Source organism: Agrobacterium leguminum (assembly GCF_005144435.2).
GTDB classification, from domain to species: domain Bacteria; phylum Pseudomonadota; class Alphaproteobacteria; order Rhizobiales; family Rhizobiaceae; genus Agrobacterium; species Agrobacterium leguminum.
This window is the reverse complement of the sequence record NZ_CP120216.1, coordinates 1-113021: the sequence shown is the minus strand read 5'-3', so window position 1 is coordinate 113021 and position 113021 is coordinate 1. Positions and strand designations below refer to the sequence as shown.

Below are 113021 nucleotides of genomic sequence, written 5' to 3'. Positions count from 1 at the left end.
CGCGGATGCGCGGAGACCGTATGCGGGCTCCGGGAGCGCCCCTTCGGGCGTGAGTAGAGCCGCGCCCCGCAAGGGGTCTCGCCCAATCCTTCTTGACTGAAAGCATCGGATCGAACCCACCAATCATCACCGCAATGAATCGGTCGGGGCGGATCGATTCAAAGAAGTCGTTGGACGGGTCTTCCAAAGGAAGCGAGACTCCGGTCATGGAAAATGAGGATACAGGAACAATTCATCTTCGCCGCATCGATCCGTCGCAGAACATGCGGCGTTTCTATGTGCTCGCGATCCAGCCGACGCTCTTTGGCGGTGCTTCGGTTATCCGCAACTGGGGCCGGATCGGCACTGGCGGCCAGTCGAAGATCGAAACCTTCGACGGCCAGGATGAGGCTTGGCAGGCATTTGGGCGCCTTGCCCGGACGAAACGCCGCCGCGGTTATCGCAGCACCGACGCTATCGAAAACGACTGATCTCCGTAAAGGCCTTGCGCCGCGCGATGAACTCGCGCAGCAGCGGCAGGAAGAAGGCCTTGCTGAAACGTCCGATCGGCGGTTCCGGCTCCAGATAGAAGGACTTCCCGATCCGGTCACTGTTGAATTCATCGAGAATGATCCAGAGACGCCGGTCAGCGTCGAGACCGGCACGGCGCTTCTCGATATCGGGAATTTCGGCCGCGAACCGCGATTGTTCCGGCTCTTTGGTCGTGATCGGAAAGAAAAGCGCAAGATCGCCCTCCGGGCGAGCGATACGCACTCCGACGGCGACGGGCCGGTCCTTGCGCCCTTCGGTTTCACCCGCCCGCGCCTGCCGTGCCCATAGGTAAGGGTAGCGGATAACGGTTGCGGTCTGGATGTCATCGTAACTCATGGCCGCCCCTTCTCATCCTCCAGCGCATAGGACTCGACGGCCTCCTGAAACTCATCGAACAAGCTTTCGGGCATTGTCTCGATCGTGACAACGTCACGAACATCCGACTGGCGCATCAGCCGCTCGTAGTCGTCGATGTTGAGCAACACGAGACGCGGCTTATTGCGTTGGGTGATGGTAACGGGGTGACGCAGTGCTTCAGCGATGATGTCGCCGGACTTGCGCGACAGGTCACTGGTCGAATAGGAACCACTGGAACGGGGCATGGTGATCTCCTGTCATTGTTGTCATTGCTGTAATTTACAGCATTCACAGCGTTTGCGCAAATGTCAGCGCTTGAAAGCGCCGCCGCACCGCCTGCATCGTCCGCAAAAGTGAACGCAGAATGCCGCCCCTAAAAGGGCGGCTCGTTCTGAAGGAAGGCGGCCTGCGCGGCCCAGAGCGCTTCGCGCTCTGCCAGTGCCTTCGCCAGTTCCTTCTCGATCCAGCGGCGCTCGTTGCGATAGACGGCATTCCGCAGCTCGGCGCGCAGTTCCTCGATGTGCTGATCGATCGACATTGGTTATCTCCTTGATATTTGTGAAAGACGCCGCCCGCGGTCATGACGGGCCGGATGGGTCAAGGAGCGCGGAACGCGACCGCCGGAGGCGGCGAGTGGGGGAGCCGATTTTCTGACGTGGCGCCGCAGGGGCTGCGGCTGAAAATTGGGGGAACCGCTCGTCCTTGAGGCATTCGGGTCGCCATGGCACCCTCGGACGGACTGAGCAGACAAAGTTTGGTTTCGTTTGGCACCGGAGAGGAGCGGAAGCGGGCTCGATGCCCGCTTTCGCTCCCATGACCACGCGGATCGGCCGGCACAAAAATGCCGAAGCCGGCCCCGATCGCTCGGGGCCGGCTGCCTGCCGCTCAGTTCGGGTTGTTCCAGAGGATCACCTTCTTCGCCGGATCGCCACCGGGGGCCTGTGCGAGATTGCCGAAGATCACGCCGATTTCGGGCGCCTCCAGCTTCACCGAGAGGTATTCCTCACCGGTCTGGCGGGCGATGCGGTTCCAGCCTGCGCCGATCTCGAAGCCGGTCCGGCGATGGATGACGCGGAAGTCGGGCGCTTCCTCGCTTGCCTTCTGGGCATTCGGGACGATGGCGATCGGTGCGTTGACCCGGATAGTGGCGAAAACGCCTTCGAGGCTGCCGTCGGTCTTCTGCGTCAGGGTTGCGATCGTGGTGGCCATGGTATTGTCTCCTTCGGTTGCTCGGGACCATTCCCGATGGCGCACGAAGAGACGGCCGCCTGCTGCGGTCAGCTCGCCTGAAAATTTTGCAAAATTGTATTTTCCGCCAGGACAAGAAACCGAAATAGAATTTTGCAAAAATTTCGGGCGAGTCTTACCCCTTCAGGGGTTGGCCGCAAAAGCAGGCGGTCGTCTATACGAGCGACATACAACGGGAATGGTTCGGGGCAATCGAAGGGCAAGAAACCATCATGGCTGCCCGGTCCGGCGCTGTGCGATACCGCCGCACCCCTCGCGTGCGCGCCTTCGCCACTATCCGCTTCAACGCCACCTCCTGGCGACTGCTCCCGGTTCAAAAGACATGCGATGAGGCTCCCACCTCGCCATGCCTTCGGGGGAGGAACGATCGGCACCGCGACCGTCTTGCCCGTTGCCGACCGTGCGGCAACATCTGGTGGCGCTGCGCGCGCCCGATATCCGATGTACGATCTTTGCCAGCTTGCCCGGTTATCGCTCGTTCATCCGGACAGTGAACCCTCTGGCACGCTGCCTACCGGCAGACCAGCAGTGCAGGGCGAACTGGGACGGCTTCATCGACGGAGCCAGCCCCGTCGGAAGTCACAACGCGACAGGATCCGAGCAAGTCACAAACGGAATGCCGTAGAGCAGGAACATTCTGATCCTGCGAAACGAAATGCGCCTCCTCTGCCACGGCCTGGGCCATGAGGAGATGATCGAAGGGATCGCGGTGATGAAACGGGAGAGCAGTAAGAGCGATAAGATGTGCGTCTGTGATATCCAACCGATAGAAACCCTGAATCGGCAGGCCGCAAGAATCTCTTCTATATCGGCATCGAGCTTGCCGATCCGCAGCTCACGGTGATTTCCCAAAGGGAGACAGAGCTGACGAGGACGTCGTTCTCAGGATCGCCGATAAGGCTACGCGCATGGCTCCCCAGCTTCTCATCGTCGTTCAGCCACCACAACAAGGCATGCGTATCGAGAAGTAGCCTCACGCCTCGTCTTCCATCGAGGCCAGAACGTCCGCCGGCAGGGTGTCGAAGTCTTCGGCAACTTTAATCTTTCCGCGCAACGCGCCGGGCTTGCGAACGACAATATCCTTTGATGGCGGCCCTATTTCCGCGACGACCTTATGATGGGAGGTGAGAACAAACCGCTGACCATCCTCGACCTGTTTCAGGAAGGACGTCAGGTTGCCGCGAAATTCGCGTACACCGACACGGCGGGGGGAAGATGTCTGTTGCCGGGATTGAGGCATAGCGAAGCTCCGTTTGAATGGAAAATGTGTACACAAATCGCCAGAAATGCAAGGCTTGAGTTTTATTATTGTGCAGGCACCCTGTCGGCATCCGGTGTGGATTCTCTTTGGCGATGCAATCCGCGATTTGTTCAAAATCGCATTTCGTTTCGCCAGAAAATTCAACGATCATGTGGACTGTTCATCCTGTGCAGCCATCGCACGATATTTGGCCTCCAGGCGGTCAAACACCTCATTGGCTGGCTTTGTGCGGCCAGCGTCAGCATCGGCTAGCCCGCGCATAATCGACGCATCGAGTGCGGCCAGTTTCGTTTCTCTGTCCTGCACAAGCCGCACGCCCTCGCGTAACACTTCGCTCTTGGAGCCATAGCGACCCGTATCGACAAGCAGTTGGATATAGCGTTCGAGCTGTTTGCCCAAATCGGAACTGGTCATATCGTAATCTCCATTGATTATGCTCGCAAAAGATAAGCGGCTTATCAAACTGTTATCAATGCTCGCCACTTTTTACATTACACACAGGCAACTTGATATTGGAATGCGACATGCTCTGTGTGTCACAAAACCGCATGTTGATCTTGATGGTGTATTGCTTGAAATCGGAGCCGAAACGGCGTATATACGTTCTGGTATATACAAGGAGGAGCAAACCATGCCCCATGTAGCCCGCGTATTTCAATCGGGTAATTCTCAGGCGGTTCGCCTGCCGAAAGAATTTCGTTTCGATGTCGATCGTGTGGACATCACGCAGGAGGGTGATGCGCTCGTTCTGCGCCCGCACGTTGAACGTGGTGACGCGTGGTCGTCCCTGAAAGCGGCCATGGCGCGGGGCGTCAGCGACGATTTCATGAAGGGCGGGCGCGAACAGCCAAAACCGCAGGACCGGCCGGAGCTTGATACGGTGTTTCCGTGATCTCGCATCTTCTCGACACGAATGCGGTCATTGCGTTGATTGGCCGTCGATCGGACATGCTGGTCAATCGGGTGCTTCAGAGCGCTGAAGGAACGATCGGCCTGCCATCGATCGTCGCACATGAATTGTATTTTGGAGCCCAAAAGAGCGCAAAGGTCCAGCACAACCTGGAAACATTGCGCCTGGTATTTGCTGATTTTCCGGTCCTCGACTTCGATCAGCGCGATGCTTTTGTCGCGGGGGAAATCCGGGCGGCTCTCGCCGCAAAGGGAATGCCTATCGGCCCCTACGACGTCTTGATAGCAGGTCAGGCCAAGGCCCGTGGCCTGATGCTCGTTACCAATAATCTCGGTGAGTTCAATCGCGTAGACGGATTGCGCGTTGAAGACTGGTCGACTGAATGAAGTCAACGGAGCGAGGTTAACCAGCTCCCTATTCTGTGTGCTCTGTTCGCGAAATCCGCCTTAATGCCCTCGGCAAAGAGCAAAAACATTGCGTCGATCACAATAAGCAAGACGGCAATAGCGCTCAGAACAACAATCCCCCACCCGAAAGCGATAGTGATCACAAAAGCAGGCTGTTCGACCGCCGGTCCCCAGACATCGGCATTGCCGACGACCAAGCCGAAGACGAGAAGGATCAGCACGAAAGGCGTTGCCCCCACCACGAGAAGCAGGACCTCTATGCATCGGAGCGACGGCGAAACGGCGCTATGCTTCATCTGCCATGGAAAACGGAAGCAAATTGATGAGGCCGGATTCTCGAACCGAGTCTCAAGATACCTGCGCTTAAGTTCGGGCAGAGCCGATATGAACTTGCCGATCAACGCCGCAGCTATGCTCGCACCACGGTTATAGCGGCCGTCCGGCGAGGTCATCAGTGCGATCACTGAGCGAAGAATACTTGCCAGTACAAGAACCCACATGCCGACTGCTGCTGCGGTCGCCAGCCACGATGGGCTCTCCTGCTGCCTGAACACAAGCGCGAAATTCACACACCCGAGAGCGCCGAGCACAACGGCTGTGCGGGATGGAAACATGACGAATATCTCCGCTCGACGAAGAGACAAGCGTCGCTGTTCAAACGGTGAAACAGAGTTCGGCATGGCACCCCTCGTCAGTCATACGATATCCTGATCGAACTATAGCATCCGCAGGTGCTACATCAACCATACCTGGTGCCTTCCGGCGCAACGTCGACCCTCCTTGCGCGCGATAAGTCGACAGCACCGGGCCACACGATGGCCCGGGAATATTTCAGAGGCCGGCTGCGGATGGACCGCACGGCCTCTGAAGGATCGTTTACGCACTGTCTCCACCGAAGCGCCAGACCGGGATGCCGAACAGACGGGCCTTGTCGGCAAGATTGTCGGTAATCCCGGAACCAGGAAAGACGATCACACCCGCCGGCATGACCGAGAGCATGGCATCGTTGCGGCGGAAGGGGGCCGCCTTGGCGTGTTTCGTCCAGTCAGGCTTGAAGGCGATTTGCGTCACCTTGCGGGCCTCGGCCCAGCACGCGGCGATGCGCTCAGTTCCCTTCGGCGAACCGCCGTGCATCAAGACCAGATCGGGATACTTGGCATGAGCCTTGTCGAGTGCGGCCCAGATCCGCTCATGGTCGTTGTAGTCCATGCCGCCGCCAACAGCGATCTTGGTGCCGGTCGGGATCAGCACATCAGTCTCGGCGCGCCGGCGGGCGGAAAGAAAATCCCTGGAGTCGATCATCGCCGCGGTCATGTTGGCGTGGCTGACCTTGGAGCCGGTGCGCGGGCGCCATGTCGATCCGGTCTGCGCCTCGAACAGGTCGGCCGCAAAGTCGCGCATGAACTCGAAGGCGTTGCGACGCTCCAGAAGGGTGATGCCTTCGGCGATATGGCGTTCGAGTTCGACGCTCTTGACTTCCGATCCATCCTGTTCGCGCTGACCGGTGCGCTGCGCATCCTCGTTGCGTTGGAGCTCACGCTGGATACGCTCGCCGGCGCGATGGAAGAGGTTGACCGTCGACCAGAGCAGGTCTTCGAGATCGGGTTCCAGCCGCGTGTCGCCGAGCATCTCGTAGAGAGCGTCGAAGATCGCGGTTAGTGCCGACTGTACGACCGGCTCCTCGGGCAGCGGGCGCGGGTCCGGCTCATCCTGAAAGGGGCGATGGCCGTAGAGCTGCATCTCGTAGATGAAGCGGTCGGTTGGAGAGGATGCGCGATGCGGCTCGAAGGCGTCGTCGTTGGGAAGCATGAGGGTCATGATGGTCTCCGTCGGTTTAGGCCGCGCCTTTCGCGGCCTGACGGCGATCCCTGTCCATGCGGAGGCGGGCCAGAACCGCAGCGCCTCGCGCTGCGGCCACGCAAAGCAGTGGGCCCCGCCGGGGAGGTTTTTTGTCCCGCGAGGAGCACCGGCCCCGCATCGGCCCGAACACCGGGAACCGGGTTTCGGAGCGGCCGATGCGCGAGAAGAGCCGGTGCGGGGAAAAAACCTTTCCGGCGGTGGCTGGCGGCCCGCCCGCCGCATGGTAAGGGTCGCCTCCCGGCAGGCCCGCAGGCGCGCGCCCATCCGGGCGGGGACCGGCAGGGCACCGGCCTTCCCCACCCGCGCCGCAGCAATCCCGCCGCACCTCCCCATCACGGCCTGATCACGCGGACAGGAAAGCCTGAGCATCCTCAGGGGCGAGTTGCGCCCGCAGATTGGCGATCAGGCGGTCCGGTCCGAGCTGGCGCAGATCCTCGTTGAAGTCGCCGAGTTGCGGGGTGAGCACAAGCGGCAGGATGCCGAGCGACTGCCCCCGGCGGCTCAATCCCTCGATGCCGTGCCGGCCGGCGGCATCCGCATCCGCGGCAATGTAGAGGCGCTCACACCCGTCCGGTGGCCGGAAGGCGGCAAGGTGATTGGCGGTCAATGCCGAGACCATCGGCATGTCGGGCATCACAGCGATGAGCGAAAGAATGCTTTCGAGGCCTTCACCGGCGATCATGACCGGCACGGGGACATGAAACGAAAAGCGGAAGCGCACGGCATTGCCGAGCAGGCCGCCGAGCGCACGCCGAGGAGTGTCCACCTGCGCCTTGCCAATGCTTCCCAGGTCGAGCCCGGAGCGATCAAGATATGTGCGATGCACGCCGGTGATCATGCCGAAGCGATCGGTCACGGCTGCGATCAGAGCCGGATAACTACTGGTCCTGCCCGTCACGAGATCGCGATAGTAGCAAGAGGGGTGAAACCGAAGCGCGGGATGCAAAGCCGCCCGCAGGATGCCGCGCTGGCGCAGATAGCCATCGGCCAGCGTGCCGGCAAGCGGCTGCGTCATTCGGAACAGGCGCTGCGCGCGTTCGTCGGCCGGTCTGTCGACCGGCGGATCGGCACGGGCGTCGCCCCTACGGGGCGCCGTCGAGGCGGGTTGGGGAAGACTGAGGAAACGCCGCGCCTCGTCGGCCACGTCGCGGAAATCGACCAGTCCGCAGCTTTCCCGCACGAGATCGAGCAGATCGCCATATTGAGCCGTCGCCGCATCGGCCCACCGACCCCTCCGAGAGCCAGAGAGATGGACATAAAGTGACCTGCCCTTGTTGTTGGTGACGTCGCCGACGATCCAGTAGTTGCCGGCCCTGCGGCCAGCCGAGAGATAATGACGGCAGACCGCCTCCGCATCCTGCGCGAGACGGTCCGCCAGTTCGGATGCGGACAACATGGCGATCATCCCCGGCCGGCGACGTCGACGATGCGATGCCGTTCGATGAGGCGGGAGAGGACCGCCGGTCCCTCCTCCGAGGTGGGGATAAAAACCCGGACCTTCCAGGCGATCATCTCGGAGAACAGGCCGATGGATCGCAGCTTGTCGCGCATGCCATCGGTGAAGCCGGTAAGCTCGATGCGATAGTCGTTCATCACGCGAACACGCCTGAGCGTCATGTTTCCGGCAAGCGCGACCACAGAGGAGCCGCCGAGCAGCGATTGCCAGACCTCGGCGGCGGTGACGACCTCCGTCTGGTCGAGCCCGAAGTTGCGACAAAGCCGCGTCAGGCCCGCCGGGGCGACCAGACGTCCCACGATGCGCTCACCGTCGTCGGTCTGGAGGCGATAGACCCGGCAATAATCCTGCGGCAGCAGTTTCCAGATCGGCAGCAACAGGCCGGACACCACGTGCATGGTCGATACCGAGAATTCGGCGAGACTGGCGACTTCCCTCTCCCATGCAGTGGAGAAGCTCTGTTCGTCCGTCGCTTCCCAGTTCGTTTCTTCGAGCTGGCGCACCTCGAAGCGGATCTCGTCCATCGGCCGGATCAGCGCGACGCGCGGCTGGATCGATCCGTCGTCGAGCATGACCGAGCGGGTCGGAACCTGCACCGCCGGGCGGCCGGACTTGCCGTTGATCATCAGAATGGCATGCGGATCGCGTGCGGCAAGGCTCAAGGCATCGGCAAGCAGCATCGGCCTGTTACGATCCATACGCTCGATGGTCAGCAGGTGCGACTGAGCGCCGGTGACCGGATGAGTGTAGACCAGCCGCCGGTCCTTCACCGTCATGCGGTCGGCCGTCAGCGTCTCCAGCCCCTTGTCGTAGACACCGGCGGCAATCGCGCCCTCGATGCGCGCAGCCAGCAATTGTTCGAAGGCATCGAACAGCAGGTTCTGCATGGCAATGGTGAGCGCCAGCATACGGTTCAGGAACGTGTGGATCGGCGGCAGTTCGTCCTTGAGACCACCCTCTTCCGCCGTCAGTGACAGGCCGGTGATCGCCTCGAATTTCTCCAGCGAGCAACCTTCGATGCCACCGGCATGAACGAGCTTGTAGAACTGCCGCAGCGCATCGCGGGCATATTGCGATTCGAGATTGTCCTCGCTGCGGAACATCCCCTGCCCGCCGGTCTGGCGCTGCCCGCGAGTGATCGCCCCGAGCGTGTCGAGACGCCGGGCGATCGTCGAGAGGAAGCGGCGCTCCGCCTTGACGTTGGTGGCAATCATGCGAAATTTCGGAGGCTGCGCCTGGTTGGTGCGATGGCTGCGGCCAAGCCCCTGAATAGCGACGTCTGCGCGCCATCCGGCTTCGTGGAGATTGTGAAGGCGCAGACGCTGGTTCTTCGCACCGAGGTCGGCATGGTAGGACCGGCCCGTGCCGCCGGCTTCGGAGAAGATCAGGATTGGCTTCTCGTCGTCCATGAAGGCGCGGGTCTCGTCAAGATTGGCGCTGCCCGGCCGGCTTTCGACGGCAAAGCGGTCGATCGTGCCGCCATCATCGCGTCGGACGATACGGCGCGTGCGGCCTGTGATCTCGGCCACGCGATCCGTACCGAATTGCTGGACGATCTGGTCGAGCGCGGTTGGGATTGCCGGCAGGCTACCGAGTTGTTCAAGCAGCGTATCACGGCGGGCAACAGCTTCGCGGCACAGGACCGGATTGCCGTCGGCGTCATAGACCGGGCGCGACAGGAGATTGCCTTCGGTATCGGAATATTCCTCGAACAACTGGGTCGGGAAGGAATGATTGAGGTATTCGGCGACGATCTCACGCGGCGTGACGTCCACCTGGATATCGTTCCATTCCTTGGTCGGGATTTCTGCGAGGCGGCGCTCGATCAGGGACTGGCCGGTGGAAATGATTTGGACAATTGCAGCATGGCCTTCTGCCACATCCACCTTGATCGCGCTCATCAGCGCCGGCGTCTTCATTGACGTCAGGAGATGGTTGAAGAAGCGCTGCTTGGTGCTTTCGAAGGCGGAGCGCGCAGCAGCTTTCGCATTTTTGTTGAGGGTGCCGCCGCTGGAGGTAATGCCGGAAGCCTCCAGCGCCTGATCGAGATGATTGTGAATGACCTGGTATGCTTCGGCATAGGAATCGTAGATGCGGACCTGCTCCTCGGTCAGTTCGTGTTCGAGGATGTCGTATTCGACACCTTCGAAGGACAGGGACCTGGAGGCGTATAGCCCCATGGCCTTCAGGTCACGCGCGAGCACTTCCATCGTTGCCACGCCGCCGTCCTCGATTGCGGCGATGAACTCGGACCGGGTCGAAAAGGGGAAGTCTGCGCCGCCCCAGAGACCGAGGCGTTCGGCATAGGCGAGCGACTCCACTTCGGAAGCGCCGGTCGCGGAGACGTAGACGACGCGGGCATCCGGGAGGGCACGCTGGAGGCGAAGACCGGCGCGGCCCTGTTGCGAGGCAGACTTCTCGCCGCGATCGGACTTGCCCCCTGCAGCATTGGCCATAGCATGCCCTTCATCGAAGACGATGACGCCATCGAAGCCTTTTGCGTTCCCTGTCGGGGCTTCGCCGCTCCCCGCCTCTTGACCCAGCCAGTCGACGATCTGCTGAACGCGCGAGCGCTTGCCCTCACGCTCGTCAGTGCGCAATGTGGCGAAGGTGACGAACAGGATGCCCTCGTCGAGCTTGATCGGCTCGCCCTGGCGGAAGCGCGACAACGGCGTGACCAGCAGCTTTTCCTGACCGAGTGCGGCCCAATCGCGCTGCGCATCCTCGATCAGGGTTTCGGATTTTGATATCCACAGATGGCGGCGGCGACCCTTGAGCCAATTGTCCAGAATGATACCCGCGGCCTGTCGCCCTTTGCCGGCTCCCGTGCCGTCGCCGAGAAACCAGCCGCGGCGAAAGCGGACAGCGCCTTCGCTTTCCGGGGTGACGGCTTTCAGATTGTCGAAACTGGCATCGACGGACCAGTGACCGGCGAGATAGCCGGAATGGGCCTCGCCGGCATAGATCACGCTTTCAAGCTGGGCGTCGGAAAGATCCCCGCCAATGACAATGCTCTTCGGCAGATGTGGACGGTAGCTCGGTTTGGGCGGCGCGACCGAGGCCATGGCGACGGATTCGACCAGCTTGTCCGGGTGCGATTTTGCGTCCGGAATACGGATCGCCTGTACCCGGTAAGGTTCGTAGATGCCATCGGCGACATCGGCGCGGGCGTTTATCGTTCCGTCGCGCAATTCGTAGAAGAGCTCGACGACTTCATCGTCAATCCGGAATGCAGCTGAGGGTAGAGGCCGCGGCGCATGAACGGCTGAAGGGCGGCTTGCCGGGGCCATCACCGCCGCGGGACGCATGGTGCCGGCGGCTTTGCGGGCGGCCATCTTCGCCGCGCAGGCGTTCAGGATTCCGTTGGACAGCGCGCCGATGGAATTCGGCGCGGTCGAGGGTGAGCGCGGCGGAAGGCCGGAAATCCAGGCAAGCAATGTTTCCAGATCGGGGGCCACGCCATGCGGAACAACGAGCTTTGCCGGATCGGCCGCCGCTATCTTGTCGATCACCGTCAGGCGGGTTTCCATCGTCGTCCCGTGGCGAGCATAGACGGAACCGTCGATCGCAGCGCTGAACAGAACCGTGCCGCGACCCTGAAGTCGGACGAAGGCGTCACGCCATTTGGGATTGTCAGGAGAAAGACTGGAACCGGTGATCGCCACCAGCCGGCCGCCCGGGGCAAGACGCGCGAAGGCGGAGGCGAGATGACGCCATGCGGCGCCGGTCATGCGGCCTTCGACATGAACGCCGACGGAAAACGGCGGGTTCATCAGCACGACGGTCGGGCGAACCGCGCGATCGAGATAGTCATCGATATGCGCAGCATCGTGCTGCGTGACCTGCGAACCCAGAAAGAGGCGTTCCAGAAGACTGTTGCGGAGCGGCGCATATTCGTTGAGCGCGAGGCGCGAGCGGGCGAGTTCGGCGAAGATCGCCATCAGTCCGGTTCCTGCCGACGGTTCGAGAACCATGTCACCGGGCATGATGCCTGCGGCGCGGGCAGCGACATAGGCGAGCGGCATCGGCGTGGAAAACTGCTGGAGCTGCTGGCTTTCCTCGGAGCGCCGTGTGTGGGTGGGGATCAGGCCTGCAACCTTGGTCAACATGGCGAGCGCCGCCTGCGGCGCGTTCGCGCGGGCGGCAATCGCCGAACCGAACTTGCGTAGAAAGAGAACCTGCGCGGCTTCCGTCGCTTCATAGGCGTCCTTCCAGGACCAGAAGCCCTCGGCATCCGAACCGCCGAAGGCGTTCATCAGGATGGTGCGAAGATCGGCTGCGCCGATGGCATGGCCGCGTTCGAGAAACGGCAGAAGCTCATGGCTGGCGTTGAGAATACTGTCCGCACGGCTGGCGGAAACGCGCGAAGTGGCGACCGCGTTTGCGGCCGGAGTCGAGATCACGTTCATGGAAGATCCTGTCGAGAGCGGGAAAGGACAAGCCCACCCGGACGCTCTCCAAGCCCCGGCAGGCTCCCCTTTCCGGCCCCTCTCTCCCTCTCTCGTGGCAGCGAACAATTTGCCCAAAACCCAACAATCTGTAGAATGTAAGCAACCTTCAATCCACTATCGACCTCCAATCAACAAAAAGTTGACTTCCAATTATCATGCTTGATAGTTCCAATTTTCAAAGAATCGGAAATGGGCATGTACAATCGGTTTATAAGACGCAGAGTCGAGGAAGCCCTTTCGGATACGCCCGTGGTCCTGGTCGTTGGGCCGCGTCGAGCGGGCAAGACCACGCTGGTGCGGAAGATGGATGAGGCGAACCGCAGCTATATCACGCTCGACGACCAGACGGTGCTTGCCGCCGCCCAGTCAGATCCCGCCGGCTTCATCCGCGGTCTTGACCGGACTATCATCGACGAAATCCAGCGGGCACCCGATCTGTTGCTTGCAATCAAGAAGACGGTCGATGAGGATTATCGTCCCGGCCGCTTCCTGCTGACCGGCTCTGCCAACGTGCTTACGCTGCCTCGTGTGGCCGACAGCCTGGCCGGCCGCATGGAAACCATTCGGATGTTGCCGCTCGCCCGCGCAGAAGTCAAAGGTGTGACTTCGACGTTTCTGCATCGCCTGTTCGAAGGAAAGTTGCAAGGCGATCAGAACGCGATCGTCGGAGATGATCTTGTGAAGCTCGTTCTGCTCGGCGGATTTCCGGAGGCGATTGCCAGAGAAAGTGAACGACGGCGCCAGGATTGGGCACGATCCTATCTGACTTCGGTTCTGACGCGCGACTTAAGGGACATTGCGGATGTCGAGAAGCTGACCGAACTTCCGAAGTTTGTGCGGCTGCTCGCCGAACATTCAGGACAACTGGTCAACTACTCGCAGTTCGGGTCGAGCATCAACGTCAGCCACAAGACCGGGCAGCGGTATGTCGGTCTCCTCGAGCAGGTGTTCCTGATTGCCACTGTGCAACCCTGGTATACCAATGCACTGAAACGGATCGCCAAGACCCCGAAACTGCATTTTATCGATTCTGGCGTGCTGGCCGCGACCCGGGGACTGACTTTTGATAGGGTTAAGGCCGATCGCAGCGTATTTGGTGCCCTACTGGAGAGCTTCGTATTCTCCGAAATCCTGAAACTCATGACGGGCTCGGATTTGTGGCTCACTCCCTACCATTTTCGGGACCAGCAAATGCGCGAGGTCGATGTCGTACTCGAACGCGACGATGGTATGATCGTCGGAATCGAAGTGAAGGCAAGCGCCACCGTCAGGGCCAGTGACTTTGGAGGACTGAAAACGCTGGCGGAAGCATGCGGAAAGAAATTCGCTTTTGGCATCGTTCTTTACGACAATACCGATGTCGTTCCCTTCGGCGACCGGTTCGCCGCAGCTCCGCTCTCCTGTCTCTGGCGATAGCCGGGTATAAGGAATAGGCTTCTCACTACGCGTGTCGCAATCGCACCCCTATTTTACTGACTGTTTTAAAATAGTAAAATGGTCAGTGGTCGGATAGTTTTGCCGACAGACATAGGAGAGCAGGGATGCGGAAATTCGCAATCGGAGATCATGTCATCGAGGAGACCGAGCCTGAATTGCAGGGTTTTCTCGCGCAAGCCTACGAGCAGCGTTTGCGACCAATGTGCATGTGCAAGGATACATCCGTGCCGATGTACATCGCCCGCGTCGAGGACCAATACCTTATCAAACGGATGCCGCTATCGGGGCGAGACCATGATCCTGTATGCCCCTCCTATGAGCCGCCCTACGAGCTTTCCGGCCTCGGCCCGCTGATTGGCAATGCCATTCAGATCGATGCCAGCGGCAAGACCGACCTGAAACTGGATTTTTCGCTGACGAAACGGGGACCGCGTGCCGGGCCAGGCGCACCGGCTGAATCATCAGAAGCCGGCATCCGGAGCGAGCCGCGAAAGCTGTCGCTCAAGGCAATGCTTCATTATCTCTGGGAGGCCGGCGAATTGACGGAATGGCGCTCAACCTGGAAAGGCAGGCGCGGCTGGGGCCGGGTTCGCTCCAGTCTCGTCAATGCCGCTTCACAGATGTCAGCGAGAGGTGGCCCTCTTGTCGACATGCTCTACGTCCCGGAAGTATTCCATCCAGAGGACAAGGACGGCATCGCCACCCGGCGCGCAGCGGCACTCAAGGGCGTGCAGGCAACAAAGTCGGGGCCGCGGAAGTTGATGATGATCGTGGCCGAGGTGAAGGAGTTTTCCCCGGCGCGCGAAGGCCAGAAAATCAACGTGCGACACACGCCTTTCCCGCTGATGATCGAGGACGGCGCATGGCGGCGGCTGACGGCGCGCTATGTGACCGAGCTCGAACTGTGGAGATCAAGCGAGGCGTTCCATCTGATCGTCATCGCCACGTTCGGCATTTCCGCCGCCGGCATCGCATCCGTGGAAGAGGTCGCACTGATGGTGGTCAACGATCACTGGCTGCCGTTCGAGGACATTCACGAACTCAAGCTGCTGGAGAAGCTTGGTCACCTGAAGCGAAAGACCGTCAAAGGGCTGCGTTTCAACCTGCCCCGCGATGCGCCGATCGTGTCTGTGACCATGCCCGAGCAGAAGCCGGCACCCGTCGCAATGTTTATCGTCCCTCCAGGCGCCGGTGACGACTATGAACGTGCGCTGGCCGACATGATCGAAACGCGACCGGAGATCACCCCGTGGGTCTGGCGTGTGGCGGACGGCGAAATACCCCCACTCCCTTGATCCGGGTTCCGCGCTACCGACCGTTGACAGGACACGGCGAATAAGAGCACCTATTACGGAGAAATTCATCCGCTACAGTCAGCCGGAGCACCATGAAGCCAGAGAAAAAGCGGTTTATCGTCGAGTTCAAGAACCGGCGTCGCCAATCCACGCAACCAAACTCGATCTGGGGCGCTATCGACTTGAAAGCGGCAAGCAATCAGGTTGCCGCCAATGAAATGGCTGGCGTGATTAACGCAAGCACGGCCGAGCAGCCGTCGGACGCTGACGCGCCCCTGAACCTCCCCGATCTCAGCGCCTGACGACGTCATAAACCGGTTTCGGCGAGCAGTTCGCGTAAAGTCTCGCGATGCAGTCACAGGCTTCGGCCCCATGATCAACGTCGACAAGAATCTCGATGGTTGCCTTGAACAGGGCCATATTCGCCCCCTTCCTCACAAGCCGGCCCGGCCCGGGTCCGGATTGAAGCTGGATGCGTTTTGCGCGGCAACGTCCTGCCGATGGCGCCTGACCGCGACCATCACGCCTTCGAGAAACTCTTGCCGCTCGCCTTCGCGGCAGGCTCCTTCATCGGACCAGAGCAGGGCCGCGACGAAGGCGGGCACGAAATCGAAATCGAAGGTGAAGCCTCCTTCCTCAAGGTCCTCGAACAGGCCGTCATAGACGTCGAGTGCGAAGGGCACGAGCGCGCGAACATGGGACCGCATGGCCTGCCATCCAACGGCATCCCAGATTTGCGACATGCGGACGATCGTGTCCGGGACCGGCCGCCCGCCCTGATGAAGCCCGCGGAAATAAAGCATAGCCTCCCAGATGCAGAGCGCTGTCTCAAACTCCTTCACCGTGAACGGATCGCTTGCACCAATACCGGCCAAGGCGCTGTTGCTCTCCGAAGGGGCTGGCGAGGCCGCGGACGGCAACGCCTGATCCTGGAGCCTGAAGCGGGCGAGAAGATCTTCGCTGCTCGCATGGTGGATGGCTCTGGCGGTGATCAGCGAAACGCCGGCGCCGTATGAGTCTGGACGTTGAGAGGGGTGGTTCATCCATTGGATCACGGTGACCTCGCGCAAATCCGCCGATCGCGCCACGATACCCTGGACGACGAACTGCCATGGGAACTGGCTGAGATCAATGTCGAGCATCGCATCCTCCTCGACCGCGTTACCGCCGGCCGGTAGAAGGGCGAGGACACGACTGGCGATGAAGACATTGACCGGCTCCTCGGCATAGTGTGCCGAGGCGCGATACGCATCGGCCAGTTCGCTACGCGCCACGCGGATCGTATTGGTCGGCCCGAAATCAGTGAAAAGCACAAGGCCCGTGTCTGTCTCGCTACATTCGAGCACATTGGTGAGGATCAGCATTTCGAGCGGGCTGATGTCGGCGAGCGGGATAGGCGGGTAGGTGTAAATTCTAGTTTCGAGGGTGGTCATGACGGTTCCTTCCATGAACGTCAAAACCCGGCGCAATGGCCGGGTCCTTTTGAGAAAATGCTGAGTGCTGGTGCGACGGTCGCTGCTAACCGGCGAGATCAGGCTGAGATTCGGCGGCGGCATCTTCAGCGCACGGCATTCCTTCGACGGAAACCTTGCGGTCATCGATCCGGATCACGATCGATCCCTTCTTCGGGACACGCCACGCCACCTCACGCTCGACGGCGCGGATAATGGCATTGATGTCAGCCTCGGCCGCTGACATCAGCAGGTTGACGCTCAGGTCTTCCGCTTCGTCAGAAAACCATTCCAGTTGCTGATCATAGGATGCGTCGTCTGTATCGTCGGATGGGCAAAACAATGCATCGATCAGGAACATGCGCAACGCCAACGGCGTGATCGTCGATTTTCGCGTCACCAGGATATCCGCCTCGTGGAGCGAACCGTATTCGGGACCTGCGACGATCAGATCGGTTTCGAGATGCCGGATATCCACCGCCTTCGCATCTCCCGTCTCAAGGACGATCTCCAGCCGGTCAGGCCGTCCCTCGGTCTCGACCGAGCCGACTGGATCGATCTCCTCACCGGCATCGCCAATGACCATCTTGTAGCTCTTGAGGACGATCCTGCTTAGCCGGTCGTACCAGAAATAGCCAGCAAAGGCGCGGTTCGGTTCGAAAATCGGCGGAGCATCGCCCCAGTCGGCAAACGCACGCGCAACGTTCTGCTCTTCAAGGGGGCCGCCGCCCTCATAGATGTGAGCGTTCTGGCTGATCTGTTTGGCGGGCAAGAGTTCATTGCGGTCGGATTCCGCGAAGACCGGGGAAAATGGTCTCAAGGCCGGTGCAGCCTCATTCAGATCGATGCCGAGAGAGCGTCCCCGCTGATAGTCCTTGAACGACAGGCTATGCGGACCGGAAGCAGCAGTCAGGCGGAAATAGATGCGGTCGACCTCCTCCAGCAAGGCATCGAACATTTCGTTGCGCACGACTTCCTTGCGCGCTGGCAGCACAAGCTTGAGATGGGCGCAATCGACGACATCCACCCGTGCGAAGAAGGAACGATGCCATGACTGGCGAAGCTCGGGCAGCGGCATCCCGAGCGTCACACCGTGAAAATTGGCGTTGTCGAAATTGTATCGACCGGGGTTGCTACTGAATACGCCGATCCGTATCCCGCGCCATTCCTCGATGTGCTCGGCATCGCCAAGGAAATCCGACGACGGCATGGTCGCACCGTTGAATTCCACCGGGATGGGATAAAAGCGGGCCGCATGCTGAACGGCTCCGGCGACGTTCTCGTTTCCTGTTTCGGGAAAGATGATGGTCACGCCCTGATGATCTTGCGGCCCAGCCCCGACATTGACTGGTTGCTTGCCATGGAAAGCGTCTGCGGTCGCCTGGACAAGCCACGAGCCCGAGGAGCCCTTCCGCCGGGCGATGATCGTGGCACCTCGATTGGCAAGAACAAAGAACCCCATGCCGGCGGCGTCTTCTGATCGGGACAGGGTTTCGGACCAGCCGCTGTGTCCCAGGGAAAAGAGCGACCGAGGGTCTTCGAGACCGGTGCCATTGTCCACGATACGCACGGCTTTGCCGAAACGCGGATCGTCAATCTGGTCGATCATCACCTTTGTCGCGCCGGCGCGGCGGGCGTTTTGCAGCAACTCGCCCAGAATATCGTCGATCGTGGCATTGAACAGGCGGCCAACCTTTTCGATGGCTTCTGCCGCGACCTCTGCATGGAATGAGAAATCTGTCATTTCGGTTCTCCGGAACAGAAAGCCCGGCGCGACGGCCGGGCGATGGAGGGGATGGATGAGGATCGACATTGGGCTGCCGTGGTCAGGCGGCGCTTTCGAGCAGTTTTTTCGCCTTGCCTTCAAGCTCGAGCCGGATGTCCTGATGCGACTTTCCCCGCGCCAGCGCGGTGATGCCCTGCACAAAGTCGAAAATGCTCTCAGGGGGTCTCCCCTCCTCGGATAAAACCGTCTCGATGATCTTGCCCGTTTCGGCCTTGGAGAAACCCCGGCGGCGCAGGAACGTCTGCCGATCCTCATCATTGCGGGCAACGACGCGTTCACGGGCGGCCCGAATGCCGGCGATGAAGGGTGCCGGCGAGGAGCTTGCGAAGTTTGTCAGCGCTGGAGCGGCCTCGTGGGCGAAGCGCTGTGCGGCGAATTTCGAGTGGCGGATGGTGATTTCCTCGAAATTTTCGGTGCCCCAAAGATTGCGATTGGCGCACACTGCCCGCAGGTAAAAGCTTGCAATTCCAAGGGTTTTTCTGCCCACCTCGGAGTTCCAGGCATAGAAGCCGCGGAAATAGAGATCGGGGTCGCCGTTCGGCAGACGACCTGCTTCGATCGGGTGGGTGTCATCGCACAGGAAGACGAACACGTCGCGATCGCTGGCATAAAGCGTGGTTGTATCCTTGGTGATATCGACGAAGGGATTGTGGGTCATAGTCGACCAGTCGAGCAGACCGGGCACTTTCCAGATCGTGTCGCCTGTGCCGTCACCTGCAATATTCATGATAGCGGCGATCAGATCCTTGTCCCAGATCCGGCCGTATTCGGGACCGGTGACCGCCCGCAGTTCGAGGCGGCCGTCGTCCATCTCCAAGGTTTTCACTATTTCGGCATTGTGGTTGAGGAGCCCATGCTGAAGATTGATCGCAGCGAGCGGCGCGGGCAATTGGCGCATGTAGCTTGCGGGCGCACCGACCAGGCTGCAAAGCTGCCCATAGCTCCAGTGTGTCGGCGCAAGCGGTTCACGCCCGCCGGGGACGATCAGGGATAAGCGCTCGGCATTGTCGCGGGTCGCCTCGACACGAATTTCGGCGGTCTCGACGGTGCGAACACGCGCTTGCTCGGTTCTGGTGCTGACCGCGCGATGAAGATCTGAAAGCGACAGATAGCGCTCGTCGTCCGGACGCGAGAACCATTCTGACGACACCCGCCCAATGCGCTCGCCGCGGGAAATGTCGACCTTGAAACCGGACGATGCCGGTCGTTGGGTCCGAGGGGGGCTGGAAATCATGGTGTTCATGCTTAAATCTCCTGGAACGAAAGAGCCCGGCTGGAACGCTCTCGCGACCCACCGGGCTGGCGAAGGAAGAATGGATGACGTCGCCGTCAGGCTGGCACCGCGATGCAGGCGATCACGAAAACCCTTTCTCCGGCCCTCCGGCAGCCGCCGCCCCGCAAGCGGCCCGCCTCCCCCTCTTGCGACTTGGCAATCATCGCTTCCCGGCGGGCCATTGACGGCCTATATATTGTGGTCAAAGGGAGATCGGATCGATGAAACTGTCGGAACAGGTGAAGCCCGTCAGCTACCTCAAGGCGCATGCTCCAGAAGTTATTCGCCAGCTCGCCGCCGACCGGCAGCCAGTGGTGATCACAGTGCACGGCGAGGCGAAAGCGGTGCTTCAGCACATCACGCAATATGAAGAAACGCTGGCGCTTTTGAAGGTGCTGGCGTTGACGAACAAGCAGGTCGAGGACGGGAAGGTCCGCCCCGCGAAAGAAACCTTCGCGCGCCTTCGTGCGCCCTTAGCGAAGCCCGATGCCTGATGCCGTATCAGGTTCTGTTTACGGAGGACGCGGAACGGAGCCTCGAAGATCTCCACCACCTCCCCGCTGGCCACGGTGGCATCCAGGCCGCTGAACGGTTTCTCCTCGCAACCGAGTAAACCTGTCTGGGACTGGAAGATTTGCCCACCCGGGGGGAATGTTCCGAAGGAACTGACCGGTCTCGGCATAACCGACTATCGGGAACTGCATCATAAGCCCTGGCGGATGATCTATCGCATCATCGGAGAGGATGTGATCGTCTATTGCATCGCCGATGGTCGCCGCGACACGCAGTCCTTTCTAGAATGCGGCTGTCGCGCTGAATAGCCCAGGCGCCGATGCACCCGTGTCACCAATCGTGCCAAGGCAGGTCATCGACCTGCTCAGCATCGCGATCGAGCAGGACATGGCTGAATCCTTTTTGGCGCGCCCATGTCATGACGGCAAAGAGATCATCGGGAATGTGCTGGTCCCCTTCGCCGGCGTTCTCGTCATGGGCGTAGAAGAACCAGCCATAGTCGGCGTAACTCCCTCCAACGCAGGGCCATTGCGCGCAGGGTGTGTTGTCGAGAAACTTTGCGGTTGCGGCGCTCATATGACCTGTCGAGATGGTCACGAATGTGCGGCTTTCCAATGTCGTCATCAGGTTCGACCTTTTCGGATTGCGGGATGGCTCGTCCGGACGGCACACCGTCCGGACGAGCCATTCAAATTGCTGGATAGCTGCGCCAACCGAGGCGGGCAGACATCGTGCTTCAGTCGATCGCCTGAAAAATCTCGGAGGCTTCGGGATGTTCGGCCGAATAGGCGTAGAGACGGCCATAGCCTTCCGAGAGATGGTCGGACTGGTGCCGGAAGGAGAGGTGCGAGAAAGCAAAGAGCGTGGCGATAATCCCCGCAGCTTCCGCCGATACCTCCCCCTGAAACCCGGTGATCTCTCCGGTAATCCGGAAACGTGATCTGGACTTCGGGGCCAGAAACATCGGCTTGCCCTCATGCTCATAGAAGTCCCAGAAACCGCCGTGGTAATCGAGGGGGCTCAGTCTTTCCATGAGACCGTAAACTGCGTTCTCGCCGATGATCAGCAGCGAGCGCCCGAACAGGGCGGGCAGGAATTGCGGGCGGCGCGCGTCAGGGACGATGGTGGCGGGTTGGGGTCCTGTTTCGACTATCGACATCGATCTTTCTCCAGAGAGGCGGGTGGGCTCAGACCAGGCAGCCCTCTCTCAACCGCCCGGTTCGCCCTCTCCCGGCCCACTCTTCCCTTCCCCGCTGACCGAAACCGCAACCCGTGCCAACAGCGGTTCATCTGCGTCAATCTGGATGGAGACGACGGGCCGCAGATCGGATAGCCACCATTGCCGCATGAAATTCGGCGTTACTCACCGCATCGGAGAGATCCACCATTGAGATGGTGGTCTCGCAAGCCGACTGGATCTCTTCGTCTGTCACCGAATCCGTCGAAAGTGATCCGAAGCTGTCATCGACATCAAGTACGGCGGCTATCGCGATACGGACCCGCTCTTCGCACAAACGCGCGAGGATATGGCTTGCCCTCGGGGCGTCGATCGGCTCCTCGGGATCGGCTGCATGCGCGAGAATTGCCTCACCTCGCGCGATTGCCCACGCCGTCTTGGCCAGCCAGTACGACGGCGAAGCTCGCGTCGCATGGGCATCGTGGACCATCATCTTCAGCAGTCCGAGCAATATCTCGAAGTGGTCGGCGCGGCGCTGGACCGCTTCGTCAAACTGTGACGGCACGGGGATCGATGATCCGGTGTAATGAGCCTTTTCCCCCTTCCAAATGCCGGTGACGTGAACCTCACCGGAAGCATCATAATTCTTCTGCAAAGACTCCCAATTGTCGTCCACGAGCGCGGCCTTGCAGGCCTCCTCCGGCGTGTCGGCGATGTAAGTGCGTTGCCGAAATATCGGCAGGGTATAGGTCGTTTCGATCGTGTAAGCAGGCATGGCTGTGCTCCTGAAAAACAGAGAAGCCCGGCTCTCGTCCGGGCTTCCGTTGGGACGGGCTTTTGACGTGGTTACTCGGCGGCTTCGAGATGCTCACCGTCGTCGTCGACCGGATCGGTGGCTACCTGCTCCGCATCCTGGTCCTCGGTCAGGAAGGCCGGCAGATCGACGTCAGCACTTTCGACGGCATTGTCTTCAATACCGTCGTCGGTCACCATCGCATCGACGTCGCTGCCCGTCGTCGTTTCAGCGATCGGAAGTCGGAGCACTTCGGGGAGCCAACCGCTGTCTTCGAGCAAGCGGGCCGCCTCGCGCGCCATGTCGGGCTTCTTCAGATGATCGATAAGCTGCGCCGACTGTTCACCCTTCCCCTCGCGGACCGCCTGCAGGATATGCGCCTTGGTCACGCGCCCCAGATAGTTGTCGACCGTCGGCGTCCAGCCCGCCTCCACCATACCAAAGCCGAGTGAACGGGCGAGCTGTCGGGCATGGATGTTTTCCTTGGTCCGCCGGTTCCACGCCTGAACCGTGGTGTTTACCGACAGTGAGACGCAATGGGCGAACAGCGCCATGCGACTGGTTTCATCGAGCGTGATCAGATAGTCCCAGACCCCCTCAGCGTTCGCGGGGAGATCATGACCCCACGATTCCTGCCGTTGTTCGATCTCTTTCGCCCAGGCTGTATCGCCGAGCCCCTGGGTCTGGCTGAACCCGGTATGCTGCAGCGTGATCTCCAGGCAAGAGTCAGCCCCGTATCTATAGAAGATTGTCAGAACCGCCACATGGAGCGCCGCGACGAAGGCTATTACCGGATCGTTCGCCAGTGCGTTGCGAAGGGCGACGGTGCGGGCGGCCGTCAGATCTTCGATGACGCGATCGGAAAGGGGGCGGAGCTTACCGTCATCGTCTTCCGGCTCCTCGACACCCGCAGGCTTGCCGTTGATCGAAACGCCACCATTCGCCGAGACCGCAACGGTGTCATTTCCGCGCTGACCATCGCCGTAGTCGGTCTCACCGTCATCCGCCTCGACAACGGGCTCATCTTCGGGTCGGACGAAACCGCGTTCGATTTTCAATTCGCCATTGACGGCAAGCGAGATGAAGGCGCCGCCACGCGCGACGTCGTCCGGATCGAAGACATAGGGCCGGTCGTTCAACGCATCTAGTTCATTGCCGAGTTCCTCAAGTCGAGCCTCGGTTTTCTCGGAATAGTCTTCCGTCTCGGCATAGTCGGCATCGAGCTTGTCGTATTCCGCCTTCAGGGCGTCGTGACGTGCCAGCTCTTCTTCCGTGTACTCGGCCTGTTTGCCATAGAAACGGCGAAGGCCGGAGGCGTGGCCGTAAGAGAAGTCGATCGCAGCGTCGACCCATTTCCAGCCTTCCTCGGCCTTCAGAGCCTCGGCATCGATCGCCAGCTTCTCGAATACGAGCTGTTCCAACAACGCAGGATCCTGCAGCCATCCGCCGTGATCCTCCTCGACCAGGTCGCGCATCACGATACCGCCGGCAGCTTCGTAGGCCTCAATGCCAACATATACCGCCCGGCGATCATTGGCGCGCATCGCAGTTTCGGTGAGGAGCCGGCGAATGTAACGCGCCTCCCTATTATAGGAGCGCGACAGCGCGTCCCATACCTGTTCTTGACGGGTATGGTCTTCGGAGATCGCGAATGCCTCAAGCTGGTCGAGCTTGATCTCATCCTGTTCGTAAAGGTCAAGCAGCTTTGGCGAGAGCTTTGCGAGCTTCAGACGCTGTGCGACGTGAGTGGGCGACACGAAAAACCGGGCCGCGATCTCAATGTTCGTCAGCCCCTGGTCGCTGAGGGCCTTAAAAGCCCTGAACTGGTCGAGTGGATGGAGCTGCAAGCGGTGAACGTTTTCGGCAAGCGAGTCCTCGACTTCAGGAGTTTCGCCCTTACTGACGATGCATGGAACAGGAACGGTCTTCGACAGCTTCTTCTGGCTGACCAGCAGTTCCAGCGCGCGATACCGGCGGCCGCCGGCCGGGATGCGGTAAATTCCGGTCTCGTTGCCGTCGACATCGATCTCGGCTCGGACGTTGAGACTGGTCAGCAGTCCCCGATGGGCGATGTCTTCGGCAAGCTCCTCGATCGAGACACCTGCCTTGATCTTGCGGACGTTCTGCTGGCTCAAAACGAGCTTGTTGAACGGGATGTCGCGCCCGGCATTGAGCGTGATTTTCTGGATGGCCTGTGCCATGTCATTTCTCCGCGGCGGATTGGCCGGAGCCATTCTCCGACAACCACAATCCGCCACGAACTCCCCTTCCCCCCTCTCCCTCCAACCGCATCCCTCGCCCTCACCGCTTCCCGCGGGCATCCGCTGCATCACCGGCCCCGCAAAGGACCAGGCGGGCGGCCAGAGAGGGCCATCGCGCAATGCTCGATCGCAAGCGGCTCTCCAACCCATCCATCAATCCGCTCTGCTTTCGGCGCAGGGTCGCGAGATCGACGCCGAAGATTTCTGTAAGGCAGTCGCAGGCAGGATGCGCGGCCACAAGTTCGCGCTCACAAACGCACAAGTGCGCTTCGTACAGGCCGCCATACCGCAATCTGATACGTTCGTTTCTGATCTGCGCAAGAAGCTCGATCGAGCGCGTCATTCTACCGGTATGCCGGACCGAAGGATGAACTCAGGGATCATGGCAAGCGCGTCCCTGGTTTGGAAGAGCATTTCACCGGAAAGCCTATGGGGCGCCCCTAAACACCGTAACCACCAGTTCGGCGCCATTCTTATCAGTGCCAGATTGGGTTCAAGCTGGAGGCCGCCAGACCTTGGCGGCGGTCATTTCTATGCCGCTGTGCGCTGCGTTATCGCTGGTGTGTTTGAGAGAACCGTTTCATCTCATCACTTTTTGTCGTTCTTGACATTTCGTTGTTTCAATTCCGGGATATCTTCGGGGCCAAACGTCCTATTTGAGAGTGGCGGCCTCTGAACAGACTTGCCGTGCTCCATCTTCTGCCAATAACCCGCCGGAGGCCGGGCTACGTCATAGGCGTCACAGGCTTTGGCCAAATGGATCGGGTCAAGGCCATATTCCTGAGCGATTGTTCTCAGCGGTTTGGTCCAGACAAGATTGTAGAGCCTGGCGCGCGTTAATTCCGGCATGATAAAATATCACCTCTCTTTACTACATATCATCATACGTCGATGCTTAACGACCGGTATTGATGTCGCTGAAGTACCTTTCCATCCTTCCTCGATTCACCGGACCGAAAACTTGTTTATCAAGAACCCCACAAGCAATTGAATGGCAAGACCGGCGACGCCGACGCTGACAAGATGTCCGGCAAGAACCAAAAATCGATAGACAGAATGGTCTTGTGAGGATCCGCGCTGTTGCAATGAAGCGGCGCGCCGAGGGCTGTTGGGCTGTTCTCGTGTCCAGGACCTGGCGAGTTTGCCCGCCATTTCTCTCCAGCTCTCTCGCCCCGGCCACAATTTCCCCCGCTTCCGGCCCTTCGCGCCAATCGCACGAGTGGGGATCAAGCCGGCATAGGAGTTTCAGAACCAATATCATAAGTCTTGGGCTGGGAAGGTACGCCGCGACAACAGCGATCATCTTGCTCCCATCGCCTCCGAAAGCAGACGAGCACAAAGCGCAGTTTTCCCATTCGCTGTCGAATGAATTCGAGATCTTGGTCTATGGTGCTAAACCGACCCCATATCGAGCACCGGTCTCCCAGAACCAATCCTGGTCGAGATCCAGTTCGCGGGAAGTTTCCACGATAGCTGGTCCCACGCGATCGAAGATCGCATAGCAGATCTCTGTATCATCGTGGCGCGCATGATAGGCAATTCCATCTGCCCCGACAGGGTGCTCAAACAGCGCCTTTGACCAGGCTTGAGCCGCATCATAGGGAAGCCCCGAATGCGGGATTTCCGCCGTCGCTCCAACAATCGCAAGTCCCGGACCGGTCAGATCGATCAGCTTCAGCGACGACACAGTTTTAAGCCGGACATATCCCTTGCGTTTTAAAAAGCCACCGTCAATCAGCGTGTTTCCTGGCGAGCGCAAGAACGTCTCGGCAAACGCACCGTTGACGAGCTTCGCGACATAGAGCACGCCGTAAGAGCCATCGGGAGCGTTAAAGCGGCCGGTCCTGGATCGGTCAAAGAAGATGGGTTCGTATATAGCCGTGTAGAATCGATGGGTTTCACTCCCTGCGGGGAGTGAAACGGTATTCGGACGACGGCCATGCAGGTCTAACGGTGGAAATGGGACGGTCACGCGCCCTGCTCACCATAGCGGTTCGCCGCTTCGAGAACCAACGGAAGGCTTCCCTCTCGCAGAAGGTCGATCGGCTTGCGCCCATCCAGACGATCATCCGGCCGCGCGAGGAAGTTCAGCACAGCCCAGGGGCTTTCAACGGGAAGCGCATCCTGTACCTCCTTGAGACCTGCCACCACACTACCGTCCCGGTTGAACTGAAGCGTCGGGTAGCAGCGCCTGTTGCTCGGGCCGGGGACGGCGAGCAAACTTCCTTCTTGCACACGCTTGTCGACAGCCTGACGGGAGACCCCATGCAGGAGCGTTCTGACCTGCTCCAGATCGTAAGCACCGCCTGCTGCCTTTAGATCGTTCTGCGCAATCCGAACGCCCTGAAGTACCGCCTGGCTGCGTGCGTCCGGCTCGAAAGCGGCCTTGTTGACCGTGCTCGTCGTCTCGGCGCTTTCCTTGGCCTTGGCAAGCGGGCGCGTGCTTCGAACGACCATGCTATTGCCGCGAAAGCGTTTTCCGACTGTCCGGGCGATAGAACTCGCCGTTTCCGGTTTCGAGGTCACGACGGCAAGCCGCGCTCCCGCGGGCAACTGGAATCCGGCAACCTCTTCGAAAGGGTTCGCATCAAGAACAAACATTGTCATGATGCCGTTCGGGGTCTTAGTGCTGGTTTTCAATGTCTTGGACTGGGTCTTCTGGGCCATGGCGGTTCTCCTGAAGAGAAGATGGCCACTTGAAGCAACTTTGTCAACTATGACAACTTAAAACCGCTCAAATTTGGCTTGGCAGCTTCAACTGGCTTTCGTCGGACACCTATGAGGAAAACTGCCTTGGGAGAGATAAAGCGCGACAATTCAGCATCGATGACACCATTCCCGGAGTGCTGCAGCGCCAAACGTTATGTGCATGAGCACCATGTCGACGCCCTCTGATCAACCCTCGACGCCGGACGCAAGCGCGTCACGAAAATAGATTTCGGTCACCCTAAACCGCCCGTCGATCCGCTTGCATTGGACGATGATATCGATCGCGATCGTCAGCATTTCGCGTATGTCATGCCGTTCGAGGTCGCCACCACCGTCCGACTCCTTCACCAACAAGGTTAGTTGCTCGAAGGCAAGGCGCGGAGAGTCGGCATGTACCGTCGTGATTGAACCGGGATGTCCGGAATTCACATTGCGAATGTAGTAAAAGGCCGTGCCATCTCTGAGCTCCTGCAACAATATTCGGTCCGGCCGCATGCGCAGGCAGGATTCGAGAAGGTCCCTGGCGCCGATCTTCGCAGTCCCCTGGCCACCCTTCGAATAGAAGAGACGGACGTGGTTGGGCTGCGGGATGACGAGTTCCGGGGTATCTTCGATGGAAATGATGCGTTCAGTATCCGGGATGTACTGGATCAACGCCTTGGATAGCGTCGTCTTGCCCGATCCCGTCGCTCCGGAAATGATGATGTTTTTCCGCGCCAGCACCGCTTCCCGAAGGAACTGCCTGTGAGCGCCGGCGCGATGGAGTTCCAACAACCGTTGGTCCGTTTGCCCGCTATTCTCTTGTGTGCGGACCACCCCGGCGAACAGTCCACCCTGGTCAAGATCGTCAAGGCCGAGCGACACCGAGGACGGTTTGCGGATGGTGACGCTGACGGTTCCCCTCGTCGTCGCAGGCGGGATCACGATCTGGATTCGCTCGTCGTCGGGCAGGGTCGCCGACAGGATCGGCCGGGTTTCGTCGATCGATTGATTGGAGTAGCTCGCCACCGCCCGAGCAAGGCGCATCAGCCGGTCATAGGCAAGTTCCGGCATATCGTGGACCTGCCATCCATTCGCTCCTTCAGTTACGACCTTGCCGGGCCTGTTGACAATGACCTCATAGAGCGCCTTGTCGCGAAGGAACGGCGACAGCGGCAGGAGAAGCTCTCGCACGACACCGGAATCTGCAGCTTCAGTCATCGCAACACCTACTTCGTTACAAGCTTCGAGTCCGGGGCAAAATCGCCGAGAACGGCGCGGTCATAGACGCGGTTGCGCGGTTCGGTCACGCGCAGCCGGTAGACGCTAGAAAAATCGAGATCGCGCGCCACGAAGATCGAGATCAGCCCTCCCTGATGTTTCATAAGCGTCGGTGGAATGTTGATCGATTGTTCGACGGCAATCGCCGCGGCCTGCTGTCCTGCGCTCGTGGTGTTCTGGGCATCAACGTCGCTGTCGCGCAATTGGCTGTTGGCATAGGATGTCACGTCGCCCACGATCGACAGCAGGATGGCGCTGCCGAACCGTTCCCACCAGTGCGTGTCGACGTAGCCGTCCATACCGGCGCGACCCAGAGCATCGGTGGCCGGCGACGCCAGCGTGATGATCACGCCTTTCGGCGTCTTCGCGCGGTTCCAGAGGACAAACAGGCGTTTCTGGCCGCGGCGCAGTCCGCCACGATATTCGCCAACAACCTGCGTGCCTTTCTCCATCAGCACGACACGGCCGTTGTCCGACAGGACATCGCGGTTGATGACGCAGCTGGTGAAGCCCGGCTGATCGGAAGAAAGCGCCGTCTCGAGCACGCAAGGGATGGAGGTTCCCATGGCGATGATGAAATCACGGTTGCCGAGTGTGCCGGCGCGCGAACCCTCCAACTGCGTCGGGCTCAGCATGCGGTTGAAGCGCTGATCCTCGTTTTCCCCCTGCCCCGTAAAGCTGCCCGGCGTGTTTGCGAGCGGAACATAGTTCGAGTTGAGATCGGTACTGGCGTCATCCTGCTGGCGCCTGGCGGTCGGCGTCTTTTCCGCACCATAGGCCATCACCGGCGCGCGCCGCGCAGCATCGAGCAGCTTGTCGTCGTCGGAGGGCGCTTTCTCGGCGATGACGGGTGTCGGAAGCTGGACTTCGGCCGGCGTCGTCACCGGCTGAACCGGCTCCTTTGCCGGCTCGAAATCCGATGTCTGGCGGATGACGACCCGCTCAGGCTGCGCGCCATCCGACGGCTTGTTCTGCCCGCGCATCGACCAGAGGGCGAAGGCAACAAAGGCAACGATCGCGACGGCGACGGCGCCGCGCTTGAGGATCGGGTTGTTATCGATCCGCCGGCCGGTCGATGTTTCGGCGCGCTCGCCGGGGATCTGGGTGATTTCCTCGTCGGCCATGACACCTCCTATTGCACCGTGCCGGGGGCGGCCTTGACGACGCGCTCGACCGATGGTGACGTTGTATTCGTCTCGGGATTGATACCGACGCGGTCGTAGGCCTCGTTGAAGACGCACAGGACATCGCCGCCCCTGCGCAGCATGAACTTGCGGCTGATGGCGTGGACCAGCACCAAATTGCCATCGACGGATTTTGGAACCAGGCTTTCCGTGCCGTCCGAATTTTCCATATAGATCGCCGGCATTTCCTGATTGCCGGTAAAGGCGAAGGTCGTGACCTTGCCATTGTCGTAGACGGCCTGCGGTTCGAGCGCTTGCGAACCTTGAGCGGAATATCGCCAGTTGCGGGGTCCATAGGCCTCGTGAAGGGACAGAACGCGATCGGCTTCGCCGGCCTGCGCCGCCAGGGCGCGAGCGGCTGCGTCCTGTTTCCGGCGCTCCGCTTCATCGGCAGGATAGCGGTATTTTACATAAAAATAGGTGTTCTGCCCGGCTTCGACGCTGCCGTCGCGGACCGTCAGCTCCATCTGATAGCTGCGCGTCGAACCGTCCCGCCTGGTCGTCACGACCGAGATGTTGGTCACGGGCTGGTTTTCTCGCGGCTTGAGAAACAGGATATTGCCGGCAGGCGCCACCTCCCACGCGACGCTATTGCCGAGCGCGACATGGGCGATCTCCTCGTCGGCGGCGAACTCCACCTGCACCGACGAACGCAGCGTGCCGACGACCCGAGTGATGTTGTAGGGCTGGTAGTCGATGAAGCGGACTCGGCTGTCCTGGGACGCACCGCGCGGGATCTCCAGAGCTAATGCGCGTGAGGAAAAGCCGGCGATCAGGAAAAGAACGAGCAAAAATCTCTGTTTCAATTGATGGCCTCCGGATCGGCGCGATATTCGCTGACGACGAAGCCCAAAGGATTGACCAGCCGATCGGTGGAAGACATCGGGGCGTTGACATAAGAGAAGGTGAGCGTCGCCACCCAATGCGTGGTGCGAACGTCGTCGCCGCGCGTGACGGTGCGCATGTATCGGACCGATGCCACATTCGCGTTGATCAGCGAGATCGAAACGATGTTGATCCGCGACGTCGCGCTGCGGCCGTAGGTATTCTGCGGCGAATCCGGATTGCTGCCGCGATAGGCCGCGGCAAAGCGGGACTGCTCGGGCTGTGTCGACAGGAGCGCCACCGTCCGGAAATTCTCCTCCCCCTCGCTCCAGACATAGCCTTCGCGGGCGCGAACATATCTGGCAGCGAAAAATTTCGTGACGGCTTCGTCATAGGTGCCAGCAGTCGAGGTCAGCGCGGAGACGACATCGACGATCCCCGTCGAATTGTCGACCCGCACGACGAACGGCTCGACCGTCTTGAGAGGTGTGAGGCCGGCGATTGCAAAGACGGAGACGACGGCGACCACGCTGGCCGAGATCGCGACGAACCAGGCGATGCGGGCCGAGCGCTCGACCTGGATGAGCCGATCCTGATCGAAGCGGCGCGCCTTGTCGAAATAGCTCTTGAGGCTGTCGGTGTTCACCATCTCAGTTGCCCTCACACGGACGGTATGAGCCTGCGACATCGAACTGTGCAAACGCGGCCGGCGTCGTTGAGGCCGGTTCTTCCGCGTAAGGGGCCGCGCGGCTCGCCGGGTTCCGATCGTTCTCACTGACAGACTTCTGTAGCTTCCCCTTATCTTCCCACTGCCACATGGAGCGGTTCAGCGGACGCCGGGAATAGCCATCGCATTTGGGCAGCGGGTAGGAAATCGAGGCGCAACCGGAAAGGCTGGCGCTCAGCAAAAGCGACGAAAGTATACGAAGCATCTAAAATAACCTGTCCCATTTCATTGATATCGAGGCTGTCATTCCGTCCGGTTTGGTGTCAGCCGGCGGCCGACGGCGCGTGTTCCGCGACCAACTGCCCTGACCGTGTGCGAGGTAGCCCAAGCGAGTGTGCTTTCATGCGCGTCCCGCGCCGCGCCATAGCCGTAGGTCAGCGATGCCCCGCCGGCGGCGAGCACCGAGGCAATGCCGGGCAATTGATAGAAGACATAGAGAGCCGCGATGCAGATGGCGCAGAGCGCGATCGGCCGCATCAGGACATCGCTATAACCCTCGATCGCGGTGAAAGTTGTATCGATGCAGGTGATCAGCAGAGAGCCGATGGCCACGACCAGCACCTGCAGGATGACAAAGTTCGCAAGCTGGCCGATCCAAGATTCGGTGAACCGCCGCGTCGACTGGAACATGGCAAGCGCGATGAAGATCGGCCCGATCGCCAGGATGATCGCCAGCGCCAGACGGGCATAGAGCGATACGATGTAGCCGATCGCGGCAACAAGGAAGCTCGCGCCGATCACCAGCATGCCGCCGACGCCGGTGACGATATCGACCGGCCAGGAGGCACGCGACCATATTTCGTAAGCGCATTTCTGGCCCTTATCCAGCAGGCTGTCGAAGGTAGAGGCACTCGGCGCGGTCCCTGAGTTCAGCGCCTGCGATATTTCCTTTGGCAGGGTGTCGAAAAATATGTTGGTCACGTAGGTCTGGTAGTCGCTGGCGTTACGCACCAGCATGACGATGATGGCGAGTTTTATCGCCCGGAAGGCAAATTCCAGGATCGGTTCCTGCACCGAGCCGCGCAGCACGAGATAGCCGTAGAGCACGACATAGAGCGTCAGCGCTGCCGTGAGCGGGCCGCTCACCCAATTGGCGATGTTGGAGGTGCCGGTGGAGATGAAGTTTTCGAGCGGCGCTTTGAACTGCCCGTCGACGAAACTGAACACCTGATACATCGGTCAGCCTCCGAGCGACTTGCGCATGCGCTCAAGACGGAGCCTGCCGTCGGCGGCCTCGGCATTACGGCAATTGGCGGTGTCGCGGCGTTCACCGGGATTGTTTCGGCATTCCCCGATGATTTTCGTCAGCAAGGTCTCGTCGGCGACCAGTTCATCGACGGTGTAGACCCTCTCCGCAGAGGAGCAGGCCGACAGGAGAAGCATCACCACACCGGAAACGAACCATCTCATTTTAGCGCTGCTCCCATGGTGTCCATGCGTTGGCGCCAATCCTCGGCCTTGTGCTGGTCATCGACCTGCACCTGCGCCTGCTGGACCATCTGCAGTCCCTGCATGCGTAGGACATCGGTTTGCAGAAAGGCGGTTTCGGCCTGCAAGCGCGCCTGCAGATCGGCGATGTCCTTGGCGTCGGCGGCACTGGAGATTTTCTGCCGAAGCTCATCGATGCCGTCGATCCGTTTGGTGGCAGCATCATAAATCTGCTGGCCGAGACTCATCTGTCCGGCGTTCCTGTTCTGGACGCGTGAGAGTTCCTGCGCGTAGAAATCGTTCGCGTTGGTGCGATAGGTGGAATTGCCTTCGAGGAATTTCGAAGCGGAGTCGCCGAACATGCCGCTGCCGGCTCCTTTGAACAGGCTTTCGATGGCATTGAAGTCCTGCGGAAGCGCCTTGCGGATCAAGGAATCGTTCAGCAGGCTGGCGACATCGGCCATGTTGGTGATCTTGTTCAGCGAGCCGTAAAGCTGCTGCGCCTGCGTAATCTGCTGGTTCAGCGCATCGAGCTGGGACTTGAGCTGGGCGATGCTCTCGATCTGTTTGGCGATCGCCGCCTGGTCGGTAACGGGAATGCCCTGAGCATTCGCGAGACCGACCGATGCCAGCAGCGTGACGGTTGCCAGGAAAAGCCCTATCCTGCCGTTTTGGATCATGATGTCCTCCTTCTTTGCTGGAACACGGTCAACCAGACCTCGCGGTCTTCGCCGAGTTCGGCGCGGATGGTGTCCGCCAGTTCCACATTCACCGTGCGGCCCGACAGGATCGCGAGTTCGTCGTCGAAACCGTTGAGATTGAGTTCGGCCACCACGCTGTTGTGGCCCTGCTTGACGATGAAGCGACGGCTTTCGAGCGAAAGCTCGCGGGAAATCAGCTCGAATTCGCGCTCGGTGAGCTTGAAGCCGTCGACATAATCAGCATGGTCGCCGCGCGGATTGGGCAGGAAGATCTGCGTCGGGCATTGCTCGATGATTGTGTGGGCGATCGGTGAGACGATGGCGTCGCGCGGGCTCTGGGTCGCAAACAGCATAAGACCGTTCTGCTTGCGGATCGTCTTGAGTTTGTTCTGGGCGAGATCGCGGAAACCCTCGTCCTGCAGCGCCTTCCAGAACTCATCGATAACGATGATGATGCGGCGCCCGTCGATCAGCTGCTCGATGCGATAAAACAGATAGGCCATCAGCGGCGTGCGGATTTCCTCGTTGTCGAGGAAATCGGTCATGTCATAGCCGATGAACTTTGCGCCGATCCCGATGTCATCCAGATCGTTGTCGAAGACCCAGCCGAGCGGCCCTCCCTTCTCCCATCGCCGCAGCCGCGACGCAATGCCTTCGGGATCGGTGTTGTTGAGGAACGTGCGCAGGGCGCCGATGGAGCGGCGCTCGACGGGAAGGTCCGCCAGACCGTCGACGGCGGCTGCGATGTCGCGCAGCTCGCTGACATTCAGTTCCCGTGTCGCCGCTCCCGCCAGCTTGCCGATCCAGCGAGCGAGAAATATCCTGTTTTCTGGCGTCAGATCAAGCGCCTTCAGCGGCGCGCAGCCAGTCGGCACGCCGTTCCTGAGCGGCAGATAGGTGCCGCCGGCGGCGCGAACGAACAGGTCGGCGCCCCGGTCCTTGTCGAAGAACACCATATGCGGATCATGCTTTTCGAGCTGTGAGAGCATGAAATTGAGGAGCACCGTCTTGCCGGCGCCCGATGGGCCACAGACAAAGGTGTTGCCGAGATCGCTGTGATGGAAATTGAAATAAAATGGCGAGCCGGAAGCGGTCTTCAACATGGCGACCGCCGGTCCCCATTCATTGCCGTCCTTCTGGCCGGTCGGATAGGAATGATAGGGCGAGAGTGCCGCGAAGTTGCGCGAGGTGATCGCGCCGGAGCGCGCCCGATAGCGCAGGTTGCCGGGCAGTTGCGCCCACCATGCGGCCTCGAGCCCAAGATCCTCGCGGGCGACAACCGCGCCGCCACTGGTCAGATGCGCGCGTGCCTTCGCCATATGATCGGTCAACTCCTTGACCGATGGTGCAAAGACCGTGAGACCGAGATGATGCTCTCCTATGACGAAGCGGTTGGATTCGAGATCGTCCATCGCCTCGCTGAGCTCCTCGATCTGCGAGGCGGCCTTGTCGGCGGCGCTGACCATTTGGTTCTGCTTGCGTCCCATGATCGTGCGGGAGTCCGCCTTCGAGGTAAAGGCGAAGGATTGCGTCAGGACAAGCTCGAAGGGTGCGGTTAGGATACCGTCGAGCATGCCACTGCGCGTGGTCGCCGGATATTCCTTGAAGCCGAACATGCCAGCATAGCGGGTTTCCGCCTCATGTCGAATTTCCACCGTCTCGCGGCCGAAGATCACCCGGTCCGAATAGATCGCCGATGAAATCCGCCCCTCCGTGAGGGGCAAAGGTTCACGCCGCCCACCGACAAGTTGATGAAGAAACTCGCTCGGCTCGGAGAACAGGATCCCGTCGAGCTCATGGAGAGACAGGATACGGGGTGCGAAGCGCTTCAGCCCGGCAGCGACGTCGATCACCTTGTCCTGCAGGTGCTTGAGTGCCGCTTCGTCCAGCTCCATGCCGGATCGGCGCGCTTTGCGCAGACGGGAAAGGAGATTGGCTGCCTTTTCGGTGGGATCGCGGCTCGGAGACCAGACAAGGGTGAGATAGAGATCGTTGCGGAAAAGGTCCTCGCGCACCATCCGTTCGCGGTATCTGGCATTGAGGCCATCGGAAAAATGATTGGCGAAGTGCCCGTCGGGGTAGTCGTTATCGCGACGGCGAATGACATGCGTCCAGAGCGCCAACCGCTCGTCGGCAATATTGCGATAGAGCGTATTGAGGCTGCGGTGCAGCCCGTTGAGATCCAGAATATCGGCGGTTTCGAAGGAGACGCCCTCAAGGACGAGCACTGTCATCAGCGCGCGGGAATCGAGCGCGATGGCGGTCTCGTCGACATGGCGCACATAGGGGATGAAGGTCTCCGGCCCGAGCTCTCGGGACCGCAGCGTCACAAGGCTAGGCAAGGCTCAGATCCCTTTCGTCGTAGCGCCGGACAAGCTTCAACGGCGAGAGCGTTGCGCCACCCCAATAGGCAGCGTTGCGCGAGCGGCCGCGGGTCTCGATCCAGGCAAGCAGGATGCGGAACATATTGTGGTCGTGCTTGACGAGCGCGCGAAAGACGAGGTGGAAGACGACGCCGACCAAGGCGTAAATGATCGATCCCACGGTGATATAGAGGATGGTGGTCAGCATGATGTTGATGCCCATCGCTTCCATGGTCACGCCGGCGATCATGGCCGGCCGGGTGCAGGCCAGGAACAGCGTGTCTTCCTCAAGGACCGGAGTGTTCGCCATGAATGTCAGCCGCCGACGATGGTGTTGACCAGCTCGGTAGCCCCGAAAATGCCGCCGATACCGATGATCCAGAAACCGGCCTTTCTCAGATCCATATAGCCGAACATCCAGGCAATGCAGATGATGATCACGGCGATGATCGCCAGCAGGCGGGCGATATTGCCGGTGAGCATCGTGACGATGTTTTGCAGCACGGTTTCGATGCCGGCTGACTGGGCAAAGGCCGGTTCAACGAAGCAAGCGACAATAGCGACTGCCATCAACGTGGCGGCGGCATAGGGACGAAGGCTGGTTCTGGAGATCATTCACTCTGCTCCGATCGATCATTCTGGAAAACGAGAACTGAAGAGTGCCGTCTGGAACTGAATACGTCCCATGATGCGGTTTCTTCGGTTTGGGCCACTTGTTTGGGGACTGGCAGGGCCAATTGATCTTGAGCCTGTTCCTCCGGGGTATCCGCGCGATCAAGCGGCCCGCCAATCGCGAGCGATGCGAGCTTCGGAGAAAGCCGTTTTACCTCCTTCCGCACCTGCTCGTCATACCGGACCATCTCGCCAACAGAAGGGTCGTCCCGCCCGTACCAGGACTGGAGCATCACCGTTTTGGCCCGGGCGGGATCAGCACCGAAACGCAAGGCGAGACGGTAATAGCCATCGAGAAGCGTTGCGGTCGCCTTGAGGTTCCGGCATGGGTCAAAGGCGTCGGAAACGGAGAGGTTCAACTTCCGAAGTTCCTCAACACCGATCCCGCCAAGTCCGATCTGGATATCCTGGTGCTCAGCGATCAGGGACGTCGCCAGCTCGATCGCCTCCGCCTTGCTGGTGGGCTGCGCGGGAAGCGGCATGCCGCTATTGATGCGGATATTGAAAGGAAAGAACCGGCTCTCCAGGCTGACAACGGCGGCTAGTGTTTCCACTTGGACCGCGGGCGCGCAGCTCTGCGCGATATCGACGAAAACGACACTCATCGCTCAATACCAGACGCGCTGCATGCCAACGCCATCGATGGTCACGTCGATATAATGCGGTTGCGATCGCACGCTCGGACGCGTGATCGGGTAGCCCATGCATTGGAGCCGGCCGTCCTGGCGCTGCCACTGTGCCGACAGGACAGAACCGGAATCGCCGCCTGAATTGTCACGGCTGAAAGAGCAAAGCGAACGGTCTACCCGCTGGAGGGAGGCTGAAACGCAGGTCGCCTGTTCACCGCGAGGACCGTAGCTGCCTGAAAGTCGATAACCCTCATCGCAATAATATGGCTCGTAGCCAGGCCGAGAACTCTGAAACCCGACGCCGCTGCAGATTGGAAACGAATGCCCCTTGGCGAGTTCACGCCAGAGTTTCTGGATCGGGGGCCGGCATTCCGCATACTGGGTTGGCCCGCCGGGATTGGAGAGGCACAGAATAACCTGACATCCCCAGTCATCGGCACGCGCATTGCTGTCGGAAATCAGATAGTATGGCAGCATGAAGGAAACAGACAGCAGGCTATTCAGCAGAAGGTTTTTCATGGACTTGCCCCTTCGAAACAACGACAGCGCGCTACGGCAACAATGTCCGTCAGGGGCGCAACGTGATTTTACTAACGTATATAACACAGTTAAATAACATGACAAGAGCGCTCAAGACACAATTGCACAACCTTGCTTTCTCCGGGCTGATCCTCCACGAGATTCTCGATCATCCATTAGAAGACGAAACGCCACAGGCGCGGCTGAAAGAGATCGGCATGATGACGATCCTCTACACGATGAGCCAGGCCCATCAGAAGCTAACTCTTTCCAATATCGTTGAAATTACTGCACTCACGCGGAGCGGTGCGAAGGAGACCGTTGATCTCCTCGTCAAACGAGGCATGCTGAATGAAACCATGGGGACGAATTCCATGGGGCGAGGAACCGCACGTCAGTTCGAGATATCCGAAGACCTCCTGAAAAAGCTGAGCACCTTCGAAAGCTGATTACGACTTCGCGGATAAACTAACTTTTTTGCGACACAATCCGATATTGACGCGAATCAAATCTCTCCGAAGTACCGGCACACAGGACAGCTATTCTCGGGGGAAGAGGGAGCCTCTCGTACAAATCAGGCCTCGCGAAGTCGATGAGGGCAGACTTCGCGATCTACGCTAAAGGATGATAGCCTTCTTTCAGAAGAAATCGGTGAAAAAGCCTGAGTTTCCTGCCGCGGGCACGACGCAATCGGCGGAAGGCTTTCTCAAGAGGCGCAAGTGCGCGTTTTGTTCATCGCATAGCTGCAATGCACAATAAATGATTGCGCATTGCACACATAACAGGCATTTAGAATGTAGCTGATGCACTTGATGGCCTCTCCCAATGCCATCGTATCAGCTGTTCCCCTCTGGAGGTTATTGACCTTCACATCTTACAGGGCCCTGGTTAACCAGTGGCCCTATTTTTTTGCTGTGGCGTTCGCCCTCTGCCGACTCAAATGGGGGCGCACTTGAAAACAAGCCTTCGGTGATATAGGTTATAATACGACAGGTAACCGAAATATCCCGGAGCATCGAGATGGCTGCCACCAATGGTCTTCGCGTCTATGATGGCGCTGAATTCGCCCACGCGCTACAGGTCGAGATGGATTCTGCTTCCGGCGGGAAAACATCGGACGCCGGTGGCCCCCTGCTGAAGCGTAAGCTGACAGGAAAACAGCGTGTGTCTTCCATCGGCGCGAAACTGCGCAGGGCGATGGCGAGTGCGATGCACTCGACGCCGGAAACAGATGTCGATGACATGATGGTCGTGCTGGTCGACACCCCAAATCAGGCGGTTCGGGAAACCATCCGTGATATCGTCGAGCATGTCCCGGCCATCGTCGAAGCCCGGCAAAGCAAGCTGACCGATGACGCGATCGACGCGTTGGTTTCGGTCTATATGCGCACGCCTCCCAATGCCGACGTCGAGAGGCTGTTGTATGATAGCAATGCGAAGGCGAGAGCGCGTTTTTTTGGGGAGTGGCCAAGCTTTACCAGCAAGGATCTGGCGGAAGTGGCCGGACATGGTTCCAAGAACAAGAGCATGACCGCCTCGCGATGGAAGATGAAGGGCAAGGTCTTCTCGATCAGGCATGGCGGCGTCGAGTATTTTCCGGCCTTCCAGTTCGAGGAAGGGCGGCCGATTGAAACCGTTGCCAGAGTGCTCGCCCTGCTTGGTGAGAAAAAGTCCGGCTGGCAATTGGCATTCTGGTTTACCTCCCCGAACGGGTGGCTTGCCGGCAAGCGCCCGGTCGACGCCCTGAAAGACGGCGATGTGGTGGTGTCGGCGGCAGCCCGTGAGGCGGAAAATATCGCCGGATGATTTCCTCGCCTCCCTCCCCCTCCCCCTTCCCCGCCTCGAACTCACACGAGATCAAGGCGGGGACGAGGTTCCACAGGGTTCATGATCAGCGTTTCGGAAGCTGCTCTTTCAATCCTGGAGAGGGTCGCCCCAGCCGCTTTGCGCCGCTATTCCTGGGCAGCGATCCTATCCCAACGCAATATCTCGCGACCGATTACGAATGCGCGGTTCACGAGACGATCTTTCATGATGTGCCGATCGACGAGCCGAACAAAACTGTTGGCGTCGACAATATCAAGCCGCTTGCCCATTCGGTCATCGATCTGAAGCGTGATCTTGTTCTGATACCCCTGTTCGCACCTGATCTCGCCAAATGGGGCATCCGCAGGGCAGACCTCATCGATACGACGGCCGCTGACTATCACATCACTGCTCAGTGGGCATTGGCTATTCATCAAAGCAGGCCGGACGCGCATGGCCTGATCTGGACGTCTAAACGATGTGATCCACAACAAGCAGTGCTCCTGTTCGGAGATCGCGTCGCAGAGACCGATATGCTCGAGATCAGCAATGTTCCGATCTATTCGGATGTTAGAGAGATGAGGCAGATCGTTGCCTTTGCCGCGCCTGTCGATATTGCACTCGCGCTGTAACGGCCAGCAGTTATTCGTGGACTCCCTGCTCTGCCGGCCTCAGGAGGAAACGTCGTTTCATTCGCTTGGAAACGGTTTTTGTCCTTTCCCGTCATGTTCCTGTGAACTGAAATACATCTTCGCCGCGCGAAATTCATCGTCGGCGACCTCTCCCCGCAGAAGCTGACTCTCTTTTTACCGGAGTTGGAGCGGAACAGGATTTGCAAGAAAACGTGAGTCAAAATCGAACGGAACATGAACGCCATGCGACACGCAGGTTTCGTGCGGGAGCCGCAACGCCCTGTAGCCCTCGGCTCTCTGCCCCTGCAAGGAACTGACGGTCCCGATGCCAGCGCAGCGATCTCGAATCAACTGACAAAGTTATCACCCGACGGCATTGAGGAGCGTCTCAGCAGCACGGCCAATTCCGCCTTGGGCAGGGCACCAGAAAAATAAAACCCCTGAATCAGATCACATTCGTGTTTTGTCAGGAAGTCCAGTTGCTCTCGGGTTTCCACACCCTCCACTACCACCTTGAACGACATACCCTTCGCAAGCGATATGATGGCGGACGTCAGACTGCATTGCCTAGTGTCGGTTGGAATATCAGTGATAAAGCTGCGATCGATCTTGATACAGCTACATGGGAATTCCGCCAGATAGGACAGGCATGAATATCCTGTTCCAAAGTCATCGATCGCGATCCCTACACCCATTTCCCTCAACTCGTTCAGAAGAGGCGAGACTTCGTTTTCACGCTGGATGTAAGTCGACTCCGTTATTTCGATCTCAAGCTGACGCGCAGGAAATCCAGTTTCTGACAGAACCCCCTTCAGGAAGGGTATGAAGCGACCAAATCGCAACTGGCTGGCCGATATATTCACAGACAGCGTGACCGGGAGATAGCCAGCCTGAAGCCATTCCTGCCCGTCGCGGCAGGCCCTTTCAAGAACATATTCGCCCAAGGTCTCAATGAGACCAGTTTCCTCCACAACCGGGATGAAATCCGCAGGGGAAACAACACCGAGCTCCGGATCCGACCACCTTACGAGTGCTTCGACGCCATGCAGTTCATGACCAACAGCCGTGAATTGCGGCTGATAATAGACATCGAGTTCGCTGTTGGCGATCGCATTTTTCAGCTTCAGCCCCAGCTTCACACGCTTCTGGCTCTGTGCGGTCAGCCGGTCTTCATAAACACCGACGGATCCACGTCTGGAACGTTTCGCCTCGTATAGAGCTGCATCGGCCCCAAGAAGGGTATCATGATCTCCGGGACGAAGGTGATAGCTCACGCCAATTGTTGCCGAGGAAAGCACTTCCAGATCATCGCGAATGTGAACAGTCTGGCCAAGGCAAGATTGGATTTTTTCGATGATGCCTTCGATAAAGCCGTGATCACCAGACTGAATGAGAAAGGCGAACTCATCACCCCCGAGACGACACAGGACATCGCCTGAAGCCAGATAGTTTTCGCGGAGATTATCGAGCCGCTCCGCAATCAATTGGAGCACGCGATCACCGACACCATGACCATAGCTGTCATTCACGTCCCCAAAATAATCGAGATCGATTATGATTAATGCATGCGGAACATTCTGAAAACGAGCGCGGCTTTTATCTAGAGTGCGACGGTTCGGTAAGCCGGTCAGATGGTCATGCGATGCGAGGTATTCGAGTTTTGCCTGCGCCGTCTTTTGGTCGGTAATGTCCGTCAATGAATAAACAAAGGTGTCGCCGCCGCTCGCGTCCTCGCCGGCGGGGGTAATGGAAAGTATGCCGGGCCGATGCCTGTCCGCTCCAAACATGACCTCCTGTCGCCATTGCCCAGCCGCGCCGTGTGGTCTCGAAACGGGCCTCCCGTCGATCCAGAATGATTTGTCGATATCTGTATCGTGCTGACCGGTGTGATCGTAATTTATACCCAGCATCGCCCGAAAAGCCGCATTTGCTTTCAGCTCCTGACCGAGATGATTGACGATGGCAAGACCTTCGGTCGAGTTCTTGAATACGATATCCCCACGCCGCACATCCTGATCCTTTATGGTCATCTCTTTGATCAGGTCGGCGCTGCTGGAAGCCAGCAGACGCCATCGAACGGTATCTGTTTCCAGATAATGGATAAATGCCTGCCGCTTCCACAGCACAAACAAGGCCAGCGGCATGCCATAGGCAAATGCGATAAGGATCTTTCCCGCCAGTCCACCGATGACGATTGCAACGATCTGCGCGTTGATACCGAATGCGATGAAAGGAAAGGCAATGCCATCAAGCACGAGAACGAGCACGAATGAAAGAATGTAGATGGCCGCCGTGACGAAAAGTGAGGATTGCTTTTTTTTAACGGCCTCGAAAATGAAAAGCAGAAGCAGGAGCTCCGAGATAATCAGAACACCCCCAAGCGCGATCATCGGTGTGGAAATTTCGAACAGCCCTGATGGAACTGCATGTGGATTGATCACACCGTCCGTTTCCAGAATAGAATGCGTCAGGAGGGAAAAAACGATATTGAAGATATCGACCAAAACCACAAGCCGGACGAGATGCCTGAGAATGAAAGCGTCTCTTTCAACCCATACGAACATCACGGACGCCATCATGAAGGCACCGTAACACAGGTTGCCGCCCGAGACGACGACACCATCGGCGATGGGCAGGGAATAGACATTCCCCATGAAACCGCCGATCAGCAGAATGAGCGCGATGTAGGTGTAAAAATGGGTACGCCGGCTTGGTGCCGGGAGCGTTGTGAAATAAAGTGGGAATAAAGAAAATGCGATGAACTGCGCGATCAGCAAAAGAGCCATGGTTGATCAATCCGCTGAATTTCCATCAAAATGCCCCTGCAATATCTGAGATTGCAGCATCGGTTGCTCGACAAGATTGCGTCTCTCGGAGCGGACGGAAGCCCATTCGGATTCTCCGGTTCGAATATTCAGTGCCTTTTCAAATATCAACTTCGATCGATAGGCGTTGAATGGCGCAGGTTGGCCCTTATGGGCTGCTCGCCTGATTTTCGCACGAAGATAGTCAATTGCAGCTTTAAGTTCTTCATCCCGAACATTCGGGTTGCGCGCCAGCGCATTTTCGGCAGGCATCATGCCCTCCACAATTCCAGTACAACCGAATGATATTGTAAAGACAAGCGGTTAAAAGGCACTGAAGCGGTGTAGCGAGTCGTTGCAATGGTCCTACTCAATGTGTACCAAATTCGATCACCCGGCTTGGATTGTGGATGCTAGATTCCGCACCATGAAACATCTTGTGCCAAGCGAATTCGCAAAAAGTCTTCAGGCACTTGCCACGCCAGAAAAGAAGCCGCATCTGCCGGTAAGCAAATAGACTTCCGGTCAGCTCTTACAACAATGTCGGAGAGGATTTCGATTACCGCTCCGCGGAACAGATGCAATGCGCATCCGGACATCCCGACCGCGTAAAGGCCTCGAGTATGAGGCCTCTTCTTTCATAGCCGCATGAGCCGGTTCTGGTTGATGAATTAACGAACGATGGGCTCACCATGATACCGCCGCTTTGACGGTTTCGAGACGCCGAAGCCCACCTCCATCATCAGGCGCGGGGTTGTCTTTGCCGGAGTTCCCATATGAAATCCGAAAGGATCTTCAACGAAGCCGGTTCCGGCTTCACCTGTCAATTCAACAACATTCTCTGAGCCGTAGTACTCCAGAATCTCTTCTGCAGGATGACCCACAAGAAGCGTGAGCTGATGTTTCAAACGACGGCGATTATGGCTGCCGCGAATATAGACGTGAGGGCCGCTGTCCCTGTCCACGTCCGACAGATAAAAAAAGAACTTCAGCATACGCCAGTCATCAAGATCGAAATGATATTTGAAGGACGCACGGCTCAGGTCTGCCTCGGATGCTGATTTCGTTGGAAAGCTCCACCAGGTCCGTGTGGTAATCAGTTTCGCTTCCCCGCCAAGATAGTGTCTGGCGATCGCGATGAGCAATGGATCCTCCTGGACAGCCAATGCGGCATTGCACCCCATCACTCTTTCGAAATGATGCCCGCTCAGAATCGTACGTCCGAAACGCCGTTCAGCCTCAGTATGTTCTGCGGGAAGGAACTCAAGTTTTCGTTCAAAATTTCCGAAGCAAGGCGTTTCACGACCAAAACTGGACAGTTCCCGTTGAATATCGGGTGGCAGGCACAAGCCGTTAAAAATTCCCGTTAGGCGCAATTCGTCGGCGATGATTTCCGGTCTTAGTTTCCCGAACATCGAGGAAGTCGTTTCCGTTGAACCAGGTACATTACGGGCTGTGAGCCAGTGGGCCTTGCGAAACGGCATCGTGCGGGCCAGCATGAACATGGGTAACCAGGCCGGATTCTCTCGGAAATCGGTTAGATATGTCGGTATACGCGCTGCCATACGCTGAAATTTGCCACCACGGCGGGCAACGGCTTCCAGATCGGGAGTGGTCGGCATCGAAAATCCTCGTAACTATTGACGCAAATTACACCCCCTAAGCGACATCAAATTAGTCACGCGCCCGTGATGCTGCAAAGCAGCAGAAATAACGGATGACAACATATAGCCTTTCTTGATGGAGCATAAATCCGCCCCTTTCCGTTTCACGGTTCAGACGGGTGATGAGGACCTGCAATCCACGGCAAGCCGTCATCGGCGCCCCAAAGTTCTGTTGTCGGCTGATCATGAGCCCTTCGAAGATGGCGCCGCTCAAGCTAGGAAATGCCTGCATAGCCTCGAAGGTTCGATGCGGTATCGGGAGAGGCTAAAAGCAGCGCGCGAGCCGCATCGGGCGAAAGAGGTCGTGAAAGCAGGAAGCCCTGGAGATAGTGACAGCCCATACTCATCAAAATGTCGCGCTGCTCGTTTGTTTCCACACCCTCGGCGGTGATCTTCAAGCCTTTGGCTCGCGCGATATTGATCATCGCGAGGACGAGGGCCCTGCTATCGCTTCTGTGCATCTCCTCGATGAAAGATTTGTCAATCTTGATGCGGTCCACCTCGATTTTCTGAACCCGCGAGAATGACGAGTATCCCGTTCCAAAATCATCGATGGCAAATCTGACGCCAGCTGCGCGCAGAGCTCCAATATTCCGCTCCGATCGACCGTCCTCACCCGTGGCAACGCTTTCCGTTATCTCGATTTCCAGGCGGTGAGCCGGTATTTGCCATTTTTCGAGCGCCGCTATTACGGTCAGCGGATAGGCAGGCGAACATAGCTCCAGTACGGAAGCGTTGAGCGCGATGTCGACATTGGGAAATTCAGCCATCATCGCACAGGCATCTTCCAATATAACGCCACCGATTTCGTGGATCAGGCCGCACTCCTCCGCCAGCGGAATGAATTGCTCAGGACTTATGTACCCGAACTCTGGATGGTTCCAACGTGCCAGTGCTTCGAAAGAACAGAGCACACCCTCCCCTGCGGAAAAAACAGGCTGATAGAATGTTTCTATCTGCGCGCCGTCATTGACCGCTTTTCGCAGGTCAGCCTCCAAAGCCCTCCTCTTGCGAAGCAGCTCATCCATATGGTCGCCGAATATCGCGTATGTATTTCTGCCGGCAGCTTTGGCATGATACAGCGCAATGTCAGCCTGCCGGATAGCTTCGTTTGCGTCGAAGACGCCTTGCTTGAGGGCGAGACCTACGCTTGCGCCGATGGCGATATGTGTGCCATCGATTTCGAAAGGCGTTCGAAGTTCTTCCACGATGGTCTTTGCGACCTGCTCTGCCTCGGGGAACTCGTTCAGCTTGACAAAGACGGTGAATTCATCGCCGCCGATCCGCGCAACGAGCGCGTCGGGCAAAAGGCCCGTCAGTCTCGCAGCAACAAGGGAGATCAATTTATCCCCTGCGGGATGGCCGAGTGAATCGTTCACCTCCTTGAACCTGTCGAGATCGGTGAACAGCACGGCATGCACCTCGCCTTGCCTCGCATTTTGCGCGGCCACCGCAACTCGCGCGTGGAATTCGGAACGATTGGCAAGACCCGTGAGACCGTCATGTGTCGCCTGGTATTGCAACTGCTCACGGCTTGCCTGAAGACGGTTCGATCGTCTCCAGAATGCATTTCCCCCGAAGCTTGCTGCACTGAATATAGCAAGAAATGCCACCGCAATTGCGGGAATGGTGGCCGCGAAAACTTTGTGTCCAGGTTTGAATGGTTGCCACTCGAAATAGCCTACGACATGTCCGGATCTCGACTGCAACGTCAGATATGAAAAACGAGGGTCCGTCGGATGATGAAGCGTGAAGCGCAGATTGCGGAACTGGTACTCCTGGCCCACGGTTGCCGCGAGATCTCCATCCAGAAAGCGAACGGCGACATGCAGATTTTGTTGTCCCGGCTGCTGCTCGATATCTCCCGTGTCGGAAACGATCGGTTTAACGCTGACGATTGCCGGACGTGAGCCAACGTAAACGATGTCCGCTTCGCCAATGGACAGGACCTTGCTGCTCGTTCCCTCCTCATCGCCTGCAACAAGCCGCTCCTTCAACCTCTTTGCCAATGGCAGATAGGCGGCCGATAGACCACCGCTGATCCGGGCATCATTGGGATCGACAACAAATTGATAGATTGGATTGAGATCCGCTGTCAGTACGATTGCTGCATCGTGCCCGAAATAGGTATTCATCCATACGCCGAGATTGGTGTCCATCCAGTCGCGGTTTCGGACCATGGAATTCCTGACCGCATCATCCCAAACAGTGGCACTTTCCTGATCATGAGCGATTGATGACTTTAGTTTCGAAACCGTGAGGGCAACGACATCGCGTTGTCTTGCCACCGCGATTGCATCGCTTGCGACCGACGCCCAGTAGAGTGACAAGAGGAGAAGGCCACATATGGCCATCGACACCACGATGGGCAGGTTAAATCTCCAAAACCATTTTGACTGCAGATGGGTTAGCATTCGTTCGTATCCGCCTGTGTTTTGCCCACACTACGTGAACGAAACTTAAAACTGCTGGAACCAATATAGTTAAGTATGGCTAAGAAGGCCTTGGACATGTCGCAGCCATGGCATCCTGCGACACCGCCTCGACAGGCGACTGGTCCGGTAGGTGATCTTTGACATTTCATCCTTCGAAGGTTGGGCGGACACGCTGAGCGCCAAAGGAGCACCTTCAATGGTTCGCCGGATACGTTCGCGCATTTGCATGCGCCGCGCAATAAGCCTGCAAGGGCAATTGAGGAAAGATCTTCTGCCGTCGCTGCGTGGCCGGTGGGAAAGGATGTCGTGTCGGATCGTAAATTGCCGCATCGCCATTCCGCAGGAGGTGTGACCAGATCGTGATCAATCAACACCGGTATTTTCCTCAAAGGCTAGACTGGAAGATCCAGCTAGCCGGCGCTATGCGCCACGGCGGTCTCTGATGTGATATCGCCGGATCAAGCCCGCGGCGGGCGGCTTGATCCGGCGATAGTGCCGGTTATTACTCCGGCAAGGGGATGGCGTTGGTCGACGTCAAACTCGCATATGACAGCTGCTGAAAATTCGCCGCTGATGCAGCGCCCTCAAGCTTGCAGCAACCTTCCCAACCAGTGCCTCAGTTCTGGGCTTCTTCTTCCAGAGCCTCGCGAACCTCCGCGATTTTGCCTGTGTTTGTTCCAGCGCCCAGAATGCTCTTCGCCTCCGCGATCTCCTCGCTGGTCACCGGCCTGTTTGCCAACTGTTCCAACGCCGAAACCAGCGCAGTCTCGCTAAGCGCGGGATCCGTGGGCACGGCCGTGACCCCGTACTGAATTTCGAATTCCGCGTACGCCTTCACATAAGCTGCAAGCGCTGCCATCTTGGGATCGTTGGAATTCAGATAGGCATGAAAATTTCTCTTCATCGAATTCAGGCTGCCAGTGCCCGACTTTGCGCTTTGCGTTTTCGATTTCTCGCCGTGTGTTTTTGAGGGCTTGTCTGAATGATGCGATTTCAACGATGCCGAAGAGCCCTTGTTCGCAGATGAGTTGGAGGAAGCCCGGCTTTCGCCGGCATCGGATTTTCCTCCACCATGGCCTCCCCCGTTGCCACCGCCGGCCCCACCACCGTTGCCGCCGCCATTACCACCACCGTTTCCGTCCTTGGCAAAAGCAGCATAAGTGAAGCCGACGGTATCTCCTGCCATCGGGGCAACGGCGAGGACAAGACCAAGGCTTGCGGTTCCGATCACAGAGCGGATGTTCATGAGCAGGTCCTTCATAAAATTGGGCACCGCCGCAGTTAGAGAGCCGCGGTCCCAGCAAATCGTTACGCACTACAATATTGCCGAAATTTCAGGTTTCTACTCCGCTCGGACCTATGCCTTGGGCATTCCGACCATAGTCCGATTGATCGCGCCCAATGGTCCCTGATTGTATGGACCGGAGAACTGGCTCATCTTCGGGACAAACCGTTGCCTCCTCCGGGAGACAACGGTTGACACTCCGCTTTGGCGGGATAGCTATAAAGGTTGGGGGAGATGAGTGCTGATCATGCGTGTTCTGCCGACAAGCCGTGAGTACAAAGTGCCTCTGGCAAGACTGGTCGCACGCTGGAATTCTCAATCCCTCGCAAGGCAGTTCCTCTTTGCGGGTGGTGTTGTCGCGATCTGTGCGATGGTTGTCGTGGGTTACTTCGTTTCCAGCCTGATCGAAAACGCCGTGACGCGTAATTCCGCGGCGACGACGGCGCTTTATGTGGATAGCGTGATCGCCCCTCTTCTGCCTGATATGCAAACCACCCAGGCTCTGGACGATTCGATAACGCGGGCCCTGGACGAGACACTTGGCCAGGGCGCACTTGGAAAGCGCCTGTTTTCATTCCGGCTCTGGCGCAGCGATGGAACAATTCTCTATTCCAGCGACAAGAACCTTTCCGGCAAGCAGTTCCCGCTTTCTGATGACCTCAGAACGGCCTTTACCGGCCGAATGGCAGCAAGGTTCAATCGGATAGACGACGTCGAGAGCGAGGCCGAACGCGACAGTGACAAGCCACTTCTGCAAATCTACAATCCGGTCCTACAGCCCTGGTCTGGCAAAGTCGTCGCCGTCTCTGAATTTTTCGAGGTGGCCCATGATTTCGAATGGAGCCTTAATCGGGCCCGGCTGTTGAGCTGGGTAATGGTTGCTACATTTACGATGACATTTTTCGCCCTCTTGTCGATCATAGTCCTGCGTGGAAGCCGTACCATCGACAGCCAGCGCAAGGCACTCAGTGACCGCATCGGGGAACTGTCCGCACTGCTGCGACAGAACGAAGCGTTACGCGCACGTGTTCAGCGCGCCACCCAAAGGGCAACCTCCCTCAACGAGAGCTATTTGCGCCGCATCGGTGCTGACCTGCACGACGGCCCCGCACAATTGGTCGCCTATGCCTCTTTACGACTTGACAGCCAGACACTCACCGACCCTAGAACTCCCGCCAAAGAACGCGACGCGTCCTTGACAAAAATCAAGGCCAGTCTCGACGACGCAATGACGGAAATCCGGGGCATTTGTAGTGGGTTGATGTTGCCACACATAGAAACGGATAGCCTTGCTGACCTGCTGAAACGCGCGGTCCTCGCGCATGAGCAGCGCACAGGCGTCTCCGTCGAACTCTCGTTGAACAAGAGGCCTGCGAGCCTTTCCACCTCGGCAAAGATATGCATCTATCGTTTTGTACAGGAGGCGCTGAACAATGGATATCGCCATGCCGGCGGCATCGGGCAAAAGGTTGCGCAAACATCTCAAGACGGACTGATTATCATCGAAGTTATGGATAAAGGGCACGGCTTCAGCATGAGTGATGTTTCGCCCCAGAAACTCGGCCTTGCCGGTCTCAGGGATCGCGTGGAAAGCCTGGGAGGCGTCTTCCATCTTTTCTCCTCAGACCGGGGAACCACCGTACGGATGTCGCTTAATATCGAGGAAATGGAGCAGGCATGACGGCGCAACAAATAAGCCTGGCAGTTGTGGACGATCACCCCCTCTTCAGGGAAGGCGTCATCCGAAGCCTGACGGAAATGGACGGATTCAATGTCGTTGGAGAGGGCAGCAGCAAGGAAGACGCTCTGCGTATCGCGGTAGAGCACCAACCCGACATCCTGCTGCTCGATATCTCCATGCCGGGCGGTGGGCTCGAAGCTATCTCGCTTATACTTGATCGGGTGCCCGGTCAGAAGATCGTGATGCTGACGGTTTCCGAGGCAGGTGATGACGTCATGGCAGCGCTGAGAAATGGAGCGAAGGGCTACGTCCTGAAAGGGGTTGGCTCACGTGCACTTGCCGACATTATTCGAAGCGTCGCGGCAGGCGACAGTTACGTTGCACCCACCTTGTCCGCACGCCTGATTTCGGAAAGCGGATCGGGTGCCCGGGCCAATCCCTTTACCGCATTGACGGATCGGGAGCACCAAGTGCTCGAGCTTGCATCTGCCGGATTAAGCAACAAACATATCGGTCTCAAACTGGACCTCCACGAAAAGACGATCAAACACCATATGACACAGATTTTCACCAAGCTTGGCGTAAGCAACCGGACGGAAGCCGCGATGGCGTTTCGCGACGAGATTGACAGGCGCCGTTAACGAAGGAAGGATCTGAGCCGCTGCTCGTCTGCAACCGTTGCATCGCGGTTGACGATTGTACGGCCCTTTGAGTCCTTCATCACGTATCGCCCCCGCTGCACAGTTTCACTGATGCCGTCCTTATGGCGAACGGTCAGGGCGCCGCCGGCTTCATTCGTTGCGTCATCGGCATCAGTCTGGCTTTTTGCAGCACTTCCAGTGCTCGACGACTGGCCGCTATTGTTTGCCTTGCCACCCGAATTGCCGTTGCCGTTGCCGCCACTGTTACCGTTGCCTCCTCCGTTGCCGCTTCCCCCTCCGTTTCCGCCACCTCCGCTACCTCCACCGCCGCCGTTCCCGTTGCCACCGCCGTTGCCGCTTCTGGCCTCAGCCACTTGCTCGGCAAATGTCGCAGAAATACCGTGAATTTTTATTGTATAAGGGAGAGCGGTGTTGAAGAGGGTCAACAGCAGGTACGGGAAAACGGCGATCAGTTTGCGGCGCAATAACACATCTGGCTCCTGAGGTACCGATTGGATCCGGCAACGGGTAGCACGCGAGAACCGGTCGGCAAGGTTTTGAACGCCTTACAAATCGTCGCGACACCGCAAGTGGTCAAGCCCTGGCCTGAAGAGAAAACCTCCTTTGGACTTCAGCAATCGCCTAAGAGACTTTTGCACCTGAATAACATTAGACCAAAGTCGGAAGCGACATGGGCAGAAGCCTCATTGCCTGTTGGTTTCCACGCAGAACTGAGCCGGTTACCCGGCAACGATTGCTCTCTCTATAACAGAGATAATGTCGACGGGGTCATGCCTCTGAGAACAATCCCTACCGCGCTAGTGAAACACTCACAAGGGTTGCGGTAGGGTCCGACGTCCTGAGGCACCCAAATCCACAACTCGCGGCGGAGGTCACGAGACGGGGAACGGTCATAGGGCAGCGAATTCGTCGCCGAGGGCGTCGTGATCTCCGCCTTCTTCATAGAACGGATCCCGAGGGCGATACGCGTCGATGACAGTTCTCAAGTGTCGGGAAATTTTCACGCGGAGAAATACCCGGATGCGATCAGTATCGTAGGCTTTGTCCGCCAGCACGATTGTTCCAGGTCCATCGTGGTCGAGCAGATGGTCGGCGGCTTGTCCGTCATGTTCTTGCCTGCCGCCATCGACGCACGGCACCCCCCGTGGCTTGTTGGGTAGCAGCGACTTAATCGCGCGCCATTCAAAGTCTGTCAGGTCATGTCGGCTCATAGGGACCGCTGAACCAGAAATCGGCGCGACGTGACAGCGTAAAAGCAGAACACGACCTCGCATTGGAGGCAGCTCAATGCTATCGTTCGTGCAATAGAAAACGGGGGCAAAACAATCATGGATTTGGCAATTCCCAGCGCAGCCAATCTCAGCCTGTTCGTCAGCGCCACGCTGGTGCTGCTTCTTGTGCCGGGCCCGGCAGTCCTTTACATCTTTGCGCGCTCGGTCGAGCAGGGCCGTTCTGCCGGCCTCGTTTCAATCCTTGGCATTCATACCGCCACACTTGTTCACGTCGTCGCCGCCGCTGTTGGGCTCTCGGCGCTTTTGGCATCCTCCGCGCTTGCCTTCAGCGTGGTGAAATATGCGGGCGCGGCCTACCTGATCTGGCTTGGCCTCAAGAAGCTCCTCGGGTCGTCGGACATTCCCGACGTCGAGGGCGGTTTGCCGAAGCGAAGCAGCATGCGCATCTTTCGTGAGGGCTTCATCGTCAATCTCCTCAATCCGAAGACCGCATTGTTCTTTCTGGCTTTCCTGCCGCAGTTCGTTGAGGTCGATCGTGGCCATATGGCAATGCAGATCGCCTTTCTCGGAATTCTCTACACGTTGATTGGTGTTCTGACGGATTGCACCTACGCACTTGCTGCCGGCACGGCCGGCAACTGGCTGAAGCGCAGTCCCGCCTATCTGAAGGCCGAACGCTGGGTTAGCGGCTTCGTTTACATCGGCCTTGGCCTGACGGCCGCTTTTGCTGGCAATCAAAAGAAATAGACCACCTGTCATACCTGTTGGACATTCTCGGACTCGGTGTGTCGCCGCCTGAACCTAGCTGGGGACGTATGCTCGTCGCTCAAAGTCAGTCATGGGGTGCGCAAGTGGCATCCGCGCTTAGCTTCTTGATGATTGCGATCTTCGCCTTCAGTTCCAGCGATATTATCTCGCGAAAAACCTGAAACCTTTTACGTCTCGCATTTTGGGGCGGTCTGTCGGGTTGCGTGACAATTTACCTGCGGTATACGCCACGACCTCACCGACTTGAGCCGATATTGATGACGGCGGATAAACCTACCTGAACAAAAGAATACTCGACCGCACCTCGTTTCCACCAGGCTGTCGTACTTTCGATCGCGTCATTCTTGTCCAGATTATCCGGTGCACCAAGCCTCTCCGATAACGCATCCAGGAAACCGGCAGGTCTTGGCGTGGAATATGCGCATGCTTTGTGTCCGTTCGGACCAGCAGCAAGCCAAAAAGACAATGACTCGGCTCCGCCTGCCTTCTCTTGCCGCCAGCCCACAACGTCCACCGAACCGCCATTATAGGCGACGAAACTACGACGCCATTCCTCTGTTTCCGCATCGGTCAGCCGCGGCCAGCCAAGTTCGTCACCCTTGATCATCGCGGTCCGCGCGGTGGGCGCTTCACAGATAGTGAGAAGACGCTCCGCCGTCATGTCCGCCGGCATCGCCGTCGCCACCCCGAAACTCAAAAATGCAGCGCAGAAGCTGCCAATGGTCGATATCTCAAGATACCGAAGCGGACTTGCTCGCTCTGCGCTCCTCATTTTCTTCTCCGGTTCATCATCGTCCATGGGATCAGACCGCCGCGTCCGAAAGTAAACGTGCGGGATGGATGCAGCCAGTTGAGGATCATGCCCCGGCGTTCACACCGGGCGCAACAGGCTTCCTGTCGTTCGCAAACGCTCTTCCAGCAATTCCATAAGCTGCTCCTCGCGAATACGACCCTGCCCCAAGCCGAGCTTCATGGCCAACTCGCGCCAACCATATGTCGGCCACCGCCGCTCATCTTCTACTCCGCCTTGGCTGGAATTAACTCGCTGTCGCGCTGTAGGATGCCACATGTCATGAAACCCTCCACCTATTGAATTACAAACGGGAGATGAAATTGGCCTTGCAAACCGAATTCCAGGTACGGCTGACATTTTTGAAGCGCCCTTATCGCTGCCTTACCAATGACCTCGCTTGCTTCGCCACCACCCTGCTCGATAACCACCGGCGTTCCTTCGAGAGCGCCCGCCTCGTTAATTTTGAATGAAACAACCGCCTTTCCCCCTATTCCGGCGGGCACGTTGAAGCAGGATTGTACCTTTTTTGCCAAGTGCGGCAGCCCCTTTAGATTTACTGTTACGGGGCGGCTGTTTTCAGCCTGTAATTGTGCGGCCAGCTGCTTTGCCCTGTCAAACTTGGCTTCATCAATCGTGTTTTCAAAAGCGAGCACCCAGATAAGGATGGGGGATGTTTCGATCATCGTGTAAATCGAAATGCCGCCTCCTATTTCCTTGCCGGATTTGTCAAATTTTCGGATGCCGTAATACACGCCGTTTTCGTCGCTGCCAAGTAATGCGAAAACGTCGGCTGTCTCTTTCCGCGACCCAAAAAACGGCTTTGCGTCCTTATAACGCGGCGCGTCCCTCGCTACCAAAGCCGACACTAAATCTTTCAGATTGTATGGGATGGGAGGTGTCTGGTCTATTGTACGCGGAATCACTGCGAGAAAAATCACATTCGTTGGCATTTTACCCGAAAAATCACCTTTCCGCGCCTGTTCCAGCGGAAGGCAATCGACAAACAATGTGTGTGTCAATTCGGCCGTCTTTTTATCAGGAAGACTAGTCCAAAGGTACTGGTCTGCTTTCGAGCGTGACGGATCGACCTGACAAAGACCCTTAGGTGGCGTGAACTGTAAATCTATCCCCTGTTCAATACTCGAAGCACCTATAGCAGGTGCAGCCAGTCCAGACAGCGCCACAACACTGGCCACGACGAGCCCTAATACAATCTGCATTTTTGGCATCATCATCTCGCGCCTTTGTTGGAATTCAGTTTTGTCAATTCATGGGCCAATCATTCACAGACTTCTGCGCTCGCCTCGGCCGCGAAGTGGCCGCGGCTATAAGCGAGATATCCTTCGAAATTTCCATCGGGCAGCTACAACGCAGGAAACCAATGCGGCATTTCCCTCATTTTGCTGCATGGCTGGTAGAGGGATCGATACGACCGAAAGCGTAGAATTACTTCGTCGTCCGCTCATCGTCGCTGGGCGCGGAGGGGATTGGGTACGGCAAGAACCGCATGCGATAGAGCCATTATCGATTTTCTGATCATGTAAACTCCAACACCAATTAAGTTAGGACCGGAGTGTTTTTTCTCCGATTTGTCCGTCTCTCACAATCACGCCGGGTGTCTAAAAGTTCAAGTCCGGACTTCGGCTTACGATCCGGCGCACTTTGGTTCGCGGATAAACGACTCGCATCCAATTAGCTCTTGAGCGGAATCGAACCAGTGGCCACCGCGTGATGCACTAAATCAGGCACATAGGTTTCACGCACTGATTTGCTCAAGTATTGAGGGCAAACCTGTGGTGATCCCAGACTTGGGACGTTACGTCATCGATAGGAGAGCCGTCTCTGGTTCCGCAATAAGCGTATCTACCCAGCCCCATCGCGCCAACGGACTAAGCACAGCGAAAAGGTCGGCTTGTCAGAACGCTTCGGCGGCGCATTTCCGGTGACCGAGGCCGTATTTGCGACTTGTGGGGAGGAATACTGCTGCAAATCGCGTTTTAGGTAAAGTTCACTGGGTTTGCCTGCGATCTCGACCCAGAAACTACTCGGCGGCGATATCGTTATCGCCTAGCAACGCAATGAACGCTTCTCTCAGGTTTTGGCAACGATAAAGCAGTTCGACCTTTTCATTTTTGAGTCGCCGCAGAAAGGTCAGCTCTCTGTCGTCAGCGTCGTTCGACATTGCCCTGAGGCGGAGATCGGTTTCGATCTCTCGAACTGCCATTTCGCAGGCCGCGATTTCCTTAAGCAGCCGCTCCCAGTGTTTCTCCAACACAAAGCTCACGTCGTTGGTCCGTCTATCGCCCCTGTTTACCAAGGGTTAACATAACCGAAGCGGATTTGGGATGGCGGTTCCCTATATGGTTAACGCTGCAGAGAGTAGTGTGGACCCACGACACCCTAAATTAATACGCTAGGTAGCCGCTGGATGCGGAACACCAACCATTTCGGCTGCGTCGGTCCAGTTTTCTAACGGCTGCGCAACTTCGAATTCACCGTTGATTATATTTTAGTAATATATAGATCTCAATCATCTGGAACAACCATTGGGCGAATTCGATTCGGGGAGATGGTTCCGCGAGAAGCACTCTTCAGCTTTATCGGGACGGAAGATGGGGACCGTGAATGACCGCACCTGGAGCATTTTTCAAGAAGCGTCCATCTAACGGGGGTGGGTCTTTCTTAGATAATTCTGATACAAATCGAGCAAATAACATGCTCATCCGTGGCGGCCGAGTGGGGAAGTGTAAGAGGATCGTCGGTGGCATAGCGCCTTGTGAAGCGCGTTTGGTACTGTCATTTGAAAGTTTGTCCGTCATTTCGGCGGCGGCAGTTACATCGGTGCTCCTCTGGTCTTCGCCATCGCTGGCAGGTAGCTGCGATCCCGCTGGCCCTGGAACCTGGAGCTGTTCCGGCGCTGCCACAGGGAGCGATCCGTCGGCGGTGATCTTTTCCTCCGCGCCCGTAACGGTTGTCACACAACCAGGATTTGGTTTGTCAGCCTCTGGGGAAGCCATCAGAGTCGAGACCATCGGAGGGATCGCCATAACGGACGGAAATGCGTCCTCCATAACGTCCTCTGGTGGGCAGGGTATTTTGGCGATCAATGATGTTTTCGGCGCGGTTGAAATAACATCGAACGGTAGCATCACCGGCGTTGACGGTATCTATGTCATCAATACCGGTACAGGTCCCACAACGATCACATCCTCAGGCACGGCGATTGGGACAATCGGTAATGGTGTCTATGTTTCCAACGACGGTTTCGCAACAGACCTGACCGTCAGCCAGACGGGCGGGACGATTTTTGGCGCGGATAACGGAATTTCCACAACCAATCGTGGATTTGGGGTGACCGCAATTAGTGTCGCTGGCGATGTGGACGGTGCAGCCGAAAACGGTATATGGGCGCAAAATTTCGCTAACGCGACAGGCATCACGATTTCCCAGGCAGCCGGCAGCACGATAACCGGTTATACACATGGCATCCGCGCCGATAATTGGGCGGCCGGCGCCATATCGATCACGACAGCCGGGATCATCAACCAGACCCAGACTGGCGCGGCAAATAACGACACATTTGGTGTCTATGCCTACAATTCCACAGCCGGGACAGATATCATTCTTACCCAGACCGCGGGATCGATCTCCGGCAATTGGTTCGGCATGTATGCCAATAATCAGGGTAGCGGCTCAACGACGATCATCAGTTCCGGCGATGCCACGGCAATCGTACGCGCTGGACTTTACGCTTATAACGCGGCCACAGCGGACAGTATTGTTGTAAGCCAGACTTCCGGAACGGTCAAAGGCGGCACCTATGGTGTTTTCGCAGACAATGCGGGAACCGGCACAACAACGGTTACACTTTCCGGCGATGTGATCGCCTCCGGTGACTACGGTGTCTATTCGCGTAATGCCAGCAGCGCCACCGATCTGACCGTAAGACAAACGGCGGGTTCTATTGCTGGCAGAACCGGCATTCTGGCGTCGAATAGGGGTACGGGCGCCTCGCTGGTCAGCGTCGGTGGTAGGGTGAGTGGCGGTGCGGGCGCGGGTATCCAAACGATTGCAGCGAACGGCTCGACAATAGATATCGCAGCTTCCGCAACGGTCACGGCAACGTCCGGAATAGCCATTCGTGACGGCGGTGTTGCGGGTAACCCGATTGCATCGGACACGATTGGCGGGAATGTCGTCGTTAACAGCGCTGGCACCGTAACCGGTGATGCGGTCCTCGGCCTCGGCGATGACACCTTCAATCTGGCTAGGGGAACCTATATCGGTAATATCTACGGTGACGACAGAGACGACGCTCGAAGCAACGACGGTGTCACAAACCATGAAGGCAATGATACGTTCACCTGGACGGGCGGCACTCTGGCTGGCGGCTTCTACGGTCAGGACGGTTCCGATACAGCGATGGTAAGCGCATCGGCCTATGATGGTTCTCAGGTGCTCGACGGCGGCGATGATACCTCGGTTGCCGACGGCATGATCGATACGCTTACGCTTCGCGGTGTGAAAGCGACCACGAATGGCGGCAGGATCATCAATTGGGAAGTTGTCAATCTGGATGGTGCCAATCTGTCGATCGACGACGGCACATGGCATGTCGGCGAGCCGGACGAAGCAACGACCGGTGTGTTCCTGAACAACAATTCCACACTTGACGGCATGGCATCACTCGCCTTCGACGGCAATATGACGATTGATTCAACGTCCAATTTAGTCGGAACGGGCAACGGAACCGGGTTCTATTCGTTCAGCGGCGATGTGGCCAACGCCGGAACCATCACCACGGTGGACGATGCTGTCGGCGATGTCGTCATCATCGGTGGAAATTATAGCGGCAATGGCGGACAGATGCTGTTCGATGTTGCCCTTGGTGATGACAACTCCAATACGGATATGGTCATCGTCAATGGCGACACATCGGGCACGACAAATGTCGGCGTCAACAATGTCGGTGGCACGGGTGCGCAGACCAGTGAAGGTATCCGTATCATCGAAGTGAACGGTGCTTCCAACGGTGTTTTCTCGCTCATTGGCGACTACACGGTGGGTGACAGGCAAGCGGTCGTTGCAGGTGCCTACGCCTATCAGCTTTATCAAGGGGGCACTTCATCACCGAATGATGGCAACTGGTATTTGCGTTCGCAATTGACCGTGTCGAATCCGACGCCGACTGCTCCGCTTTATCAGGCCGGTGTTCCGACCTACGAGGCATACCCCCGGGCATTGCGGGGTCTGAACGGCGTGCCAACCTTGCAGCAACGTGTCGGTAATCGTTTCTGGGCCGGTAATGGCGCTTCTGTCGGCACACCTTATCCCACTCCCGAACAAGCAGGCGTTGCGATCGAAGGAAACGGTGTATGGGGCCGCATTGAAGGTGTGCATAACAGCATCGAACCGCGTTTCTCGACCTCCGGCACCAAGTCCGAGCAGAATATCTTCAAACTTCAGGCCGGTATTGATGGGCTGTTTACAGAAGCGGAAAGCGGCAAGCTGATTGGCGGGTTCACAATCCATTACGCCCATGGCAAAACCGACACCGGTTCTGTTTACGGCGATGGGGAGATCAGCACGGACGGTTACGGTCTTGGCGGGACATTGACCTGGTATGGCGAGAGCGGTTTCTATCTGGACGGTCAGGCTCAGATGACCTGGTACACGAGCGATCTCGACTCTCTCCTTGCCCGTACAAACCTCACCGACAACAATGGCGGTTTTGGCTACACACTGTCGTTGGAAAGCGGCAAGCGCATTGCCATCGATCCAGCCTGGTCCATCACGCCGCAGGCCCAGCTGGTCTATTCCAATGTCGACTTCGACGCGTTTACCGATACATTCGGCGCCCGTGTCAGCCTCGACCGTGGAGAAAGCCTGCAAGGCCGTCTCGGTGTGACCCTCGACCACGAAAGCTCGTGGCGGAACGACGAGGGACTGCTCAATCGCACCCACGTCCACGGCATTGGCAATCTCTACTATGAGTTTCTTGAAGGGACGAGTGTCAATGTCGAGGGAGTGAGCTTCGCCAGCCGCAATGATCGTGTATGGGGCGGTCTGGGGATCGGGGGAACCTATAGCTGGGACGACGACAAGTATTCGATCTATGGCGAAGCTCTGGTTCAGACCAGCCTGAATGACTTCGGCGACAGTTACTCCGTCAGGGGACAGGTGGGCCTACGCGTGAAGTGGTAAAAGGCTGACGGTATCGGACCATTCCAGGACGCGCCGATGTAATGAACGTCGACGATAGCGGCACCCGTGATCGAAAATTCATAGATCGGCCGGATACCCCCAACCTGCCCCGGAAGCCGATAATTCTGGTCATCGCGAGCAGTTCATCAGGGTGGGTTTAGATCGCGCTACGCTGACGGGCCGATTGCGCGCTTGCACAACGGACCATACGAAACGCCGCGGGATCGATCGGCAGTGTTGATACTGGTCGGTCCGGTTCGACTGTGGTTGATCAGTTTTGCAGCAGATATTCTGGCCATTCCTGCGCGCCATGGAGTACGCGAAGAATTCGAACTGTCGTCTCGGTAGTGGCGTAGGCGGCGACGTAAGGTGTACCATTGATGACGAGTTCGCGTGTACCGGCGATTCTACCCAAGCGCCCACTGGCAGGAAAGTCGAGCAAGCGACGGGCGGCGGATACTATCCGCTCATCGATGAGAATAGCGGCCGCAGGATTATCTGCCTCAATATACGTGAAGATGGCGTCGCGATCCGATAGCGCAAACGCCGACCAAGTAAGCTTCACGATTCTGTCGAACCCACTTTAAGGCGGGCCGCCGCTCGGCGTTTGGCAAAGTGCGCCTCGGCCTCGTCGTCTGTTAAATCCGACCGAGTATCATTTAACGCTTCGAGCACCTTGGTCCGAAACCAGGCATCGTGTGTTTCACTCCCAGAAAGAAGTTCAAGAGGTAGCGCCCCTTCGTTAGCAGTCCGGGTGAGCATAATACGAACCGCATCAGATACCGTGAGCCCCATGCTTTCAAGCACGGCCGAAGCCCGATCCCGAACTTCGGCATCAATGCGTGTTTGGACAAGAGCGTTTGCAGCCATGACTATCTCCTACATTTTCAGAGATAGTAATGCAATTGAATGACGATTTCCAGATGCAGTTTTGTGCCGGAATAATCCGCTCTCGGCGCTCAAATGCTCTTGAAGGGAATCGAACTAGCGGCCACCGCATGAAATGCACTAAATCAGGCACATAGGTTTCACGCGCTGATTTGCTCAAGTATTGAGGGCAAACCTGTGGGTGATCCCAAACTTGGGACGTTATTCAGGGCATGGCGTCGAGCAGGAGGGGAGCCGACGCTCTTACCGATCGCGCGCCTCAAGTCAGTCTTCGGTCTCCGACTTATTCAGGCGCCCTGTTCGGAAGCCCTTTGTCGTTTGGGTTCGGAGCCGGCGTCTCTCTTGTATCTCGCGGCGGATGTTGGCGATCGTCCGGCTCGGCGGGCTCCACCTGGTCCTCGGAAGGGCGGACAGGCTGCTCTTTAGGGTCGGTCGTCTTGGAGGGGGCCGAAATTTTCTTGGGCATTGTCAGTTCCTCTAGCTTCACCGACAAAAACTGACTGGCCACACGGAAGGTTCCGCGCCCCGGAAGCGCTGCTTGGTTCGGAATCGATCTCACCAAGCTGAACAGGCGGGCCTCGTAGCAGGCGGGATCAGTGGCAAGCGCCTTCGAATAAGCTATCCGCTCCTCTTCGAGCCGCCCGAGACGCTGGAAAGCAAGACCCTCGCGTGACGTGAGCCTCGGCGGTGGAAAAGTCGGCCACGGTCGCAGCGGAATAATCCGTCCGCAAGCGGAGTAAAAACCGGCCACTTATTTTCTTTCTGCAATGAGCGCAGGAGGGACAGGGGATCTATACCGTCGAACTTTATCTGTGGGTTCGCCTGGCTGTTTCCGAAGGGATGACGCAGCGGCGAGCAGCAGCATTTCAACATGTCGCGCGACAGCGTAGCCAAGATGGTGGCTTCTTCGCGGACACAGCGATCAAGGTCAACTTCATGGTGAATGTCGGCTACGGCAACCCGGCCGGCAATTTCGCGCGGTTGCCACGCCTGGAGTTTGGCGCGGTGTCCGTTCTGGCATAGCCGCGTCTACCGGTTACGGAAGGGCGCAACCATCATAACTTGCGGCCGGTCGGGGGCCGTCCCGTTGGGGCGGCTCGCGGGGGGGGGGATTCCATCTTTGCTGAGGTCCATGCTCGGCAGCAGGCCATTCTGAAATGCCGCTCCAAAGTGTACATCGGAAGGTTTCTAGACTACTCAGATAGGGTAAAATTTGCTGCACCGAAGGCATTCGTTGCGAAATTTCAAATAAAATCTATACACGTATTTATTTTCAGTATTTCATAATGGAGCGATGATTGCGGTACATCGTAATATTAAAATGCGCTGGCGAGGAAAGTCCAGTTTTCGAAGCCGATGACATTACTCGGTGTTTCGGTTGGATTAAGACACAGACCAGGAAATTCCCTGAAATACATAAAGGGAATTACAAGATTGTGGACCGTGATCTCGATAACGACGCATCACCAAATACCAATTTTTGGTAGGCTCAGGCCGGATATCACATAGCCGGCAAATCCCGGTTGCGGGGTCCAACTGGATTTTGAATTTGCGGAGATGGCGACCGGTCTGACGGGAATCGTATCAGCCGAGGGTATGTCCCCAACTCCGCATGCGAGTCGTTAAACTTGTTAAATGTCATTTTCAATACAAAGAAAGCGCTACCATTACCGACCAACACTTGCATGCATATTCAACTGGTCTGGGTGGCCGACTTCACATACATCCGCACCGCCATCGGCTGTTGCTATCTCGCCGTCATTCTCGGCGCCTGCAACCGGAAAGTCGTCGGCTATGGCCTGTCGACACGGCCGGATACGCCGCTGGCGCTGGCCGCACTACATTCGGCCATCGAGAACAGAATGCCTCCGCCTCCGCCTGGCTGCATTCACCACACGGACCGCGGATGCCAGTACGCAAGTGAGACCTATCGACGAGCACTCGATGCGGCAGCCCTACAGGGATCCACGAGTGCCGTTGGCAACCCTTATCACAATGCGCAGGCAGAGAGCTTTATGAAGACTCCGAAAGTAGAGGGCATTTATCCTGCCGGGTACGAAACTTTCGTAGACGTCGCCGAGCGATTGCCCAGCTTCATCGAAGAAGTCTACAATGCCAAGCGGCTGCACTCGGCCCTTGGCTATAGGTCGCCAGCAGAATTTGAAACTCAACTCGCCCAGCAAGCGGCTTAGTTTGAAGTGCCTCGCTGGTCCAGGCCGAGGGGTTCACTCCAACGCCCGGTCAGTTCTCAGTGGCAATCAACACCCTTCGTTCTCAAGGCAACTGCGTTGTCATCAGGAATGTCGTTGCCACACGCCAGTCCGCAAGATCATCCATGTCGGCATGGATGCGATTTATGCATCGCTCGAGCAGTGTGAGAACCCGTAGTTTCGTGGCAGGCCGCTTGCAGTGGGCAGGTCCTCACTTTATATGGGGACCGCTGTCGCCATGCATGAGAGAAGCGCTAATTACCGGCAACTCCGGGGCCAGAAGATCATGCTTCGCGGCGAATGCGGCAAACAGGCCGCGCGCGGTCTCCGCTTCGATCTCTCCGCGAAGCGCCGCTTGAGAAGCCTTTAGGGCAATCGAGTGTGCCGTGTCTCTGAACGAGGTCGGCCATTCGACAAGATGCCGGTAGGCATCCATTATGCCGCGTACTTCCACAGGAAAGCCTAAGCCGACAAGGATAGTGACAGGTTTTCTGAACATATCGGGTTTCATTGGTCTCTCCTTCCCAACCCGGAATGGTGATGGGCGCCATCGCAATGGCACCCTTGCTTACTGGACGAGCCTGGATATCAAGCGGCCTTCTGTGCTTCGATCTGCGCCGGAACGGCGGACGTCAACGCAGGCGTGCTCTGGATCAATATCTTTCGCGGCTTCAACGCCTCCGGGATCTCTCGAACAAGCTCGATCGACAGGAGGCCGTTTCTAAGGTCCGCTCCGTTCACCCTGACGTGATCTGCAAGTTCGAACCTGTGTTCGAATGGACGCCCAGCGATCCCGCGATGGAGGTAACCAACGGCAGATACCTCCTGTTTCTTGCCGGTTACAGTCAGCAGGTTGGACTGGAAGGTGATATCGAGATCGTCCTGGGTGAAGCCGGCAACCGCTATTGATATCCGGTAGGTATCGTCGTCAGTCTTGACGATGTCGTAAGGCGGCCAGTCGCTGATTGAGCGGGCGCGCTGAGCATTTTCCAACAGATGGAACACCCGGTCGAAGCCGACGCTCGAGCGGAACAGCGGTGCGAAGTCGTAAGATGTTGCCATAGCCATATCCTCCTTGAAGCAACATGGTACGGGAATGCCAAAAGCGGCGCTCCCGGCGATACCAGCCCTTATTTCAGCGGCTGGCGGCAATCGATTTGGTTTTGACGATTTTCGGATTCAAGATTTGCAACAAAAAAAATTGTACTGCTTTCCAGGCTATCTCAATGAAACTTATCCCCGCCGGCATTCTTTTTTCGCAAGATTGGATGCTCTGCTAGGCAAGGACTCATGGCCCTTGCTCATGAACCCGCACTCCTGCGCGGAATGACACCGGTGGCGTTTCTCTCCCACCCAATCTTTGAATCCCAGCCAACGCTACAGGAACTGGACGCACCCGCTTTTTCAACCTTGGGCGGGCAACCAGCCCCTTTCGCGCAACGACTCGAGCGTATCGAGGTCCATCCTGGCTGCTGGTCCGATCTCGACGTCGACTATCGACATCCTATGGCGCCGAACCACCGCGCGCGCGCCGACATCTCCAGCCAGCTTCACTAGAGCACGTCCACTTTACTCGGGGTCATATCCGCACGACGTAAAATAGTTGGCGCACTCTTTGGGTTTGAAGAGCGGGACGATTTCGCCGACCGTGTCCCACAGAGCTTCGACGTTGCGCTTGGCTCGCGCACGCAGGAGCGCCTTGAGCTTGGAGAAGGCCTTTTCAATGGGGTTGAAGTCCGGGCTGTAGGGTGGAAGGTAGAGAAGCTGGCAACCAACGCTCTCAATAGCCTGCCGCACACCATCCGCTTTATGCGCAGGCAAATTATCCATCACAACGACATCGCCAACTGTCAGCGTTGGAAGCAGAACCTGTTCGACATATGCGCGGAAGGCCGTGCCGTTCATGGCACCATCGAGCACCATGGGCGCGGTCATGCCCGAGAGCTTGAGCGCACCGGTGAAAGTCGTCGTCTTCCAGTGCCCATGTGGAATCGCGGCTCGACAACGCTCGCCGCAAGGGGACCTGCCGCGCAGCCTGGACATCTTGGTAGACAGGCCAGTTTCATCGATGAACACGAGCCTTGCCGGATCGAGATCAAGCTGACCATCGAACCAGTCGCGACGACGTTTCAGCAGGTCGGGTCGTTCTTGCTCCAATGCATGTGCGGTCTTTTTTTGAAAGTCCAGCCGCGCTTGCGCAGCCATACATCGAGGGCACTGCGGCCGATGGAAACGGCCTTCTCTTCGGCGAGCCGCAGAACCATTTCGTTCAGCGTGATGTCCTTTTCTTCATCGATCAACCCAACGATAAAATCGCCATGGGCATCCAGACGAGAACCGCCGCGCCGTCCCTGCTTAGCAGGCTTCATCTGACCATGCCGTGCGCTGGCTATCCAGGCGATGGCCGTCGAGACTCCGATTCCGAACCGGGCGGCCGCCGAGCGTGCTGACATACCATCATAAGCCGCTGCCAGAACACGGCTGCGAAGATCATCGCTGAAAGCGCGGGTCATATTGCCTCCGACCAAATCACCAGTCGGATCATGGAATCAGAAATCGGACCGTAACGGAATCCTCAATCCGATTCCGAGTTCAGTGGACGTGCTCTAGACCCATCGCTTACTGCCTCAAGCCCTCGAAGTTTCGTTCCAACAGCCCGCCCTTTAGATGTCCAAAGACCAAGAGACTGGAGAGTTCGTGCCTCAGATCGGCAATTGCTTATATCCGTCAGCGATCAACTCATCCGTCCTATTTTTCTCTAAAACGAGCAGTTCGATAGGTCTTCCGTCCTCGAAATCGGACTTCTTGGGAACTGTGAAGCGCATGGAGATGTCGGGCGCGACTATTTCATTACGTTTCCTGAAGACGGATTGCGATCTGGCAATCACCAGTTCATAAAATTCTTTGGCAGGTATCTCAAAAATATTTCGCCCTTCAAGTTTTGGACGGCACTCGGCCGACAAAACGATACGAATAAGGATATCTCCGTGAAAAAAAACAACTGGCAGGCTTTTGGTTTTGGGAACCCACCGAACCTCTGCCGCAGCTTCAGCCTGCATCGCCGCAATCATCTCTTTAAATTCCTCAGGATCGAGACCCATCTCAGGCCCCATCGAGTTTAGCAGTTTCTCGAAGTCCGAAACTGCCGCTGACTCATCCTGCACGAGTTCGGGTTCAGCAAAGCCCTCAATTTTCGAAATCACTTCTTTAGATGTACCAAGCCTCAGCGGACCGATGCCTTCTCCCAGTAAAACTTCCCACGCTCCCGACTTGTCTGTCACTTTATGATTCCTTCGCGTTTAAGGTACACCACGCTCTCAGCGTTTCGCGCCTATCTTTCGAAGTGGGGTGACCTCACCCATGCTGCTTCCGCCTTCAGACGGTGGAGCGTAGTCATATAGAGTCGGAGTATCGAAGGAAGCCAGTAAGAGTAAGTGTTCCTTAAGTTTTACTTTTTGCAGATTTTTCACAGTATTTCGTCCGCCTACGCTAAGAGCTGGCACAAAGCCATAAACTTCCCCTGGTTCGAGCTCTCCAAGTGCTTTTAGAGCTTGTGGCATCATGTTCTGGTATTTTTCGTCTTCCCATGGCGCAACATATGGAGAGACGTTGAATGACAGTTTAAGACCGATCATTACTTCATCGGTCCATTGGCGATTTTGGTCTTCGTCATATCCGCGGGGCTCCACGCGGACCATGCCATTCGGCAGGTTCAACCGTATCGTCGCATCGCCATACCAAATATCGACATTACCGAACGCATTATATCCAAAGGCAATCATGCGCGTTGGATCAAGCTCAGGATCACCGAGAAACACATAGTCGATGACGGGCTGAAATATAGAGGGATCGCATATCCAATATTGGCCCCTTGACCAACTACACCAACCTTTTTCGATCCAGAATTTCACCAAGATTTCAGGCAAACGATCCTTATAGCGCTCTATTAATTGCGCGTCAGGCTTAACTATATGGTCGATCTCGTATGCATTCAGGAGCTCGTCAATCCATTTAGTTTCAAACACGTTATAGTTCGGCTTTTCTACCATTTTTATGTTCCTGTTAATGGCTCACCGGGACGACTGGGGTTACTTGGGCAAAGTCGAAGATCAACTTGCACACTTGGACAGTTGTTCGCCGCTTGTCTCTTCGCATGTTCCGTCAATCGGCTAGCGCGAGTATTTCCGTTTCGATTCGGATTGATCCATTGGCTTCCCATAGAGCTATTCTCGGAAAGGCCACCTATCCGGTTTTCAATTGGCAACGCCTGATCGACTACAGAATTATATCTTCCACCCGCGATCATGTCTGGATTATGCAATGCGGCCGCGGAATCCAGATATTGCCCCAATTTTATCGGACCCTGAACTGGACCGTATTTATCAACGTACATTTTCTGGATGCGCGGGTCATTCCTATATTCTTGGCGCGCTTTCGCCTGGAGCGGCTCTGACAAAGCCCGCATGCCCGCCGGATTCGCTAAATACTTTGCTTGATTGGCCAACATCTGCTGCGGACTCATATTGTTGAGCCCTTGTTCCTGCAATTCCATTTGTCGCTTGAACTCATCGAGATCGATCGTACTTTTTGTGGGCATAAAGCAGATTATCAATAAACGACATCTACGATTTTCATCCTCATCAATACGAACATTTGATCCAGGTGGCGGCACAGGAACAGGTTTGGGCTCCGGGTCCTGCGTCGGTTTATTTCTGTGTTCCTGAATTTTTGCAAACGTCTCATTCCGGATATCAGTACCGCTGTCCCAGAATGGAAGTTCGTTGATTCTGCGTTGCGCATCTAAAAGCAATTTCTGTTCAAAATCGTCTTGTGGAACGGTATCGGAAAAGTTCATCTTGTTGGTCGGAATAAGCACACCGGCGGCGAATATTCCGATCCCCGCCAATATCGTTCCCAAACTGACGCCTCCTGCCGCGGCAGCCCCCCCAGCGCCAGAAGTTGCCGCACCGGCGGCAGCGGTACTTGCTCCTCCAGCCGCAGCTCCACCCGCACCTTGAACGAGTGGAGCAAATCCTGGCGTGACGAGAAAGCCCAGAGCAGCGCCGCCAGAAGGCACGGCATCAGATGAACGATTTTGCTTTTCTGAAGCATCGGCGACTTCAATTGCACGAAGCGACCCCCGCACCGGATCATCGTCCTTGGGAGGGTCATAGGTCTGCGTGCTGCGGACGAAGATCGCCTCACCCTGGGTATTCCTGTTGTTCATATAAAAACGATCGAGGTGGCGAATGACATGCGAGCCTTCGGCACGCACCTGATCAGCGTGCCCGATGGGTTCGCAGATGCTTTCCACCGTGCCGGATTTTACCCCCTTACGGTTACCGGGCGCGTCGCCGTGCACATGTGTCGTACACGAACGCATCACCATTGCCTTTTTGCCGGTGAACCGAACAGACGGCGTGTAGTTTTTATCATGGCCGCAAAAATCCACGACCGGATAGGGAATAGGCACCACCGACGAGCCAACCGGTGTCAGGCATACATCAGGCGCCAAAGAGACGATACGCGCCTCATCGATGTCACGCAGCCCCTCACGCGGTGTCGCCGTGGTCCATGTGCCGGGATATTGGGGCTCTCCGATATAATTGTCGCGGGGGATGCTCATGCTGTCTCCCTCGCGGTTAAAGCCGATTCGGTTTCGGGCGACTTCAGACGAACGCGCGTCAGGGTGAGCTTTGTTTCACCGGCATCGGGAAGAGGAAACCTGATGCGCCAGGTCAGAAGCACCCGTCCGCCATTGCGCCAGTCGAATTGCACGCCATCGAGCTTCAGCACATGCCATTCGTCGCGATCTTCGCGAGAGCAATGGACACCGAGGGTAAGGCCAGGCAACGAGCCTTTCGCGACCGGATGCTGAGAACTCAGATTAACGAGCTCGTAGTTCTCGTCACCCTTGAGGTGAGGCGTCGCGATGAGATCAGGATGGGCCGCCTGCCAGAAGCGTGGATCAAAATCACGCGGCAAGAGGGGGTGCCTCTCCTCCCGCCAACCGTCGTCATAAGTTCCGGAATATTGCTGACGGAACTGCCACCAAGGCGAAACGAGTCCAAATCCCTGCGGTTCCGGCGTGCTCCGCCAATCGGAATGCTCACCAACGGCAGCGATCTGCGGAGCTGGAACAGGCCCGGCGTCGGCAGGCATCTCAAGATTGACGATGCCGCACCCAAGCGGATTTCGGCGCTCCACGTCAATCGGTGTTTCCGTCCCCGCGTCACCTGTGCCAGGGATCGCGCCGCCATAAGCGTTGCGCCAGCATATGGCCACGCTTCTAGCCGGTTCAGGATCGCTCAGTTTCCAATCCGCTACCACACGTTTGGCTTCCCTGGCGGTAAAACCTGCCCATTTCTCCTTAACGACAGGTTGCCAGAAGCGTTTGCCGAAAACCTCGATTTCCTTGAAAATTCCACCAACGCGGATGGAGGCACGCCAGGATTTCTCCGGCTCGCCACTCGCAGACCACGCATTCCCGAGAAAGGTTATATCCGTGCCGGGCTTGTCCGGGGTAAGGTCGCTTTGGCGCAGGAGGACGGTCTGGTGCGGATCGCCCTCATAGGCATCCTCCCACTGGAAACTTTCCTGCTCGGCTGCGACATCCAGCGAACCGCCCTGAGCATGCGTGAATGTTGCACGCACGGAGACGATACAATCGAGCCCTCCTTCGGCATCGAACTGACGGAAAGCCATGGCGGGAAACGGCAGGCGGTTCTGAAGTTCCAAGACCCGGCCTCCGTCAGTTCAGATCGATCGGCTTGCCGCGAAGCTGAAAATGATCCGTCGCCACGAAATTGAAGGTCTTGCCAAGAATGATGACCTCGCCATTCGCCTTCATGATGAATTTGGAATCGCCGCATTCGATGACGAACTCTTCACCGACTGCAATCTTCTTGAACTTTCCGACGCTCTCCAGCGACGTCTGGCCTACATTCGTAACCTTGCTCACCCCGATCTGTTCTGCCCGCGCCACCCCGACGCTGTCGGATTTGAACGCCCCGACGATCGTGTTCATGATGCCCGGCAGCGGAAACAATCCCGAAGCATCGGAACCGACGCCCGAGCCGGAGCCGGCTAGCGCCGTACCCGCATCCGCGCGCGGGCTCGGGCCGGAAACGACCCCCTCACGCGAGGAAAGACCGCCTGCGCCGAGGAAGCCGAGTGCGGATGAGGCGAGTGTAGTGGCGAAGGCCGCGACACCGGGGCCACCGCCGCCGGCGATCTGGGCGGCCTGCGAAAGCAACCCCGCCGTCTGCCCGGAGAGCGCCTGCACGCCGGCCATGGCCATCATCGCCATCGGCCCCGTGCCGCCGACGACGGTGTTTACCGAGCCGCCGATCTCGTGTTTCTGGTTGCCGGAAACTTCCACCGCGCGGTTGCCGCCAACCGAGGCGACCTCATGCCGGTCGATGCGCTTGGTCCGGTCATTTAATACCCGCGTCGTCTGGTCCTTCTGGGCGTGGAAGAACTGGTTCTCCTTGCCGGCCTCATCCTCGAAGGTGATTTCGTTGAAACCGTCACCCTTGTGGCTGTTCGAGCGCAGCACCATGCGGGTCTTGTTGGCCGGCAGGTCATAGGGCACGGAATTGGCCGGATTGTTGACCACGCCGATGACCAGCGGCTTGTCCGGGTCGCCATCGACAAAAGCGACCATCACTTCCATGCCGATGCGCGGAATGACCTGCGCACCCCATGTGCCGCCGCCCCATGCCTGGCTGACCCGCACCCAGCACGTATCCGTGCCATCCTTCTTCGCCTTGCGGTCCCACGGGAACCACAGCTTGATGCGGCCATATTGATCCGGATGGATTTCCTCGCCTTCAGGGCCGGCGACGATCGCCACCTGCGTGCCTTCGATGCGCGGGCGTTTTGTCGACCGGTGCGGCGTCAGCGGCACACGGGCGGGAATTGCCTCGAAGTGATTGCGGTATTCCGGCTCGTTGCCGTTTGTTTCGTAGGAGAGGTCGACGATGCTGTGGCTGGCCCTGATGATCACATGTTCTTCATAGGCGTGTTCGGGATGGGCAACCTCGTAAGGCGTGAAGCGGCGGCCGGCTTCCAGAATGCGCGAGGTGGACGAACCGAAAACCCGGTCGTGATCGGCTTCGATGGACTGGGTGCGCAGTTTCTGCGCCCGCTCGGCCTCCTCCACCGTCTTGATGCGGGCCGGATATTCGTAAAGCTCGCGTTTCGTCGCATCCGGCATCTGCACCAGCGACGGCGTCATCGTGCCCGGCACCATGCCCGGCGTCTCGAAATTCCAGTCGGCACCCGCACGCTGGCCCGAGACATAGGAAAAACGCCGCGCCCAGTCATTGATATGGTTGCGATCCGACGATCCCTGCGCCAGCCGCACCGTCCCCTCCCCTTGCGCGGCCGGCGACGGCCCAAGCCAGCCACTGGCGCTATCGGCCACATGCAGCTTGTGGGAACCGTCCTCATGGGCAAACCAGTAGAACAGGCCATCTTCCTCGAAACGACGCAGAAGATAGGAGAGGTCATCTTCATTCCATTGAACGCTGTAATGCTGTGCAGGCGGAGGCGAAATGATGCCTGACGTGTCGGGAGCGGGAATGCCATGTTCGGAAAACAGCGTCTCGACGACCTCCACCGCCGTCTTGTCCATCCAGATACGGCAATCCGAGCGGCGCGACAGAAGCCACATTTGCGGGCGGATGGTCAGCGCATAGGAGCGCATGCCGCGTGTGATCGGCGGGCCTTCATGCAGCTCCGTCACCAGGCCGTTGAAGGGGCGGCGAACACCGCTGCCCTCTTCCCCATCTCCCTGGCTTATCTCGACCGACACATCGACAAGCCGCCCGATCAGCTCTTCGGGCTTGACCGCTTCCTTCTTGGCACGCACCGTCAGACGAATGTCGAAGAGCTGCGATACGCCCTCGTCAACCGCAAGTCGTTCCGGCAGAAGCTGATCTTCCCCTAACGGAGACTTGACCTTGAGCACACGGCTCGCCTGAATGAAATCGGAAAAAGAAGTCTGATCATTCATGGCAAACCTCGATGGAAGATCGGAAAAATATCAATCAACTGCCAAAATCTCGACAGAATGCAATCAAACATTGTGGCGAAACCATGGATTCACCATGAATTCCGCAACCTGGATATGCCAAAATTCCATCGATGAAATCTGACAGAAGGGGGTGGACGTGCCGGTTGGAGCAAGGCCGAAACAGACAAAACACGACGCCGACCACTATGGCTTGCGTCGAGAAGAAGCCGCCGGGGCACACCGCGGTGCTGGCTGGTGGGTCAGCCTAAGGCGGCGCGGCCACAGGATCGTCAGGCTGTTCAAGGACAGTGTCTACGGTTCGGGCGATGCCGCCTATCGTCAGGCACGCGCCTACCGCGATGCCATTATCCTTGCAATTCCGCCTGCCACCAATCACGAGCAGGCCGTACTTCTGCGTAAGAACAATCGGAGCGGAATTTCCGGCGTGAGGCGCGTTGATGCGGCTGACGGGGATGTCTGGCAGGCAACGCTGATGACCAGTGAGGGGCAAAAAAGAGAAAACTTCTCCATCGCCAAATTCGGTGAGGAAGCGGCAAAGTCGATGGCGATCACGCAACGCCGCAAATGGCTGAAGGCACTACCCGTTACTCATCTCGCATACGCGCATCACGCTGCCGAGGTGGCACGCGCGCAGTTTGGCGACGAGCTTGCGCCGGCGGACGATGTTTTGCCCAAGGAGCGCCTGGACGATGCCGACATCGAGGCGCGCGTCAAAGCCATTAACGACCAATTTGATGCGTCTCGCCCGAAGCGACTGCGGGTCCGGGTCAAAAGTTACATGAAGGACAGGGTGTCCATCGCTGTTTCCGATGCGGGAAGCCCGGCACGGAAAAAGCTCATGCACCTCAATACGAGAGGCGGGGCCGGGGTCGAAATCATCGAAGCCATCAAAGATGTCATGAAAGAAGCGGTCGCGACCGTCTACGATCAAAATATCTGGCTTTGGTTCAGCTCGGAGCATGTAAACGAACTGCTCGACCCGCAGACCTTTGATATCGACCAAGGTTTCAACGTCCTGGTTATTGTGCCCGAGGAGCGGTTACGATCACATGCGGAACAACGAACGGAAGCGATCGATTATGCGCGGCACGAAGAGCAAACCATATAGATGCAAAATCCAAAAGCAGCACTGGCGGCCCACTGTCATGGCATCGTTTGCTCTTCCGCTCCTGATATCAGTCTCGATGGCAGCGGAACCCTCCGATCACGACAAGGCCAGATTACAGAAAGCCGTCCTCGGCTGCTTTATGGTTCCTGCCGGCGCGACAACCTCCGCCATCATCGAAGCACATTTCGAAGATGGGAAACTGAAAGGCGTGCCGAAAGTCGTGTCGAAAGGAGATGGGCCACTCAATAAGGCATTCGCACAAGCGGGTGTTCGTGCGATCCTGAAATGCGAAGCAAAGATCGCCGTCCTTCCAATCGATGGCGACGTACGCTTCAACTTCACGGCTGAGACAGCAGGGACAGGCGTAGCCCCTGATACCCCGAAAGAGGTCGCGCCAAAGAAACTTTCCCCCGGGCAACAGCCGGCCCACGAGAAGGAAGCGAAAAAGATCGAAAACTTCCTGAACGAACGCCGAATATCGGATTGAAGGCAAATTCCGATTGGTTTGTCAGATGTTTTCTACATCGACAGGAGACCAGCTCATGGCAAATGAACGAGCCAGCATCGAAGAAATACGCGGGTTTTACGCGCGGTTGATGGTAGAAGCGAGCAGGTCGTCCGACCCGCGGCTCGAAAGGGCTTTCGAGGTCGTCCCCCGCGAAGCTTTCTTCCCGCCTGGTCCCTGGAAAGTCATGATCAACCTCCGGTATTTCGATACGCCGAGTGCTGATCCCGTTTACCTCTACCATAACGTCCTGGTGGCGCTTGATGCAGACAAAGGAATCAACAACGGGGAGCCTTCGCTTCATGCGGCCTGGCTCGGAGCAGTTGCACCGCAACGCGGAGAAGCGGTCACGCATATCGGTGCGGGAACGGGATACTACTCAGCGATCCTGTCGATGCTCGTGTTGCCAACAGGTACAGTAACAGCCTTCGAAATCGACAAGAGCTTGGCTGAAAAAGCTCGAGTTAATCTTGAACCCTTCGAGGGAGTAAGCGTGATCAACGCTGACGCGACTCAAAAGCGGCTCCCTAAATCCGATGTGATCTATGTGAATGCTGGAGCGGCAGCACCTCCAATTGACTGGCTACGAGCACTCAAGCCCGGCGGTCGGATGATCTTTCCGTGGCGACCGAGCGAGGAAGTTGCCCTGACGCTGCTGGTTCGGGCCGACAGCGGCGGCTTCAGTGCCAAACCGTTGATGCCGGCATGGTTTATTCCATGCGTGGGCGCTTCAAGAGAGGTTGCTCCTTCCAGAGTGCCGGCCAATTTCGACGAGGCGCGGACTATACGGTCTATCTGGAGAAAGGCTGACCGCTTCCCCGACCAAAGTGCAATTGCCATCTATCCGGACGTCTGGTTTTCCTCAGAACCCACAGCAATTGAGTCAGGCAAGTGACACGCGCGACACCTTTTCCGTCTATTTTTCTGCTCGGTAACGACGTAAAATACGCTTCGGCTGTTCCCATTATCTCATCGACTTGAGTTGATATTGATGACGGCGGATGAACCTACCTGAACAAAAGAATACTCGACCGCACCTCGTTTCCACCAGGCTGTCGTACTTTCGATCGCGTCATTCTTGTCCAGATTATCCGGTGTACCAAGCCTCTCCGATAACGCATCCAGGAAACCGGCAGGCCTTGGCGTGGAATATGCGCATGCTTTGTGTCCGTTCGGACCAGCAGCAAGCCAAAAAGACAATGACTCGGCTCCGCCTGCCTTCTCTTGCCGCCAGCCCACAACGTCCACCGAGCCGCCATTATGGGCGACGAAGCTACGACGCCACTCCTCTGTTTCCGCATCGGTCAGCCGCGGCCAGCCAAGTTCGTCACCCTTGGTCATCGCGGTCTGCACGGTGGGCGCTTCACAGATAGTGAGAAGACGCTCCGCCGTCATGTCCGCCGGCATCGCCGTGGCCACCCCGAAACTCAAAAATGCAGCGCAGAAGCTGCCAATGGTCGATATCTCAAGATACCGAAGCGGACTTGCTCGCTCTGCGCTCCTCATTTTCTTCTCCGGTTCATCATCGTCCATGGGATCAGACCGCCGCGTCCGAAAGTAAACGTTGCGGGATGGATGCAGCCAGTTGAGGATCATGCCCCGGCGTTCACACCGGGCGCAACAGGCTTCCTGTCGTTCGCAAACGCTCTTCCAGCAATTCCATAAGCTGCTCCTCGCGAATACGACCCTGCCCCAAGCCGAGCTTCATTGCCAACTCGCGCCAACCATATGTCGGCCGGACCTGGGGTGCACCATAGGCATCAGCGAACCATGCAAGAGCGACTGCATACCCGTATCCGTATTCCATCTCGACCGAGCCGCCGACAGATACCCAGATATCGGCACCGATAAAAATCGGCGTCCTGAAATCGCCACCGACAACCATCGACGAGTCTTCCCTGGACGCAAAAACCCAGTCCCTGACGACGGCATCTCCAGTGACGAAGATAATGCTGGCCCAGTCATTGTCGATACTGCCGCAGTTCAGATCGCCAAAGACAACGAGGGTAACATGCCCATCGCCCCCTTCGATGCATGTTGAGACTTTGCCGCTGACATGCAGGTTTCCGTCGATGACAGTGATCCATGAAGACGGGACGAAATCCCCGTCAATCGCGAGATCGCCGCGATGAATGCACGCGTCCGCGGTTTCGTTTTGGGGTCCTCCGGACACCAGCTGAAACCTCGACAGGGCCTCGGCCACGGCGGGGTCAGGAAGCTTCCTCGACCTCTGGATCACAAATTCCTGCCACTCTGCTGACGTTACGCTGTTCAAGGGCAGCCACTCTCCTCTTTTCGCCGGATATGCCTGAACGGCAACATGCCACTGGCTTTGACCGAAGCGGACCCTAAAAGGCTGATGTAAACATGTCCAGCAGGGGTGGTTTGCGCATGAACGGCTTCCTGGAGTACCTCTGGGGAAGCGGGCTGTTCGGACGGGAAACAATGATTGAAAGACTTCTACCAGTTTTGCGCCTGTTGTCGGTCGTCATCGCGCTGCTTTGCCCGGCGGATATGCCCGCTTTTGCGGAATCTCGTTACGTCACCGCCGGTACAACGGAACAGCCTGCCGATTTGGGTAAGGTCGAAGGCGTCCTGACCTTCAGGGGACGAACCGGCGAAGGGCCAATGAAGGACGCCTGGTTCGCCTTCACGTTGCCGAACGCTACCCGAGTCAGGATCGCGGCAGACCAACCAGACGTCACATTCGACCTGCGCGTGGTTGGCAGTCTCGGCGTCGATGGCCTTTTGATCAGTACTGCCTTCTCGCATGAACCCAGCATCGAATACGAAGTGAATGCGGGGACGTATCTGTTGCGTACCTATACGGACAACCCCTCAAGCTACACCATCACCATAGAGGCAAACTGACATAGGCACAGATAAGAGCGTTGACCTGACGATTTTATCTCTGTCAAAACGTCGATCATCGCGGTCTGTACGATGGTGCTTCGCAGATATTGAGAAGGCACTCCGGCGTCATGTCCGCTGACATCGCCGTGGCCACTCCGAAAACCAAAAATGCAGAGCAAAAGCTGCCGATGGTCGATACCCCACGGTACCGAAGCGGGCTTGTACGCTCTGCGTTCCTCATTTTCTTCTCCGGTTCGTCATACCGCTACGTGCGGGTGTTGCTATCCAGCTTAGACTATGACCAGCAATCGCAGGACGAGCACCGTGCTCTGCTAAAGCCTTGCAGAGATCGGGATATCGACGCTGCGAGTGCAATTTTGCAGCGTCATTTGCTTGAGGGAAGTCGCAAGCTCAGCGCGGCCGCTCAGTCGAGCTAAGGCGGTTCGCCGGTTCAGCGTTCGGCCATGCCTTGAACTGCCACGGACGGGGCCGACGACAGCTTCTTATCGAGACGAGCGAAATTACTTTGTTTTCGGATCCGCTGTCGTTGAGACGGGTGGCAGGGACGTTCGCCTTGATGGGATCAAAACCACCGACGCTGTTATTACAAACTCCCTCAGCACGAGATCGGCAGGCTAAGCAAGAGCTTGGTTTAACGTCACGGTTGCTTTAGAGGCAGTAAGCAGCCTGCCAATTCTCTGGGCCCATTGTAAATGGCTGCCGCCCAAACAGGTACGACCCACAATCAAGATTTCCGCCCCACGAACTGGGTCTGCAGTGGGTGGGACTGTTTCCCTAACAATGAGATTGGCAGACTGCTTCAATGTTGTTCGGTCCTGGCTAAGCGTCAGGTTCCCTGAGGTCGCCGATCAACGTCGGCACCAGTTCGCCGACGGTCGGATGGATCGGTACGGCCCATCTAAGTTTTTCGGTCGTGGCTTCCATGTTCATGGCATCGAGAACGCCATAGACCGCCTCGTCACCCCCCACCCCGAGAAAGGCGGCACCGAGTACCTGGTCGGTGTCGGCATCGGCCACGAGTTTGAGGAGGCCGAGCGTCTCGCCCTTCTCGACGGCGCGGCCGACGCGGCTCATGGGACGGGTCGAGACCTTGATCCGGTGGCCGGCCTCTTTCGCCTGGCGCTCTGTCATGCCAACACGCCCGAGCGGTGGATCGATGTAGAGGCCATAGCCGAGGATGCGGTCGGTCACCTTGCGGTCGCCGCCGTCGAGGAGGTTCGCCGCCGCGATCTCGAAATCATTGTAGGATGTGTGGGTGAAGGCCCCTCGCCCATTGCAGTCGCCAAGTGCCCAGACACCGTCGGCAGTCGTCTGCAGACGCTCATCGACGGTGATGAAGCCGCGCCGATCGGTCTCGACGCCTGCGAGATCGAGCCCGAGATCGTCGGTATTCGGCTGACGTCCGACGGCGACCAGGACATGGCTGCCACGAACTTCGCCCTGATCAGTCCGCACGACCACGTCTGCGCCGTCTCTGGCAATGGATAGCAGATTGTGGCCCCGAAGAATCTGGATGCCATCCTTTGTCAGTACATCCGCGATGGCTTGCGAGATATCCGTGTCCTCCCGAGCCGCCAGGTGCTGCCCGCGCTCGATGACAGTGACCTCCGCGCCGAAGCGCCGATACATCTGGGCGAATTCCAATCCAATATAACTGCCACCGAGAATGACCAGATGCTTCGGCAATTCCTCAAGCGCGATCATCGACGTGCTCGTGAGATAAGGCACGTCGGCGAGGCCCGGAACATCGGGGATATGCGGCCGCGCGCCCACATTGATGAAAATCTGCGGGGCGGTGTAGCGCTTCCCTTCCACGGATACCGCCTTCGCGGCGACGAATTTGGCGTGGCCATAGACCACATCCATCGTCTCGAGACTGTCGAACCAAGCCGCCAGACCGCTTCTCGCGTCTAGGGTCACCTTCCTGGCGCGGGCTGCCACGGCCGACATGTCCACGATGGGCTCGCCATCAATCTTGACGCCGAATTCCGATGCACGCCGGGCGACCTCGGCGGTCTTGGCACTGGCGACCAGGGCCTTTGTCGGCATGCATCCGGCATTTACGCAGGTTCCGCCAAGAAACTTCCGTTCGATCAGGACTACCTTGCGGCCCATCGCGGCCATGCGGGCGGCGAGGAACGGTCCGGCCTGTCCTGCTCCAATGAAGATCGCGTCGTACTCCCTCATGACACGGCCGTCGCGGCGAGCAGTGCAAGTGCAATGGCGACCGCATCTTCGATGAGGGCGGCGGGGAGATCACGGCCGAACCGGTTGGCGAGATAGCCGCGACCAGCCGCACCGCCAAATGTTCCGATCACAGCGCCGACGACACCCGCGAGGAGCCCAACAACCACCATGCCCTCAGTTGCGGCGATCGTCGCACCGCTGAGAGCGCCCGCCGCGATACGTGCTCCGAACTGCATGGGCACTTTGCGTGAAGGCGTGCTGGGAAGCTGGTCGGTGATGAGTTCGATGATGGCAAGCACGGTAAAAATCGCCACGGCCCAGATCGACCCCATGAAGGAGAGACTGCTTTGTGAAATATCGAACCATCCGAGATAGGCACTCCAGGCAACTACGGCGGGAGCGGTCATGGCGCGTAGACCGGCAACGAATCCTATGAGAATTGTGAAAAGAATGAGCATGCGGGTCCCCAGAAAGTTGCGCAAATCAAGAACGTGCCGCGGCGCCTAATGGGCAGAGATATAGCGGGGCTACCGTACACGTCCGGAGGCATCACTCCGGAGGAAGGCTGTCAGCGTTGATCATGCCCCTATTGATCCACATGCCGTGTCCTAGGCCCGGTAAGTCTTAAGCGTACCATTCCCGAGCAGTTCGGTCGATAGCGGTGCGGAATCGACGCAGAGAACGAGATCACACGGCCCCCAGCTTACAAAGGGTCAGCGCTCAGTTGAGCTCCATGTTCGCTCTCAATGCATTTTGGGGACCAGCAATAACCAGCCCCGTTAGTGGTTTGCATGACCAATGGAGTACAACATAAGCGACTTCGACCTTTATTATTGGCCAGTTCCGTTTCGAGGTCTCTTCATTCGCGGAACTCTGGCCCATTGTGGGAGTTCCTGGGATGAACACGATGTCGATGCGGTTGAAGGCATTATGGATTTCGGGGTGGAAAAGCAGCCGGTCGCTTTCAAGGGGCCACCCGTTCTGATTGACCGTGAGCGCAATTTCGCAATCTCTCAGATGCTGGTGATCGTCATCTAATCATTCCGAAAGGTAGCTGGTTGACTTATGCCGGCGAGGCGCCATCGCTTTGTCTGTTGTGCAGCCGGTCCGGATTCTGAAAAGACTCAAACTGACGCCCCTGCTATTCCACAATCGTTGTAGATGAGCCGAACAAGCCACGGAGATTCGGCACGAATATTCCGGCTTGCCTCAACTGTCACAAAAAAGATGATAGCAACGCTGCTATTCTGCGCCTTTCCGGCCAGCCAAGCGCCTCTCTGGTAAATCAGCTTCGCCTTTTCAGTAAGAAGCGGCGTGGCGGTGGTCCCCCTACCACTGATCATGAAGTGGACCGTCGAACATTTGAATGAAGAAGACATCGAACCGATGGCCGCTTAAGGCCAGAGGGCTTGGTCCTGCCATGGAAGCATTGACGGCCTGGTGGAACAAATGCGGAAAGAGCACCCCCAAAAGGTGAGTCGGGGACGCAAGCCGACGCCGAAGATCTGAATGGAGTGGTGTGAAACCGCGGCCTCAAATGCAGTCCTGCTGCGGCCATCGCTGCAAGGCTTCACATCCGGCCGGCGTCAGGCCATACACTCCTCGATCGAGCCGCTCAAACCAGCCATAAACATTCGCAAGCAGGATCTTCCCTGCATCCGGAATGCTGGACCTGACCTGACGCACACGCATCGGCCCTGACGACAGCGCCAAAGCGCAGCCAAGCGCCTGCTGGCGATACGCGGTCATGATCGGCGCGCGGGTGCTTCCGCCTGCTGTTGGATCGCCGCGTCGTTTCCGGTGTTCACGCATGAGCCGCGACCGCCGTTTCGGATTGGTTCGCGGCATCGGCGATATCGAACCAACGATCATGCTGACCTCGCCGGTATCGGCGATACCGAGCATGCCGATCCCGAGCCTGCGGCAAAGGTCGCGGTAACGCCTGTCGGCCTCGCGGCCTTTACCCCTGGCCGAGACCCGAGCCGCGATCCAGACTTCATCGGCGATAGCCGCGCGATCAACGGCCTGCAAAATGAGTTCCAGATTGAAACTCAGTTTCAGCTCGCAAATCACGACAACCGGCGGATCGCCATCGCTCAAACCGACAAGGTCGCAACCGCCAACTTCGCCCTTGACGGTGTAACCCGCCTTTTCAAGAAAGCCTTTGATGGGCAGATAAAGCGATGTTTCCATGTGCCTGCAGGTTCAAATGAGTATCCGCCCCCAGATACATCGATACCCCCACACAGGACAACCTTCATGGCCGTCGCCACGCGGCTTCGGATCGTCCGCAGCAAGATAGTCGTCGAGCGACCTGATGGGATTGTTATAATCTCACTATTCGGTGAACGCTTCCTCCCGTTTGCGGCTGATGCTCGGCGACAGTACCAGCGCCAGCACCGCAACCGCAAAGATCAACAGCGACAGGCTAAGCGGGCTGCGCAGAAAGATCGTCGGATCGCCCTGGCTGATCAGCATCGCACGGCGCAGATTTTCCTCCAGCATCGGCCCCAAAATGAAGCCGAGCAGCAAAGGCGCCGGTTCGAAACGCATCTTGCTCAATGCAAAACCGACAATGCTGAAACCTGCCATGACGAAGACATCAAAAACGCTGTTGTTGATGCTGTAAGCGCCGATGCAGCAGAAGCCAATGATCGCCGGAAATAAAAGGTGGTAAGGCACGGTCAGCATCCGGACCCAAAGCCCGATCAGCGGCAGGTTCAGAATGACGAGCATGAGATTACCCGACCACATGGAGACGATCATGCCCCAGAACAGGCTCGGCTCCTCGGAGATCACATTCGGGCCGGGCGTGATGCCCTGGATTATCATCGCACCGACCATCAACGCCATGACCGGGTTTCCGGGAATGCCGAGGGTGAGCATGGGAATGAACGATGTTTGCGCGCCGGCATTGTTGGCGGCTTCAGGGGCAGCAACCCCTTCGATCGCACCCTTGCCGAACTCGACCCGGTTGGGAGAAACCCGTTTTTCCACAGCATAGGCGGCGAAGGAGGCCAGCATAGCCCCACCGCCCGGCAGAACACCGAGGAAGGACCCAAGTGCGGTGCCACGCAAAACGGGCGCACAAATTCGCCGGAAATCGTCTTTCGTCAGCATCAGTCCCGTCACACGCTTGACGCCAACCGAACGCTCCTGCTCGTTTTCCAGATTGCGCAGGATTTCACAAATACCGAATATGCCCATGCTGACGGCAACGAAATTCAATCCATCATAGAGTTCGGGAATATCGAAGACATAGCGTGGTGTACCACTTTCGACATCCGTGCCGACAGTGCCAAGCAGCAGGCCGAAGACGATCATGGCGAAGGCCTTGAGCAGCGAACCGCTTGCCAGCGCGACGGAGGCGACAAGCCCCAGAACCATAAGGGAGAAATATTCGGCTGGCCCGAAGTTGAGCGCGACTGCGGCAAGTGGCGGCGCGGCAACCGCAAGCAGGATGGTCGCCACCGTGCCGGCAAAGAAGGAGCCGAGGGCTGCGGTTGCGAGCGCTGCCCCCGCGCGGCCGTTGCGCGCCATCTGGTAACCGTCGATCACGGTGACGACCGAAGAGCTTTCCCCTGGCAGATTGATGAGAATGGCCGTTGTCGAGCCACCATATTGCGCGCCATAAAAGATACCAGCCAGCATGATGAGGGCGGATTCCGGCGGCAAGCCGAAGGTGATCGGCAAGAGCATCGCGATCGTGGCCGTCGGCCCAAGCCCCGGCAACACCCCGATCGCAGTTCCCAGAAGACAGCCGATGAAGCCGTAAAGCAGGTTCATCGGCAGGAAAGCGGTGGATGCGCCGAGCCAGAGGTTAGAGAAGATGTCCATAAGTAATCCAATCCGGTTTCGGGGCTGACTGGCGAGCCCTAGAAAAAGTCACCGATGAAGGGGATCCACGGTCCGAAAGCCTGGAGAGGGAGCGCGAGGAGCTTGGTGAAAAGCAGGGCGGAGCAGCCCGCCAGGAACAGGCCCAACAGGATGGAATGACGCCAGTTGACATAACGACTGGCCGCCGATGCCCCGACAATGAGCAGGAACATCGTGGGTGCAAGGCCAAGCCCCGCCAGCACGAGACCGAAGCCGACGGGAGCGAGGATCACCAGAAAATAGGCCTTCCAGTTCCAGGTTTCGGTCTCACCTTCCTCAGCGCCTACCATCAGCGACTGGATGAGGATGAACGCGCCAAGCGTCATCAAGATCAGGCTGAGCATGGTCGGGAAATAACCGGGGCCCATCTGGAACGAGTTCCCGACCTCCAGATTGCGACCGAACCAGATGAATAACAGGCCGGCAAAAATCATCGTCACGCCGCCGGCGAAGTCGCGACCGTTTTTTATCTTCAGCATGGCACTATACTCGCTGTGGAAATGTGCCGGCCGGAATGACATCGAAGGAAATCATACCGGCCGGCAGCCTGCATCACTGCGGCGGGACGTTCGCGGCCTTGATGACCTCGGCCCACTTCGTCGTTTCCTTGTCGATGAACGCCTGGAATTCGACCGACGTATTGCCGACCGGCGTCACACCCATTGCTTCGAGTTTCGCTTTTATCGCCGGATCCGCGATGATCTCCTGGACTTCCTTGCTGAGCTTTTCGACGATTTCCGGCGGGGTGCCGGGAGGCGCAAACAGGCCATGCCAGGAGGTCGCCTCGAAACCGGGAATGACGCTTGCCATGGTCGGCACGTCGGGCAGCAAGCTGGCTTTTTCCAGGCTGGTGACGGCGAGCGCCTTGACCTTGCCGGCCTTCACCTGCTGGGCAGCGGTCGGAATATTATCGAACATCATGTCCACATGGCCACCAACAACGTCGAGAATGGCCTGGCTGCTGCCTTTGTAAGGCACATGCGTGATCTTGAGATCGGCCTTGGTGGCCAGAAGCTCGCCCGCAAGATGGATGGACGTCCCGACGCCGGAAGAGGCGTAAGTGTGCTTGCCCGGCTCCGCCTTCAGGAAGGCGATCAACTCCTTGACGGAATTCGCCTTTATCTTATCGGGATTGACAACCAGCACGTTCGGCAGGCTTGCAATCAGCGAAATCGGCGCAAATCCCTTTTCCTTGTCATAAGGCAGGGTCTTGTAGAGCGTCTGGTTGATCGCGTTGGAACTGACCGTTCCCATACCGATCGTATAGCCATCAGGCTTTGACCGCGCGAGGTCGCCAAGGCCGATATTGCCGCCGGCACCGGGCTTGTTTTCAACGATGAAACGTTGTCCCAGCCTCTTGTCCAATTCTTCAGCCACAAGGCGGCCGAATGTATCCGTATTGCCGCCTGCGGCAAAAGGAACAATGACGGTCACCGTCTTGGACGGATAGTCTTCGGCAAAACTGGACTGGAGACCGATTGCGGATATTGCGGCTGTGACAGCCGCAAACGTCATGAAACGCTTGAGGTTCATAGTAATTCCTCCACTTTTCTGGCTTCCCGCCAGCACTGCTCACCACCCTTCGAAACCCTCCTCCCGAAGAAATGGAAGCGCTTTCATTTTAGCCCCAAAAATCTCTTCCGCAACCGCAGACGGTGTTTTTTTAATCATTAAGTTTCAACATATTAACTTGAATCACCACAATACTTTAGACGAACATCTTGATTAAGCTCAAAATGAAAGCGTAAATCATTTTGAGGGGAATGAAAAATGGCCGACCACGAGAAAAGCAGTTATATCGCACCAGGCGGGCCGGTCACGCTCGCCGACATTGCAAAGCTCGCGGGCGTTTCGCCGGTCACGGTTTCCCGGGCGATCAATACTCCCGCTCTGGTCAAGCCCCGCACGCTGGAGGTGATTGAGCGGGTGATCGCAAAAACGGGTTATGTGCCTAATCTGTTGGCTGGCGGCCTTGCTTCCCGGCGCACCCGGCTGATCGCTGCGATCGTCCCAACCGTTTCCAGCACGATCTTTGCCGAGACTATCGAGGGGCTTAACGCTGAACTCGTCGCCGCCGGCTATCAACTGCTGCTTGGCCTTTCCGGTTATGACAATGCCCGCGAGCTGGAACTGACACGCGCGATTTTGGCACGCCGTCCCGATGGCATCGTCCTCACCGGCATCACGCATCTTAAAGGGACACGCGCCATGTTGACAGGCGCGGGCCTGCCGATTGTCGAGATATGGGATTCGACCCCCTCACCGCTCGACACTGCGGTCGGCTTCTCGCATGCGGCGGTTGGCGCTCTGGCGGCCGAGCATCTGCTGGTCAAGGGCTACGACCGCTATGCCCAGATCGGTGCCAACGATCCCCGCGCCGTTCAGCGCCGCGACGGTTTCGTCGGTCGCCTCAGAGGGGTCGCGGATGTCGAGTTACCAGCGCTGGAAATGAATTCACCCTCTACCTTTCGGGACGGAAGATTGGCGATGGCGCAGCTTCTGGACAGTGGGCAGGGCACGCTCGGCGTATTCTGTTCATCGGACGTCGTCGCCCACGGCGCCCTAGCGGAAGCAAATGCACGCGGCTGCAGCATACCCGATCAGCTCGCCGTTATCGGTTTCGGCGATTTTGACTTTGCTCCCTACACACACCCGCCATTGACAACGATCCGTATCGATCGCCGTGACATCGGCACCAAGGCAGCGCGCTCCATTCTCAGAAAGATAGAAGGCGACGGGAATGTGGAGGCCATGATCAATATCGATTTCCACATCGTTGCCCGCGGCACCGCCTGACGCAGCGCGCTTACGGCCGCTTGCCAAATTCCGCCGTGGCCCGCGTCCAGTGATCGGCCTGTTCCGAAAGCGTAATGCCAAGACCTGGCCGGCTTGGCACCAGCATGCGGCCATCCCTGATCTCCAGCCGCTCGTTGAAAAGCGGATCGAGCCAGTCGAAATGCTCCACCCAAGGCTCAAGCTCGTAGGCGGCCGCCAGATGGAGGTGGATTTCCATGGCGAAATGGGGCGCAAGCTGCAGCTTCCTGGACTCTGCCAGCGCGCAGATTTTCAGGAATTGCGTGATGCCCCCAACGCGCGGCGCATCGGGCTGGATGAAATCGACGGATTTATTCTCAATCAACGAGATATGCTCCAGAACGCTCGCCAGCATTTCGCCGGTTGCGATCGGTGTATCGAGCGTTGCGGCGAGCGCCGCATGGCCTTCGACATCATAGGCATCGAGCGGCTCTTCGATCCATGTCAGATTATAGGGCTCCATGAGACGGCCGAAACGCATAGCGGTGGGGCGATCCCACTGCTGGTTCGCATCAACCATCATCGCCACCCTGCCGCCGAGGCGCTCATGCACCGCCGCGACGCGTTTGAGATCGACAGCCATATCGGGCTGACCGACCTTGATCTTGATCCCACCTATGCCCGCAGCAATCGAGCGCTCGACATTATCGAGAACTTCCTCAATCGGCGACGACAGGAAGCCACCTGATGTGTTATAGCATTGCACGGAATCGCGGTGGGCGCCGAGCAACTTGGCAAGCGGCAGGCCTGCACGTTTCGCCTTGAGGTCCCACAAGGCCACATCGAAGGCTGCTATCGCCTGGACGGCAAGCCCGCTGCGACCGACCGACGCTCCGGCCCAGCAAAGCTTGTTCCACAGCTTGCCAATGTCGTTCGGGTCTTCGCCGATAAGGACGCTCGCGATCTCCTTGGCGTGTTCATATTGACCCGGACCACCGGCACGCTTGGAATAGCTGAACCCAATGCCGCTATGGCCGTGCTTCGTCTCTATTTCCGCAAAGAGAAAAGCGACTTCGGTCAAAGGCCTCTGCCTGCCGGTCAAAACCTTTGCATCGCTTATCGGCGCCTTCAGCGGCAGGAAGATCGAGGAAAGCTTTATCCAGGCAATGCTGTCTGCGCCGAGGGCCTGTTGCCGGTGGCCGGTTTTTGCTGGCTGCGTATCCATCTTCGCCTCTCTGATTTTCACCCGCCGAGCGGCCCTCGTCTTGACTGATATCGCGGCAATCAATTTAAGTCCAAGTTGTTTTCTGTTGGATATTGATACCAGGATTGAATAGATGCTTGATTTGGGACAGGTCCGTTCATTTGTCGCCATCGCCGCCGAGCTGAATTTCAGCCGCGCGGCCCGGCGTTTGAATATGACCCAGCCTCCACTCAGCCGGCAGATCAAGCTGCTGGAGCAGGAACTCGACGTCACACTCTTCGAGAGAACCAGCCGCAGCGTCGTCCTGACGCCGGCAGGGGTAGCGTTTCTGGCGGAGGCCCGGAAACTGCTTGAACAGGGGGATGCAGCGGTAACCGCGACAAGAAGGGCAGCACGCGGGAGTGCGGGGGCAGTGAAAATCGCCTTTGTCGGCGCCAGCACCTATAGTTTCCTGCCGAGGTTCATCAGTCGGGCGCGTACTGCCGTACCTCAGGTCGAACTCGAACTGGTGCAGATGGAAACGGCCGAGCAGCTTCAAGCGATCAATGCCGGCGATATCGATCTCGGACTTTCCCGCCCGCTTACCGGCAATCATCATCTGGAAAGCCTGTGCGTTGCGCGCGAACCCATGATGCTCGCCATCCCTCGCGCGCATCCGCTTGCCGCAAAACGCCGACCTGCGCTGGATGCGCTCAATGGTGAGCCCTTCATCATGTTTTCCCCGCCTGCACGCTATCTGCACGACAAGCTGACCAGACTGATGGAGCAGAACGGTATTGCCCCCCGCGTCGTTCAAAGCATGACCCATTCTCAGGCCATCCTCTCACTGGTCAGCGCCGGCATCGGCCTGGCGCTAGTTCCGGCCGGCACCCAAAACGCCTGCTTCGATGATGTGATCTTTCGATCCTTGGATTTGCGAGAAGAATGTGTTGCAGAGCTTCACGCCATTTGGAGTCCCCACAACCGCAATCCTTTGCTGCCGGAAGTACGCAACATCGCTACCCTTGAGCATATTACGTTATGACCTTCATCTCCAGCAACAGGTTAAAATACATATCTTTTGAGGTATCGAGCTTGTTTCTCGAAGCCATTTCGCCTTGATATAATCTGAACGGCCGACCTCTGCATTTCGAAAACTCAATGAGGTTCCTGCCGAGCTCGCAGAAACAATTTCAAGGCGCCCCGCATGCCGGTCTTTAGGCACGCCATGGGTCTACGAGAACAACGCCTGTACCTTGGAAATCATGAATGTTGCGTGTGACAACCACTAGTCCATGCACGATCGCTGTCGCAGCAATGAGTGCATCTGCTTCATTGCGGCGATCCGGAATATGCAAGTGAGCACATCGCGTCGCAATTGCTTCATCGATAGAGATCATGCGCTCAGCGAACTCCGGTCGAACTCGGCTATCCATCCAGGTTCGTAAGCGAGAGCCCTGCTCGATGTCACGGCGCTGGATGCTGAGTATCCCGCGCTCAAGCTCTAAAATTGTTATGGCAGAAATATACAGATCACGAGAATCCTTGGCACCTAACCAAGTCGTCACGTTCAGATCAGCCTTACCGTCACCCACTTTACGGAGCTCGGAGACAACGTTTGTGTCGAGCAAGTATTTCAAGAGAGATCAACTTCGCGAGTTGCAATGACCGACCGAGACAGATCGAAATCGATATTCGACAATCCTGGCATTGAAAGCGCATCGACAAGATTGTGACGCTTACCTGTCAGACGCTCAAACTCACGGTACGTCATCAACACATGCGAAGGTCTGCCTCGATCGGTGATGACGACAGGCCCTGCCTCAGCAGCTTTTTTCGCTCTGCCAACATCGTGATTCAGTTCGCGGCTGGTCAAGTTAGTCGTAGCCATAGTCGCCTCCATGTAGGAACGTATCTACATATAACGCTTTCATTTTAATCTCGCAATCCCTTTCTTGCGCCGCGTGGCTGCCAGCCTTTTAAGCTCTTGAAGGGATAAGAACCGCCGGCCCGTAATCCGATTTGGCTAAGCTATTGTAAAATATAGCTATGGCGTAACGTTAGTCTATGTGACCGAACAGTGCGGCCGGCAAATGTCATGCGAATCCAACGTTGTGCGACACTTATTACCGGTACGAGATTACAGGTGTTTTTCATTTCGCGTAAGTCTGTCGCAAATGCTCAAACATTCGCGACATAATTCGCGCCAGCGGGGTTGCCATGCAAATTGCCGGCGGGCAAAAAGATCACGGCCATATTTGCCGGCATGACCCATTTTGAGCGGATGTTGATCCTGGACCGAGCATTATGAATAGAGCCGCCGCGAGAGCCAGAGGCGTCCGCTCTGGACTGCCAAATGCGCTTTCTGCGGCTTATCGGCGTAAGTCAATCTCTTGGGCGAAAACCATGCCCGACGCCGTACCGGCTCAGGTCATCGTTCTTCACTGGATAAGTCGTCAGAGGAAAATGTTGTTGCCGACGTCCATGAACGAGGCGAAGCCAAGATGACCTTCGAGATGAATTTTCACCAGATAATTGCCATCTTGAAGCTGTGCAGGAAACCGCCAGCTCGTTGACGGCAGGGGTGGTCGCGCTGGGCTTGCGGGATTTCGGTAGTCGACGCGCTTTGCCCCGTCAGACGACCAAACTTCGACATGGATATCGATGGGTGCGTAATCCTGGCGAGGGCTGAACTGTGCAACGACGCCATCACGCGCGATCGCGACTTTTTCGACGTAGACGAAACGCTTGTCGAATACGAGCAGGTCATCAGATACCAATACGCGGTCGCGCCACCCGTTGGCGTCAGGTCCGAGCATATGGAGGAGCGTCGATGCCTCTGCATCCGTCCTGCAGTAAATCCACTGCAAGGTTTGAGCCAATGACATCGGTGATGTCACCAAAACCTCTGCACAGCGGTGATCAATGATTGAGCGATCACCTGCGATATCGCCTTCATGATAGACCTTCTGGAAGGGTATCGACGAAAAATAGGCTTCGGTGTCACCCACGGAAGCAGACGCGAGCTGCATGTTCCGGTCGCTGAAGGACACACCATCCCGAAGAAGGACGCTCCGAGCGTCGAAAACGAACATGATCAGGATCGGGGCATGGGCATTCTCGCCGTGGCTGCACTCGCCAGGCTTGCGGATACCCTCGATATGCCATTGCGTCGGAGTTCGCGGCCGGAAGTAGATCCGACCGAACTCGTGTGCATGGTTGCGTGCGTCGATCACGCCAACGCCGGCGACATCCCTCACCCGTGCATTCTGGGCGTCGTTTCTCGACCGGAGATTCCCGTCTCTCAGGATTGCCACCGCATTTTCGATTGGCGCATGATGAAAAAGCCTTGCCGGCCACCGACCACGATAGGGTCGGTAGCTCGCCGCCAGAGTTGCCGACCAGGTGGTGATATGGCTGTCTACAAAAGCACCGCTTAGTGCCATTGCAGCGTCATCTGTTCGGTTAACTGGGCATCGGCAGGGGCCATGCTCGTTGCCGGCTGGGCCAGTTCTAGTGCCAGCTCGGATGCCGCGTCGCCGAAGCGCTGTATTTCAATGAGGCGGACGAATGGTAGCAGAGCGAGGAGCGATATCAGCGCGCTCCCACTTTCGAAGGCCGCCCAGCCGGCCTTCTCTTGAGTGAGAAAGCCCTTCTGGAGGGAAACCCAGATGCCCCAGAGGTCTTCTGCGTCGAACGCCCACTCGACATTGGACGTCGATAGCCGGAGTTCGGTCCCATCATACTCAGCGCTGAGCCGTTCGTGCGAGCTCAGGTCGATGAAATTCGGTCCGGCGAGCTCGATGGCACGCGGAAGCATAGACAGAAATTCGGTGTAGGAGGGTGCAGTATCGATCTGCCCTGCCAGAACAGATGGCACGTGCTCCAGGTGTTCAGGCAAGCCGATCTTCTTATCGAAGTCGTGGATAAAGATCTGGATTTTCAGGGGGGCTAGATAGTGCTCCATCACCGGCTGCACGTTATCCCAATTAAGACCTCCATTGCCGCAACCCAAACGCGGAAACGAGATTTCACGGATTCCGAGCTCGGAGAAGCCACTCACGAACTTCTGAAGGCCCTGCTCGATCCATTCGAGTTTCGACGGGTTGCGCCAATGATCCTTCGTCGGAAAGTTCAGAACCCATTGGGTGGATCCTTTCCAAAGCCACAGCTTTCCCGGCCGAAGGAGCTTTTGCTCGCAGATCCTGCGATATGCCGCATACATCTGCGGCTCGCGGTCCCGGAACTCCTTTGCGATCCCTTTGCCCATGACTCCAACGCAATTCACTGTGTTGACCAGTGTCTGGGCGGACGACTCGAGTAGGCTGGTTCGACGGTAGATCAACATAGTGTTTGCCGCATTCCTTCCAACATAGTCTCGCGAACATAGGTAGAACGAAAACGTGTTGATGTGAAGACCTAGGCGGTAATTGGCGTTGAAATCGAATAGGCGCCCTTCAACAGCTCGAGAGGATGAAACTCCTATTGTCCCTCCCAGCTCAAGTGGGTACCTGCTGATCGGTGACTTAACCTTACATGGATGAGGAGTTTTCACCTGGACGAGGAGGCCATGGAGGTAGGAATTCGCCTAATTCTAACCGACCAAGCACGATGAAGTGGAGGATCGAGCAAGAAGGTGCGATCTCACGATGGTAGCCAGGTCTTCAGCTGAGGGAAATCGCGTACGCTGTTCTCGACAACATGATCGTAGATTTTTCAATCATCGGAGTTATGGATAGCCTACCCGAGGTAATAGTTTTTCCCTGCATGTTTGGCAAAAATGATCACTCCCCGGCCAGCTTGCCATCGGCCTCACACTCTTCTTCCGGCTCACTCGTGATCGCATGCGCTAACTCAGCAATCGCTTCGTGCGTGATGATCGGGTCTGCTAAGGATCGAGAACCCGATTGACTGTACCCTCCAGTCCATTGCTGCCAGGGGCAAGCTTGCGCACCGGCGCCCTGAGACACTTGCCCTTACTATCCGCAGCCCTCGCCACTCGAGCAGGTCTGCGTGGGATATGCAGCTGCCATTCTACAAAAGAGCGCTTGTATTCAAGGAAGAGATTTATACCTTACTCAGGGTACGTGTATCGAGAGCAAATGCTGCATGTCGTTTAAGATTACCGGGCTGGATAAGCTCGAAAAGCAGTTGAAGGATGCCCAGCGGGCATTCCAGGCGCTGGACGGTGAGATTACCACAGTGCACTTCGATCCCAATGAGCCGGCGAGTATTTTTGCTGCCATTAGTCAGATGGAGAACGCCATCGACAACATTGCAGGCGGATATCGCAGCAATCCTTTTGTCCAGAACATGTCTGAACAACTCAAGGAAGCTTACTCAGAGCAGATCCATGAACGAGCCGCCCAGGCACGCACGGAAGCGAATTCAGAGGAATCCATAATGCCGACCGAGAAGGTACCAATCCTCCTTCGACAGATTGAAAATACCATCAACGATCTGAAATGGGCAGAATCCGGTTCGTTTGACCGGCATATCAAAAAGCTGTCTCGCATTCTGCATGACCCCGAGCTTGAACCCGTTTCGGCAGAGCTCACCGAAGGTCTTCACTTAGACGTCTGGCTTGCGGCCGGCGAAGACACACAGGGAGGTATGGTCGGATCCGCAACGCTTAATTGGCCAGAAGAACATGAGCAGGAATTGGGCATGACCATCCTACTGGTCGATAAGTTCGCGTCTGATGAAAACGCCGCGCTGAATTTCGCGCATACCTTCTATTATAATGGCAATAAATATACCGCCAACCTGCAGAACATGACAGCTCAAGTCCTGGTGCCATTCGCCCGAGACTATATCGACTTCGTCAAGCGGTCCCTGAATGTGGAGGAGGCTGTCAAGCTTCCGGTAAAAACCGGGCCGGCCCCCCGCAAGGTTTTCGTGGTTCATGGCCACGAAGACGGGGCCAGAGAAGCGGTCGCAAGGTTTCTTGAAAAACTGGGTTTCGAGGCGATCATTCTGATGGAACAAGCCAACCAAGGCCGCACCATCATCGAGAAGTTTGAAGCCCATGGCGATGTGGGTTTCGCCGTAGTTCTGCTTACACCGGATGACGAGGGTTATGCCAAAGGCAAGCCGCCGCAGCCCCGCGCCAGGCAGAACGTGATTTTTGAACTCGGCTACTTTGTGGGAAGGTTGGGGCGCAGCCGGATCATGGCCCTTATCCAGGGGGAACTGGAGATCCCTTCGGATTTTCAGGGCGTTGTGCACGAACCCTATTCGTCGGGTGGCGCATGGCGACAGGCTCTGAGTCGAGAGTTGAAGGCTGCCGGCTTCGATATCGATTGGAATCTGGTCATGAATCCATAAATCCGGGCCAGCGGTGCTGTTGGATGGGATGAACGACATTCACTAAAGAGCAGCTGGACGCCGTTTTGCCAATAAGACCCAAGCGCGCACGCCGTTTCGCCTGAAGCGGATCTAACGCATCAACATACCTCACGCTGATACGTCTAAGCCATAAGCCTTTTATGGGATCTGAACCTTCGGGCGTCGTTCGGCGGCTTAGTTGGATTACTTTTCCTAATCCGCGCAACTGCTTGCTCTCAAGAGCTGGCGGGGGCGCCAGTGGCGGACCGGGAGCGATGAGAGGTCTTGCTCAGCAACGCGGCCATTCGCACTCATGGCGCAAACGCAGCTGCCGAGCCGTTGTGGACAGTAGATCGATCGGTTGTCGCGATCGCTAAAGGTTAACCTCTTTGCTCGTCGCCACTGTGCTGCCGTTGCTTCGCATCCAACGTTAGATGGCAACTAGATCCGCGAGCTTTGTAGCGATTTCGGCCATGCTGTCTTCCGCCGTGTTGAGCCCGTTGCGCGACGCGAGCATGGGACTTTCCTCGTTTAGTTCAGCGAACGTGGTGCCGTGAATGACTGGAACTAATTTACCCCCATGAAGCAGCACCGAAAGTTCCTTGTCGGCGATGCTACGGCCGTGAATTCGTTTAAGAAAGTTTGGCGTCACCAAAACGATCCCAACTCGTGATTTTGCGAGCCCCCTGTCGATCTCTCGAAGGAATGGTTCACCGAGTGCGATATCTTTCTCGCTGAACCAGACCTTCACTCCGCGTGCCTCAAGCAGATCATGCAATTCCTTTGCAGCCCCCTGCCGATCGTCCCACGCATGACAGAGGAATACGTCCCGAAGGTCAGGCACGGTCGCCTGTCTCTCGATTTGCTCGCGTACGGGTTCCAGTTCCCGCACCTCTGCGGGTGTGTACCACACGGCGGAACTAGCTCGCGCCCACCTAGGTTTCGAGGTTTTGCCCGATACGCCCCCGACTCGGCTCCCGCTACCACTACCAGACGAGGAGTAAGAAGTCGGCGACGAGGGCCAGGAGCCGTAACCACCAAAGCGACTGCGGCCCCATCGACTACTACATGCCGGACAATTCGCTGCGCCGCCCCCTGTGTGGCCTCTTACTGGTGCAGTGCATTTAGCCATTGAAGGCCACTCCTCGGTTGATGTTAGGATTGCAACGCTCGTTTAGGACTAAGAACATGATTGTAGATCCTCGCTGACGTACATGGCCTTCACCATTTCGAAGGTCGATATTTCCCAATCAGCAGGCTCAAGCGAACGAAACTGCGCTTCATAGACAGCAGCCTCAGCCCGCCGCTCAAGGGCAAGCATCGTGTTGGCGAGGGTCGCGAAAACCCACTTTCTATCGGAACGCTCGTGGAAGGATGGATCCGAGACCATCATCGAGAGAATTTCCACGAGTGCCACACGAGTTTTCTTGGCGCTCATGCGATCAAATAGCTGCTCGTCCGGGTCGATTTGTTGCGCAGCTCTCAGATCGAAACACGTGGCGAGATTTTCACCATTGTAATAATCTCGCCTGACTTCAAATCCTCGACCATAAAAGCGCAACGCCTTGTCCAGGTGAACGGGGTTCTCCTGAATAAGCCAGAGCCGTTTGTAAATTGCCCCGGTTATGCCGAGCGTTTCAGGATCGTTTGACGCTTCCGGCTGCAAATGCTCGATGATCTCAAGGGCCCGCTGCAGGGCCTCGACTTCAGTCGGGAGCTTCGTCTTGTAGGTCGCAAGGGCATATTGCTGGCGGAAGGACGCTTCCTCTGGCTTAAGTTCGCAGGCGCGGGCAAAGTTTGCGGCGGCCGCCTGCATGTCGCTACGATCAAACGCATCGCGTCCGGCTCGCAGCACCGCGCTCAGCATTTCATGATTTTCCTCGGCCTCGTCGAGCAGTTCGGCATATTGTTCGTCTGATAGGCGAGGCCGCTGCAGGGTCGGAAGAAATGTATAGACAGGACTGTCCGGCGTTGTTGACGACATCGCCCTAACGATCAGTTCGGCAAGCGCATCGGTCGCGCGGATCGCCTCACGATTACCGATATCTTCGCCAAGATGTTTGTAATGGAAGGTGTTAATATGATTGAGATCGAAATGAAGTTTTCCTTGGTCCTCTTTGATGATCACCGTCGTATTCGGGCGTAGCGCGTGACGGACGCCCAGTTCGTAGACCGCATTTACATTTCCCGTCGAAATATCGGCGACCACGACATCCGCCCTCAGCAGCAAATCGTACATGGAGACGTCGATCACTCCGCTTCCGTTGATATCAACGGCACGGATCGGACGCAGACCTGCCTTTTCTGCAGCTGGCTTGATGATTGCATCGAACGTCGCGTCAAGATCGAGCGTACGTCCGCTTTCATAGTCGGTTTTCTTGCCGAATCCCATGACGACGAAGCAGACGGGGCGATGGTCAATGTCATTTTGAACTGCAGGCATAGCCGCTCCGTACTTTTATCCATACACTCGTTTTACGTGAAATAAGGTATAAATCCAGTCTCGTGCGCTCCGCTTTCCACCGGCTTATTTGTTATACTGCACCCCATCGCGGATTGACCCCGACTCATATTTTATCGGAAGTCGGAGCTTCGGCGACGGGTTGGGTGCGGATGAGGAAATACGAATGCATATTGCGGGTGGACTTTATCGCGAACTTTGCCTTCACCCGCACTGGGATGCTCTTCTCGGTTCGGGCGGGCGAGCTGCCCGCGCCCTTTCCCGATTATCGCCTGGCACCATCTTCAGCTGCTACTTCGAGCGCCCACACGATTTCGACACCGTCCTTTCTGCATTAGGGGTGAGTGGCTCGTGCGCCTTTCGTCCCGATCCGATTGCATTCGCTTATTTTCATCCGCTGTCGCGTCCGCACTTGCAGCCGGCGCGATCGGAGTTGCGAAAAATGCCTCCCCTGAAAATCGAGGGAAGGGCGGCTCTCCGGTTCGGCTTTCTCGAGGGCGATGCTATCGTGAATGCAGAAAAGGCTGTCTACGATCCCCAAACCACCGGCGAATTTCCTCCCTTTTTCAGCAACGGTTCGACTGCGAAACAACTGGCTCTCGTCTTGAATGAACAGGAGCTCCTGAGTGTTGCGAGGATTGACGACGTCGAGGTGGCCGCAGCTTCGATTCTTGAAAGTCATAGGGCAAGTTGCATCGTCGTCAAACGGGGTATCAAGGGTGTTGCCGTCTTCGAGCCGGGTTCCGCATCGCGTTTCATTCCGGCATTTCGGAGCACGCGTGTTTTCAAGATAGGTACAGGGGATGTCTTCAGCGCGGCCTTCGCCTATTACTGGGCGGAGCTTGGACACGATCCCTTCAACGCATCGCTTTCAGCATCGAAGCAGGTAGCCCGCTACTGCGACAATCCGCTTGTACCCCTTGCTCCGCTTGCGTCAAGTGCGCACGACGTCCGAGACGAGCGGCATCCGGTCTGCGAGCCTCGGACAGTCCTTCTGCTCGGCGCGATCAAGACTCTGGGACAACGCTATTCGATTGAGGAAGCGAGATATAGTCTGGTTGATCTCGGTCTCACTGTTATCTGCCCGGCGCTGGAAAATGTTGAACTGTCAAACGTTCAGGTTTCGACTGTCCTCCTGTTGGCCGACGGTATCGACGCTGACATGCTTTCAGTCGCACAGCGGCTGGTTGATAAGGGCGCCAGATGCGTGGCTCTCGCAGAAATGCCGCACTCCCTCGGCCAGCTTCGCTTTCTGACTAATTGTGAAACGACTGACGACTTCTCGACAGCGTTATACCTGGCTGGCTGGAACAATTGAACAGGTGGTAACATCAATTCAATACAACCCCTATTGCGTATCCATCCCGTTGTTACTACACCGTAAATGGGCCAGTTGCGATTCGGAGGGGGCGTGGCTGATATTTATTTGATCTATGCCAGAGAAGATCAGGCGCAAGTAAAAAAGCTATTCGAATTTCTTTCAATAACCTGGAGCGTGTGGTGGGATCAGATGATCCAACAACGCTTCGCTGCCGAGATTGAGGACGAGATCACGAGGGCGGGATGTGTGCTGGTCTTCTGGTCGAAGTTCTCGCGCCTGAAAGATACGGTCACTGACGAGGTTCGCTTGGCGCAGAAAGCGAACAGGCCGATCGTTTGCGTCACGCTGGACGGAAGCGAGGCTGCCTATGGGTTCGGCGGCTATTCGAACAGCGATCTCTCGGCATGGGATGAACGCCCCGATCACAGCGATCTCAGGATACTTGCCAACAGGATCAACACGATCGTTCCTGTTCGCGTAAAACCGCAGCGGCCAATCGCACTGCAACGGCGTCTGCCCCTCCCCACACTCTTTCTCTCAACCTCCTCCTTCGAGACCCGACTGAAGCCTAGCGAGGCGGTCAAGGCGCTGAATCTTGCCCGCTATCCCTCGTTGCTTGTTTCCGCATGGGATCTTGTCGACAGGCGAAAGCCCACCGCACTCAAATCAGCTCTGACGGAGTACCGTGAAAACGGCGGTTTCGTCCTTGTCGATTCCGGCAACTATGAGTCTTCACGTTTGACGAACAAGCGATGGAAACCGGTCGATCTAGTCGGTGCCCTGTCGGGCGCCTCCTACGACCGGATCTTCTGCTTCGATGATATGAAACCCGGCAGAAACCCTGCAAAGGCGGCCGCCTCTATCCTCTCCGCTGTTGAACGGGACCAGAAAGCGACCAAAGCCGAGGTTCTGCCGATCGTGCATGCTGCGAAGCGGAAAAACGGCGGTCACGATATCGACATGCTGATCGAGACTGTCTTTGCCGTTGCCCGGGAGCTGCAGCCAGAACTGATTGGCGTTGCCGAACGCGAGCTCGGCGCAGGGCTGTTTCAACGCTGCCGGACGATGATGTCGATCCGGGCAAAGCTGAGCGAGCTTCCCTTCTATCAACCCATCCATCTCCTCGGAACCGGCAATCCATGGAGTATCGCGGTCCTGACTGCAGCTGGCGCCGACACCTTTGACGGGCTCGAGTGGTGCCGGGTCGTCGCCGATATCGAAAACGACCGGCTCTATCATTTTCAGCACTATGATTTCTTCACCTATCAGACAGGCGTCGCCGATTCCGACGTTGCCCGTTCGGCGTTTGTTGACGACAAGGTCGATTTCGCGGGGAAAGCTGCGTTTCACAATATTGATTATTATACGAACTTCATGAAAGACCTTCGAGAGGCTGTCACAGACGACCGCCTCGAGGCCTTCGTCGCTGAACGGATCGGCAAGGCGCCGATACAACAGTTGAAGCGAGAGGTGGAAGGATTGTTCAAATGAGAGCTTTCTCGGCTGGGAGGATCACAGACGCCGTCTGCGCCATTTGTCCGGATATCGAAGAGCGGATCTCAAATAGTGCGGCCGAGCGGAATGAGAGACGCCTGTGGTGGGAGCTTTCCGCCTGTGTGCTCAGCAGCCAGGTTCCCTATCCGCTGGCATGCGAGGCTGCCTCGGCGATCGATACAGCTGGCCACCTTTTTGAGCCAGACTGCTTGCCCGACCTTTCCGACCGGCTGAGCGAGATATTACGGCGGCCGCTGACTGCGACCGGGCGAAGCTATCGCTTTCCGGGCGCGCGAGCGCGGCAGCTGGCGGCGACCAAGGAACGTGTCACTGACCGGTTCGGCACACTTAGCGCCCTGCTAACCAAGCTCGATGCTCCGGTTGCCACCCGCAACTGGCTCGTCAACTGCGCGCCAGGGCTCGGCCCGAAGCAGGCGAGCATGTTCCTCCGCAACAGCGGCTTCAGCTATGATCTAGCAATCCTGGACAGGCATGTCCTGAACTACATGGAACTCACTGGTCTGCGGGACGAAAACTCCAAGCCGATTGCAACAATGCGAGAGTACTGGCTCGGCGAGGAGAGTATGCGCGGCCATGCGCGCCAACTCGGCTTTCCCGTCGGCATTCTCGATTGGGCGATCTGGATCGTAATGCGGGTCGCGAGAACGGAAGAAGGGGCAAGAGCATGAGCATCGTTACACTCGTCTCGGGAGGGCTCGATTCGACCCTCGTTGCGAAACTCGCCCAGGAGGAAGGTCTTTCGATCCACCCGCTCTTCATCGACTATGGCCAACGGTCACGAGACCGCGAGCTCGCCGCCTGCCGAGGCATCATGAAGAGGCTCGGACTTCCCGAGCCGAAAGTCGCCGATCTGTCAGGGTATGGGGCATTGATCCGCTCGGGCTTGACCGACCGATCGCTGCACATCGTTGATGACGCCTTTACACCAGGCCGGAACATGCTGTTTCTGCTGACGGCTGCAGCCTACGCCTTTCAGAGGAATGCGGATGCGGTATCGATTGGGCTGCTTCACGAGGAAACCAGCCTCTTCCCCGACCAAACCTCCGCTTTTCTGCGGGACGCCGAGCAGATGATCGCGCGCTGCCTAGGCCGTTCGATCCGGGTGCTTGCTCCCCTTTCGCAATTTCACAAGATCGATGTCGTCGAGCTTGCACGCCAGAAAGGCATCGTCGGCACCTATTCCTGCCACGAGGGTGGTGACGAGGCATGCGGCGAATGCATTGCTTGCAATGAATTCAAGTTCGAGAGGGCATAGAGATGGGCGGTGGTGGTGGTGGTGATGGTAACTGGAACAGGCTGGGGGACGTGCGCTCCCTCGAAGAAAAGGCAAAGGCGGCGCTGGCAGGCGGAAAGCGTAACGTGTTCATCAGCTTTGCGACCGAAGACATGGCCGAGGTGAACTTACTGCGCGGCCAGGCCAAGAATGAGAACAGCGACATCGAATTCAACGACCATTCTGTTCGCGAACCCTACGACAGCGAGCGGGCTGACTATATCAAAAGCAAGATAACCGAGCGGATTAATCGCTGCTCTGTGACTGTGGTCTATGTTTCAGAAAGTACCGCGCAAAGCCGCTGGGTCCAATGGGAGGTCGAAAAGAGCCTATCGCTTGGTAAGAGGGTAGTCGCGACGCATGCAGGTGCGAGCCCGGCGAGCCCGGTACCGAAGTGGCTATCTCGGCCGGAGATCAAGGTGGTACCGTGGAGCAAGCTCTCTGGCGAGCTGAAGTAACCGTCGACAGAAGCAACGCAAGAGAAATCCGGGACCAAAGCCATGATGACCTATCCGACATTGTTCGAAAGCGCCGATGCGGCGTCCAACAGGAGTCAGTGGTGGTTTTTGGCGCTGGTCCGACTCGAATACGGCCTGCTGATCGTTACCGCCTTTTTCTCGCTTGGGTGGAGCGACACACGCGCATATTTTGCCGCTTATGCGATCGTTTTCGCTCTGTCGATGATCGTCATGGTCTATCGTTCAATGAAGAAGCCGGAGCGCACTTGGTATCAGGCCCGTGCTCTTTCGGAATCGGTCAAAACACTGAGCTGGCGATTTGCCATGCGGGCCGAACCTTTCGATGATGCCAAGTCAAGTGACGCACGACGCGATTTCCGCAATCTGCTGAGCGACGTCCTTAAGGCTAACCATTCGATCAGCGACGCACTAAGTGATCTGCAGTCCGATGGTGAACAGTTGCCAAGTGCCATGCAGGACATGCGGGAAAAAAAGTTGGAGGAGCGTCGCGCCTTCTATTTGCTCTATCGCATCGCCGATCAACGGGGATGGTATCAAAAGAAGGCCAAGACCAACAGCGCTGCCGCCCAATGGTGGGTTGCTATCTCATGTCTTGCGTACGGTTTCGGTCTGATCTTCATCCTAACGCGGATAGTTGATCCGACGTCCGTCAGCTGGCCAACCGAGCCATTGGTTGTCTTCGCCTCAGCCGCGATCGGATGGACGCAAATAAAAAAATTCAACGAACTGGCAGCCGCTTACACGCTTACAGCGCAGGAAATCGGCTTGGTGCAGAGCCTTATCGAGGATGCGGCGACCGCGGGAGAGTTTTCCGCCGCCGTTAACGAAGCCGAACTTGCCTTCTCACGCGAGCACACGCAATGGGCCGCCCGACAGCAGCAAGGAAATTAAGATGAGCTCGCACACCGACCCTTCTTACGTGATTTTCGACGGCGATAATGACGGCTGGGCTTACCGATTTATGCGCGGATGGAAGGCAAACGACCGGATCGATTTCAACTTTTTTGACGCCCACGATCTCGACACTATGACAAGCCGCGCTCATAGCGAAGCCTATGTAAAAAGCAATCTAAAAGAGCGGATGCGTCAATCGTCTGCTGTCATTGCACTAATCGGAGAGAAAACCAAAAATCTCTACCGGTTCGTTCGATGGGAATTGGAACTCGCTCTCGAACTCAGCCTTCCGATTGTCGCCGCAAACATCAACGAGAGCCGTCAACAGGACGCAAATTGCCCGCCGATCATCCGCGACCAGTGCGTTGTTCACGTGCCCTTTAAAATGAGGGCAATCCGCTTTGCGCTCGACAATTGGCCGGACGAATACCGGCGTATGAGCGCCACTGACAGGGGCGGGGGCGCCCGTCACTACGGTCCGCATATCTATGCCGAACTAGGGCTCTGAGCACGATTTCTAGTTTTGCGGCCAATTTTGCGGCCTAATTCTGGAGCACAATCATATGATCTCCCACGCCTACCTCCCCCTCCCTGTCGTTTCGCGCAAGCCGAGCTCACCGACGACATGTTACTAGGGGAGTACCGCATCCCTACATGGTTTCCTTATCCGCAGTTAGGGCAGTCACGGTCATCGGGGTATAGCTTGCCCCATCCCATTCTCCGCCCATCAGCCATTCAAGCGCTGCCATCCGACCTGATAATTCGCCTCGCTCCCACTCGTCGAGTTCACGTTTGTCGTCTTCGTCCAGTTTGGCTTCGAGATCCTCAAGTTGCCGGCGTTGTCGCCCGAGGATCGACCGTCTCATGATGCCTGGAGGCGTTGGCTTACCACGACTGTCCGGATCGTCGTCCACAATCACGATGCGCCCAGCTTCGATCAGCTTTTCGCGGTCTTTGATGTCGTGATAGCGGCTGATGTCCTCAAGTTTATCGATCATGTCCATGATCTCGGTCTTCTTGCGGGGCTCATCGAACTCGTCAGGCATGAACCGGTGAATTAGATCCATGCCAAACAGGCTAATCACCGACATTACATCGAGTGCAAAGCTTGCGCGGTTTTCGGGAAAGTACTCCGCAAGGTCGGGATGGGGCACGCGCCTGTCGCCGTTGACTTGGCTGAAGTCGCTATGGTTAGAGGTGATAAAAATGTAGGTATTTCCGAGATCCGGGTCGGCAGCAATCGCCTCGCGAAAGGCTTCGAGAATGAGCGCATCGGCTGTACTGTTGGTGCCCCTGTGGAAGGGTGCGAGTTTAGCCTCCGCCCGCCGACTGACACGCAGCCGAGCCGCGTCGCTCGTGGGCATGTTCGGGAACTCTTCGAAAAGCCTCTCAACTTCCCGGATTTCCCGCTCGGCTGCCTCGCTCTCTCGATTCATCTGTTCAGCTAAATCTTCGAGATGACGCGAAAGTTCAGCCGATTCGTTGGATCGCATAAACTTCCGTGCCAAGCGACCTGCCTCGCCTACATGATTGGCCATCCCGCTAGAAATCGCCTTGAGTGTCCTCACTTTGTTTCTATCAAATTCCTCAACGACGATACGCGGCACGATAAGGCCGATCTTTCCTTGGCGCACTAGATGCAAAAAGGCCTTAAGCCGTGGTCGAATGCGATAGTCCCCAAGCAGATCGAGCCATACACATGTGTCTACGAGGACCTTGAGCATAATGGTTGCCTCCTGTTTCCGGATGGGGAGTCGTGGATTTCAAGCCTTCCATTGACAGCGCCCCCTGCTGCGCCGATTCGGCCTCATCAGATAAACGCGCTTCATAGCACCCCCCATGCCCGAAACCTCCCCCTCCCCGTCATCTCGCGCAGGCCGAGTTCCAAAACAATCCGCCGCGCCGCCTGCGGCGTCACATCGAGCGTCTTCGCCACCATTTTGGTCGACACCAATGGCTTCGCCATCACCAGTTCAACGAGTTCCGGCAATTTCGAAGACGTCCGTCGCCCCTCCAGCTTTCGGTCCATTACCGTTTTCGCGAGCGCCAGCCGGTCGTGTTCTTTCAGCCCGATCTCGGCGGCCGTGGAGAAACCCTGGGCAATGGCGAGCAGCCGAGTTTCGCGATCGCGATGGCGGCGCCGATCGACAGGAATGGATTTCAGGCCGAGATTGACGGCGACGAGATGCGTCGCAGTAGTGACGCCGGCCTGGCGCAAGATTGACACGCAAAACAGCCGGCCGAGCCAGTGCGCATGTTGCAGCACCGCCAGCTCGTTCCAGGCGTCGAGGGCGACAATCGCCTGCAGCACCGCCGGTAAGTCTTGTGTCTGCCGCAGCACGCCGCGCCATTCCTCCAACCGCTCGTCCTCGTCCCAGTCGAGATCGTAAATCATCGGATCTCTCTCTTGCGTGCCGCCACGGCCGGGCCGTGATGCGTTCTCGATCGCCGCCTCCGATCGGGCGAGCACCGCATCGATCTCAGCATAGTCGACGCCGGGAAGAGTGTCGCCACCGTCCATATCTCCTTCCCCTTCCGGATCGATCGCTGCAGCGCGCCGGATGGCACCGGCCGTCTCCACCTCGTCAGTGCCGGTTGAGGTGATCTCCGAGGTCTGTCGGAGCGTGCGAATGCCGTCGGCCGACACCGCCCAGCCGGGCAAATGCCCGGCGATGCGCCGACGGGTGCGCAACACGTCGCCGGCGATGGTCAGCTCATGGGTCGGCGTGCGAATATCTTTCGCGGCGTCATGGAGGACGAGGTCCTCGAGGTGGACGAGCTCGCCGTCGAGCCACAGCGAGGCGCAGGCGTCGGCGAAATGCGAGCGTTCGATCCAGCCCCGCCCGACCGGCGAACGGGCGATGCGCTCGTCGAGGCGCGCAAGGGCGAGACCCGCTTCAAAAGCGGGCCCCATCAGGCTCAGAATGGGCAAGTTGGCAAAATCATAAGACATTGAAATCATGGTAAATGATTTGCTAAACGAACTCTATCTAAATGTTTCGGTTCCTCACTGCGCATGATGGCGGGTTGGCTTTTCTACCATCGATAAGTACCCCTTATCGGAAGTGAGCCATCAAATGGTGATTTTCTTGCCATCTTTGTTCCCCGAGACTATATTAAAACCACGCATTTCGAGCTGGAGCACCAAATATGTCCGAACCACAGCTTTCCGTCCGCAGCGCCAGGGCGAGAGACCTCGCTCATGCGCTTGCACACCGCACCGGCCAGCCGATCAACCGGCTGGTTGAACTGGCGCTTGAACGCTATGATCGGGAGCTGCGCCAACAGTCTGCCCGAGCACCAATCGATGTCCTGTCGGACTTGATGGCCGAAGGCCGGCATACCGTTGCGGCCGGTGTCACGTCGGCGCATGACGATCTTTACGACGAGAACGGGTTACCGCGATGATCGCCGTCGATACGTCGGTCATTCTGACGATGGCGCTCGCAGAGCCGGAAGCCGAACGCTTCACGACGTTACTGGGACGGGAAGCGGTGGCGATCGGGTGGCCGACGCTGCTGGAGGCGCGTATGGTGCTGACCGGCAAGGGCTTTCCCAACGCTTCAAACATCATCGATCAGCTTGTTCAACTGCCAAACGTCACCGCGGTCGCCTTCGATGACGCACATTACCGCGAAGCACAACGCGCGTTCGACCGCTTCGGCAAAGGCCGCCATTCTGCCGCGCTCAACATGGGTGATTGCTTTTCCTATGCGGTTGCCATTGTCGCCAAAGCGCCGTTGTTGTTCAAGGGCAACGATTTTAACAAGACTGACCTGAAAATTCATCCGGCATCCGCCGTGTGAGAAGAAACCACCAACCGGGCCCAAGAGGATTTTATGGAAGATCGCGTCAGATTTGCCCTCGAAAAACTGCTGAATGTCGCCCACCAGGATACCGGCCAGGGCCATAGAGCGGCCAATTTCCTGCTCGCCTGGTGGAACGCCGAGGTGCACGGCGGTTTCGATCTGACCGACCTTGCCAATGTCGATCGTGATGTTGCCGAGGACATGGTAACGATCTTCACCTTTCTCGCCCGGGAAGAAGACCTCGTCTACCCTGACGCCTATCGCGACGAGATCGAAAAAATCATCGCGCGCTGGCGACCGTAGATCGAGGCTATACAATGAAGTTCCAGCGTGCATCGACAACGCCACGATCCGCCGTCGACCGCCGCGCCGCAGAACTCGATACCATCGCCGCCGTCTTGCCGATCGAACGCCGCGATGAGCTTGCCGAGCTCCTGACTGATCGGGATGTCGAAACACTACGGCACCTTGTCAACGAAGGCATGGGCGACAATACGCTCAGGGCGTTGACATCCGATCTCGCCTACCTGCAGGCATGGTCGCTGGCGTCCACCGGCGACACTCTTCCCTGGCCGGCGCCCGAGGCACTGCTTCTAAAATTCGTCGCTCACCATTTGTGGGATCCAGAACGGCGCCGGGAGGACGCTTTTCACGGCATGCCGCTGGACGTCGATCAATCGATGCGTGATCAGGGATTTCTGAAAACGACAGGGCCGCATGCGCCCGACACTGTCCGCCGGCGGCTTGCCAGTTGGTCGACACTGACCCGATGGCGAGGCCTGGACGGCTCCTTCGCCTCCCCTGCCCTGAAATCAGCTATTCGGCTGGCCGTTCGTGCCGTCCCGCGGCAACGCCGCCGCAAGAGTGCCAAGGCTGTCACCGGTGACGTGTTGGCGAAATTGTTGGCCACCTGCGGCGGCGCCGATCTTCGCGATATCAGGGACCGGGCAATCCTGATGGTCGCGTTTGCGTCCGGCGGGCGCCGACGCAGCGAAGTAGCCACTCTCCGCAAGGAGCAGCTCACGAACGAGGAACCGGTTAGCGCTGAGGACGGTAGTCCCCTCCCCTGCCTCGCCATTCATCTCGGCCGCACCAAAAACTCGGGAGCCGGTCAGGACGAGATCGTCTACTTGAACGGTCGGCCGGTGGACGCGCTGAATGCCTGGCTCGAGGCTGCGAGAATCGACAGCGGCAGTGTGTTTCGGGCGATTGACCGCTGGGGTAATGTCAGCCTGCGGGCGCTCGATCCGAAAGCGGTCAACGATATCGTCAAGCAACGGGTGGCCAAGGCGGGGTTGGATCCGCGGGAGTTTTCAGCACACGGGTTGCGATCCGGATACCTAACTGAAGCCGCCAATCGGGGTATCCCACTTACTGAAGCGATGGACCAGTCCCGCCATCGGTCTGTCCAGCAGGCGTCGAGCTATTATAACAACGTCGCGCGGCGCAATGGCCGGGCTGCAAGGCTGCTTTGATTGCGCTTCCGTAACTGTGATCTACTCCTCTGCCTTCACACGAACAATTGCGTCAATTCGCCGAAGGCCGCCTCAATCTTTCGATGAATTTTCGTCCCCACGGTGAGGGTGCATTGAGCAAAGATGCCTGATCGCGCGCAAATGGCATCCTGTACTTAAGCCCGAGCTCAGTGTCGAGATCTCTCAGACAGGGCAGGGACGCCAAAAGAGTTCCCGGAAAACTCCTCGTGGAGCAGAAAACCAACCAACGACGCGGCAGCGGATAGTCACGGCTTTCTGCCGTGAGTCCTTCTATCAAGAGTGAATTTCTCCCTCACTCGACGGGCCTTATAGGGTCTTGGACCGCGCAGGAAAGATCCTGCAAAGAAGCTATAGTCGCTCACGTGGCCGAGGCGAAGAGGGGAGGGGCACTTCGGAGCAGGTGCAAAATGCCCAGCAACGCGGAGAGGGCGCTGTATTGAGCCTATCCATGGATAGATTCGTATACCGGGCTTGATTGGCGTTCTCCATTGCAGTCATCCCCGACTATCCAAGCAATTGAGGCGACGTCGGCGAGATTTGTGGCCGCCTGTAGAATGGGCTGTCGGCCGTTGCCCGAAAGCCAATCCTGTCAGCTGACAGGGTTTTGCCTGGCGAGTTCTGGATTTCGCAATCGTCAAACCCTTTCAACGGCGTCTATGCCGTTCCGGCTCTTATAGTTTCGGACTACGCGATCAAAGGTAAAGAATGAGCGAGCATTCTAGTCGCCACACAGTCGAGGAATAAATCCTGTCAGCTGACAGGATTTATAAGATGACATCGCTCCTGGAACTCGGCCTCAGCCTCACAGAGAAGGGAGGGGAGAGGAGGGGTGCTGTAACAATAGATCTCCCAAAGTAGGCGAGATGTCGACAGCCGAAATAGGACGAGGAATTCCGGGAGACGCCGACCGGGCTGTAGCGGTTCATTGTCTTCTCTATTTGCCAAAAGCCCGTTGTCCTGGCCACACTTGGCATTTTTTAGCGCACAGCGGTCAGCCTTTCCCCCACCAGGGAACTCGCGCATCGCCACTAAGCTGGTTCGCGATCTGCTCCGCGTACAGCACCGTATATCGGGAAATTCCGAGGAGGGTGCGGCACGTGACGCCTTGATGGCCGGGCTTGCTCCGATCTCGGAAAAGTTCGGCATGGAGGTGGCGCTGCACGATCAGGCAGAGCGGATGAAGGTTCTTTTGATGGTGTCGCGCTTCGGCCATTGCCTCAATGACCTGCTCTACCGCTGGCGCATCGGGGCGCTGCCGATCGATATTGTCGGTGTGGTTTCCAACCATTTCGATTATCAGAAGGTCGTCGTCAATCACGACATTCCGTTCCACCACATTCCGGTGACGAAAGAGAACAAGCCGCAGGCCGAAGCCTGGATCATGGAGATCGTGGAAAGCTCGGCTACGGAACTCATCGTGCTGGCGCGTTACATGCAGGTGCTTTCCGACAGGATGTGCGAGGCGATGTCAGGCACGATACCGTGCGCATCACCCATGCCCAGCCGGCTGAGGATTACTTGTCGCTCGACCGCGACGTGGAGGCGCAGGTGCTGGCGCGCGCCATTCACGCCCATATTCATCGGCGTGTATTCCTGAACGGTAGCCGAACCGTGGTGTTTCCCCCCGGTCCCGGCTCTTACGCTTCGTAAAGAATGGGAAGCAGGTTCGGTAATCTTGTCCGGAACCCGCGTCGGGTAATGCGAGCTTCTCTCGGGCGATTGCCTTCAGGCACAGGGCGAGTTCAAATCCGAGCAGTCGGCAAAAGGCAAAGCCTACGGCACTCTGGCCTTGGCTATCGACATATTGCCGCTGGATTTCCAGATCAGTGCAATGACGGAAAACCCCTTTCTATCATCGATGCGACTTCCGAAGACGAGCATCGTTTGAGCTGGGAATAGACACAGACCGCGCGCTTTTCGACATGCCAGTAGATCATGACGCCGCGCTCGCAATAACGGGATGCTATTCGGTCATCAGGTTGCAATCCTGGCACCAAACTTCACGGAATCCGATACGCGAGCCGTTCCGGCATCACCCCAGGCTGCCGTATTGCGAATTGCAAGCGTGGCGTTAGCGAATCGAGCGTAGGCTTCCAGCAAAGCACCCGGGTGAATGAAGCGGCGTTGCAGATGAAGAAGCTCCTCATAGCTAGCACCGGCGACCCGCTTCAGAGGGGCATTGGTGCCAAGACCATAGAGGCAAGGAAACAATCGTTGATCTAACACTGCCTTGGGTAGAGCAATACGGGAGGCTCGCCCAGAATCTCGAAGATCAGGTCGCGTGGAGAGAGTGGACTTTCCTGATCTCCTAAAATATCTGTAATCGAGCCATTTATTAGGGCTTTTGGGGGAGGGGACGAGTGACCTCTGCCGTATTCAGGTTGTCCAGCTTGCGCAAATCGATCTCATGTTCCAGACGATGATCGCGGAGCTGCAGCAACGGACTTTTGATGCGCAGTGGTCGGCCGATTTCCCACCTACTGGTCGCTATGTCTCTGTCAGGGTTGATAACCGCTCATACTGGCATTTCGATCAACCAGACGGCAAAGGCGGTCAAAAGCGGCGCTATGTCGGTCCTGCCGATGATGACGAGATCACAAACCGAGTTGAAACCTTCAGGGGCGAAAAGGACGATTATCAGAACCAGCGAAAGATGGCCGCGGCGTTAACCCGCGAAGCTGGTCTAGTTACTCCTGATCGCTTCACAGGCCAGTCGTTGAGGCGTTGGCATCGGCCGGTTTATTCCGGCTCCGTGGTATCCTCCTCGGCACAGTCGCGTTTCAATGTTATGCGGCCCATCTCGGTATCCGGCTGCCCATGGCCGCGATCCTGACAGGTGACGCGGACCTGGCACAGGATTACGTGATTTCAAGGGAGATCGAGGATTCAATTCCACCGATTGTCAATCTCCTTCAATCCATCGATCCGTCATTCCGCGCCGTGCCCCATGTCTCGGGTTCCCCCTCTCCAATGCCTTCCGTAGCTCGTCTGGTTACCGGGTAGAGTTCCTGACGACAAACCGGGGATCGGAAGAATACGCGGATCAACCTGCGCAAATGCACCGCCCTCGGCGGTGCGTCTGCCGAACCTCTCCGATACATGGATTTCCTGATCCGTGATCCGGTACGAACGATTTTGTTGCGTGGCACCGGTGTCTCGGTCGTGGTGCCCGATCCATCACGGTTCGCCGTCCACAAACTGATAGTGGCTGGCCGGCGACAAGATGATACCGGTGGCAGGGCAAAGAAGGAAAAGGACCTGCGCCAGGCCGGAATGTTGTTCGAGGCATTGCAAGAAACCGGAGCTAGTCGCGATCTGGGTGACGCTCTTCGCCAAGCATGGAGCAGAGGCCCCACTTAGCGAAAAGCGCTCACAGCGGGTGTTGATGCCGTCCAGAGGCGATATCAACCGGCCGTCCATCGCGCGTTCGGCATTCTACCGGCCGATGAAAGAGAAAAGGTCCGTATGATGTGACGCGCCGCGTCGCGCTTACTCTCGTCGCTGACATTCGATTTACTCATGATGTTCTTCTGGCCTCAAGGTTGGGAAAGAGGGGGGCTCCACAAATCTCGGATCTATTCAGTGACACGTTAACCTTTGAGCTTGTCCGATAAATCGCAGCCATGCCGCTGGACGTCATTAATCGCGCTCATCCGGCCGCTTTCACAGGATGGCCTGCCGCCCGCAGCAAAGCCATGAGTACGGGACCGAGGGAGAACTCGCCACGCCTCGCTCGGTTGGTCAGGTCCCTGAGGTACCCACCGGGCGAATTGATATGCCCGCCACGCTCCAGGATGCATGCGATCGTTACTGCCGCATTTTCTGCCCCCATCACCTCGCACGCTTCCTGATATGCAGAAGGGCTCACTCCCAGCATGGATCTGACGACCACGGCCGCCGTCATCAACTCTCGCCAATTTCGGATTTGTCCTTCAGGCCCGTAATTTAAAATCTCCGGGCAGGCCCGCAGTACAAGACTTATGGGAAACGTTTTTATCGGCAGGTGTTCAGTCTGATTTTCTGGCGTGGGCTTCGCTTCCAGCTCGTTTCTAGAGCTAGGTTCAAGTTCATTAGGGTGGTTGGTATTTGAATTCTGTATGTGACGCTCAATTTGAGCATCATTGCCAGTCATTTTTGATGAAAAGTCATCAAAATTCAGCAACTTGATAATGTCCTGCCGCAAGACATCCATCTCGCGCCCCAAATTCTGGAGATCTGCAAGGCTCGGCCTGCGAGGAATACGTCTTACAAGCTCCAGATACCGCGTTTCGATCCAATCCCAGTCACCCGGCGCGCCCTCTTCGACCGCCGCTGTAATCAGCTTGCGAATATCGCGCCGGCTTATTGTAAGGTTCTCCTTTGCCCTTCGGAAGATAATTCGTTCTGCGGCGACCTGCTGAGCAAGACAGGCCAGTTCTTCGGCACGCATCAAAAGCGGTGAGATATCAAATCCGAAGGCATGTTCGATTGATCCGTCACCATCCTTTCGGGCGTATCGCTTACCATTGGCGCTGTCTTTTCGAACAATAAGTCCCGCTTCGACCAGTAGTGCCAGATGACGACGCAAGGTGGCGCCCGCAATACCGTGCGCGCGGATCGAGAGCTGAATGTTCGACGGAAACACCACCAGCTGTGCATCCTGGCGAAGTTCGTTTTCGGGATAGAAGCTCAACAGCGCGTCAAGTACGGCAAGACTACGATCTTGTAGTCCCAACACCTCTCTCGCTTCCGAAGCGTCCCGGAAAACCTTCCATTTATCGGCTGAAGCGCCCTGCTTGATCCTGGCGGTAGCAATCTGCCTCCTCACCAGCGCAAGCGTCACCGGCCGCCGCCCAAAGGGCGTCGTTACCTGTCCATCTTCCATTGTCCTGCCTCTTCAAAAAGGCAAAAGGAAAACGCTCACCGAAACGGTGCCAAACACTCTTGACTAGGATTCATGGAAATGCGATTCTCAAGTTGTCACACATCGAGAAGGGCTTCCATGACGGCAACGTCTAGGGGGCCTTTTTCTTTTGCTCGTTCCCTTCCTTTGCAAATGCTGCGAAGCTTGTCCTTTGGCTTCGTCCTAACCTTTTAGTCTTTCGTGTGTGAACCGCTCCGCAAGAGCCGGCAGTTCAGCTTCAATGAATTTCAGGAATTCTGTTCCAGCCGTCGTTTCCGCAGAAATGCGGATATCCTTCGAAGACGCAACGTAGTTGCCCAGTTGCCGGCCTTCACCGTTTACGATTACCCGTGGGGACGTTTTCGGCGAAACCTTGGGCTTCAGGACGTCCAGGACAGCCAGAAATCTTTGATCGGAGTTCATCCGCTTTTCCACAGCTTGCGACAGCACGCCGTGAAGATTGTCCATCGCCTCGGAATTTTCCGAAAAAGCCTTCGCAAACTCAGCCCATCTCGGACGCCCGACCTTCGGGGCACGTCCGATCGCCTCGATCATGTCTGACGGCACGCTGCGATAGACTGCCCGCATCCGGGCGAGTTCTGCGTCATCGATGGAGAGGGCAGCATAGATATCGCGAGGCTTTACCCCGGCCTCATCCATGCGGCGTGCAAACAGGGCCCGTTCGATCCATGTCAGATCCTGACGGTCGGCATTCTCAATGCCCTGCGCAATGACAAGCTCGACATCGGAAATTTCGACTTCGATCGCCCTGACGGGGATGCCAAGCTCCCTTGCAGCCCGCAGACGGCGGTGTCCGTAAACAACCTGATAACGCTCCGGCGATGAGGGAGACTTGCGGACCTGAATCGGAACCTTCTGGCCTTCCGACTGAATGGAGTTGCGGAAAGCTTCGAAATCTTCTGCACCGTCATCTGGAAGACGATCCGGAAAGGGCGACGGATCGACCCTCGACGGATCGAGCTCCCTGATTGCGCCTCCACCCGATTCTACGAGCGCCTTCAGACGATCGCGTTCAGATTTGATGTCGTCGATGGCCCTGTGTGCAGCACCGATAACACCGGCACCGACGCGGGTCGGAGCAGCCGGCTGTTGCGGGACAGCGGACGTTTCGGCTGACAGCTTGTTTTCAAGTTCGGCCGACAACAGGCCGAAATTCGCAACGATGGACTTGCGCGACGACTTGGTCATGTGCGTCCCCAGCTACCATTGATCAGTTTCAGTATTGCCTCGTTCACAGCATCGACGGCTTCCCGGGCACGCTTGTGGGTATCACGTCCAATCTGGCCCATTTCAAGCTCGTAGATCGAGCGCTTCGCGAGCCCGGCGGCCTCAACAGCCGTGCTTTCGATCAAGGTAGGAAGCAGAACGTCAGTCCCGAACAGATGACGCATCATCGCGACGACCTGCGATTGCGGCGCGTCGTTGGGGTCGTGGCGGGTGACGAGATAGCGTATGAAGTCCTGGTCGAGTTGCGCACCGCTCTCGTTCAGCACGCTGATCAAATCCCCCATCATCAACAGGAACTGGCTCATGGAAGCGACGTCAAGCATCGCAGGATGGACCGTGATGATCATACTGGTCGCAGCGTAGATCGCGCTAAGCGTCAGGAACCCTAGCGACGGGGGCGTGTCGAGAATGACGACATCATAGTCCTGCTCGACCTCGGCAAGAGCAAGTTTCAGCCGCTCGAAGAAAATCGCGCCTGAACCTGATTTTTGTGCGAGCACCCGTGGCGTCTCGTGCTCATACTCCATCACTTCGAGATTGCCAGGGATCAGATCGATTCCTTCGAAGTAGGTCTTGCGGATGATGTCGCGGATCGGCCGACGTTCCGCATCGTCGTAACGAAGAGCGGCATAGATCGTTTCGTTCGCCCCGACATCGAATTCGGGTTGGGCGCCAAACAATGCGGACAACGATGCCTGCGGGTCAAGGTCGAGGGCAAGAACGCGGTAGCCCTGCAATGCAAGATAATGAGCGAGATGGACGCAGGTCGTCGTCTTGGCGCTACCACCCTTGAAGTTGGCGATGGCTACGACCTGCAGATGCTCGCCCTGGCGACGCCGCGGAAGAAACCTCAGTGCTTCAGCTGGCTTCTGGGCCGCAAAAAGCTCGCGCAACTCGTTGATCTGGGCGAGTGTGTAGACACGATGATTATTTTCCAGTCGGCCGGGAATCGGTCCGCGCCCTTCGCTCGACATGAGCTTCAACGTCGAATCGGGTATCGAGGTCAGCTTGGAGACTTCGTTCGTCAGGAACGGCCGTAGGCTCTTCTCCGATTTGGGAGGATACATACGCGTTCGAAGCTGCTGCAACTGCTGCGACAGCAGGCCCGCATGGCGCATGATTTTTCCGCCTGCGTCTTCTTTCGGACTGCTTGTCGTTCCTGCCTGTCTCGCTATCGCCATATCGCCCCCTTGGCGGGCAGCCTTCGGTTTGCCGACCATTGCCCGCCAAAGATACAACAT

General features: G+C 57.4%; 110 protein-coding genes and 7 pseudogenes. 40 read left to right on the top strand and 77 right to left on the bottom strand.

Annotation, left to right across the window (positions count from 1 at the left end; translation table 11 throughout):
* The first annotated feature begins 206 nt into the window (after positions 1–206).
* Positions 207–470, top strand: coding sequence for a WGR domain-containing protein (locus CFBP4996_RS27225; RefSeq protein WP_080855059.1), 264 nt, complete (start codon positions 207–209; stop codon positions 468–470).
* On the opposite strand, the gene CFBP4996_RS27220 is transcribed toward CFBP4996_RS27225, so the two are convergent.
* The 7 genes and pseudogenes from CFBP4996_RS27220 to CFBP4996_RS27190 form a co-directional block, all read right to left on the bottom strand.
* On the bottom strand, positions 454–867 hold the full coding sequence (locus CFBP4996_RS27220) for a hypothetical protein (protein WP_080855058.1): 414 nt from the start codon (positions 865–867) through the stop codon (positions 454–456). The genes CFBP4996_RS27225 and CFBP4996_RS27220 overlap by 17 nt on opposite strands.
* On the bottom strand, positions 864–1133 hold the full coding sequence (locus CFBP4996_RS27215) for a type II toxin-antitoxin system prevent-host-death family antitoxin (RefSeq protein WP_080855057.1): 270 nt from the start codon (positions 1131–1133) through the stop codon (positions 864–866). Before CFBP4996_RS27215 ends, CFBP4996_RS27220 begins: the two co-directional genes overlap by 4 nt.
* Positions 1134–1261: 128 nt before the next feature.
* Positions 1262–1426, bottom strand: a complete 165-nt coding sequence (locus CFBP4996_RS27210) for a hypothetical protein (protein WP_162936144.1) — start codon at positions 1424–1426, stop codon at positions 1262–1264.
* Positions 1427–1773: 347 nt separating this feature from the next.
* Positions 1774–2097 (bottom strand): DUF736 domain-containing protein, encoded by a 324-nt coding sequence (locus tag CFBP4996_RS27205; protein ID WP_080855056.1) that lies wholly within the window; start codon positions 2095–2097, stop codon positions 1774–1776.
* 618 nt (positions 2098–2715) lie between these two features.
* Positions 2716–3113, bottom strand: a pseudogene (locus CFBP4996_RS27200) (type II toxin-antitoxin system VapC family toxin).
* Positions 3110–3376, bottom strand: a complete 267-nt coding sequence (locus tag CFBP4996_RS27195; RefSeq protein WP_080855055.1) for a type II toxin-antitoxin system Phd/YefM family antitoxin — start codon at positions 3374–3376, stop codon at positions 3110–3112. Before CFBP4996_RS27195 ends, CFBP4996_RS27200 begins: the two are co-directional and overlap by 4 nt.
* 168 nt (positions 3377–3544) lie before the next feature.
* A complete protein-coding gene (locus CFBP4996_RS27190) occupies positions 3545–3811 on the bottom strand; it encodes a type II toxin-antitoxin system ParD family antitoxin (RefSeq protein ID WP_080855054.1) in 267 nt (88 codons plus the stop codon).
* Between the two features lie 217 nt (positions 3812–4028).
* Between CFBP4996_RS27190 and CFBP4996_RS27185 the strand changes: the two genes are divergently transcribed.
* Both CFBP4996_RS27185 and CFBP4996_RS27180 read left to right on the top strand, forming a co-directional pair.
* On the top strand, positions 4029–4289 hold the full coding sequence (locus CFBP4996_RS27185; protein ID WP_080855053.1) for an antitoxin: 261 nt from the start codon (positions 4029–4031) through the stop codon (positions 4287–4289).
* Positions 4286–4693, top strand: coding sequence for a type II toxin-antitoxin system VapC family toxin (locus tag CFBP4996_RS27180; protein ID WP_080855052.1), 408 nt, complete (start codon positions 4286–4288; stop codon positions 4691–4693). The genes CFBP4996_RS27185 and CFBP4996_RS27180 overlap by 4 nt, the downstream gene beginning before the upstream one ends.
* Before the next feature lie 2 nt (positions 4694–4695).
* On the opposite strand, the gene CFBP4996_RS27175 is transcribed toward CFBP4996_RS27180, so the two are convergent.
* Positions 4696–5394 (bottom strand): hypothetical protein, encoded by a 699-nt coding sequence (locus CFBP4996_RS27175; RefSeq protein ID WP_137396200.1) that lies wholly within the window; start codon positions 5392–5394, stop codon positions 4696–4698.
* 196 nt (positions 5395–5590) lie between these two features.
* Positions 5591–6532, bottom strand: coding sequence for a DUF2493 domain-containing protein (locus CFBP4996_RS27170; RefSeq protein ID WP_080855050.1), 942 nt, complete (start codon positions 6530–6532; stop codon positions 5591–5593).
* On the opposite strand from CFBP4996_RS27170, the gene CFBP4996_RS27165 reads away from it, so the two are divergent.
* Positions 6531–6917, top strand: coding sequence for a hypothetical protein (locus CFBP4996_RS27165; RefSeq protein WP_170988534.1), 387 nt, complete (start codon positions 6531–6533; stop codon positions 6915–6917). The two genes, CFBP4996_RS27170 and CFBP4996_RS27165, sit on opposite strands and share 2 nt — an antisense overlap.
* On the opposite strand, the gene CFBP4996_RS27160 is transcribed toward CFBP4996_RS27165, so the two are convergent.
* Positions 6918–7979 carry a DUF7146 domain-containing protein gene (locus CFBP4996_RS27160; protein ID WP_080855049.1) on the bottom strand — a complete coding sequence of 354 codons (1062 nt, stop codon included), beginning with the start codon at positions 7977–7979 and terminating at the stop codon, positions 6918–6920.
* The gene (locus CFBP4996_RS27155; protein ID WP_080855048.1) at positions 7976–12439 is read right to left on the bottom strand and encodes a strawberry notch family protein; all 4464 of its coding nucleotides are present in this window, start codon (positions 12437–12439) and stop codon (positions 7976–7978) included. Before CFBP4996_RS27155 ends, CFBP4996_RS27160 begins: the two co-directional genes overlap by 4 nt.
* Before the next feature lie 237 nt (positions 12440–12676).
* On the opposite strand from CFBP4996_RS27155, the gene CFBP4996_RS27150 reads away from it, so the two are divergent.
* The 3 genes from CFBP4996_RS27150 to CFBP4996_RS27140 all read left to right on the top strand — a co-directional run bounded on the left by CFBP4996_RS27150 (position 12677) and on the right by CFBP4996_RS27140 (position 15515).
* On the top strand, positions 12677–13897 hold the full coding sequence (locus CFBP4996_RS27150) for an ATP-binding protein (RefSeq protein WP_080855047.1): 1221 nt from the start codon (positions 12677–12679) through the stop codon (positions 13895–13897).
* Positions 13898–14022: 125 nt separating this feature from the next.
* On the top strand, positions 14023–15213 hold the full coding sequence (locus CFBP4996_RS27145) for a DUF1173 domain-containing protein (RefSeq protein WP_080855046.1): 1191 nt from the start codon (positions 14023–14025) through the stop codon (positions 15211–15213).
* A 92-nt stretch (positions 15214–15305) separates the two neighbouring features.
* Positions 15306–15515 carry a hypothetical protein gene (locus tag CFBP4996_RS27140; RefSeq protein WP_080855045.1) on the top strand — a complete coding sequence of 70 codons (210 nt, stop codon included), beginning with the start codon at positions 15306–15308 and terminating at the stop codon, positions 15513–15515.
* On the opposite strand, the gene CFBP4996_RS27135 is transcribed toward CFBP4996_RS27140, so the two are convergent.
* The 4 genes from CFBP4996_RS27135 to CFBP4996_RS27120 form a co-directional block, all read right to left on the bottom strand.
* Positions 15505–15633, bottom strand: coding sequence for a hypothetical protein (locus CFBP4996_RS27135; RefSeq protein WP_272868913.1), 129 nt, complete (start codon positions 15631–15633; stop codon positions 15505–15507). The two genes, CFBP4996_RS27140 and CFBP4996_RS27135, sit on opposite strands and share 11 nt — an antisense overlap.
* Positions 15634–15647: 14 nt before the next feature.
* Complete coding sequence (locus CFBP4996_RS27130; protein WP_080855392.1) at positions 15648–16646, bottom strand: hypothetical protein; 999 nt, start codon at positions 16644–16646, stop codon at positions 15648–15650.
* Positions 16647–16731: 85 nt separating this feature from the next.
* Positions 16732–18408, bottom strand: coding sequence for an ATP-binding protein (locus CFBP4996_RS27125; RefSeq protein ID WP_137396201.1), 1677 nt, complete (start codon positions 18406–18408; stop codon positions 16732–16734).
* 82 nt (positions 18409–18490) lie between these two features.
* On the bottom strand, positions 18491–19693 hold the full coding sequence (locus CFBP4996_RS27120) for a DUF932 domain-containing protein (protein ID WP_080855043.1): 1203 nt from the start codon (positions 19691–19693) through the stop codon (positions 18491–18493).
* Positions 19694–19944: 251 nt separating this feature from the next.
* Here CFBP4996_RS27120 and CFBP4996_RS27115 point away from each other — a divergent pair, with 251 nt between their 5' ends.
* Positions 19945–20217: a type II toxin-antitoxin system Phd/YefM family antitoxin gene (locus tag CFBP4996_RS27115; RefSeq protein ID WP_080855042.1), complete on the top strand. Its 273-nt coding sequence runs from the start codon at positions 19945–19947 to the stop codon at positions 20215–20217.
* A pseudogene (locus CFBP4996_RS27110) lies at positions 20217–20544 on the top strand (type II toxin-antitoxin system RelE/ParE family toxin). Before CFBP4996_RS27115 ends, CFBP4996_RS27110 begins: the two are co-directional and overlap by 1 nt.
* A 22-nt stretch (positions 20545–20566) precedes the next feature.
* On the opposite strand, the gene CFBP4996_RS27105 reads toward CFBP4996_RS27110, so the two are convergent.
* From CFBP4996_RS27105 to CFBP4996_RS27005, 21 genes are all read right to left on the bottom strand, one after another.
* Positions 20567–20860 carry a DUF5983 family protein gene (locus CFBP4996_RS27105; RefSeq protein WP_080855041.1) on the bottom strand — a complete coding sequence of 98 codons (294 nt, stop codon included), beginning with the start codon at positions 20858–20860 and terminating at the stop codon, positions 20567–20569.
* A 112-nt stretch (positions 20861–20972) separates the two neighbouring features.
* Positions 20973–21395, bottom strand: coding sequence for an antirestriction protein (locus CFBP4996_RS27100; RefSeq protein WP_080855040.1), 423 nt, complete (start codon positions 21393–21395; stop codon positions 20973–20975).
* A 136-nt stretch (positions 21396–21531) separates the two neighbouring features.
* Positions 21532–22188, bottom strand: a complete 657-nt coding sequence (locus tag CFBP4996_RS27095) for a hypothetical protein (RefSeq protein WP_080855039.1) — start codon at positions 22186–22188, stop codon at positions 21532–21534.
* A gap of 71 nt (positions 22189–22259) precedes the next feature.
* A complete protein-coding gene (locus CFBP4996_RS27090; RefSeq protein WP_080855038.1) occupies positions 22260–24407 on the bottom strand; it encodes a ParB/RepB/Spo0J family partition protein in 2148 nt (715 codons plus the stop codon).
* Positions 24408–24507: 100 nt separating this feature from the next.
* Positions 24508–24810, bottom strand: coding sequence for a hypothetical protein (locus CFBP4996_RS29590; RefSeq protein WP_080855037.1), 303 nt, complete (start codon positions 24808–24810; stop codon positions 24508–24510).
* Between the two features lie 245 nt (positions 24811–25055).
* Complete coding sequence (locus tag CFBP4996_RS27080) at positions 25056–25316, bottom strand: hypothetical protein (RefSeq protein WP_080855036.1); 261 nt, start codon at positions 25314–25316, stop codon at positions 25056–25058.
* Positions 25317–25851: 535 nt separating this feature from the next.
* Entirely contained in the window at positions 25852–26439 is a 588-nt protein-coding gene (locus CFBP4996_RS27075; protein ID WP_080855035.1) for an RES family NAD+ phosphorylase, read from the bottom strand.
* Positions 26436–27134, bottom strand: a complete 699-nt coding sequence (locus CFBP4996_RS27070) for a hypothetical protein (protein ID WP_233283477.1) — start codon at positions 27132–27134, stop codon at positions 26436–26438. The genes CFBP4996_RS27075 and CFBP4996_RS27070 overlap by 4 nt, the downstream gene beginning before the upstream one ends.
* Positions 27135–27362: 228 nt before the next feature.
* Positions 27363–28376, bottom strand: a complete 1014-nt coding sequence (gene virB11, locus CFBP4996_RS27065; protein WP_080855034.1) for a P-type DNA transfer ATPase VirB11 — start codon at positions 28374–28376, stop codon at positions 27363–27365.
* An 8-nt stretch (positions 28377–28384) separates the two neighbouring features.
* On the bottom strand, positions 28385–29560 hold the full coding sequence (gene virB10, locus CFBP4996_RS27060) for a type IV secretion system protein VirB10 (protein ID WP_080855033.1): 1176 nt from the start codon (positions 29558–29560) through the stop codon (positions 28385–28387).
* An 8-nt stretch (positions 29561–29568) separates the two neighbouring features.
* Entirely contained in the window at positions 29569–30426 is an 858-nt protein-coding gene (gene virB9 / locus CFBP4996_RS27055; protein ID WP_080855032.1) for a P-type conjugative transfer protein VirB9, read from the bottom strand.
* Entirely contained in the window at positions 30423–31094 is a 672-nt protein-coding gene (locus CFBP4996_RS27050; protein ID WP_080855031.1) for a VirB8 family type IV secretion system protein, read from the bottom strand. Before CFBP4996_RS27050 ends, virB9 begins: the two co-directional genes overlap by 4 nt.
* A 1-nt stretch (position 31095) precedes the next feature.
* A complete protein-coding gene (locus CFBP4996_RS27045; protein ID WP_080855030.1) occupies positions 31096–31377 on the bottom strand; it encodes a hypothetical protein in 282 nt (93 codons plus the stop codon).
* A 38-nt stretch (positions 31378–31415) separates the two neighbouring features.
* Complete coding sequence (locus tag CFBP4996_RS27040) at positions 31416–32348, bottom strand: TrbL/VirB6 family protein (protein ID WP_080855029.1); 933 nt, start codon at positions 32346–32348, stop codon at positions 31416–31418.
* Between the two features lie 3 nt (positions 32349–32351).
* Entirely contained in the window at positions 32352–32582 is a 231-nt protein-coding gene (locus tag CFBP4996_RS27035; RefSeq protein ID WP_080855028.1) for an EexN family lipoprotein, read from the bottom strand.
* On the bottom strand, positions 32579–33280 hold the full coding sequence (gene virB5 / locus CFBP4996_RS27030) for a P-type DNA transfer protein VirB5 (protein WP_080855027.1): 702 nt from the start codon (positions 33278–33280) through the stop codon (positions 32579–32581). Before virB5 ends, CFBP4996_RS27035 begins: the two co-directional genes overlap by 4 nt.
* Positions 33277–35643 carry a VirB4 family type IV secretion/conjugal transfer ATPase gene (locus CFBP4996_RS27025; RefSeq protein ID WP_080855026.1) on the bottom strand — a complete coding sequence of 789 codons (2367 nt, stop codon included), beginning with the start codon at positions 35641–35643 and terminating at the stop codon, positions 33277–33279. Before CFBP4996_RS27025 ends, virB5 begins: the two co-directional genes overlap by 4 nt.
* On the bottom strand, positions 35636–35974 hold the full coding sequence (locus CFBP4996_RS27020) for a VirB3 family type IV secretion system protein (protein ID WP_080855025.1): 339 nt from the start codon (positions 35972–35974) through the stop codon (positions 35636–35638). Before CFBP4996_RS27020 ends, CFBP4996_RS27025 begins: the two co-directional genes overlap by 8 nt.
* A gap of 5 nt (positions 35975–35979) precedes the next feature.
* Positions 35980–36279: a TrbC/VirB2 family protein gene (locus tag CFBP4996_RS27015; RefSeq protein WP_080855024.1), complete on the bottom strand. Its 300-nt coding sequence runs from the start codon at positions 36277–36279 to the stop codon at positions 35980–35982.
* On the bottom strand, positions 36276–36941 hold the full coding sequence (locus CFBP4996_RS27010; protein ID WP_080855023.1) for a lytic transglycosylase domain-containing protein: 666 nt from the start codon (positions 36939–36941) through the stop codon (positions 36276–36278). The genes CFBP4996_RS27015 and CFBP4996_RS27010 overlap by 4 nt, the downstream gene beginning before the upstream one ends.
* 3 nt (positions 36942–36944) lie before the next feature.
* The gene (locus CFBP4996_RS27005; RefSeq protein WP_080855022.1) at positions 36945–37484 is read right to left on the bottom strand and encodes a hypothetical protein; all 540 of its coding nucleotides are present in this window, start codon (positions 37482–37484) and stop codon (positions 36945–36947) included.
* A 98-nt stretch (positions 37485–37582) separates the two neighbouring features.
* On the opposite strand from CFBP4996_RS27005, the gene CFBP4996_RS27000 reads away from it, so the two are divergent.
* The 3 genes from CFBP4996_RS27000 (at position 37583) to CFBP4996_RS26990 (ending at position 39922) form a co-directional block, all read left to right on the top strand.
* A complete protein-coding gene (locus tag CFBP4996_RS27000; protein WP_080855390.1) occupies positions 37583–37933 on the top strand; it encodes a MarR family transcriptional regulator in 351 nt (116 codons plus the stop codon).
* A 571-nt stretch (positions 37934–38504) separates the two neighbouring features.
* Positions 38505–39290, top strand: coding sequence for a hypothetical protein (locus tag CFBP4996_RS26995; protein WP_080855021.1), 786 nt, complete (start codon positions 38505–38507; stop codon positions 39288–39290).
* Entirely contained in the window at positions 39287–39922 is a 636-nt protein-coding gene (locus tag CFBP4996_RS26990) for an RES family NAD+ phosphorylase (RefSeq protein WP_080855020.1), read from the top strand. Before CFBP4996_RS26995 ends, CFBP4996_RS26990 begins: the two co-directional genes overlap by 4 nt.
* 347 nt (positions 39923–40269) lie before the next feature.
* Here the strand turns inward: CFBP4996_RS26990 and CFBP4996_RS26985 are convergent, their stop codons facing one another.
* From CFBP4996_RS26985 to CFBP4996_RS26965, 5 genes are all read right to left on the bottom strand, one after another.
* Positions 40270–42708, bottom strand: coding sequence for a putative bifunctional diguanylate cyclase/phosphodiesterase (locus tag CFBP4996_RS26985; protein ID WP_080855019.1), 2439 nt, complete (start codon positions 42706–42708; stop codon positions 40270–40272).
* A 6-nt stretch (positions 42709–42714) separates the two neighbouring features.
* The gene (locus CFBP4996_RS26980; protein ID WP_162936135.1) at positions 42715–42999 is read right to left on the bottom strand and encodes a hypothetical protein; all 285 of its coding nucleotides are present in this window, start codon (positions 42997–42999) and stop codon (positions 42715–42717) included.
* 398 nt (positions 43000–43397) lie between these two features.
* Positions 43398–44348 (bottom strand): phytanoyl-CoA dioxygenase family protein, encoded by a 951-nt coding sequence (locus tag CFBP4996_RS26975; protein ID WP_080855017.1) that lies wholly within the window; start codon positions 44346–44348, stop codon positions 43398–43400.
* A 257-nt stretch (positions 44349–44605) separates the two neighbouring features.
* A complete protein-coding gene (locus CFBP4996_RS26970) occupies positions 44606–46804 on the bottom strand; it encodes a putative bifunctional diguanylate cyclase/phosphodiesterase (RefSeq protein ID WP_080855016.1) in 2199 nt (732 codons plus the stop codon).
* A 637-nt stretch (positions 46805–47441) separates the two neighbouring features.
* Entirely contained in the window at positions 47442–48071 is a 630-nt protein-coding gene (locus tag CFBP4996_RS26965) for a hypothetical protein (RefSeq protein ID WP_162936143.1), read from the bottom strand.
* Between the two features lie 286 nt (positions 48072–48357).
* Here CFBP4996_RS26965 and CFBP4996_RS26960 point away from each other — a divergent pair, with 286 nt between their 5' ends.
* Entirely contained in the window at positions 48358–49791 is a 1434-nt protein-coding gene (locus CFBP4996_RS26960) for a sensor histidine kinase (RefSeq protein ID WP_112967406.1), read from the top strand.
* On the top strand, positions 49788–50432 hold the full coding sequence (locus CFBP4996_RS26955; RefSeq protein ID WP_080821100.1) for a response regulator: 645 nt from the start codon (positions 49788–49790) through the stop codon (positions 50430–50432). The genes CFBP4996_RS26960 and CFBP4996_RS26955 overlap by 4 nt, the downstream gene beginning before the upstream one ends.
* On the opposite strand, the gene CFBP4996_RS26950 is transcribed toward CFBP4996_RS26955, so the two are convergent.
* Both CFBP4996_RS26950 and CFBP4996_RS26945 read right to left on the bottom strand, forming a co-directional pair.
* On the bottom strand, positions 50429–50923 hold the full coding sequence (locus tag CFBP4996_RS26950) for a hypothetical protein (RefSeq protein WP_161987968.1): 495 nt from the start codon (positions 50921–50923) through the stop codon (positions 50429–50431). The genes CFBP4996_RS26955 and CFBP4996_RS26950 overlap by 4 nt on opposite strands.
* 528 nt (positions 50924–51451) lie before the next feature.
* Positions 51452–51664: pseudogene (locus tag CFBP4996_RS26945) on the bottom strand (hypothetical protein); the annotation flags it as partial.
* Between the two features lie 117 nt (positions 51665–51781).
* Between CFBP4996_RS26945 and CFBP4996_RS26940 the strand changes: the two are divergent.
* The gene (locus CFBP4996_RS26940; protein WP_080855013.1) at positions 51782–52432 is read left to right on the top strand and encodes a LysE family translocator; all 651 of its coding nucleotides are present in this window, start codon (positions 51782–51784) and stop codon (positions 52430–52432) included.
* Between the two features lie 256 nt (positions 52433–52688).
* On the opposite strand, the gene CFBP4996_RS26935 is transcribed toward CFBP4996_RS26940, so the two are convergent.
* The 3 genes from CFBP4996_RS26935 to CFBP4996_RS26925 form a co-directional block, all read right to left on the bottom strand.
* The gene (locus CFBP4996_RS26935; RefSeq protein WP_162936142.1) at positions 52689–53252 is read right to left on the bottom strand and encodes a hypothetical protein; all 564 of its coding nucleotides are present in this window, start codon (positions 53250–53252) and stop codon (positions 52689–52691) included.
* A 287-nt stretch (positions 53253–53539) separates the two neighbouring features.
* Positions 53540–54475, bottom strand: a complete 936-nt coding sequence (locus CFBP4996_RS26930; RefSeq protein WP_162723999.1) for an energy transducer TonB — start codon at positions 54473–54475, stop codon at positions 53540–53542.
* Between the two features lie 812 nt (positions 54476–55287).
* A complete protein-coding gene (locus CFBP4996_RS26925) occupies positions 55288–55530 on the bottom strand; it encodes a hypothetical protein (protein WP_078053834.1) in 243 nt (80 codons plus the stop codon).
* A 341-nt stretch (positions 55531–55871) separates the two neighbouring features.
* Between CFBP4996_RS26925 and CFBP4996_RS26920 the strand changes: the two genes are divergently transcribed.
* Positions 55872–59450, top strand: coding sequence for an autotransporter outer membrane beta-barrel domain-containing protein (locus CFBP4996_RS26920; protein WP_080855010.1), 3579 nt, complete (start codon positions 55872–55874; stop codon positions 59448–59450).
* 271 nt (positions 59451–59721) lie between these two features.
* Here CFBP4996_RS26920 and CFBP4996_RS26915 read toward each other — a convergent pair whose 3' ends face one another.
* Positions 59722–60015, bottom strand: a complete 294-nt coding sequence (locus tag CFBP4996_RS26915) for a type II toxin-antitoxin system RelE/ParE family toxin (RefSeq protein ID WP_078053756.1) — start codon at positions 60013–60015, stop codon at positions 59722–59724.
* The gene (locus tag CFBP4996_RS26910) at positions 60012–60320 is read right to left on the bottom strand and encodes a type II toxin-antitoxin system RelB/DinJ family antitoxin (RefSeq protein WP_078053757.1); all 309 of its coding nucleotides are present in this window, start codon (positions 60318–60320) and stop codon (positions 60012–60014) included. The genes CFBP4996_RS26915 and CFBP4996_RS26910 overlap by 4 nt, the downstream gene beginning before the upstream one ends.
* A 1703-nt stretch (positions 60321–62023) precedes the next feature.
* On the opposite strand from CFBP4996_RS26910, the gene CFBP4996_RS26900 reads away from it, so the two are divergent.
* Complete coding sequence (locus tag CFBP4996_RS26900) at positions 62024–62530, top strand: IS3 family transposase (RefSeq protein ID WP_112967606.1); 507 nt, start codon at positions 62024–62026, stop codon at positions 62528–62530.
* 229 nt (positions 62531–62759) lie between these two features.
* Here CFBP4996_RS26900 and CFBP4996_RS26895 read toward each other — a convergent pair whose 3' ends face one another.
* From CFBP4996_RS26895 to tssI, 8 genes are all read right to left on the bottom strand, one after another.
* The gene (locus CFBP4996_RS26895; protein ID WP_078053759.1) at positions 62760–63059 is read right to left on the bottom strand and encodes a DUF982 domain-containing protein; all 300 of its coding nucleotides are present in this window, start codon (positions 63057–63059) and stop codon (positions 62760–62762) included.
* A 77-nt stretch (positions 63060–63136) separates the two neighbouring features.
* Positions 63137–63610, bottom strand: a complete 474-nt coding sequence (locus CFBP4996_RS26890) for an Hsp20 family protein (RefSeq protein WP_078053760.1) — start codon at positions 63608–63610, stop codon at positions 63137–63139.
* Between the two features lie 507 nt (positions 63611–64117).
* A protein-coding gene (locus tag CFBP4996_RS26885) for an IS630 family transposase (RefSeq protein WP_416377895.1) occupies positions 64118–65061 on the bottom strand; the annotation gives its coding sequence in 2 pieces (ribosomal slippage) (positions 64118–64758 and positions 64758–65061; 945 coding nt in all).
* A gap of 189 nt (positions 65062–65250) precedes the next feature.
* On the bottom strand, positions 65251–65829 hold the full coding sequence (locus CFBP4996_RS26875; protein ID WP_078053762.1) for a hypothetical protein: 579 nt from the start codon (positions 65827–65829) through the stop codon (positions 65251–65253).
* Between the two features lie 36 nt (positions 65830–65865).
* Complete coding sequence (locus CFBP4996_RS26870; protein WP_078053763.1) at positions 65866–66597, bottom strand: GAD-like domain-containing protein; 732 nt, start codon at positions 66595–66597, stop codon at positions 65866–65868.
* Positions 66598–66599: 2 nt separating this feature from the next.
* Positions 66600–68174: a polymorphic toxin type 15 domain-containing protein gene (locus CFBP4996_RS26865; RefSeq protein WP_080855009.1), complete on the bottom strand. Its 1575-nt coding sequence runs from the start codon at positions 68172–68174 to the stop codon at positions 66600–66602.
* The gene (locus tag CFBP4996_RS26860; protein ID WP_080855008.1) at positions 68171–69286 is read right to left on the bottom strand and encodes a DUF2169 family type VI secretion system accessory protein; all 1116 of its coding nucleotides are present in this window, start codon (positions 69284–69286) and stop codon (positions 68171–68173) included. The genes CFBP4996_RS26865 and CFBP4996_RS26860 overlap by 4 nt, the downstream gene beginning before the upstream one ends.
* A gap of 13 nt (positions 69287–69299) precedes the next feature.
* Positions 69300–71567: a type VI secretion system tip protein TssI/VgrG gene (gene tssI / locus CFBP4996_RS26855; protein WP_080855007.1), complete on the bottom strand. Its 2268-nt coding sequence runs from the start codon at positions 71565–71567 to the stop codon at positions 69300–69302.
* A gap of 157 nt (positions 71568–71724) precedes the next feature.
* On the opposite strand from tssI, the gene CFBP4996_RS26850 reads away from it, so the two are divergent.
* The 3 genes from CFBP4996_RS26850 (at position 71725) to CFBP4996_RS26840 (ending at position 74096) form a co-directional block, all read left to right on the top strand.
* A complete protein-coding gene (locus CFBP4996_RS26850; protein ID WP_193559590.1) occupies positions 71725–72696 on the top strand; it encodes a hypothetical protein in 972 nt (323 codons plus the stop codon).
* A 76-nt stretch (positions 72697–72772) separates the two neighbouring features.
* Positions 72773–73183 (top strand): hypothetical protein, encoded by a 411-nt coding sequence (locus CFBP4996_RS26845; RefSeq protein ID WP_137396185.1) that lies wholly within the window; start codon positions 72773–72775, stop codon positions 73181–73183.
* Between the two features lie 55 nt (positions 73184–73238).
* Positions 73239–74096 carry a protein-L-isoaspartate O-methyltransferase family protein gene (locus tag CFBP4996_RS26840; protein WP_080855006.1) on the top strand — a complete coding sequence of 286 codons (858 nt, stop codon included), beginning with the start codon at positions 73239–73241 and terminating at the stop codon, positions 74094–74096.
* A gap of 74 nt (positions 74097–74170) precedes the next feature.
* Here CFBP4996_RS26840 and CFBP4996_RS26835 read toward each other — a convergent pair whose 3' ends face one another.
* Both CFBP4996_RS26835 and CFBP4996_RS26830 read right to left on the bottom strand, forming a co-directional pair.
* A complete protein-coding gene (locus CFBP4996_RS26835; protein WP_162936141.1) occupies positions 74171–74734 on the bottom strand; it encodes a hypothetical protein in 564 nt (187 codons plus the stop codon).
* Positions 74735–74807: 73 nt separating this feature from the next.
* Positions 74808–75476, bottom strand: a complete 669-nt coding sequence (locus tag CFBP4996_RS26830) for a hypothetical protein (RefSeq protein ID WP_078053769.1) — start codon at positions 75474–75476, stop codon at positions 74808–74810.
* Positions 75477–75592: 116 nt separating this feature from the next.
* On the opposite strand from CFBP4996_RS26830, the gene CFBP4996_RS26825 reads away from it, so the two are divergent.
* Positions 75593–76072: a PPC domain-containing protein gene (locus CFBP4996_RS26825; protein WP_078053770.1), complete on the top strand. Its 480-nt coding sequence runs from the start codon at positions 75593–75595 to the stop codon at positions 76070–76072.
* Positions 76073–76182: 110 nt separating this feature from the next.
* A complete protein-coding gene (locus CFBP4996_RS26820; protein ID WP_223215703.1) occupies positions 76183–76491 on the top strand; it encodes an FCD domain-containing protein in 309 nt (102 codons plus the stop codon).
* A gap of 403 nt (positions 76492–76894) precedes the next feature.
* Here the strand turns inward: CFBP4996_RS26820 and CFBP4996_RS26815 are convergent, their stop codons facing one another.
* Both CFBP4996_RS26815 and CFBP4996_RS26810 read right to left on the bottom strand, forming a co-directional pair.
* Positions 76895–78262, bottom strand: a complete 1368-nt coding sequence (locus CFBP4996_RS26815; RefSeq protein ID WP_078053797.1) for an FAD-containing oxidoreductase — start codon at positions 78260–78262, stop codon at positions 76895–76897.
* Positions 78259–78720, bottom strand: coding sequence for a DUF4126 family protein (locus tag CFBP4996_RS26810; protein ID WP_078053798.1), 462 nt, complete (start codon positions 78718–78720; stop codon positions 78259–78261). The genes CFBP4996_RS26815 and CFBP4996_RS26810 overlap by 4 nt, the downstream gene beginning before the upstream one ends.
* 352 nt (positions 78721–79072) lie before the next feature.
* Here CFBP4996_RS26810 and CFBP4996_RS26805 point away from each other — a divergent pair.
* A pseudogene (locus CFBP4996_RS26805) lies at positions 79073–79297 on the top strand (glutathione S-transferase N-terminal domain-containing protein); the annotation flags it as partial.
* A 498-nt stretch (positions 79298–79795) separates the two neighbouring features.
* Here CFBP4996_RS26805 and CFBP4996_RS26800 read toward each other — a convergent pair.
* The 4 genes from CFBP4996_RS26800 to CFBP4996_RS26785 all read right to left on the bottom strand — a co-directional run bounded on the left by CFBP4996_RS26800 (position 79796) and on the right by CFBP4996_RS26785 (position 83671).
* The gene (locus CFBP4996_RS26800) at positions 79796–80455 is read right to left on the bottom strand and encodes a DUF2161 domain-containing phosphodiesterase (RefSeq protein ID WP_078053800.1); all 660 of its coding nucleotides are present in this window, start codon (positions 80453–80455) and stop codon (positions 79796–79798) included.
* A gap of 144 nt (positions 80456–80599) precedes the next feature.
* Positions 80600–82099 (bottom strand): tripartite tricarboxylate transporter permease, encoded by a 1500-nt coding sequence (locus CFBP4996_RS26795; RefSeq protein ID WP_080855004.1) that lies wholly within the window; start codon positions 82097–82099, stop codon positions 80600–80602.
* A gap of 38 nt (positions 82100–82137) precedes the next feature.
* Entirely contained in the window at positions 82138–82617 is a 480-nt protein-coding gene (locus CFBP4996_RS26790; protein ID WP_080855003.1) for a tripartite tricarboxylate transporter TctB family protein, read from the bottom strand.
* 73 nt (positions 82618–82690) lie between these two features.
* On the bottom strand, positions 82691–83671 hold the full coding sequence (locus tag CFBP4996_RS26785) for a Bug family tripartite tricarboxylate transporter substrate binding protein (RefSeq protein WP_080821248.1): 981 nt from the start codon (positions 83669–83671) through the stop codon (positions 82691–82693).
* A 237-nt stretch (positions 83672–83908) separates the two neighbouring features.
* On the opposite strand from CFBP4996_RS26785, the gene CFBP4996_RS26780 reads away from it, so the two are divergent.
* Positions 83909–84934, top strand: coding sequence for a LacI family DNA-binding transcriptional regulator (locus CFBP4996_RS26780; RefSeq protein WP_080821247.1), 1026 nt, complete (start codon positions 83909–83911; stop codon positions 84932–84934).
* 10 nt (positions 84935–84944) lie between these two features.
* Here CFBP4996_RS26780 and CFBP4996_RS26775 read toward each other — a convergent pair whose 3' ends face one another.
* Positions 84945–86117: an L-talarate/galactarate dehydratase gene (locus tag CFBP4996_RS26775; protein ID WP_078053805.1), complete on the bottom strand. Its 1173-nt coding sequence runs from the start codon at positions 86115–86117 to the stop codon at positions 84945–84947.
* A 112-nt stretch (positions 86118–86229) separates the two neighbouring features.
* Here CFBP4996_RS26775 and CFBP4996_RS26770 point away from each other — a divergent pair, with 112 nt between their 5' ends.
* Positions 86230–87120, top strand: a complete 891-nt coding sequence (locus CFBP4996_RS26770; protein ID WP_080855002.1) for a LysR family transcriptional regulator — start codon at positions 86230–86232, stop codon at positions 87118–87120.
* A gap of 172 nt (positions 87121–87292) precedes the next feature.
* Here the strand turns inward: CFBP4996_RS26770 and CFBP4996_RS26765 are convergent, their stop codons facing one another.
* From CFBP4996_RS26765 to CFBP4996_RS26750, 4 genes are all read right to left on the bottom strand, one after another.
* On the bottom strand, positions 87293–87715 hold the full coding sequence (locus tag CFBP4996_RS26765; RefSeq protein WP_078053807.1) for a type II toxin-antitoxin system VapC family toxin: 423 nt from the start codon (positions 87713–87715) through the stop codon (positions 87293–87295).
* Positions 87712–87966 carry a type II toxin-antitoxin system Phd/YefM family antitoxin gene (locus tag CFBP4996_RS26760; protein ID WP_078053837.1) on the bottom strand — a complete coding sequence of 85 codons (255 nt, stop codon included), beginning with the start codon at positions 87964–87966 and terminating at the stop codon, positions 87712–87714. Before CFBP4996_RS26760 ends, CFBP4996_RS26765 begins: the two co-directional genes overlap by 4 nt.
* A 565-nt stretch (positions 87967–88531) precedes the next feature.
* Positions 88532–89521 carry a DarT ssDNA thymidine ADP-ribosyltransferase family protein gene (locus CFBP4996_RS26755; RefSeq protein ID WP_080855001.1) on the bottom strand — a complete coding sequence of 330 codons (990 nt, stop codon included), beginning with the start codon at positions 89519–89521 and terminating at the stop codon, positions 88532–88534.
* Positions 89512–90345 carry a macro domain-containing protein gene (locus CFBP4996_RS26750; protein ID WP_233283484.1) on the bottom strand — a complete coding sequence of 278 codons (834 nt, stop codon included), beginning with the start codon at positions 90343–90345 and terminating at the stop codon, positions 89512–89514. Before CFBP4996_RS26750 ends, CFBP4996_RS26755 begins: the two co-directional genes overlap by 10 nt.
* A gap of 839 nt (positions 90346–91184) precedes the next feature.
* Here CFBP4996_RS26750 and CFBP4996_RS26745 point away from each other — a divergent pair.
* Entirely contained in the window at positions 91185–92402 is a 1218-nt protein-coding gene (locus CFBP4996_RS26745; RefSeq protein WP_233283483.1) for a YuaX family protein, read from the top strand.
* 430 nt (positions 92403–92832) lie between these two features.
* Here CFBP4996_RS26745 and CFBP4996_RS26740 read toward each other — a convergent pair whose 3' ends face one another.
* Positions 92833–93315: a toll/interleukin-1 receptor domain-containing protein gene (locus CFBP4996_RS26740; protein ID WP_341715520.1), complete on the bottom strand. Its 483-nt coding sequence runs from the start codon at positions 93313–93315 to the stop codon at positions 92833–92835.
* Positions 93316–93582: 267 nt separating this feature from the next.
* Positions 93583–94845 carry a TRAFs-binding domain-containing protein gene (locus CFBP4996_RS26735; protein ID WP_080854998.1) on the bottom strand — a complete coding sequence of 421 codons (1263 nt, stop codon included), beginning with the start codon at positions 94843–94845 and terminating at the stop codon, positions 93583–93585.
* Between the two features lie 184 nt (positions 94846–95029).
* Between CFBP4996_RS26735 and CFBP4996_RS26730 the strand changes: the two genes are divergently transcribed.
* The 7 genes from CFBP4996_RS26730 (at position 95030) to CFBP4996_RS26700 (ending at position 100853) form a co-directional block, all read left to right on the top strand.
* The gene (locus tag CFBP4996_RS26730; RefSeq protein ID WP_080854997.1) at positions 95030–96181 is read left to right on the top strand and encodes a PfkB family carbohydrate kinase; all 1152 of its coding nucleotides are present in this window, start codon (positions 95030–95032) and stop codon (positions 96179–96181) included.
* A gap of 93 nt (positions 96182–96274) precedes the next feature.
* Positions 96275–97675 carry a TIR domain-containing protein gene (locus CFBP4996_RS26725; RefSeq protein WP_162936140.1) on the top strand — a complete coding sequence of 467 codons (1401 nt, stop codon included), beginning with the start codon at positions 96275–96277 and terminating at the stop codon, positions 97673–97675.
* On the top strand, positions 97672–98367 hold the full coding sequence (locus CFBP4996_RS26720; RefSeq protein WP_080854995.1) for an 8-oxoguanine DNA glycosylase: 696 nt from the start codon (positions 97672–97674) through the stop codon (positions 98365–98367). Before CFBP4996_RS26725 ends, CFBP4996_RS26720 begins: the two co-directional genes overlap by 4 nt.
* Positions 98364–98954: a 7-cyano-7-deazaguanine synthase gene (locus CFBP4996_RS26715; protein WP_080854994.1), complete on the top strand. Its 591-nt coding sequence runs from the start codon at positions 98364–98366 to the stop codon at positions 98952–98954. The genes CFBP4996_RS26720 and CFBP4996_RS26715 overlap by 4 nt, the downstream gene beginning before the upstream one ends.
* Positions 98955–98956: 2 nt before the next feature.
* Positions 98957–99430, top strand: coding sequence for a TIR domain-containing protein (locus CFBP4996_RS26710; protein WP_080854993.1), 474 nt, complete (start codon positions 98957–98959; stop codon positions 99428–99430).
* 42 nt (positions 99431–99472) lie between these two features.
* Positions 99473–100342 (top strand): DUF4231 domain-containing protein, encoded by an 870-nt coding sequence (locus CFBP4996_RS26705; RefSeq protein ID WP_080854992.1) that lies wholly within the window; start codon positions 99473–99475, stop codon positions 100340–100342.
* Between the two features lies 1 nt (position 100343).
* Positions 100344–100853 (top strand): TIR domain-containing protein, encoded by a 510-nt coding sequence (locus CFBP4996_RS26700; RefSeq protein WP_080854991.1) that lies wholly within the window; start codon positions 100344–100346, stop codon positions 100851–100853.
* A gap of 142 nt (positions 100854–100995) precedes the next feature.
* On the opposite strand, the gene CFBP4996_RS26695 is transcribed toward CFBP4996_RS26700, so the two are convergent.
* Positions 100996–102069, bottom strand: a complete 1074-nt coding sequence (locus CFBP4996_RS26695) for a PIN domain-containing protein (protein ID WP_080854990.1) — start codon at positions 102067–102069, stop codon at positions 100996–100998.
* A gap of 101 nt (positions 102070–102170) precedes the next feature.
* A complete protein-coding gene (locus tag CFBP4996_RS26690) occupies positions 102171–103307 on the bottom strand; it encodes an RHE_PE00001 family protein (RefSeq protein WP_080854989.1) in 1137 nt (378 codons plus the stop codon).
* Positions 103308–103495: 188 nt separating this feature from the next.
* On the opposite strand from CFBP4996_RS26690, the gene CFBP4996_RS26685 reads away from it, so the two are divergent.
* The 5 genes and pseudogenes from CFBP4996_RS26685 to CFBP4996_RS26665 all read left to right on the top strand — a co-directional run bounded on the left by CFBP4996_RS26685 (position 103496) and on the right by CFBP4996_RS26665 (position 107300).
* Positions 103496–103753: a type II toxin-antitoxin system VapB family antitoxin gene (locus CFBP4996_RS26685; RefSeq protein WP_080854988.1), complete on the top strand. Its 258-nt coding sequence runs from the start codon at positions 103496–103498 to the stop codon at positions 103751–103753.
* The gene (locus CFBP4996_RS26680) at positions 103750–104151 is read left to right on the top strand and encodes a type II toxin-antitoxin system VapC family toxin (RefSeq protein WP_080854987.1); all 402 of its coding nucleotides are present in this window, start codon (positions 103750–103752) and stop codon (positions 104149–104151) included. Before CFBP4996_RS26685 ends, CFBP4996_RS26680 begins: the two co-directional genes overlap by 4 nt.
* Before the next feature lie 33 nt (positions 104152–104184).
* Positions 104185–104457, top strand: coding sequence for a DUF7673 family protein (locus CFBP4996_RS26675; RefSeq protein WP_080854986.1), 273 nt, complete (start codon positions 104185–104187; stop codon positions 104455–104457).
* Between the two features lie 14 nt (positions 104458–104471).
* Entirely contained in the window at positions 104472–105629 is a 1158-nt protein-coding gene (locus tag CFBP4996_RS26670; RefSeq protein ID WP_162936139.1) for a site-specific integrase, read from the top strand.
* 1042 nt (positions 105630–106671) lie between these two features.
* Positions 106672–107300, top strand: a pseudogene (locus tag CFBP4996_RS26665) (formyltransferase family protein).
* Here the strand turns inward: CFBP4996_RS26665 and CFBP4996_RS26660 are convergent.
* A pseudogene (locus tag CFBP4996_RS26660) lies at positions 107300–107903 on the bottom strand (Tn3 family transposase); the annotation flags it as partial. The pseudogenes CFBP4996_RS26665 and CFBP4996_RS26660 sit on opposite strands and share 1 nt — an antisense overlap.
* Positions 107904–108057: 154 nt before the next feature.
* Here CFBP4996_RS26660 and CFBP4996_RS29585 point away from each other — a divergent pair.
* Together CFBP4996_RS29585 and CFBP4996_RS29580 are read left to right on the top strand one after the other, a co-directional pair.
* On the top strand, positions 108058–108483 hold the full coding sequence (locus tag CFBP4996_RS29585; protein ID WP_424243874.1) for a nucleotidyltransferase family protein: 426 nt from the start codon (positions 108058–108060) through the stop codon (positions 108481–108483).
* Positions 108375–109010, top strand: a pseudogene (locus CFBP4996_RS29580) (GSU2403 family nucleotidyltransferase fold protein). Before CFBP4996_RS29585 ends, CFBP4996_RS29580 begins: the two are co-directional and overlap by 109 nt.
* 289 nt (positions 109011–109299) lie before the next feature.
* On the opposite strand, the gene repC reads toward CFBP4996_RS29580, so the two are convergent.
* From repC to repA, 3 genes are all read right to left on the bottom strand, one after another.
* On the bottom strand, positions 109300–110514 hold the full coding sequence (gene repC, locus CFBP4996_RS26650; RefSeq protein WP_080854985.1) for a plasmid replication protein RepC: 1215 nt from the start codon (positions 110512–110514) through the stop codon (positions 109300–109302).
* A gap of 201 nt (positions 110515–110715) precedes the next feature.
* Positions 110716–111741 carry a plasmid partitioning protein RepB gene (repB, locus tag CFBP4996_RS26645; protein ID WP_080854983.1) on the bottom strand — a complete coding sequence of 342 codons (1026 nt, stop codon included), beginning with the start codon at positions 111739–111741 and terminating at the stop codon, positions 110716–110718.
* Complete coding sequence (repA, locus tag CFBP4996_RS26640; protein ID WP_080854981.1) at positions 111738–113021, bottom strand: plasmid partitioning protein RepA; 1284 nt, start codon at positions 113019–113021, stop codon at positions 111738–111740. The genes repB and repA overlap by 4 nt, the downstream gene beginning before the upstream one ends.

Excerpts from the sequence above, each read along its gene's own strand:
- CFBP4996_RS26990 (WP_080855020.1), top strand. The coding sequence starts at position 39,287 with ATGATTTCCTCGCCTCCCTCCCCCTCCCCCTTCCCCGCCTCGAACTCA.
- CFBP4996_RS27220 (WP_080855058.1), bottom strand. The coding sequence starts at position 867 with ATGAGTTACGATGACATCCAGACCGCAACCGTTATCCGCTACCCTTAC.
- CFBP4996_RS26730 (WP_080854997.1), top strand. The coding sequence starts at position 95,030 with ATGCATATTGCGGGTGGACTTTATCGCGAACTTTGCCTTCACCCGCAC.
- CFBP4996_RS26970 (WP_080855016.1), bottom strand. The coding sequence starts at position 46,804 with ATGCTAACCCATCTGCAGTCAAAATGGTTTTGGAGATTTAACCTGCCC.
- CFBP4996_RS27000 (WP_080855390.1), top strand. The coding sequence starts at position 37,583 with ATGACAAGAGCGCTCAAGACACAATTGCACAACCTTGCTTTCTCCGGG.
- CFBP4996_RS27020 (WP_080855025.1), bottom strand. The coding sequence starts at position 35,974 with ATGGCGAACACTCCGGTCCTTGAGGAAGACACGCTGTTCCTGGCCTGC.
- CFBP4996_RS26685 (WP_080854988.1), top strand. The coding sequence starts at position 103,496 with ATGTCCGAACCACAGCTTTCCGTCCGCAGCGCCAGGGCGAGAGACCTC.
- CFBP4996_RS27205 (WP_080855056.1), bottom strand. The coding sequence starts at position 2,097 with ATGGCCACCACGATCGCAACCCTGACGCAGAAGACCGACGGCAGCCTC.
- CFBP4996_RS26900 (WP_112967606.1), top strand. The coding sequence starts at position 62,024 with ATGCATATTCAACTGGTCTGGGTGGCCGACTTCACATACATCCGCACC.
- CFBP4996_RS26960 (WP_112967406.1), top strand. The coding sequence starts at position 48,358 with ATGCGTGTTCTGCCGACAAGCCGTGAGTACAAAGTGCCTCTGGCAAGA.
- CFBP4996_RS26675 (WP_080854986.1), top strand. The coding sequence starts at position 104,185 with ATGGAAGATCGCGTCAGATTTGCCCTCGAAAAACTGCTGAATGTCGCC.
- CFBP4996_RS27045 (WP_080855030.1), bottom strand. The coding sequence starts at position 31,377 with ATGCTTCGTATACTTTCGTCGCTTTTGCTGAGCGCCAGCCTTTCCGGT.
- CFBP4996_RS26985 (WP_080855019.1), bottom strand. The coding sequence starts at position 42,708 with ATGGCTCTTTTGCTGATCGCGCAGTTCATCGCATTTTCTTTATTCCCA.
- CFBP4996_RS26840 (WP_080855006.1), top strand. The coding sequence starts at position 73,239 with ATGGCAAATGAACGAGCCAGCATCGAAGAAATACGCGGGTTTTACGCG.
- CFBP4996_RS26980 (WP_162936135.1), bottom strand. The coding sequence starts at position 42,999 with ATGCCTGCCGAAAATGCGCTGGCGCGCAACCCGAATGTTCGGGATGAA.
- CFBP4996_RS26955 (WP_080821100.1), top strand. The coding sequence starts at position 49,788 with ATGACGGCGCAACAAATAAGCCTGGCAGTTGTGGACGATCACCCCCTC.
- virB11 (WP_080855034.1), bottom strand. The coding sequence starts at position 28,376 with ATGACTGAAGCTGCAGATTCCGGTGTCGTGCGAGAGCTTCTCCTGCCG.
- CFBP4996_RS26910 (WP_078053757.1), bottom strand. The coding sequence starts at position 60,320 with ATGGCTGCAAACGCTCTTGTCCAAACACGCATTGATGCCGAAGTTCGG.
- CFBP4996_RS27120 (WP_080855043.1), bottom strand. The coding sequence starts at position 19,693 with ATGAACACCATGATTTCCAGCCCCCCTCGGACCCAACGACCGGCATCG.
- CFBP4996_RS26865 (WP_080855009.1), bottom strand. The coding sequence starts at position 68,174 with ATGAGCATCCCCCGCGACAATTATATCGGAGAGCCCCAATATCCCGGC.
- CFBP4996_RS26700 (WP_080854991.1), top strand. The coding sequence starts at position 100,344 with ATGAGCTCGCACACCGACCCTTCTTACGTGATTTTCGACGGCGATAAT.
- CFBP4996_RS26795 (WP_080855004.1), bottom strand. The coding sequence starts at position 82,099 with ATGGACATCTTCTCTAACCTCTGGCTCGGCGCATCCACCGCTTTCCTG.
- CFBP4996_RS27225 (WP_080855059.1), top strand. The coding sequence starts at position 207 with ATGGAAAATGAGGATACAGGAACAATTCATCTTCGCCGCATCGATCCG.
- CFBP4996_RS27155 (WP_080855048.1), bottom strand. The coding sequence starts at position 12,439 with ATGAACGTGATCTCGACTCCGGCCGCAAACGCGGTCGCCACTTCGCGC.
- CFBP4996_RS27210 (WP_162936144.1), bottom strand. The coding sequence starts at position 1,426 with ATGTCGATCGATCAGCACATCGAGGAACTGCGCGCCGAGCTGCGGAAT.
- CFBP4996_RS26870 (WP_078053763.1), bottom strand. The coding sequence starts at position 66,597 with ATGGTAGAAAAGCCGAACTATAACGTGTTTGAAACTAAATGGATTGAC.
- CFBP4996_RS26845 (WP_137396185.1), top strand. The coding sequence starts at position 72,773 with ATGGCAGCGGAACCCTCCGATCACGACAAGGCCAGATTACAGAAAGCC.
- CFBP4996_RS26895 (WP_078053759.1), bottom strand. The coding sequence starts at position 63,059 with ATGAAACCCGATATGTTCAGAAAACCTGTCACTATCCTTGTCGGCTTA.
- CFBP4996_RS27145 (WP_080855046.1), top strand. The coding sequence starts at position 14,023 with ATGCGGAAATTCGCAATCGGAGATCATGTCATCGAGGAGACCGAGCCT.
- CFBP4996_RS27070 (WP_233283477.1), bottom strand. The coding sequence starts at position 27,134 with ATGGCCCAGAAGACCCAGTCCAAGACATTGAAAACCAGCACTAAGACC.
- CFBP4996_RS26815 (WP_078053797.1), bottom strand. The coding sequence starts at position 78,262 with ATGAGGGAGTACGACGCGATCTTCATTGGAGCAGGACAGGCCGGACCG.
- CFBP4996_RS27100 (WP_080855040.1), bottom strand. The coding sequence starts at position 21,395 with ATGTCGATAGTCGAAACAGGACCCCAACCCGCCACCATCGTCCCTGAC.
- repA (WP_080854981.1), bottom strand. The coding sequence starts at position 113,021 with ATGTTGTATCTTTGGCGGGCAATGGTCGGCAAACCGAAGGCTGCCCGC.
- repC (WP_080854985.1), bottom strand. The coding sequence starts at position 110,514 with ATGGAAGATGGACAGGTAACGACGCCCTTTGGGCGGCGGCCGGTGACG.
- CFBP4996_RS26775 (WP_078053805.1), bottom strand. The coding sequence starts at position 86,117 with ATGGATACGCAGCCAGCAAAAACCGGCCACCGGCAACAGGCCCTCGGC.
- CFBP4996_RS26975 (WP_080855017.1), bottom strand. The coding sequence starts at position 44,348 with ATGCCGACCACTCCCGATCTGGAAGCCGTTGCCCGCCGTGGTGGCAAA.
- CFBP4996_RS27090 (WP_080855038.1), bottom strand. The coding sequence starts at position 24,407 with ATGGCACAGGCCATCCAGAAAATCACGCTCAATGCCGGGCGCGACATC.
- CFBP4996_RS26835 (WP_162936141.1), bottom strand. The coding sequence starts at position 74,734 with ATGGACGATGATGAACCGGAGAAGAAAATGAGGAGCGCAGAGCGAGCA.
- CFBP4996_RS26785 (WP_080821248.1), bottom strand. The coding sequence starts at position 83,671 with ATGAACCTCAAGCGTTTCATGACGTTTGCGGCTGTCACAGCCGCAATA.
- CFBP4996_RS26755 (WP_080855001.1), bottom strand. The coding sequence starts at position 89,521 with ATGGCACTAAGCGGTGCTTTTGTAGACAGCCATATCACCACCTGGTCG.
- CFBP4996_RS26720 (WP_080854995.1), top strand. The coding sequence starts at position 97,672 with ATGAGAGCTTTCTCGGCTGGGAGGATCACAGACGCCGTCTGCGCCATT.
- CFBP4996_RS27190 (WP_080855054.1), bottom strand. The coding sequence starts at position 3,811 with ATGACCAGTTCCGATTTGGGCAAACAGCTCGAACGCTATATCCAACTG.
- CFBP4996_RS26935 (WP_162936142.1), bottom strand. The coding sequence starts at position 53,252 with ATGGACGATGATGAACCGGAGAAGAAAATGAGGAGCGCAGAGCGAGCA.
- CFBP4996_RS27185 (WP_080855053.1), top strand. The coding sequence starts at position 4,029 with ATGCCCCATGTAGCCCGCGTATTTCAATCGGGTAATTCTCAGGCGGTT.
- CFBP4996_RS26825 (WP_078053770.1), top strand. The coding sequence starts at position 75,593 with ATGAACGGCTTCCTGGAGTACCTCTGGGGAAGCGGGCTGTTCGGACGG.
- CFBP4996_RS27130 (WP_080855392.1), bottom strand. The coding sequence starts at position 16,646 with ATGACCACCCTCGAAACTAGAATTTACACCTACCCGCCTATCCCGCTC.
- CFBP4996_RS27080 (WP_080855036.1), bottom strand. The coding sequence starts at position 25,316 with ATGCCGGAATTAACGCGCGCCAGGCTCTACAATCTTGTCTGGACCAAA.
- CFBP4996_RS26780 (WP_080821247.1), top strand. The coding sequence starts at position 83,909 with ATGGCCGACCACGAGAAAAGCAGTTATATCGCACCAGGCGGGCCGGTC.
- CFBP4996_RS26930 (WP_162723999.1), bottom strand. The coding sequence starts at position 54,475 with ATGCCAAAAATGCAGATTGTATTAGGGCTCGTCGTGGCCAGTGTTGTG.
- CFBP4996_RS27175 (WP_137396200.1), bottom strand. The coding sequence starts at position 5,394 with ATGCCGAACTCTGTTTCACCGTTTGAACAGCGACGCTTGTCTCTTCGT.
- CFBP4996_RS26920 (WP_080855010.1), top strand. The coding sequence starts at position 55,872 with ATGACCGCACCTGGAGCATTTTTCAAGAAGCGTCCATCTAACGGGGGT.
- CFBP4996_RS26760 (WP_078053837.1), bottom strand. The coding sequence starts at position 87,966 with ATGGCTACGACTAACTTGACCAGCCGCGAACTGAATCACGATGTTGGC.
- CFBP4996_RS27005 (WP_080855022.1), bottom strand. The coding sequence starts at position 37,484 with ATGAAAAACCTTCTGCTGAATAGCCTGCTGTCTGTTTCCTTCATGCTG.
- CFBP4996_RS29590 (WP_080855037.1), bottom strand. The coding sequence starts at position 24,810 with ATGACGCGCTCGATCGAGCTTCTTGCGCAGATCAGAAACGAACGTATC.
- CFBP4996_RS27135 (WP_272868913.1), bottom strand. The coding sequence starts at position 15,633 with ATGGCCCTGTTCAAGGCAACCATCGAGATTCTTGTCGACGTTGATCAT.
- CFBP4996_RS27150 (WP_080855047.1), top strand. The coding sequence starts at position 12,677 with ATGTACAATCGGTTTATAAGACGCAGAGTCGAGGAAGCCCTTTCGGAT.
- CFBP4996_RS26735 (WP_080854998.1), bottom strand. The coding sequence starts at position 94,845 with ATGCCTGCAGTTCAAAATGACATTGACCATCGCCCCGTCTGCTTCGTC.
- CFBP4996_RS27170 (WP_080855050.1), bottom strand. The coding sequence starts at position 6,532 with ATGACCCTCATGCTTCCCAACGACGACGCCTTCGAGCCGCATCGCGCA.
- CFBP4996_RS27040 (WP_080855029.1), bottom strand. The coding sequence starts at position 32,348 with ATGTATCAGGTGTTCAGTTTCGTCGACGGGCAGTTCAAAGCGCCGCTC.
- CFBP4996_RS27160 (WP_080855049.1), bottom strand. The coding sequence starts at position 7,979 with ATGATCGCCATGTTGTCCGCATCCGAACTGGCGGACCGTCTCGCGCAG.
- CFBP4996_RS27140 (WP_080855045.1), top strand. The coding sequence starts at position 15,306 with ATGAAGCCAGAGAAAAAGCGGTTTATCGTCGAGTTCAAGAACCGGCGT.
- CFBP4996_RS29585 (WP_424243874.1), top strand. The coding sequence starts at position 108,058 with ATGTTCCAGACGATGATCGCGGAGCTGCAGCAACGGACTTTTGATGCG.
- CFBP4996_RS27215 (WP_080855057.1), bottom strand. The coding sequence starts at position 1,133 with ATGCCCCGTTCCAGTGGTTCCTATTCGACCAGTGACCTGTCGCGCAAG.
- CFBP4996_RS26680 (WP_080854987.1), top strand. The coding sequence starts at position 103,750 with ATGATCGCCGTCGATACGTCGGTCATTCTGACGATGGCGCTCGCAGAG.
- CFBP4996_RS27195 (WP_080855055.1), bottom strand. The coding sequence starts at position 3,376 with ATGCCTCAATCCCGGCAACAGACATCTTCCCCCCGCCGTGTCGGTGTA.
- CFBP4996_RS26745 (WP_233283483.1), top strand. The coding sequence starts at position 91,185 with ATGTCGTTTAAGATTACCGGGCTGGATAAGCTCGAAAAGCAGTTGAAG.
- CFBP4996_RS27095 (WP_080855039.1), bottom strand. The coding sequence starts at position 22,188 with ATGCCTGCTTACACGATCGAAACGACCTATACCCTGCCGATATTTCGG.
- CFBP4996_RS26965 (WP_162936143.1), bottom strand. The coding sequence starts at position 48,071 with ATGAACATCCGCTCTGTGATCGGAACCGCAAGCCTTGGTCTTGTCCTC.
- CFBP4996_RS26800 (WP_078053800.1), bottom strand. The coding sequence starts at position 80,455 with ATGGAAACATCGCTTTATCTGCCCATCAAAGGCTTTCTTGAAAAGGCG.
- CFBP4996_RS27165 (WP_170988534.1), top strand. The coding sequence starts at position 6,531 with ATGATGGTCTCCGTCGGTTTAGGCCGCGCCTTTCGCGGCCTGACGGCG.
- CFBP4996_RS26940 (WP_080855013.1), top strand. The coding sequence starts at position 51,782 with ATGGATTTGGCAATTCCCAGCGCAGCCAATCTCAGCCTGTTCGTCAGC.
- repB (WP_080854983.1), bottom strand. The coding sequence starts at position 111,741 with ATGACCAAGTCGTCGCGCAAGTCCATCGTTGCGAATTTCGGCCTGTTG.
- CFBP4996_RS26690 (WP_080854989.1), bottom strand. The coding sequence starts at position 103,307 with ATGATTTCAATGTCTTATGATTTTGCCAACTTGCCCATTCTGAGCCTG.
- CFBP4996_RS26705 (WP_080854992.1), top strand. The coding sequence starts at position 99,473 with ATGATGACCTATCCGACATTGTTCGAAAGCGCCGATGCGGCGTCCAAC.
- CFBP4996_RS26770 (WP_080855002.1), top strand. The coding sequence starts at position 86,230 with ATGCTTGATTTGGGACAGGTCCGTTCATTTGTCGCCATCGCCGCCGAG.
- CFBP4996_RS26820 (WP_223215703.1), top strand. The coding sequence starts at position 76,183 with ATGTCCGCTGACATCGCCGTGGCCACTCCGAAAACCAAAAATGCAGAG.
- CFBP4996_RS27035 (WP_080855028.1), bottom strand. The coding sequence starts at position 32,582 with ATGAGATGGTTCGTTTCCGGTGTGGTGATGCTTCTCCTGTCGGCCTGC.
- CFBP4996_RS27115 (WP_080855042.1), top strand. The coding sequence starts at position 19,945 with ATGAAACTGTCGGAACAGGTGAAGCCCGTCAGCTACCTCAAGGCGCAT.
- tssI (WP_080855007.1), bottom strand. The coding sequence starts at position 71,567 with ATGAATGATCAGACTTCTTTTTCCGATTTCATTCAGGCGAGCCGTGTG.
- virB10 (WP_080855033.1), bottom strand. The coding sequence starts at position 29,560 with ATGGCCGACGAGGAAATCACCCAGATCCCCGGCGAGCGCGCCGAAACA.
- CFBP4996_RS26710 (WP_080854993.1), top strand. The coding sequence starts at position 98,957 with ATGGGCGGTGGTGGTGGTGGTGATGGTAACTGGAACAGGCTGGGGGAC.
- CFBP4996_RS26995 (WP_080855021.1), top strand. The coding sequence starts at position 38,505 with ATGGCTGCCACCAATGGTCTTCGCGTCTATGATGGCGCTGAATTCGCC.
- CFBP4996_RS26810 (WP_078053798.1), bottom strand. The coding sequence starts at position 78,720 with ATGCTCATTCTTTTCACAATTCTCATAGGATTCGTTGCCGGTCTACGC.
- CFBP4996_RS26670 (WP_162936139.1), top strand. The coding sequence starts at position 104,472 with ATGAAGTTCCAGCGTGCATCGACAACGCCACGATCCGCCGTCGACCGC.
- CFBP4996_RS27050 (WP_080855031.1), bottom strand. The coding sequence starts at position 31,094 with ATGGTGAACACCGACAGCCTCAAGAGCTATTTCGACAAGGCGCGCCGC.
- CFBP4996_RS27125 (WP_137396201.1), bottom strand. The coding sequence starts at position 18,408 with ATGACAGATTTCTCATTCCATGCAGAGGTCGCGGCAGAAGCCATCGAA.
- CFBP4996_RS27010 (WP_080855023.1), bottom strand. The coding sequence starts at position 36,941 with ATGAGTGTCGTTTTCGTCGATATCGCGCAGAGCTGCGCGCCCGCGGTC.
- CFBP4996_RS27105 (WP_080855041.1), bottom strand. The coding sequence starts at position 20,860 with ATGACGACATTGGAAAGCCGCACATTCGTGACCATCTCGACAGGTCAT.
- CFBP4996_RS26890 (WP_078053760.1), bottom strand. The coding sequence starts at position 63,610 with ATGGCAACATCTTACGACTTCGCACCGCTGTTCCGCTCGAGCGTCGGC.
- CFBP4996_RS26790 (WP_080855003.1), bottom strand. The coding sequence starts at position 82,617 with ATGCTGAAGATAAAAAACGGTCGCGACTTCGCCGGCGGCGTGACGATG.
- CFBP4996_RS26750 (WP_233283484.1), bottom strand. The coding sequence starts at position 90,345 with ATGGGCAAAGGGATCGCAAAGGAGTTCCGGGACCGCGAGCCGCAGATG.
- CFBP4996_RS27015 (WP_080855024.1), bottom strand. The coding sequence starts at position 36,279 with ATGATCTCCAGAACCAGCCTTCGTCCCTATGCCGCCGCCACGTTGATG.
- CFBP4996_RS26715 (WP_080854994.1), top strand. The coding sequence starts at position 98,364 with ATGAGCATCGTTACACTCGTCTCGGGAGGGCTCGATTCGACCCTCGTT.
- virB5 (WP_080855027.1), bottom strand. The coding sequence starts at position 33,280 with ATGATCCAAAACGGCAGGATAGGGCTTTTCCTGGCAACCGTCACGCTG.
- CFBP4996_RS26695 (WP_080854990.1), bottom strand. The coding sequence starts at position 102,069 with ATGCTCAAGGTCCTCGTAGACACATGTGTATGGCTCGATCTGCTTGGG.